The organism is Flavobacterium sp. ABG (genome assembly GCF_001027725.1).
Taxonomy (GTDB): domain Bacteria; phylum Bacteroidota; class Bacteroidia; order Flavobacteriales; family Flavobacteriaceae; genus Flavobacterium; species Flavobacterium cupriresistens.
The window spans coordinates 57,672-168,502 of sequence record NZ_LEKS01000013.1; the positions used below are offsets into that span (position 1 = coordinate 57,672).

The 110,831-nt window shown below is 35.5% G+C and carries 90 protein-coding genes and 3 tRNA genes (1 of these 93 only partly in view); 40 read left to right on the forward strand and 53 right to left on the reverse strand.

Annotated elements, in window-relative coordinates; genetic code table 11:
- A protein-coding gene (locus AB674_RS14295; RefSeq protein WP_047777675.1) for an Mrp/NBP35 family ATP-binding protein crosses the window boundary here: on the reverse strand, window positions 1-224 show its 5' end (the start). 907 nt of this gene lie to the left of the window's left edge; the window shows 224 of its 1,131 coding nt (coding positions 1-224); it begins with the start codon at window positions 222-224; the stop codon falls past the left edge of the window.
- A gap of 431 nt (window positions 225-655) precedes the next feature.
- Here AB674_RS14295 and AB674_RS14300 point away from each other — a divergent pair, with 431 nt between their 5' ends.
- Window positions 656-2,278 carry a murein L,D-transpeptidase gene (locus tag AB674_RS14300; protein ID WP_047777677.1) on the forward strand — a complete coding sequence of 541 codons (1,623 nt, stop codon included), beginning with the start codon at window positions 656-658 and terminating at the stop codon, window positions 2,276-2,278.
- 164 nt (window positions 2,279-2,442) lie between these two features.
- Here the strand turns inward: AB674_RS14300 and AB674_RS14305 are convergent, their stop codons facing one another.
- The 4 genes from AB674_RS14305 to AB674_RS14315 form a co-directional block, all read right to left on the reverse strand.
- A complete protein-coding gene (locus AB674_RS14305; protein WP_047777678.1) occupies window positions 2,443-4,872 on the reverse strand; it encodes an ABC transporter permease in 2,430 nt (809 codons plus the stop codon).
- Between the two features lie 3 nt (window positions 4,873-4,875).
- Window positions 4,876-4,998: a hypothetical protein gene (locus AB674_RS23170; protein WP_255663689.1), complete on the reverse strand. Its 123-nt coding sequence runs from the start codon at window positions 4,996-4,998 to the stop codon at window positions 4,876-4,878.
- Window positions 4,999-5,006: 8 nt separating this feature from the next.
- Window positions 5,007-5,714 carry an ABC transporter ATP-binding protein gene (locus AB674_RS14310; RefSeq protein WP_047777680.1) on the reverse strand — a complete coding sequence of 236 codons (708 nt, stop codon included), beginning with the start codon at window positions 5,712-5,714 and terminating at the stop codon, window positions 5,007-5,009.
- 121 nt (window positions 5,715-5,835) lie between these two features.
- Window positions 5,836-7,080: an efflux RND transporter periplasmic adaptor subunit gene (locus AB674_RS14315; RefSeq protein WP_082210646.1), complete on the reverse strand. Its 1,245-nt coding sequence runs from the start codon at window positions 7,078-7,080 to the stop codon at window positions 5,836-5,838.
- Between the two features lie 158 nt (window positions 7,081-7,238).
- Here AB674_RS14315 and AB674_RS14320 point away from each other — a divergent pair, with 158 nt between their 5' ends.
- Both AB674_RS14320 and AB674_RS14325 read left to right on the forward strand, forming a co-directional pair.
- Complete coding sequence (locus AB674_RS14320; protein WP_047777683.1) at window positions 7,239-8,585, forward strand: sigma-54-dependent transcriptional regulator; 1,347 nt, start codon at window positions 7,239-7,241, stop codon at window positions 8,583-8,585.
- A gap of 178 nt (window positions 8,586-8,763) precedes the next feature.
- Window positions 8,764-10,089, forward strand: a complete 1,326-nt coding sequence (locus AB674_RS14325) for a sensor histidine kinase (protein WP_047777685.1) — start codon at window positions 8,764-8,766, stop codon at window positions 10,087-10,089.
- Between the two features lie 134 nt (window positions 10,090-10,223).
- On the opposite strand, the gene AB674_RS14330 is transcribed toward AB674_RS14325, so the two are convergent.
- From AB674_RS14330 to AB674_RS14350, 5 genes are all read right to left on the reverse strand, one after another.
- Window positions 10,224-10,550: an MGMT family protein gene (locus AB674_RS14330; protein ID WP_047777686.1), complete on the reverse strand. Its 327-nt coding sequence runs from the start codon at window positions 10,548-10,550 to the stop codon at window positions 10,224-10,226.
- A 480-nt stretch (window positions 10,551-11,030) separates the two neighbouring features.
- The gene (locus tag AB674_RS14335) at window positions 11,031-11,666 is read right to left on the reverse strand and encodes a LysE family transporter (protein WP_047777688.1); all 636 of its coding nucleotides are present in this window, start codon (window positions 11,664-11,666) and stop codon (window positions 11,031-11,033) included.
- A 43-nt stretch (window positions 11,667-11,709) separates the two neighbouring features.
- Window positions 11,710-12,387 (reverse strand): tRNA (guanosine(46)-N7)-methyltransferase TrmB, encoded by a 678-nt coding sequence (gene trmB / locus AB674_RS14340; protein ID WP_047777827.1) that lies wholly within the window; start codon window positions 12,385-12,387, stop codon window positions 11,710-11,712.
- 344 nt (window positions 12,388-12,731) lie between these two features.
- Complete coding sequence (locus AB674_RS14345; RefSeq protein ID WP_047777689.1) at window positions 12,732-14,114, reverse strand: ammonium transporter; 1,383 nt, start codon at window positions 14,112-14,114, stop codon at window positions 12,732-12,734.
- A gap of 264 nt (window positions 14,115-14,378) precedes the next feature.
- Window positions 14,379-14,870, reverse strand: a complete 492-nt coding sequence (locus tag AB674_RS14350) for a nuclear transport factor 2 family protein (RefSeq protein WP_047777690.1) — start codon at window positions 14,868-14,870, stop codon at window positions 14,379-14,381.
- Between the two features lie 369 nt (window positions 14,871-15,239).
- Between AB674_RS14350 and AB674_RS14355 the strand changes: the two genes are divergently transcribed.
- Window positions 15,240-15,929, forward strand: a complete 690-nt coding sequence (locus AB674_RS14355) for a hypothetical protein (RefSeq protein ID WP_047777694.1) — start codon at window positions 15,240-15,242, stop codon at window positions 15,927-15,929.
- Window positions 15,930-16,148: 219 nt separating this feature from the next.
- Here the strand turns inward: AB674_RS14355 and wrbA are convergent, their stop codons facing one another.
- Both wrbA and AB674_RS14365 read right to left on the reverse strand, forming a co-directional pair.
- Window positions 16,149-17,315 carry an NAD(P)H:quinone oxidoreductase gene (wrbA, locus tag AB674_RS14360; RefSeq protein ID WP_047777695.1) on the reverse strand — a complete coding sequence of 389 codons (1,167 nt, stop codon included), beginning with the start codon at window positions 17,313-17,315 and terminating at the stop codon, window positions 16,149-16,151.
- 227 nt (window positions 17,316-17,542) lie between these two features.
- Window positions 17,543-17,857, reverse strand: coding sequence for an HPF/RaiA family ribosome-associated protein (locus AB674_RS14365; protein ID WP_047777697.1), 315 nt, complete (start codon window positions 17,855-17,857; stop codon window positions 17,543-17,545).
- 255 nt (window positions 17,858-18,112) lie between these two features.
- On the opposite strand from AB674_RS14365, the gene AB674_RS21930 reads away from it, so the two are divergent.
- Window positions 18,113-19,111, forward strand: coding sequence for an HNH endonuclease (locus tag AB674_RS21930; RefSeq protein ID WP_053004281.1), 999 nt, complete (start codon window positions 18,113-18,115; stop codon window positions 19,109-19,111).
- Between the two features lie 2 nt (window positions 19,112-19,113).
- On the opposite strand, the gene AB674_RS14375 is transcribed toward AB674_RS21930, so the two are convergent.
- The gene (locus tag AB674_RS14375; RefSeq protein ID WP_047777699.1) at window positions 19,114-21,576 is read right to left on the reverse strand and encodes an AsmA family protein; all 2,463 of its coding nucleotides are present in this window, start codon (window positions 21,574-21,576) and stop codon (window positions 19,114-19,116) included.
- A 264-nt stretch (window positions 21,577-21,840) separates the two neighbouring features.
- Here AB674_RS14375 and trxA point away from each other — a divergent pair, with 264 nt between their 5' ends.
- Window positions 21,841-22,158 carry a thioredoxin gene (trxA, locus tag AB674_RS14380; protein ID WP_012023423.1) on the forward strand — a complete coding sequence of 106 codons (318 nt, stop codon included), beginning with the start codon at window positions 21,841-21,843 and terminating at the stop codon, window positions 22,156-22,158.
- Window positions 22,159-22,209: 51 nt separating this feature from the next.
- Here the strand turns inward: trxA and AB674_RS21935 are convergent, their stop codons facing one another.
- Together AB674_RS21935 and AB674_RS14390 are read right to left on the reverse strand one after the other, a co-directional pair.
- The gene (locus tag AB674_RS21935; protein ID WP_053004282.1) at window positions 22,210-24,288 is read right to left on the reverse strand and encodes an ATP-binding protein; all 2,079 of its coding nucleotides are present in this window, start codon (window positions 24,286-24,288) and stop codon (window positions 22,210-22,212) included.
- Entirely contained in the window at window positions 24,285-24,992 is a 708-nt protein-coding gene (locus AB674_RS14390; protein ID WP_047777701.1) for a LytR/AlgR family response regulator transcription factor, read from the reverse strand. Before AB674_RS14390 ends, AB674_RS21935 begins: the two co-directional genes overlap by 4 nt.
- A 237-nt stretch (window positions 24,993-25,229) precedes the next feature.
- On the opposite strand from AB674_RS14390, the gene AB674_RS14395 reads away from it, so the two are divergent.
- The 10 genes from AB674_RS14395 to AB674_RS14450 all read left to right on the forward strand — a co-directional run bounded on the left by AB674_RS14395 (window position 25,230) and on the right by AB674_RS14450 (window position 37,333).
- Window positions 25,230-25,805, forward strand: a complete 576-nt coding sequence (locus tag AB674_RS14395; protein WP_047777703.1) for a DUF4082 domain-containing protein — start codon at window positions 25,230-25,232, stop codon at window positions 25,803-25,805.
- Between the two features lie 137 nt (window positions 25,806-25,942).
- Window positions 25,943-26,539 carry a hypothetical protein gene (locus AB674_RS14400; protein ID WP_047777704.1) on the forward strand — a complete coding sequence of 199 codons (597 nt, stop codon included), beginning with the start codon at window positions 25,943-25,945 and terminating at the stop codon, window positions 26,537-26,539.
- A gap of 155 nt (window positions 26,540-26,694) precedes the next feature.
- On the forward strand, window positions 26,695-29,271 hold the full coding sequence (locus AB674_RS14405) for a M1 family aminopeptidase (RefSeq protein WP_047777706.1): 2,577 nt from the start codon (window positions 26,695-26,697) through the stop codon (window positions 29,269-29,271).
- Window positions 29,268-30,194, forward strand: coding sequence for a DUF58 domain-containing protein (locus tag AB674_RS14410; RefSeq protein WP_047777708.1), 927 nt, complete (start codon window positions 29,268-29,270; stop codon window positions 30,192-30,194). Before AB674_RS14405 ends, AB674_RS14410 begins: the two co-directional genes overlap by 4 nt.
- Before the next feature lie 86 nt (window positions 30,195-30,280).
- A tRNA-Asp gene (locus tag AB674_RS14415) sits at window positions 30,281-30,354 on the forward strand.
- A gap of 1,232 nt (window positions 30,355-31,586) precedes the next feature.
- Window positions 31,587-31,660: transfer RNA gene (locus tag AB674_RS14425), tRNA-Asp, on the forward strand.
- Between the two features lie 210 nt (window positions 31,661-31,870).
- Window positions 31,871-32,695 (forward strand): AraC family transcriptional regulator, encoded by an 825-nt coding sequence (locus tag AB674_RS14430; protein WP_047777711.1) that lies wholly within the window; start codon window positions 31,871-31,873, stop codon window positions 32,693-32,695.
- A 623-nt stretch (window positions 32,696-33,318) separates the two neighbouring features.
- The gene (locus AB674_RS14440; RefSeq protein WP_047777714.1) at window positions 33,319-34,683 is read left to right on the forward strand and encodes a TolC family protein; all 1,365 of its coding nucleotides are present in this window, start codon (window positions 33,319-33,321) and stop codon (window positions 34,681-34,683) included.
- 18 nt (window positions 34,684-34,701) lie between these two features.
- Window positions 34,702-35,748, forward strand: a complete 1,047-nt coding sequence (locus tag AB674_RS14445; protein WP_047777715.1) for an HlyD family secretion protein — start codon at window positions 34,702-34,704, stop codon at window positions 35,746-35,748.
- A 1-nt stretch (window position 35,749) separates the two neighbouring features.
- Window positions 35,750-37,333 carry an MFS transporter gene (locus tag AB674_RS14450; protein WP_047777717.1) on the forward strand — a complete coding sequence of 528 codons (1,584 nt, stop codon included), beginning with the start codon at window positions 35,750-35,752 and terminating at the stop codon, window positions 37,331-37,333.
- 134 nt (window positions 37,334-37,467) lie between these two features.
- On the opposite strand, the gene AB674_RS14455 is transcribed toward AB674_RS14450, so the two are convergent.
- The gene (locus AB674_RS14455) at window positions 37,468-38,235 is read right to left on the reverse strand and encodes a hypothetical protein (protein WP_131701549.1); all 768 of its coding nucleotides are present in this window, start codon (window positions 38,233-38,235) and stop codon (window positions 37,468-37,470) included.
- 364 nt (window positions 38,236-38,599) lie between these two features.
- On the opposite strand from AB674_RS14455, the gene AB674_RS14460 reads away from it, so the two are divergent.
- Entirely contained in the window at window positions 38,600-38,830 is a 231-nt protein-coding gene (locus AB674_RS14460) for a hypothetical protein (RefSeq protein ID WP_047777720.1), read from the forward strand.
- A 357-nt stretch (window positions 38,831-39,187) separates the two neighbouring features.
- Here the strand turns inward: AB674_RS14460 and AB674_RS22850 are convergent, their stop codons facing one another.
- The 3 genes from AB674_RS22850 to AB674_RS14470 form a co-directional block, all read right to left on the reverse strand.
- Window positions 39,188-39,358 (reverse strand): hypothetical protein, encoded by a 171-nt coding sequence (locus AB674_RS22850; RefSeq protein ID WP_165579381.1) that lies wholly within the window; start codon window positions 39,356-39,358, stop codon window positions 39,188-39,190.
- Between the two features lie 60 nt (window positions 39,359-39,418).
- A complete protein-coding gene (locus AB674_RS14465) occupies window positions 39,419-39,958 on the reverse strand; it encodes a DUF6934 family protein (protein ID WP_047777721.1) in 540 nt (179 codons plus the stop codon).
- A 466-nt stretch (window positions 39,959-40,424) separates the two neighbouring features.
- Window positions 40,425-40,506, reverse strand: a tRNA-Leu gene (locus tag AB674_RS14470).
- Between the two features lie 109 nt (window positions 40,507-40,615).
- Here AB674_RS14470 and AB674_RS14475 point away from each other — a divergent pair.
- The 5 genes from AB674_RS14475 to AB674_RS14495 all read left to right on the forward strand — a co-directional run bounded on the left by AB674_RS14475 (window position 40,616) and on the right by AB674_RS14495 (window position 45,550).
- Window positions 40,616-42,004, forward strand: a complete 1,389-nt coding sequence (locus tag AB674_RS14475; RefSeq protein ID WP_047777723.1) for a dipeptidase — start codon at window positions 40,616-40,618, stop codon at window positions 42,002-42,004.
- Window positions 42,005-42,307: 303 nt separating this feature from the next.
- Window positions 42,308-42,733: a hypothetical protein gene (locus AB674_RS14480; RefSeq protein WP_047777724.1), complete on the forward strand. Its 426-nt coding sequence runs from the start codon at window positions 42,308-42,310 to the stop codon at window positions 42,731-42,733.
- 11 nt (window positions 42,734-42,744) lie between these two features.
- Window positions 42,745-43,704: a DUF6624 domain-containing protein gene (locus tag AB674_RS14485; RefSeq protein WP_047777726.1), complete on the forward strand. Its 960-nt coding sequence runs from the start codon at window positions 42,745-42,747 to the stop codon at window positions 43,702-43,704.
- A 2-nt stretch (window positions 43,705-43,706) separates the two neighbouring features.
- Window positions 43,707-44,078 carry a BlaI/MecI/CopY family transcriptional regulator gene (locus AB674_RS14490; RefSeq protein WP_205625362.1) on the forward strand — a complete coding sequence of 124 codons (372 nt, stop codon included), beginning with the start codon at window positions 43,707-43,709 and terminating at the stop codon, window positions 44,076-44,078.
- Entirely contained in the window at window positions 44,075-45,550 is a 1,476-nt protein-coding gene (locus AB674_RS14495) for a M56 family metallopeptidase (RefSeq protein WP_047777729.1), read from the forward strand. Before AB674_RS14490 ends, AB674_RS14495 begins: the two co-directional genes overlap by 4 nt.
- Window positions 45,551-45,636: 86 nt before the next feature.
- Here the strand turns inward: AB674_RS14495 and AB674_RS14500 are convergent, their stop codons facing one another.
- Entirely contained in the window at window positions 45,637-47,001 is a 1,365-nt protein-coding gene (locus AB674_RS14500; protein ID WP_047777731.1) for a saccharopine dehydrogenase family protein, read from the reverse strand.
- Between the two features lie 193 nt (window positions 47,002-47,194).
- Between AB674_RS14500 and AB674_RS14505 the strand changes: the two genes are divergently transcribed.
- Both AB674_RS14505 and pckA read left to right on the forward strand, forming a co-directional pair.
- Window positions 47,195-47,581 carry a DUF423 domain-containing protein gene (locus AB674_RS14505; protein ID WP_047777732.1) on the forward strand — a complete coding sequence of 129 codons (387 nt, stop codon included), beginning with the start codon at window positions 47,195-47,197 and terminating at the stop codon, window positions 47,579-47,581.
- A 209-nt stretch (window positions 47,582-47,790) separates the two neighbouring features.
- Complete coding sequence (gene pckA / locus AB674_RS14510) at window positions 47,791-49,395, forward strand: phosphoenolpyruvate carboxykinase (ATP) (RefSeq protein WP_047777734.1); 1,605 nt, start codon at window positions 47,791-47,793, stop codon at window positions 49,393-49,395.
- Between the two features lie 152 nt (window positions 49,396-49,547).
- On the opposite strand, the gene AB674_RS14515 is transcribed toward pckA, so the two are convergent.
- On the reverse strand, window positions 49,548-50,606 hold the full coding sequence (locus AB674_RS14515) for a phytase (RefSeq protein ID WP_047777735.1): 1,059 nt from the start codon (window positions 50,604-50,606) through the stop codon (window positions 49,548-49,550).
- A gap of 75 nt (window positions 50,607-50,681) precedes the next feature.
- On the reverse strand, window positions 50,682-53,492 hold the full coding sequence (locus tag AB674_RS14520; RefSeq protein ID WP_047777737.1) for a TonB-dependent receptor: 2,811 nt from the start codon (window positions 53,490-53,492) through the stop codon (window positions 50,682-50,684).
- A 241-nt stretch (window positions 53,493-53,733) separates the two neighbouring features.
- Here AB674_RS14520 and AB674_RS14525 point away from each other — a divergent pair, with 241 nt between their 5' ends.
- Window positions 53,734-54,834, forward strand: a complete 1,101-nt coding sequence (locus AB674_RS14525; protein WP_047777738.1) for a DUF4407 domain-containing protein — start codon at window positions 53,734-53,736, stop codon at window positions 54,832-54,834.
- Between the two features lie 331 nt (window positions 54,835-55,165).
- Here the strand turns inward: AB674_RS14525 and AB674_RS14530 are convergent, their stop codons facing one another.
- From AB674_RS14530 to ruvC, 9 genes are all read right to left on the reverse strand, one after another.
- Window positions 55,166-55,870 (reverse strand): PH domain-containing protein, encoded by a 705-nt coding sequence (locus AB674_RS14530; RefSeq protein ID WP_047777740.1) that lies wholly within the window; start codon window positions 55,868-55,870, stop codon window positions 55,166-55,168.
- 71 nt (window positions 55,871-55,941) lie between these two features.
- On the reverse strand, window positions 55,942-56,313 hold the full coding sequence (locus tag AB674_RS14535; protein ID WP_047777741.1) for an MmcQ/YjbR family DNA-binding protein: 372 nt from the start codon (window positions 56,311-56,313) through the stop codon (window positions 55,942-55,944).
- A gap of 4 nt (window positions 56,314-56,317) precedes the next feature.
- The gene (locus AB674_RS14540) at window positions 56,318-57,379 is read right to left on the reverse strand and encodes a DUF4421 family protein (protein ID WP_047777742.1); all 1,062 of its coding nucleotides are present in this window, start codon (window positions 57,377-57,379) and stop codon (window positions 56,318-56,320) included.
- A 93-nt stretch (window positions 57,380-57,472) separates the two neighbouring features.
- Window positions 57,473-57,826, reverse strand: a complete 354-nt coding sequence (locus AB674_RS14545) for a DUF4260 domain-containing protein (protein ID WP_047777744.1) — start codon at window positions 57,824-57,826, stop codon at window positions 57,473-57,475.
- Window positions 57,823-58,224 carry a GNAT family N-acetyltransferase gene (locus tag AB674_RS14550; protein WP_047777746.1) on the reverse strand — a complete coding sequence of 134 codons (402 nt, stop codon included), beginning with the start codon at window positions 58,222-58,224 and terminating at the stop codon, window positions 57,823-57,825. The genes AB674_RS14545 and AB674_RS14550 overlap by 4 nt, the downstream gene beginning before the upstream one ends.
- Before the next feature lie 49 nt (window positions 58,225-58,273).
- Window positions 58,274-59,056 carry a cyclase family protein gene (locus AB674_RS14555; protein WP_047777748.1) on the reverse strand — a complete coding sequence of 261 codons (783 nt, stop codon included), beginning with the start codon at window positions 59,054-59,056 and terminating at the stop codon, window positions 58,274-58,276.
- Between the two features lie 248 nt (window positions 59,057-59,304).
- Window positions 59,305-59,682, reverse strand: coding sequence for a GxxExxY protein (locus tag AB674_RS14560; protein ID WP_047777749.1), 378 nt, complete (start codon window positions 59,680-59,682; stop codon window positions 59,305-59,307).
- A gap of 220 nt (window positions 59,683-59,902) precedes the next feature.
- Window positions 59,903-61,060: a radical SAM family heme chaperone HemW gene (gene hemW / locus AB674_RS14565; RefSeq protein ID WP_047777751.1), complete on the reverse strand. Its 1,158-nt coding sequence runs from the start codon at window positions 61,058-61,060 to the stop codon at window positions 59,903-59,905.
- 62 nt (window positions 61,061-61,122) lie between these two features.
- Window positions 61,123-61,677: a crossover junction endodeoxyribonuclease RuvC gene (ruvC, locus tag AB674_RS14570; protein WP_082210647.1), complete on the reverse strand. Its 555-nt coding sequence runs from the start codon at window positions 61,675-61,677 to the stop codon at window positions 61,123-61,125.
- Window positions 61,678-61,862: 185 nt separating this feature from the next.
- Between ruvC and AB674_RS14575 the strand changes: the two genes are divergently transcribed.
- Both AB674_RS14575 and AB674_RS14580 read left to right on the forward strand, forming a co-directional pair.
- Complete coding sequence (locus tag AB674_RS14575; protein ID WP_047777752.1) at window positions 61,863-62,807, forward strand: lysylphosphatidylglycerol synthase domain-containing protein; 945 nt, start codon at window positions 61,863-61,865, stop codon at window positions 62,805-62,807.
- Window positions 62,804-63,907 carry a glycosyltransferase family 2 protein gene (locus AB674_RS14580; RefSeq protein WP_047777754.1) on the forward strand — a complete coding sequence of 368 codons (1,104 nt, stop codon included), beginning with the start codon at window positions 62,804-62,806 and terminating at the stop codon, window positions 63,905-63,907. The genes AB674_RS14575 and AB674_RS14580 overlap by 4 nt, the downstream gene beginning before the upstream one ends.
- Window positions 63,908-64,131: 224 nt before the next feature.
- Here AB674_RS14580 and AB674_RS14585 read toward each other — a convergent pair whose 3' ends face one another.
- The gene (locus AB674_RS14585) at window positions 64,132-64,617 is read right to left on the reverse strand and encodes a hypothetical protein (RefSeq protein ID WP_047777755.1); all 486 of its coding nucleotides are present in this window, start codon (window positions 64,615-64,617) and stop codon (window positions 64,132-64,134) included.
- A 48-nt stretch (window positions 64,618-64,665) separates the two neighbouring features.
- A complete protein-coding gene (locus AB674_RS14590; RefSeq protein ID WP_165579382.1) occupies window positions 64,666-64,896 on the reverse strand; it encodes a hypothetical protein in 231 nt (76 codons plus the stop codon).
- Between the two features lie 201 nt (window positions 64,897-65,097).
- Between AB674_RS14590 and AB674_RS14595 the strand changes: the two genes are divergently transcribed.
- Both AB674_RS14595 and AB674_RS14600 read left to right on the forward strand, forming a co-directional pair.
- Window positions 65,098-65,598: a DUF456 domain-containing protein gene (locus AB674_RS14595; protein WP_047777758.1), complete on the forward strand. Its 501-nt coding sequence runs from the start codon at window positions 65,098-65,100 to the stop codon at window positions 65,596-65,598.
- Window positions 65,599-65,882: 284 nt separating this feature from the next.
- Window positions 65,883-66,482: a DUF937 domain-containing protein gene (locus AB674_RS14600; RefSeq protein ID WP_047777760.1), complete on the forward strand. Its 600-nt coding sequence runs from the start codon at window positions 65,883-65,885 to the stop codon at window positions 66,480-66,482.
- An 87-nt stretch (window positions 66,483-66,569) separates the two neighbouring features.
- Here AB674_RS14600 and AB674_RS14605 read toward each other — a convergent pair whose 3' ends face one another.
- From AB674_RS14605 to AB674_RS14635, 6 genes are all read right to left on the reverse strand, one after another.
- Window positions 66,570-67,478, reverse strand: a complete 909-nt coding sequence (locus AB674_RS14605) for a pseudouridine synthase (protein WP_047777762.1) — start codon at window positions 67,476-67,478, stop codon at window positions 66,570-66,572.
- Window positions 67,479-67,673: 195 nt separating this feature from the next.
- On the reverse strand, window positions 67,674-68,630 hold the full coding sequence (locus AB674_RS14610; RefSeq protein WP_047777764.1) for a geranylgeranylglycerol-phosphate geranylgeranyltransferase: 957 nt from the start codon (window positions 68,628-68,630) through the stop codon (window positions 67,674-67,676).
- 50 nt (window positions 68,631-68,680) lie between these two features.
- Window positions 68,681-69,271, reverse strand: coding sequence for a DUF502 domain-containing protein (locus AB674_RS14615; protein ID WP_047777766.1), 591 nt, complete (start codon window positions 69,269-69,271; stop codon window positions 68,681-68,683).
- A 116-nt stretch (window positions 69,272-69,387) separates the two neighbouring features.
- Window positions 69,388-70,326, reverse strand: a complete 939-nt coding sequence (locus AB674_RS14620; protein WP_047777768.1) for a mevalonate kinase — start codon at window positions 70,324-70,326, stop codon at window positions 69,388-69,390.
- A 308-nt stretch (window positions 70,327-70,634) separates the two neighbouring features.
- Window positions 70,635-70,853: a hypothetical protein gene (locus AB674_RS14630; protein ID WP_047777771.1), complete on the reverse strand. Its 219-nt coding sequence runs from the start codon at window positions 70,851-70,853 to the stop codon at window positions 70,635-70,637.
- A 30-nt stretch (window positions 70,854-70,883) separates the two neighbouring features.
- Complete coding sequence (locus AB674_RS14635; protein ID WP_047777772.1) at window positions 70,884-71,987, reverse strand: diphosphomevalonate/mevalonate 3,5-bisphosphate decarboxylase family protein; 1,104 nt, start codon at window positions 71,985-71,987, stop codon at window positions 70,884-70,886.
- Between AB674_RS14635 and AB674_RS22855 the strand changes: the two genes are divergently transcribed.
- Window positions 71,986-72,336: a hypothetical protein gene (locus tag AB674_RS22855; protein WP_047777774.1), complete on the forward strand. Its 351-nt coding sequence runs from the start codon at window positions 71,986-71,988 to the stop codon at window positions 72,334-72,336. The genes AB674_RS14635 and AB674_RS22855 overlap by 2 nt on opposite strands.
- 63 nt (window positions 72,337-72,399) lie before the next feature.
- Window positions 72,400-72,873, forward strand: a complete 474-nt coding sequence (locus AB674_RS14645; RefSeq protein WP_047777775.1) for a TspO/MBR family protein — start codon at window positions 72,400-72,402, stop codon at window positions 72,871-72,873.
- 195 nt (window positions 72,874-73,068) lie between these two features.
- On the opposite strand, the gene AB674_RS14650 is transcribed toward AB674_RS14645, so the two are convergent.
- The gene (locus AB674_RS14650; protein WP_047777777.1) at window positions 73,069-74,232 is read right to left on the reverse strand and encodes a xylose operon transcription regulator XylR; all 1,164 of its coding nucleotides are present in this window, start codon (window positions 74,230-74,232) and stop codon (window positions 73,069-73,071) included.
- Window positions 74,233-74,604: 372 nt separating this feature from the next.
- Here AB674_RS14650 and AB674_RS14655 point away from each other — a divergent pair, with 372 nt between their 5' ends.
- The 5 genes from AB674_RS14655 (at window position 74,605) to AB674_RS14675 (ending at window position 84,183) form a co-directional block, all read left to right on the forward strand.
- A complete protein-coding gene (locus tag AB674_RS14655; RefSeq protein ID WP_082210648.1) occupies window positions 74,605-77,217 on the forward strand; it encodes a glycosyl hydrolase 2 galactose-binding domain-containing protein in 2,613 nt (870 codons plus the stop codon).
- Window positions 77,218-77,353: 136 nt separating this feature from the next.
- On the forward strand, window positions 77,354-78,613 hold the full coding sequence (locus AB674_RS14660) for an MFS transporter (RefSeq protein ID WP_047777781.1): 1,260 nt from the start codon (window positions 77,354-77,356) through the stop codon (window positions 78,611-78,613).
- Between the two features lie 18 nt (window positions 78,614-78,631).
- On the forward strand, window positions 78,632-79,489 hold the full coding sequence (locus AB674_RS14665) for an ROK family protein (RefSeq protein WP_047777783.1): 858 nt from the start codon (window positions 78,632-78,634) through the stop codon (window positions 79,487-79,489).
- An 81-nt stretch (window positions 79,490-79,570) separates the two neighbouring features.
- Window positions 79,571-82,612, forward strand: a complete 3,042-nt coding sequence (locus AB674_RS14670) for a SusC/RagA family TonB-linked outer membrane protein (RefSeq protein ID WP_047777785.1) — start codon at window positions 79,571-79,573, stop codon at window positions 82,610-82,612.
- Window positions 82,613-82,623: 11 nt separating this feature from the next.
- The gene (locus tag AB674_RS14675) at window positions 82,624-84,183 is read left to right on the forward strand and encodes a RagB/SusD family nutrient uptake outer membrane protein (protein WP_047777787.1); all 1,560 of its coding nucleotides are present in this window, start codon (window positions 82,624-82,626) and stop codon (window positions 84,181-84,183) included.
- Between the two features lie 313 nt (window positions 84,184-84,496).
- Here AB674_RS14675 and AB674_RS14680 read toward each other — a convergent pair whose 3' ends face one another.
- From AB674_RS14680 to AB674_RS14730, 11 genes are all read right to left on the reverse strand, one after another.
- Entirely contained in the window at window positions 84,497-85,222 is a 726-nt protein-coding gene (locus tag AB674_RS14680) for a hypothetical protein (RefSeq protein ID WP_047777788.1), read from the reverse strand.
- A gap of 122 nt (window positions 85,223-85,344) precedes the next feature.
- A complete protein-coding gene (locus AB674_RS14685; RefSeq protein ID WP_047777790.1) occupies window positions 85,345-86,016 on the reverse strand; it encodes an MBL fold metallo-hydrolase in 672 nt (223 codons plus the stop codon).
- Between the two features lie 60 nt (window positions 86,017-86,076).
- Complete coding sequence (locus tag AB674_RS14690) at window positions 86,077-86,649, reverse strand: Crp/Fnr family transcriptional regulator (RefSeq protein ID WP_047777792.1); 573 nt, start codon at window positions 86,647-86,649, stop codon at window positions 86,077-86,079.
- 10 nt (window positions 86,650-86,659) lie between these two features.
- Window positions 86,660-87,868, reverse strand: coding sequence for an NAD(P)/FAD-dependent oxidoreductase (locus tag AB674_RS14695; protein WP_047777794.1), 1,209 nt, complete (start codon window positions 87,866-87,868; stop codon window positions 86,660-86,662).
- Window positions 87,869-88,006: 138 nt separating this feature from the next.
- Window positions 88,007-88,684: a glycerophosphodiester phosphodiesterase gene (locus AB674_RS14700; RefSeq protein WP_053004284.1), complete on the reverse strand. Its 678-nt coding sequence runs from the start codon at window positions 88,682-88,684 to the stop codon at window positions 88,007-88,009.
- Window positions 88,685-88,991: 307 nt separating this feature from the next.
- On the reverse strand, window positions 88,992-90,854 hold the full coding sequence (locus AB674_RS14705; protein WP_047777798.1) for a glycoside hydrolase family 13 protein: 1,863 nt from the start codon (window positions 90,852-90,854) through the stop codon (window positions 88,992-88,994).
- A gap of 154 nt (window positions 90,855-91,008) precedes the next feature.
- On the reverse strand, window positions 91,009-93,123 hold the full coding sequence (locus AB674_RS14710; protein ID WP_047777800.1) for a glycoside hydrolase family 97 protein: 2,115 nt from the start codon (window positions 93,121-93,123) through the stop codon (window positions 91,009-91,011).
- A 25-nt stretch (window positions 93,124-93,148) separates the two neighbouring features.
- Window positions 93,149-95,452 carry a glycoside hydrolase family 65 protein gene (locus tag AB674_RS14715; RefSeq protein ID WP_047777834.1) on the reverse strand — a complete coding sequence of 768 codons (2,304 nt, stop codon included), beginning with the start codon at window positions 95,450-95,452 and terminating at the stop codon, window positions 93,149-93,151.
- Window positions 95,453-95,698: 246 nt separating this feature from the next.
- Complete coding sequence (pgmB, locus tag AB674_RS14720) at window positions 95,699-96,358, reverse strand: beta-phosphoglucomutase (RefSeq protein ID WP_047777801.1); 660 nt, start codon at window positions 96,356-96,358, stop codon at window positions 95,699-95,701.
- Entirely contained in the window at window positions 96,351-97,868 is a 1,518-nt protein-coding gene (locus tag AB674_RS14725; protein WP_047777803.1) for an MFS transporter, read from the reverse strand. Before AB674_RS14725 ends, pgmB begins: the two co-directional genes overlap by 8 nt.
- A 180-nt stretch (window positions 97,869-98,048) precedes the next feature.
- Window positions 98,049-99,080 carry a LacI family DNA-binding transcriptional regulator gene (locus AB674_RS14730; RefSeq protein WP_047777805.1) on the reverse strand — a complete coding sequence of 344 codons (1,032 nt, stop codon included), beginning with the start codon at window positions 99,078-99,080 and terminating at the stop codon, window positions 98,049-98,051.
- A 236-nt stretch (window positions 99,081-99,316) separates the two neighbouring features.
- Here AB674_RS14730 and AB674_RS14735 point away from each other — a divergent pair, with 236 nt between their 5' ends.
- The 4 genes from AB674_RS14735 (at window position 99,317) to AB674_RS14750 (ending at window position 108,025) form a co-directional block, all read left to right on the forward strand.
- A complete protein-coding gene (locus AB674_RS14735; RefSeq protein WP_047777807.1) occupies window positions 99,317-102,292 on the forward strand; it encodes a SusC/RagA family TonB-linked outer membrane protein in 2,976 nt (991 codons plus the stop codon).
- 37 nt (window positions 102,293-102,329) lie between these two features.
- Window positions 102,330-103,955 carry a RagB/SusD family nutrient uptake outer membrane protein gene (locus tag AB674_RS14740; protein ID WP_047777836.1) on the forward strand — a complete coding sequence of 542 codons (1,626 nt, stop codon included), beginning with the start codon at window positions 102,330-102,332 and terminating at the stop codon, window positions 103,953-103,955.
- A gap of 19 nt (window positions 103,956-103,974) precedes the next feature.
- Window positions 103,975-105,075: a SusE domain-containing protein gene (locus tag AB674_RS14745; RefSeq protein ID WP_047777809.1), complete on the forward strand. Its 1,101-nt coding sequence runs from the start codon at window positions 103,975-103,977 to the stop codon at window positions 105,073-105,075.
- 82 nt (window positions 105,076-105,157) lie between these two features.
- Window positions 105,158-108,025 carry an alpha-amylase family glycosyl hydrolase gene (locus tag AB674_RS14750; protein ID WP_047777811.1) on the forward strand — a complete coding sequence of 956 codons (2,868 nt, stop codon included), beginning with the start codon at window positions 105,158-105,160 and terminating at the stop codon, window positions 108,023-108,025.
- A 248-nt stretch (window positions 108,026-108,273) separates the two neighbouring features.
- On the opposite strand, the gene AB674_RS14755 is transcribed toward AB674_RS14750, so the two are convergent.
- Together AB674_RS14755 and AB674_RS14760 are read right to left on the reverse strand one after the other, a co-directional pair.
- A complete protein-coding gene (locus AB674_RS14755; protein ID WP_047777813.1) occupies window positions 108,274-108,495 on the reverse strand; it encodes a DUF6814 family protein in 222 nt (73 codons plus the stop codon).
- An 11-nt stretch (window positions 108,496-108,506) separates the two neighbouring features.
- Window positions 108,507-110,000 carry an MFS transporter gene (locus tag AB674_RS14760; protein ID WP_047777814.1) on the reverse strand — a complete coding sequence of 498 codons (1,494 nt, stop codon included), beginning with the start codon at window positions 109,998-110,000 and terminating at the stop codon, window positions 108,507-108,509.
- Between the last annotated feature and the right edge of the window lie 831 nt (window positions 110,001-110,831).

Consider the following 110,831-nt stretch of genomic DNA (forward strand, 5'->3'; position numbering starts at 1 on the left):
ATTTTTGCTTCAGGTGATATTAATTCATGAATTGTTTTTTTAATATCATCTTCAGCTCTTTTTTTGATGTGCATAGCAGGCGTATGAATCACTAAATCGACTACAACTTCATCGCCAAAAGTAATTACATTGGCAACAGCTCCGCTTTCAACCATATTTTTTCCTTCTCCCGCTATAGTAATTGTTTCTAGAGCTTTAAGAATTTCTTTTCTGTCTAATTTCATTTTTAACGTCGTGTTTTTCTATTGAGTGAAATTAATTTAAAAACTGTTTTTATTTAAACTGATTTCAGAGTGCAAAGATAACGGATTATGTTCGAATTTTAACTTTTTTTAGATTGGATTTGTTGATAGCGAGATTGTTCAAAATGATTCTAGGTAACTTGAAGTTCTCGTCTTCAAGAACTCAAAAAAAACAGTTGTTTTTTTACAGATTGTTTTAGGGACTGTTTTTTTAAATTAAGCAGAAAAAGCCGCACACTAATTTAGAAGATTTTATGCGTTAATTGTCAATAATCTTGGCTATATTTGAGTATCCCAAATTGATGATTTCCAAGTAATTCCGAAAATGTTAAAAACTTGTATTTCAGAAGTTTTTATAGCTTTTTAATGTTTTTGTAATTAAACAAAGTTCTAAAAATTTAATCCGTAAAAGTATGCGAAATTTTACTTCTTTCACTGTAATTATTGCGATGAGTTTTTTAGTGTTTTCTTTTACATCATTGGATGTTGATGAAATAAAAGCGAAGAATACATCAGTCAATATTGAAAATGGGATTGTTTCTAAAAAGAGTCTTCAGTCAGTTTCTCTTGACGACGCTTCTATAGAGCAGTTTTTTAAAAAATATTCCAAACTAAAGAAATACAAGAAGGATGTTTTGGATATTTATACCAAAAGAAATTACAAATCGATTTGGTATGATGAGAAAAACATCACTGAATTTGGGAATTTGCTCTATCAGAAAGTAAACGTATTACAAGATCAGGGTATAGAAAATAAAATGCCCTATAAAGACGAGATTGATGAGGCTTTTAATGAAAGTTCGGAAGAAAAACCAACGGAGCTCGACACCGAATTACTGCTTACCAATATGTACGTTTTTTACGCCAGTAACGTTTATTCGGGTGTAGATCCGGCAACACTCAAGAAAATTGGGTGGTATCTTCCGGCCAAAACTATTTCGTATCCCAAAATTCTGGACTCGCTTATTGTAGATTCCAATCGTCTGAATAAAGATGATAATTTGTTATTCGGTCAGTATTACAAACTTCAAGAAGCATTAAAAAAATACCGAAAAATTGAAACTGATAATTTGTGGCAGCCCATTTCGATTAATGCGGCGACGTATAAAGATCTAAAACCTTTTGACATCTCCAATACGATAAAAGATGTGCGACAACGTCTTTTTGTGGTTGGAGATCTTGCTCAGGATTCTAAAAGTGATGTTTATGACGAAGAGCTTATGGCGGGAGTGTTGAACTACAAAAAAAGATACGGCCTGAAGTTAAACTATGCTTTAACGAAAGAGCATATTGATCAGCTGAATGAACCGATCTCTAAACGTATAAAAACCATTATGCTTAATATGGAGCGTTGCAGATGGATTCCTACTAAACTGTCCAAGGCCAGCGAATATATTATGGTAAACATTCCTTCTTTCAGACTGATTTATGTGAAGGATGGAAAATATGATCTGGTATCGGATATTTTTGTGGGTACCCGAATGACCGAAACAGTAATTTTTAGCGGTAATATGGATCGAATTGTTTTCAGTCCGTATTGGTATGTGCCAACCAGTATTATTAAAAACGAATTAAAACTTCAGATGGCCAGTGATAAAAATTATCTGGCAGATCATAATATGGAGTGGAACGGTGGTCGCGTAAGACAAAAACCAGGGCCTAAAAATTCGTTGGGACTGGTTAAATTTATGTTTCCAAATCCAAATGATATTTACCTGCATGACACGCCTGCAAAAAGTTTATTTGAGTTCGAAAAACGTACGTTCAGTCATGGTTGTATCAATGTAAAAGAAGCAAAAAATCTGGCACTTGCGATTTTAAAAGACGATCCGGATTGGCCCGTTGATAAAATTGATACTGCGATGAGCGGGGAAAAAGAAACGACTTGTATGCTTAAAAGAAAAATCCCGATTTACATAGGCTATTTTACCTCTTGGGTAAATGATAATGGTGAAATAAGTTTTTTTCCTGACGTTTACGGAAGAGACGAAAGTTTAGATAAATTACTGTATTCAGATTCAGTTACGATGAAATAAATTTTTACGACGTTAAAAAAACAAACCCAACAGGTTTTTGAAACCTGTTGGGTTTAGATAAAAAAAATGGTAATGGTCTACAAGTGTCAGTCTCAGTCTCAGTCTTAGTTTTGAACTGAAGACTGAGACTGAGACTGAAAACTTTAAAAAAAAAAACAGAAAGTCTATTCGTATTTTAAATACTTCAATATATCTATTTTGGTGACTTGATAGGCTTTGGTTAAAACAATCAGGAGTGTTAAAACCAACAAAGAAAGTAAGGCAATACTAAAGGGAACAAATGAAATTCCGATTCGGAAAGCGAAATCTTCCAGCCACTTTTGCAATAAAATATAGGCAGGAACAATTCCAATTGCAAAACCTAATAAACAGTAAAAAATATATTGTTTGGATAATTCTTTCAGTAAAATGTCAGTTTCAGCTCCTAATGTTTTTCTGATGGCAATTTCTTTTAATCTTCTCTCCATTGAAAAGGATGCTAAAGCGAACAATCCGAAGATCGCAATTATAATTACAACCATATTTAGAATAAAGAAAAGATTTTTTTGTTTTACATGTTCCTCAAATGTTTTAGCAAATCCTTTGTTTACAAATTCATAATCAAAAGGATAATCCGGGTTTACATTTTTATTCCAATACGTTCTTAGTTGGTCTAATGTTTCGGTCATATTATTTGGAGAAACTCTTACCAGAATATTATTAAAATTATTCCATTTTAAAGTTTTAAGGTTGATAAAGACCATTGGCGGAATTTTATTTTGTAAGCCGCTTACATTAAAATCTTTTACAACTCCAACAATTTTAAACTTCAGATTGCCTTTTTCATTTCCCCAACCCGATGTTATAATTGTATTTATAGGATCTTTTATATTTAAAGCTTTAACCAATGTTTCATTCATAAGCATATTGCTTACAGTGTCAGAGGCAAATTGAGGAGATAAATCACGTCCTTTTACGATTTTAATTTTCATCATATCCAGGAAGCCAAAATCCATTTCGACATTTCGTGGCTGTACAAAAATACCATTGTGTTTAAATCCTGAACTGGAGCTTGTGCTTCCTCCAAAAGAACCGGCAAATGTGGAAACATCTATAACGCCGGGTATTTTTTTGATTTCCTGCTTTGCTGTCAAATACTGCTCTGTTCTTCTCAAGCGATCAGGTTTGTTAAACGGAATGGAAATTATCTGATCACCACTAAATCCAAGATCTTTGTTTGTCATATAATCAACTTGTGCATTGACAATTAAGGCACCAATGATGAAAAATGTTGCAATTCCGAATTGAAAAATAAGCATCGAATTTCGAACCCAGATACCACTTTTGCTTCTTGAAAAATTCCCTTTTAAAACTTTTAGGGTTTCAAAATTTGAAATATAAATGGCGGGAAAAATACCTGCACAGACAATTACTAATCCAAAAATAAAAATGAGTTGCAGATAAAATTCGCTACCATTCATAGTCAAATTTTTGTTTAAAAAGGTATTATAGTAAGGTAGTGAAAGTTCTACAATGGCCAGGGCAAACAAAATGGCTAAAAGAACAATGATTGCCGTTTCAAATATAAATTGCCTCATGATCTGACTTTTTGAAGCCCCGACAATTTTACGTACACCTACTTCTTTAGCACGTTTGATTGCTGATGCGGTTGCTAAATTGATATAATTTACCAATGATAAAACCAGAATCAAAAGAGACAAACCTCCCATGATATAAAGTAATTTCAGATTACCGATACCTTCAGGATAGTTTTGGCCTGCTGCGCTTTTTGTGCCATATAATCGAGACGTTTTTAACTGATCGAGTATTACTTTTATTTCACCATTTTCTTTTAGATACTGCTCAGGAGTTTGTCCGTTTTCCTTTGCATCTTTTAAAGTTCGGTTTACATAATTTACGTTTTGCATTTTCTTCAAAACAAGAGATGCGTCCGCGGTTTTTTTAATTTTGATCAGTAATCCATAATTAAAATTCCCCCAGCTGTTTAGATCACCTTCTCTTTTTACACCACTAAACACATAATTTGGTTCCATTGAAGAGGGTGTGGTAATGCGGTATATAGATTTTACAGTATAATTTGCGCCTCCATATGTGATAGATTTACCGATAGGATCTTCCTCCTTAAAAAGCAGTTTGGCCTGATCCTCTGAAACAGCAACACTGTTTTTCTCTTTTAGAATATTTTGTTTAGCACCTTTTAAGATTTCGAAAGGAAAAAAATCAAAAAAATTCTCATCACTGGCAGTAATTTTTTTAACCAATAATTTTTGACTCTTGTACTTAATAATATCCTCATCGTACCAAGTATTAAAAAAACATACTTTTTCAATTTCGGGAATTGTGGCTTTACAGGTTTCTCCAAACGGAATGGAGTTTGAACCCCAGGTATCGCCTGTTCTGCCAATCTTGTTCAGTACCATGTAAGCGTTTTCTTTTTCGGGATTCCATTGATCATAAGAATGTTCATTATTCCAATATAAAATGGCGAAAATAATGCTCGCAATTCCAATGCTTAACCCTAAAACATTCAAAAACGAAAACAATTTGTTTTGCTTTAAATGATAAATAAATATTTTGAACCAGTTAGAAATCATTGTTTATCCTTTTATAATTAGCTCAGTTAAAGCCGAAACCGAAACTGTATTTTTATTTTCTATAGTCATCACTTTGCAGATAAATCCTACCAGGATTAAAATTGCAGTTACAATAAATTTGATCATTTTGATTTTTATTTAGCGTCCATAAAAACGTCAACATTTCTCTGATTTAATTTTTCAGAGAAGATAACCCCATCCTTCATGTGAATTGTTTTTTGCGAAAAAGAAGCATCATAATCAGAGTGGGTAACCATCAGAATTGTAGCGCCTTTAGCGTGCAAATCTGTTAAAAGTTCCATTACTTCATTACCGTTTTTACTGTCCAAATTTCCCGTTGGCTCATCGGCAAGAATAATTTTAGGGTCGTTTACCAAGGCTCTTGCCACGGCAACCCTTTGTTGTTGACCTCCTGAAAGTTGTTGCGGAAAGTGTTTTAAACGGTGCGAGATGTTTAGTTTTTCTGCAATGGCTTCAATCTTTGGTTTTCTGTCAGCAGCTTTTACATTGTTGTAAAGCAAAGGCAATTCGATATTGTCGTAAACCGAAAGCTCATCAATTAAGTTGAAATTTTGAAAAATAAAACCAATATTTTCTTTGCGAACCTGCGCTCTTCCTTTTTCTTTTAAGCCGATCATTTCCTGATCCAGTAATTTATAACTTCCTTCAGAGGCGCTGTCCAGTAATCCTATTATATTTAGTAAAGTCGATTTCCCACAACCTGAAGGCCCCATAATAGTTAAAAAATCTCCTTTTTTAATGGTTAAGTTAATGCCGCTTAAAGCAGAGGTTTCTACTTCTTCGGTTCTAAAAACTTTGGTTAAATTTTCAATAGTTATCATATTTTTAAGGTGTAAGTTGTTGTTAAAAAACGTTTTTTGATTGATGATTGGTGGTTATTTGTTATTTGTGAAATGTTATCTGTAAAATGTGACTGCGACTGTGACTGTGACTGAAAACTAACTACTCAGTGCTAATCGATAATTCCTCAACATCTTTATAATCTGTATAAGAAGAAGTAATCACAGATTCGCCTTCTTTTAAGCCTTCCAGAACTTCATAATAAGAAGGGTTTTCGCGTCCTAGTTTAATATTTCTTCTTTCGGCTTTGTTTCCTTTGACTACAAAAATCCATTTTCCGGCTGTTTCCTGATTAAAGCTTCCTTTTGAGATGACCAGAGTTTTGTTTTTCTCGGATAAAATTAGTTTTACGCCAAAACTTAAGCCGTCTTGTAATGTGATTTTTTCTTTAGAAGTGAAAGCTAATTCTACTGTAAAATGACCGCTTTTTACTTCCGGAATAACTTTGGTTACCAAGACCTCAAGATTTTTTCCTTTAAATTCGACTTGACCTTTTAAACCTTCACGAACTTTTTCCAGATAAAACTCATCCACATCAGCAATAAGTTTGTATCCTTTTTTAGAATCTATTTTTCCGATGCTGGCACCAGCTTGAAATGTTTTCCCCAGAACAGGTTCGAATGAAGTCAGTCTTCCGGACTCAGAAGCTGTGATCAAAAAGTTCTTTTTGTTGTTTCGCAAAATATCCAGACTTCTTTCCATAGTTTGTATCGAAAGGTTGATTTGTGAAATCTGAACCTGATTGCTTGCCTTTTCTTTTTGAATACTTTGCTGAATCGTCTTTTTTCGTTCCTCCTGAAAACGCAAGCCCTCTTTAAAGGTATTCCAGTCATTTTTCGAAATCACATCTTTGGCAAACAATTTGGAGTTCATGTCGTATAATCTTTTGGCGTCATTATAATCATGTTCAATTAAAACCAAATCCTTGGTTAAGTTCAATTCCTGATTTCTAATATTCAGTTTACCTGTATTCAGATTGTTGATTTGCTCAATAATGGCTGTTTCCTGAGTCAGATAGTTCAGTTCTGTATTTGGATTGTACAAGCGGGCCAAAGATTGTCCTTTGGTAACCATAGCGCCATTTTCTACAAAAATTTCTTTTACCGATCCTCCCTCGGTTACATTTACAAGCATCACATTCAAAGGTTCTACTTTGGCCTGAAAAACAACGAAGTCTTCAAAAAAAGCTTTTTCAACTTGTTGCACAGTCAGTTCATTTGCTTTTACGTTTAGACTTCTTTTAGTGCTAAACGAATAAAAGAAGAGTGCTGCCAAAACTAAAAAAACACCAATTAGTATTGTGAGGTTTCTAAATTTTCTATTTTTACGAGGGATTACTGTGTCCATTTCTTTAAATAATTTACTGATAGTCAATAGGTAAATATTGTGCCACAAAAAGTATTATTTGTAAAGCCTTGATTTTAAAGAGACTTTAAAAGCGATCAAAAAAAGGACTGTTCGAAAATGGACAGTTGACCGTTCGAAATCGAACAAAAATAAATACCATGCGAAAAAAATTAGCTCAAATATTAATCGTTGACGATCAGGAAGAAATTCTTTTTTCGGCGAAAATGATTCTCAAAAAACATTTTGAAACCATTTTTACGACAAACAGCCCCAAAAAAATCATTTCAATTTTAAGTGAAAATGAAATCAATGTGGTTTTATTGGACATGAATTATCGAATTGGTTTTGAAGACGGACGCGAAGGAATTCACTGGCTCAAAGAAATTAAAACACTTTCGCCACAAACTGTTGTTATTTTAATGACGGCCTTTGGTAAAATTGATACCGCTGTTGAAGGGATAAAAATTGGTGCTTTCGATTATGTTTTAAAACCCTGGCACAATGATAAATTACTCGAAATTATTGATAATGCAGTTGTTGAAAGTAGAAAAAATAATAAGAAAACGCCGAGTGAAATAATAGAGAAAAGATACTTTGTGGGGACTTCGGTTAAAATAAAACAAGCGTATTCTATTGCTGAAAAAGTAGCCAGAACAGATGCTAACGTTTTGATTCTGGGAGAAAATGGAACCGGAAAATATGTTTTCGCCGATTTTATTCATCAGAATTCAGAGCGAAAAAAAGAACCTTTTGTACATGTTGATTTAGGCTCCCTAAGCGATAGTTTGTTCGAAAGTGAACTTTTCGGATACGCCAAAGGAGCTTTTACCGATGCAAAGACTGACACTCCCGGAAGATTTGAAATGGCTTCGGAAGGAACTATTTTTCTGGACGAAATCGGGAATATTCCGCTGCATCTTCAGGCTAAATTATTACATGTTTTACAAACCAAAACCGTAACTCGTTTGGGTGAAAGTAAAGCGAGGCCTTTAAATGTGAGAATTATTGCGGCAACAAACAGTGATATTAAGGCGGAAGTAAAGAACAAAACCTTTAGAGAAGATTTATTGTATCGAATCAATACAATGGAAATTCATTTACCATCGCTCCGGGAACGAAAAGATGATATTGTTCCGATGGCTGATTTTATTTTAGATAAGATTGCTGAGAAGTACCAACAGGAGAATTGGCGTTTTGAAAACAATGTAGCGCCTTATTTAGAAAAATACCCATGGAAAGGAAATATCCGTGAAATGGAAAACAAGATTGAACGTGCTTTGATTTTAGCCGAAAACAATACCATTTCTGTAACTGATTTGGATATTCTTGACTTTGATGAACCAGATGAACCAGATGACAATCCATTGTTTGAAATGGAAAAAAATGCAATTGAAAAAGCATTATTTAAACATAACGGAAACATTAGTAAAACAGCTGAAGAATTGGGTTTATCCAGAGCCGCTTTATACAGGAGGATTGAAAAATACGATTTAAAGAATTTGTAAGCTGCGGTGAGAATAATTTGGCCACAGATTAGAGGATTAAAAGGATTAAAAATCTGTGGCGAAAAAAAATAGACACGAATTACACAAATTACACTAATTCGTTCGTGGTAAAAAAATAATTCGTGACAAGAAAATCAATTCAATCCTTTTAATCTGTAGCATAAAAAAAGATAAAATAATGAAAAATTGGAAGTTCTATAATGTTTTGTTTATAAGGGTTTTGTTGGTTATGACGCTCTTTTTTCTTTGCGTTTTTTTAATTTATAAGACGTTTTACTACAATGCAATTTTAGTTGGTGCTTTTATGGTCATAGCATTATTTGAGATGTATTTCTATATCAAAAATGAATCGTTGTTTTATGACAAAACATTGCTTTCGATCTTGCAAAATGATTTTTCGACCAATTTTCCGGAAGAGAATAAAAAGGGCAATTTCAAAAACCTGTACATGTTGTACGATACTTTAAAAGTGCAGAAACAGGAGCAGACCTCCAAAGAACTTGTTTACCGTTCGATTTTGAATAGTATAGACACGGCCACTTTGATTCTAGAAAAAGAGAATGAAGAATGGGATATTTTTTTGATGAACGATTGTTTCTCTAATCTCTTTAAAGTTCCAAAAGTCAGTCATTGGAAATACCTTAAAAATTATCTGCCGTCACTTTGTGATGAAATTGAAAAAGTAGAGTTTGCCGAGTTAAAAACAGCGATTTCGATTAAAATAGAAGCACAGGACTTGCAGACTTTTATGTTGCAAACTTCCCATACCAAAACCTACAACAAAGAGTATTTTATTATTTTACTGGATAGTATTCAGCGTGTAATAGAAAAGAAAGAGAAGGAGGCGTGGATTAATTTAATGAAAATTATTTCGCATGAATTAATGAATTCCTTGACGCCAATTCGGGCACTTTCACAGAATTTACTCCACATTGTCGATCAGGAAGCACTCGAAGAAGAAGATTTTGATGATATCAAAAGCAGTATTTCAACCATTATAAACAGAAGTGATCATTTACAGGTTTTTGTCGAAAATTATCGAAAACTAGCGATGTTGCCAACGCCAAATAAAGTAATGACCCCTATAAATGCGCTTTTTGATGATTGTATGAGAATTATGACCCCCATTCTGAAGGCGGAAAATATCGAATTGATCAATGAAATTAATAGTTCACGTTCTATTCTGATTGATAAAAATCAAATGGAGCAAGTGATTATTAATCTAATTACCAACAGTGTTTATGCGTTGAAAGATAAAAGTGAAAAGAAGATGTTTTTATCCAGTTATTCCGAGAACAATCGTTTTTTTATCATTATTTCAGATAACGGAAAAGGGATTGATCCGGCTATAAAAGACAAAGTTTTTCTGCCGTTTTTCACCACCAGAAAAGACGGCGCCGGAATTGGTTTAACGCTTTCTAAAAACATTATAGAAGCACATGGCGGTTATTTAAGCTACCAGACAGATGAAGATAAAACCAACTTTGTTATTTGTCTTATTTAAAAAAGGTTTAAACCATATAAGTGATGTAAGTTCATTTAAACTTTGCGAACTCTTTGCGTAAAGTTTAAGGCAAAGCTTAGTTTTAGCGTAACGTTAATATGAACTTACATCACTTATATGGTGAAAAAAACACACTATAAGTCTATCTCAGGTTGCCAAAAATGCTTCTCAAAATCTATTATCTGATGGTTGACGACTTTAATCCCTTCGCTTTCGAGTAGTTGTTGCATTAGATTAGTTCCGTCAAAATGATGTTTTCCGGTCAGAAGGCCTTTTCGGTTAACCACCCGATGTGCGGGAATATCATCCATATCATGACAGGCATTCATTGCCCAACCCACCATTCGTGCAGAACGAGCAGTTCCTAAAGCTTTTGCAATAGCGCCATAAGAAGTTACTTTTCCGTAAGGAATTTGTCTGGCAATAGTATAAACTCTTTCGAAAAAATTCTCTTCAGCCATAAGTTGATTTTTTGTTACAGATTAAAAGATTTGCACAAATTATATAGTCTTTATAATCCTATCTAACTCTTTTTTATGTTGCTTGTAAATTGTTGCACTAAATGTGTTTTGATTATCATGATCTTTTTGCTACTAATTTTACCAATTGGCACGAATTATTTTTTTTGCCACAGATTAAAAAGATTTCAATGATTTTAATGGGTGTGAATTTTTTTAATTCTATATAAATAAATTTACACGACTGATAAATAAAACGTTAGCTTAATTAAGTTTTGATTATTCTTATCTTTTCGCCGCGAATTAAACGAATTAATTAGTGTAATTAGTGCAATTCGTGTTAGCTTTTTTTGCACTACAGATATTAATCATTCTTATTTTGCACCGTGAATTATACGAATTAATTAGTACAATTCGTGGCAACTTTTTTTTGCACTACAGATCATTAATCATTTTAATCCTTTAATCTGTGGCCTGTATTTTTTAACTAAAATAGTAATTTAGAATATTAAAAAGCGTGGCAATAGAGATCAGTCCGGTGATACTCCCAATGATGGTATTCATGTTTCGCATCATATAATCTGTTTTCTTTTCGATCCTTCCAAAGAAAGCAATATAGCTGTATAAAGCCATAAAGGAACCCAAAACAGAACCTAAAACAAAAGTAAAGATAATGTTGTTTTCAAAGGCAAAAAGGTGGTAAGAGGCCAAAGTGACGCTCACAACCACATAATAAGGAATCGGAAAGAAATTTAAACCCGAAAGAAGCATGCCTAAAAAGAAGCGGCTTCTTTTGCTGCTCTTTTTAATTTTTGATTTTTTGGCTTTAGGTTCTTTTGCTATAAACAGAAAATAAATCGTTAGTATAGAAAAAATACCAAAACCAACTTCACGTAATAAAGTCACAACATCCGGACGGTTATCAATTACACGCGCAAACAAAACAGCGAGCGAAACCTGAAATAAAATAACCAGAACGGCCCCGACAGTAAACCATAAAGCATTCTTTTTTCCTTCTTTTAGGTTTATTTTAGCGGCTGTCATGTTGATTAATCCGGGCGGAATAATTCCGATGAAAGCAGCTATGAAACCAGAAATTAAAGGAGTAAGTAATGCCATTCAGTTGATTGATGGGTTATAAAAAGTTGATTTTAAAATTAAATTAGTCTTTAATTTTAAAACGAATATACGTAATTGCCTTATTAATTTCTAAATATTGTTTTTCATAGAAAGTTTGAAAAGCAGTAACTTCTTCCGGACTTCCTTCGTTTTTGTATACATTGTGATTCGCATATAGAACCTCGTGTCCTTCACCGTGTAATAATCCAAGGGTATACCCGTGCATAAATTCGCTATCGGTTTTAAGGTTTACAACACCGTCTTTTTTAAGGATTTTTTTATACAACTGCAAAAACTCAGAGTTTGTCATTCTGTGTTTCGTTCTTTTGTATTTGATTTGCGGATCCGGAAAAGTAATCCAGATTTCATCTACTTCATTATCAGCAAAAATATGATTGATCAATTCAATTTGCGTTCGGACAAAAGCAACGTTATGTAAACCGTTCTCTACAGCGGTTTTAGCCCCTCTCCAGAAACGAGCGCCTTTGATATCAATTCCGACAAAATTTTTGTTGGGATATTTTTCTGCTAATCCAACAGAATATTCACCCTTTCCACATCCCAATTCTAAAACTAATGGATTGTCATTTTTAAAGAAATCAGAATTCCATTTTCCTCTTAAGGGCATTAAATTGCCTACAACTTCTTCTCTGGTTGGTTGAAAAACGTTTTGAAATGTTTCGTTTTCTCTGAATCTTTTTAGTTTATTTTTACTTCCCACTTTTACAAAAATTTTCAGCAAAATTAAGGAATATAAACGAATGAATTACCTGTAACGGTTTAAAAACGATTAGTAGGATTGATTTTTTTGCCACAGATTAGAAGATTAAAGTGATTTTCTTGTTTTAATAAAGTATTCGAAATGAAAAATCAGTTTAATCCCTTAATCTGTGGCCTGTTTTTAATCTGTTTTTAGTTTTTTCGCCACTATTACAAGAATTAATTTTATCGCATAAAGTTTAAGGACAAAGAAATTAGTGAAAATTAGTGTAATTCGTGTTCGTTTTTTTTAAGTGTTAAAGCATAAAAAATTAGTGAAAATCAGTGTAATTCGTGTTACTCTTTTTAATGATATTCTACTTCCGCAACCGCTAATAATTTTGGATCGAGTGTTTCGTCATGTTGCGATAAATCCAAACCAATATGTTCGTTTTCTTCAGAAACACGCAATGGAATAATGAAATTGGTTACTTTGAATAGGAAATACGCCCCGAAGAAAGTAAAGATCGAAACCAAAACCAATGCCATCATGTGATGCCCAAAGACATTCCAGCCACCGTGTAATAAACTGGCATTTTCGCCATGAGCAAAGATAGCAGTCAGAATCATTCCCATAATACCACCAACACCGTGACAGGCAAAAACATCTAGCGTATCATCAAATCTTCTGGAAAGACTACAATTGACTACAGAATTAGAAACCAAAGCCGTAATAAACCCAAAAAACATACTCTCAGGAACCGAAACATAACCCGCAGCAGGTGTTATAGAAACCAATCCGACAACCGCTCCGATACAAGCTCCCAAAGCCGAAACTTTTCTGCCGTTCATTCTGTCAAAGAAAACCCAGGTCAACATTGCTGCTGCCGATGCAGTAGTGGTAGTCGCAAATGCCATTGCAGCCGTTCCGTTGGCAGCAAGAGCAGAACCGGCGTTGAATCCGAACCAGCCAAACCACAACATACCCGTTCCTAACAATACAAAAGGAATATTGGTGGGGATATGTAAACTGTTTTTTCTTTTTCCCAAAACCAAAACTCCGGCCAGTGCTGCAAAACCCGAACTCATGTGTACTACAGTTCCTCCGGCGAAATCTTTCACACCAAAATAACTTCCCAAAATACCGGTCGGATACCAAACCACGTGGCATAAAGGGGCGTAGATGAAAATAGTAAATAAGCTGATAAAAATTAAATAGGAAATAAAACGAACGCGTTCTGCAAATGAACCCGTAATAATCGCCGGAGCAATTATGGCAAACTTCATTTGAAACAAAGCAAATAACATAAACGGAATCGTACTGGCCAGTTTTTTATGTGGAAGAACGCCCACATAATCCATAAAAGCAAAAGTGGTCGGATTGCCAAAGAAACTGTAAAAATGGTCTCCTGAGCCAAAACCGACAGGATCACCAAAAGCCAGACTGAAACCAACTGTTACCCATAAAAGTGTTACAACCCCCAAACAGATAAAACTCTGTAACATAGTCGAAATAACGTTTTTCTTACCGACCATTCCACCATAAAAGAAAGACAATCCCGGAGTCATAATCAAAACCAGACAACAGGATGTCAACATCCAGGCAACATCGGCAGGTACGATATGATCGGTGGTGCCAAATTCAGACAATACATAATTGTTTTCTGTAACAGTTGGCCAAAAGGCTCCCGTGATACAAACAATACTGATAATAATAAAGGAAATGATCCAGCGTTTTTCTATTTTCATTTTTCAAATACTTTGTGTGAACCCTATTTTTTTTTAGGGTTAAAGTTATGAAAAAATAAATATTAAGGATTTAATGGCTTGAAAAACAGGGGCTATTGTCTAATTTTAGTTAATTTTTCAAAACAAGGCTCATTTTTTTGATAGTATTCTATTTTGACTATCAAAAAAAGAGCCCTAATTGATAAATGTGTTACAAGTATATGAGAGATTACTTCTATAAGAGGTTCGAAAAGTTATAATTGTAATAAGAAAACGGAGAAATGTTTATTTTTTCTGAAGTTTTGCGATTAATACGTCTTCAATTGGAGCTTTTATTTTAATGGCAGCATCAACTTCGTCATTCGGAACAGTCATGGATAAAACGTAATGTTGAATTTTCCATTCTTTCCCAACTTTTACCAAAACACCCGATCCGCGGCAGATTTTCATTTGTGTATTCAGTAATTCATCAAACCAAGCTGTTTTTCCGGATTTATCAAAAAAGATATGACGTTCTAAGGTGGTGAAATTCCAAGTTGTTCCTTTGTCAAAGAAGGGTTTTGCCCATGTTTTAAAGTCTGGTTTTACCCAGTTTTCGGTGGCGTCTGTGCCAATAAAAATGGCATCTTCGGCCATTAAATCAAAATAAGCATCGAACTTTACATCGGCAGCAGCCTTGTGCCAACTGTTCAGTATTTGATTGATTTTGTCTTTTTCGGCATTTTGGGCATTCGCAAAAGTGGTGATGAAGAGTAGGAGTAACAGTGCTTTTTTCATAAGTGAGATTATTTGGTTTTAGAGTTAAGAAATATAGTAAAAGTTTTTTAAATCCTATAAGTGATATAAGTTCATATAAACTTTGTGGTTCTGTGTGAGGGTTAACCGCAAGGTGCGCAAAGAATTTTTATTGCTGTGTTTATTTAAACGCTAAGTCCGCAAAGCTTTGTGAAAAAAACTTTGCGCACCTTGCGTAGACCTTTGCGCACCTTGCGGTTAAATCAAGACAAAGATTTCAAACCCATTAAAGTTTAGCATACTATTAATATGAACTTACATCACTTATATGGTTTCAATTTTTTTTAATAAAATACAAATTAGAAATCAATCAAAAACCAGTATATTTGATTACTTTAAAATACCACTGTTATGAACCCGAAAATCTTTATAAGTTCCCTGATTATCTCTTCTCTAGTTTTAGTGTCTTGTAAAAAAGAACTGGAACCACAGGAGAATACTCCAACATCAGAATTGATAAAATTAGGATTGATGAAAGATACGACGAAAGTCAATCCGGTAGTTCAGGCACCCGTTGCCAATCAAAATACGGTTATGAATGCAACAGGAGGGATAAATCCGGCACACGGAAAACCCGGACATCGTTGCGATATTGCCGTTGGGGCACCTTTAAATTCAGCTCCGACACAAGCACAGCAAACGCAGCAAACAACTGCGGGACAACCGGTACAAACCGTACAGGTAAAACCGAATCAGCCCGTAGTTACAACGACAACAACGGCGGCAGCTCCTGTAAAAGTTGCTAAAGGAATGAATCCATCACATGGACAACCCGGACACAGATGTGATATTCCGGTCGGATCACCGTTGAACTCTCCGGTAGGCACTAAGCCAGTGGCGACTTCGCAAGCAGGAACTCCTTCACAAAGCGGAACTTCTACACAGAAATTTACGGTAACACCACCAGCTGCAAACAATGCAGTTCCGGCCTTATTAAGTACAGAAACCGAAACAAAAGTAGCCGAAGGAATGAATCCCGCACACGGTCAACCCGGACATCGTTGTGATGTTGCCGTTGGTGCGCCTTTACCAAAATCGTAAAACATTATTTCATATAAATAGAAACCCGAATACAGAAGTTTGTATTCGGGTTTTTTATTTTGTCATAGGTTTTTAAGCCTGCTTGCTTTTGGGTTCTCGCAAAGTAGCAAAGTTTTTTCTGTCTCCCCCTCCAAATGTCAGGCTGAGCGAAGTCGAAGCCCCTTTTAACCTCTAAAAGTTTGGAATTTAGAATTTAAAAAATTTGGAATTTCCAACCCCTTACTCGATTTCAAAAACCGCCTGAATCTCCACAGCCGAATTGATCGGTAGCGAAAAAGCCCCAATTGTAGCTCTGGCATGTTTACCTTTCTCTCCAAAAACCAAAGCAGTAAGATTCGAAGCTGAGTTCATGATAGCCGCATGTTGCGTATATTCCGGAGTAGTGTTAAAATAACCCGTTAATTGTACACATTGTTTTACTTTGTTTAAATCACCACCGCAAGCTTCTTTTAGCACCGCAATTACATTTAGCATCGTTTGATAAGTAGCTTCCTTGGCTTGTTCATCTGTAACGGTTGCGCCAATTTTACCTGGATTTAGAATTTTACCGTCTTTTAAAGCTACTTGATTGATGTAAACTTTATGATCTGAAATGGTAAACGGCACATAATTCCCAACCGGTTTTGGAGCTTCGGGAAGTGTAATGTTGTTGTCTTTTAATGTTTTATTGATGTCAAAACCAACTTTAGATTCTACCGAAGTTGTTTTTATAATTTTAGCGCTTTCGGTATTTTTCAATCCTGAAGCAGCTCTGGCCAAAGCTTTTCCTTGTTCCTTCGCGAGATTCAATTCACTTGCAGAAGGTCTTGTTCCGGTTGATCCTGCCAATGACGTGGCTCCGAAAGGTGTATTTCCCTGTGGAACGGTTTTGTCTAAAGTTGCAGTTCCCATAATCCCTGTTGGCACAATAATCATCCCGTGTGAGGCAAGGATATTCCAAAAAGATAAAATGGCGGCTTCTTTTCCTGCTCCCGATCCTGCGGACATGAATACGGTTGCCGGTTTCCCTTCTAAAGCTCTTGATGTCCAAAGTGGGATGCTCTGACTGAAAAAAGAATTCATCTCTGCACTGATGTTAGCAAAATGAACGGGGCTTCCAAAAGCGATTCCATCATAATTGACTAATTCTTCTATCGTTGCAACAGGTAGTTTTTCTACATCAGCGTTTAATTTTTCTTTTGAATTTATCGAGGGAACTCTTTTAAGTATTGCTTTTGAGTTCGGATAATCCTGAATTCCTTCGGCGATTGCTTTTGCCATTTTATAGGTTCCTCCGTTTTGAGAATGAATCAGAACCAGTACCGTTGTTTCGGTTGTTTTTACTTGCGCATTTACACCAAAGCCAATAAAAATTGCTGTTAGTAATACGAGTAGTTGCTTTTTCATGGATGTATTTTAAATGATTTGTTATTGAAAAACCTAAAACAGTAATCAATTCATGTAAGGTAAAAAAGACGCTCTTTAGGGGCTGCAAATTTACTTCATGCAATACCGAAAACCGTTATTATTATCTTAATTGATTGATAAATTTTGAGAGCAGGAAAAACAGCTGAAAACTAAAAAATGGCATTATCCCGTAAGACAATGCCATTTTTTAGTTGTTAATATGTAGATTAATACGCTTTCATTTTTTCGAAAGTAGTAGTAAGTGATTTTTTAATTTTAGCAGAGGCACCCTGAAAGGCTTTTTCGATACTCTCGGCATGTTCTGTAACCGTAACCGGTTGCAATTTTGCGGTACGAACTTCAATAACACATTTCTTGTCGTGCAGACTGAATTTCTCACCATTTTCGTCTCCGAAATGTACTTCTATGCGTGTAATTTTGTCTTCAAAACGAGCCAGTGTTTTTTCTAATTCACCAGAAAAATAAGCCTCTAATCTTTCGTGTCCCTCAATGTTTTTGTCGGTGTTAATTTGAATTTTCATATTACTTATTGTTTATATGTTTAATACTTGATTGGTTTAGATCTTGTTTCTCAAAGCTATTATTTTATCAATTAAAAAACAATTGAGTTAATAAAACATTAAGATTTTTTTTTGAGATTTTACGCCTCGTTTGTCAATTCCAACGCAGGAGTGAATTATACAAATAGTTTGGAGATAAATTAATGCATTTTCTAATATGTGTATTTAATATAATAAGGATATAAAACTTATTTTTACTTGAAATTAAGACCAAAAATGACCAAGCCAAAAAATACCACATTTTATTGGGCTTTGAAATCAGTTGCGGATAAAGACGTCACTTATAAAAGCACTAATGGATATAAAGATGAGATTGAAACAAAATATGTATATGATGATGCAGTTGCAAATCATAAGCAAATTAAGTCGGGTGATATTGCAGTTATTATAGATAAAAAGAAAGTTCTAGGTTTAGCGAAGATATTAGAAGTAGTGGAGTTTAAAGGTAAAAAAGAAAGACGAAGATGTCCTGTTTGTAGAAGTACGAACTATGAAGCTAGAATAACCAAAACTCCAGAATATCGTTGTAATAAGGGGCATGAATTTGCAGCTCCCGATTCTGAGGAAATTGAGGTAAAGAAATACGAAGCATATTATTCCTCGAGTTTCATTTTGCCAAAAGAACTTGTTACTATCGATAAGCTAAAACCTTTTTATCATAATGGATATAATAGAAATATGTCTATGCAGAATATTAGCGAAGATTTTTTCGCAAAGTATTATGAGGTAGAAATGAATGTTTTAAAAGAAAATTTTATTTATCCTTCGGCAGAGGAATCCGAAAATTATTTGGGTGATGTTATTGAAGATAATTACGTTCCCACAAATAAAGATGAAAGGCCTAAAATATTTCAAGCCATATATGCAAGAAGGGGACAACAAAAATTCAGAGATTCTTTACGTGAATTATATGGAGATAAATGCATGATTACGGGTTGTGAAATATTGGATGTGATAGAAGCGGCACATATTAATCCTTATCGAGGAGAAAAAGATAATGATGCAACAAATGGATTGCTTTTGCGATCGGATATTCATACCCTTTTTGATTTGGACTTAATAGGTATTGAGCCGAAAGAAATGAAAGTGCATTTGAACGAAGCGATTAAAAAAGAAGGTTATGAAATTTTACAAAACAAATTCTTAATTGTTGGGGGTAAAAAACCTAGTCAAGATGCTTTAGAAATTCGTTGGCAAAAGTTTTTAAAAAAATAATCTTACTTCCCCCTCTTCCCCCACTTAATCTTCATCTTCCCCTCATCATCCAGCGCAATCAAATGCAGCACAATCCCGCGTTCCCGAACCGCATCACGCTCAGCTTTGCTGGCGAGTTTTACATCGTTTTTGGAATTTCGTAAAGGAATGGTGAGGGCCAGATTGGTACCACGGCCAAAGGAATAAATCCCTTCGACATCAAAATTTAAAACACTCGAACTGATGGTTAAATTATGAACGTCGATTCTTTCTCCGCGTAGATTTACATTACCGGACAAATCGCTGAAAGTGATGTTTTTGACGTCACGAAACGGAAACGCAAACTTGCCAATCCTTACAATGGGTTCAAAGTCCAATAAGGCACCCTGATTGACAGTAAAGCCCAGATTTCCGGTCATAGAATTGGTGATGAGTTCGCCTTTGTCGTTGATTAAACCGGTAACATTGGCATGAGAACTGAGTTTTCCTTTGATGTCTTTTGGACTAAAAGAATGGATTCCGAAATTGTTGAACGAACGTAGAAAACTCGCAATATCAACCCGATTAACCTGTGCATTAGATTGAAAGGTGTAATTGTTCCCTCTTGGCTCAATTGACCCGCTAAAAGCAATTGATCCGCCGGAAGTTTGTAACGAACCGTTTTTTAGCGACAGCTTCGAATTAATCATCTGGATTGTAGCTGAGGTGTTGGTGGCGGTTAGTTTTCCGTAATTGATTTTGTCGGCTTTGAGGTTGATAACAACGGCACATTTCTCGATTACGGAGCGCATTTGATTCGAAAAATTGACATTTTTAACCGGTTTTTGCGCTACTTTTTTGGCTTGAGAGTTTTTTAGAATTCCCAGAAATTGTTTGACGTCGATATTCGGACAATAGATATTCCAGTTGATTACCATTTTTTCGGGAGCATCGTAATAGAGATTGAGGAAATTATCGATTTTTCCGTCTATGCGAAAACTGTTGTTTTTATGTTTGTAGGTAATTTGTTTGATGAGCAGTGCTTCTTGAGTAAAGTTGAGCTGAATGTTGGTTTCTTTAGCATGAATCTTTTTAGGAATATAATCAAAAGAAGCGTTACTGATATTGACATCACCGGTAAATCGGGGTTTGGTGATGTACAAATCGACAATATTAAATTGAAATTTCAAACCCGCATGCGCATGACCACTTGTAAAATTAATCCATTTGTCACTGCACATTTCGTTAATATTCTGAATATCAAAATCGGAACTCATGTTTCCTGTAGCAATGGGATTTTCTAAATTATTGATGACAACCTGCGGAATTTTAATGGGCATTTTTTGATATTTTCCAAAGAAATGACTCAGAACAATAGCCGAATTGGCATCATTAAACCCCTCTTTTGGTTTGAAATTGTTGGTAAAAATCCCCTTGAAATTACAATCGGTAAAAAGTCCGTCGGGAATAGTGAGCTCGTTGTTGGCGATTTCGGCCTGAACGACAATTCTGGGGTCGCCCTGATCATTAAAATCCCCTTTGATGTCACAATTGACCTTGATTTCTTTTTTTAGATTAAATCGGTTAAGCTTAGAACTGATGTTATCCGATAATAAGTTCGACGCATTTTGCCATAAAATGGTAGTTCCGATATTGATTCCGAACGGAGAATTTGTTTTTCCGACCGTAAAAAAAGCAATGATGTCAAAAGAGTCCGTTCCGATTTTTAAGCCTTTGGTGTCTACGTTTATTTTTTGGTTTTCAGACGAGTACGAAATGTCAAATGTACCTTGAAGTATTTTTTGCTTGGCAAAACTCCCATGAACGGTATTGAACGCTAAACTTTTAACAGTAGTCTTTAAAAACAAATCCGTTTGCCAGTCGTCAGCATCGTAATCTACCTTTGATTTTAAACTCGCAACATCAAAATCAAAAAGTTTATGACCAACACGATTGTCCAGAATAAAATGAACGTTGTTGAGGTTGATTTGACCAATTGTGGTTTCTGTTTCAGATTTGTTTTCCGGTGATTTTTTCTTTTTAGATTTAAAAATATCAGAATTGGAATAACCGTTTGCGGCTTTGTAGAGATAAATGTCGGCTTCGTTGATCAGGATTTTACGAATGTTGATTTCGTGTTGCAGCAAACTCCAGACATTCAAACGGACTTCAATTTCTTTTGCTTTTAATAGGGTATGGTGGTGCGTTTTCCATTGTTTGTCTTTGAGTTCGACTTCTTTTAAGGCTAGCGTAAAGTTCGGAAAACCAGTTAAAAACTTGTATTGAAAATCGCCAATATGAAATTCTCCATTGATATTTTCGTTGATTTTAGCATTGATTTTGGCTATAATTTCCGGTTTATTCCGATTGAAATAAAAAGACAAAGCGCCCGAAGCAATAAGAAGGAGCGTTATACATCCTAAGACAAAAAGGCCAAAGCGTTTCGCATATTTTTTAAAATGCACTGATTGCAAAAAATCTTTTATTTGAAGTAAAGTTGCTTTCATCTGAACGAATTTTCCGAATTATTAAAGATACATTAAAAAAGGAAAGTATTTTTAAAAAGATGTCTTTTAATGACTTGTAATTCAGGGTGTGGGAATAAATAATTTACTATTGGTATAATTAATGACAATGCATTTATAATGAAAACTAATTTACGAATGGCGCTTGATTGGTTTTAAATTTCTAAATTTGTACCCAAGTTAAAGAACTAATTAGAAAATGTTCCCGGAGAATTATCAAAGGGATGAACTTTAAATGAAATTATTATGGCATTAGCAATCACAGATGCTACTTTTGATGAAGTAGTTTTGAAATCAGATAAACCGGTAATGGTAGATTTTTGGGCAGCATGGTGCGGTCCTTGTCGTATGGTTGGTCCAATCATTGACCAATTAAGTGACGAATACGCAGGAAAAGTAGTTGTTGGGAAAGTAGATGTAGATGCAAACCAGGAATTTGCTGCAAAATATGGTGTGCGTAACATACCAACTGTTTTGGTTTTTCATAACGGTGAAGTAGTAGGGAAACAAGTAGGAGTTGCTCCGAAACAAACCTATGCAGATAGTTTAGACGCTTTGTTGTAATCGTAAGATTATAATTTATACTCAAAGGTTTGGCGAAAGTCAAACCTTTTTTTATTGAAATAGAATGGTGAAAGTTGTTCCGGAACCAAGGGCTGTCACCACTTCGATTTTGCAATTAATGGCATTTGCCAGATCACGAATCAAATGCAATCCTAAACCATTTTTAATTCCGATTACTTCAGAATGATCGTATAAGGCTTTAAATTCTTCCCGAGTTCCGCCTGAACCATTGTCGGTTATAGAAAGAAAATAGTTGTTGTTTTCTTGGTGGGCTTTCCAGATTATTACCCCGTCCGAAGTTTTATTAAGCGCTTGAATAGCATTTCCGGTCAGATTCCGAATGATTGTTTTGAGGTAATTTTCATCGGTTTCAAGGATGATATTTTCGGGATTTTCAAATACAAATGTTACATTTTCTACACTCGAAAAATGTTTCTGTGTTTCTTCGAATAAAAGCGCTACAGTAACCTTCTTTTGCAACGGTTTAAAGTTTTCCATTTGTCCCTTACTCCACAATAATATATCCTCCATAGACGATAATAAATTCTCAGCTCCGGTAATAATTTTGTTTTGCATACGCAAAGCTGTTGCCTCATCGAGTAGCTCCGGACTCTCTTTTTGTAGGTGTAAAAAGTGAATTAAATTCGAAATCGGACTTCTTAAGTCATGGTTTAGAATGCCAAAAAAGCGTGCTTTTATTTTATTGGCTTCGTCGAGTTCTTTGTTTAAAAGCTGCAGTTTCTGATTCGTTTTTTTGCGATTCCGACTCTGATTAAACAACAACAATCCAATAATGGCAACCAGACTAAGTCCGCCAATTAAAAAGAGACGTTGTCTCTCCGACTCTTTAATCTGAATGTTTTTTATGGTATTCTCAATCGAAAGATTCTTTATTTTCTGCCCTTTCGTTTTGTTTTGATAGTGGGCTTCAGCGTTGGCAATACTTTGTTTGGCTGATTCCTGCAGCATTTCGTCATTGTATTTGCTGTAGATTTTATTGTATCGGTAGGCTTCTTTCCAATTCCCCAGAGCAGCATAACTTTCAGAAAGTTTTTTATTGATGGTTACAAAGGACTCTTTGTCATAAGTAAGGGCGCTTTTAGAAGCCAGAGTCAGCGTTTCGATTGCTTTTTTATAATTGCCTTTTTCATACCATACTTTTCCCATTATGGTGTTGGCCTCCATGAGAATTTCATCATCATTTGATTTTTTTCCAAATAAAACGGCTTTTTGGGCGTATTTATAAGCGGTGTTCGACTGATGATTCCCGATGTAATATTCAGACATGCTTCGGTTGGCAAAACTTAAATTAAGAAATAAGGAATCGTTTACCGATGGGTAGGTATGGATTAAATTGTAGTATTTCTTAATGCTGTCAAGGTTGTTTAATGCAACAAAAGATTGCATATAGTAGTTGCAGGAGAAAGCACTTATATAGGGAGAAGTTTTGATATAAGGTTTGGCATCATTTAAGTATTCAATGGCTTTATGGTACTGTTTCATTTTTACATACGCACTGGCAATCTGGCTATAAGAAACCCCAATGTTCTCGGTATTAGCAACGCTTTTTTCAAGAAGTTTTTTATAATTGATTGCTTTTAACTGATACTGAATGAAAGGCTCGTATTCTGAATAATTCAGATAATATTCTCCAAGACTTCCGTAGAGAACGGCCTTCATATAATTGCTTTTTGTGGTATCCAGTACTTTTTTGATGTAAAGAATCAGCTCTTTGTTTTTGGCTGTTTCATTAAGCGCATAATACGTATAATTGAGGCGCATTAAAGCCGATGTCTCGGTTTTAATTTGTTTGCTGCTTTTGGCATACTGTAACGCGAGTTCGTAATTTGTTAAAGCTTTTTGATATTGATTGTTGCTGAATTCATAACTAATCCCTCGATAAAGGTAAAACCGACCAAGATAAGCAGGATGGTTTTTGGCGAGATCAATTCCTTTCTCTGTAATTAATAACAGTTTGGGATAATTTTCTGAATCTAAAGCAGTATCGGCATATTTTAGCCAGACTTTAAGTTTTTGTTCTGTAGACTTGTATGGGGTTAAATCGGGCTCTTGTTGCGGATAAGCAGCAATCGCAAATAAGAGAAAAAATAAAAAACCTATTTTTCTCATGAGAACAGATTTAGGTTTTCTTTGTAACTTCTTCCAACAGGAATAGCGATGTTGTTGTTTAGTACAATTTCAGTCGCATTTATTTTTTGAATAAATTGTTTCTGAACGGCAAAACTCCTGTGGATTCGAATAAAAGATTGAAAATGATCTTCTTTTAATAAATTTCCGATACTCGATAAAACACAATGCCTCTTTTTGTTTGTGATCAGCAGTGTGTAATCTTTAAGGGCTTCGAGGTATAGGATTTCATGGAGTTTAACCTTGGTTTGTTCATGACCTTCTTTGATATAAATGGTATCACCGCCAATACTTGCTTCAAAAAGCGAGGCTTTGAGTTTGATTTCCATAAACTCTTCGATACGATTTATCGTTTGTGTGAAACGTTCCTGTTTTAAAGGTTTTACGATGAAATCTAATGTTTCGATCTGAAAACTCTCTACGGCATGCTCGGGATGTGCTGTTATAAAAATGCAAACCGGAATAGCCAAGGCTTGTTTTCTAAAATCGATTCCGTTTAACCCCGGCATATCGATGTCTAGAAATAAGATGTCAACTTTTTCTTTTTCTATAAAAGGAAGCGCCTTTTCTGCCGATTCAAAAATACCTAGAATATCAAGCACAGGGAACTTCTTTGCATAAGAAAGAACCGTTAATCTGTCTATTTCGTCATCGTCGATAATAATGCAGGTGTATTTTTTTATCATAAAACAGAATTTAGTAAATGCAAAAAACGATAAGAACAACTAAAAAAACAGTCGTCTGTCTATTTAAAATGTTGTTCGTCTATTAGCTGTTTTTGCGTCGGTTTTAATCGTGCAAATTTGTTTTGGAATTAATTCATTAGAAAAAGGAACTGTTGTTTGTCCCGTTTTGACTTTTACAAAATTAAGGCTATTGAATTAAATAAGAGCTATTTACTAAGATTTAAAACTAAAATGACTATGAAAACTATAAAAATATTTTTCACCGTTTTATCGGCTGTTCTCTTTAGTATCTCCTGCAGCAGCGACAATGATAAAGAAACTGTCACAAATTATGAAGTGGAGAACCCGTTAAACTCAGTTGTTGCTCAAGTCGGATTAAAGAGGTACGATTATATGAATAATCCATCAGAAGAGTTGGGATTGGTTTTTACCCCTACTGTAAAAGGAAACATCAAAGCAATTACGGTAAAATTGCCTGGCGCAAGTCCGGGGTTGCGGGTAACGATTTGGGATTTTGATTCAAGAGCCGTTCTGCGTACCGAAATAATAAATGTAAAAGAGGCAAATATTCAGGTATGGAAAAAAATAGAAGATCTAAACCTGATAAAAGACAAAAAGTACTTGATAAGTATGAACAATAAGGATTTTTATCAGTACGGAGGCTTGTTTTCTGTGGTTAAATACCCAATTGTTGCAGCCAATATCACATTTAATGAATTCAGGTGGACGAAAGGAGCAGCGCAGACTTTTCCTGATACTTCAACAAAAGAGCTCATCGGCGATTTAAGTTTCGATTTTCAACAAACGGAATAATTCTTTTTTGAAAATTTTGATTCAGAATATTTTAGAATGCAAGGACGTCTATTAAGGAAGTCGTTGGCCTATAGGTGTTGTTTTTATTTGAAAAAGCATCACAAGTTTGATTATTAATAATTTAAAAAACAGAAAAAATGAAAAAGAATTTTTTAATGCTGGGAATTATGATCTTAACCATGTTGTCTTCTTGTTCTAAACCAGATGACGGAGCGGATGGAGCAGATGGAAAGGATGGAACTAACGGAACCAATGGTACCAACGGAGCAACCGGTTCTGCAAATGTTATTTATAGCGATTGGAAAACCTCTCCTTATGTAAGTCGTGATACAACGGTTGACGGAACTTGTTTGAGAGTAAGACATTTAAATGTACCGGAGCTTAGTGCTGACATTTTAAAAAGTGGTGTAATCCTGACGTATTTTCGTATTGGTTCTCTTGGTCCTTACAATCTACCTTATATCAGTGATGCAGGAGGAGCTTCCAATCAAATAAGTTCTATTTACAATTTAAACAAGATCTTGATATACAGACATACGTTTGATTCTTGTCGATTTACAGCAGCCGTAGCAGAGGCTTTTCCGGGTCAGCCTGTAATGTTAACTCTGCCTCAGAGTTTAGAATATCGTTATATTATTATTCCGGGAGGCGTAAAAGCAGCAAAGAAAGTACTGCCGAATTATTCAAAAATGTCCTATTCGGAAGTGTGTGAGTCTTTGAATATTAAGGAATAATTTAATTCCAATAAGAAATTAAGTTTACCAATAGGTTGTTGTTATATTTTAACAGCAACCTATTTCTATTTGATTAAATCGAATAAAAAGTCAGGATCTATAGTAAAAGCTAAGGAAGTCTTCTTTAATTTTAGCAAATCTTAATATCCTTAAAAATGAAAATTTTCTACAGCTTTCTTCTCTGTTTTACAATCGCAACAATTGCGTGCTCACAAACGAAACAAAAAGGAACTCTTATTTTAGACAACGGTGTCTCGGAGCAATTGGCCCGTTTTCGGAAACAACAAATTTCAGAGGTGTCTTACGGATTGTCATTTGAGATTCCAAATCAAAAAGAGCAGGATATCAACTCCAATCTGGTTTTGAATCTTACCTTATCTACTTTAAAAGAGCCTTTGTATTTAGACTTTAAAGAGAAAGCGCAGAACCTAAAAACAATCGAAATAAACGGAAAAAGCAGTGTCATTTTGCAGGAGAAAGGGCATGTCGTTATTCCGACTGAAAATTTAATTTTAGGTAAAAATACAGTTGTAATTTCCTTTATTGCCGGGAATTTATCCTTAAACCGCAACGATGATTTTCTGTATACTTTATTAGTCCCGGATCGAGCGAGTACTTTATTTCCGTGTTTTGATCAGCCTGATATTAAAGCAACATATAAATTGAGTCTTACGGTTCCAAAAGAATGGTCGGTTTTGGCAGGTGGCTTTGTAAAGGACAAACAAGAACAAGGTGATTTTGTGAAATATACTTTTGGGGAATCGGATAAGATGAGTACCTACTTGTTTTCATTTGTTGCCGGAAAATTTAAAAGCGTTACTCAAAAACCGGGTAATAGGCAGATGACGATGTTGTATCGGGAAAACAATCCCGAAAAACTGCAAACCAGTACCGATACTATTTTTAAATTACACCAACAATCGTTGGACTTCTTAGAAAAATATACGAATTGTAAATTTCCATTTCAAAAGCTGGATTACGCTTCGATTCCTGTTTTTCAATATGGCGGAATGGAGCATGTTGGCGCCATTCAATACAAAGAATCAACTTTGTTTTTGGATAATACAGCAACCGATAGCGAGAAACTGGACCGTGCTAAATTAATCGCTCACGAAACATCGCACATGTGGTTTGGAGATTTGGTGACGATGAAATGGTTCAATGATGTCTGGATGAAAGAGGTATTTGCAAATTTTATGGCAGATAAAATTATGAATCCGATTTTTCCGAAGGTCAATCACAATCTGCAGTTTTTTACAGCCCACTATGCTAATGCCTACGCCGAAGACCGATCATTAGGAACACATCCGATAAGGCAAAACTTAGCAAATCTAAAAGATGCAGGTTCTCTTTACGGAAGTATTATTTACAACAAAGCACCTATAATGATGCGTCAATTAGAAGCTTCGATGGGGAAAGTAGCTTTTCAGAAAGGAATCGAAAAATACATTAAAAAATACGCCAATGATAATGCGGATTGGAATAATCTGGTTGAAATTCTAGATGCCGAAACGCCACTAGATATGCAAAAATGGAGTACGGTATGGGTGAATAAATCAGGAAGACCCTTATTGAAAGACAAAATAGAATACGATGCCCAAAACCGAATCTCGAAGTTTGAAATTTTACAAGAAGCAGAAGATAAATCGGCAAATGTATGGCCTCAGATTTTTGAAATTGGTTTGGTTTATCCTGATAAAGTGCAAGTGGTAAGTATTAATCTAAAAGGTAAAAGCCTTCTTTTAAAAGAGTTAACCGGACTCCCAAAACCGATTAGTGTGGTTTACAATTACAACGGTTTTGGATATGGTGTTTTTCCGCTTGATGGGAAGAATCTGGAAACTGTTTTGACTTTAAAAGATGAGGTTGCAAGAGCTTCAACCTATAGCAATATGTATGAAAATACCTTAACGGGAACTGTTTTACCCGTTAAAGCGTTTGATTGTTTTGTGAAAGGAATTCAAAGCGAACAAAATGAATTGGTTCTAAAAATAATCGCCAATCAGACCAGTTCGGTTTTTTGGAAATTCCTTACCGAAAAACAACAAAATGCAAAGCAAAAACAATTGGAAGATATCGTTTACGAACGTTTGCAGGCTAATTTACCGGGAAATATCAAAAAGACGTTGTTTAATTTGTTTAGTTCAATGGCCTATTCAGATTCAGGGAAAGAAAAGTTATATAAGATCTGGACTAAAGAAACGGTTGTTTCAGGTTTGAAATTAAACGAAGACGATTATACCAATATCGCTATGAATTTGGCTATATTTAAGCATGAAAAAGCAGCTGAGATTTTAGAGAAAACCAGAACAACAATTTCAAACCCGGACAAGCAAAAACGTTTTGAGTTTCTGCTTCCCTCTTTATCTGAAGAAGAATCCGTTCGAAATGCTTTTGTAGAGTCTTTAAAAGACGATGAAAACAGAGAGAAAGAATCGTGGGTTTCTGTTGGTTTGGCTAATATACATCATCCGTTACGTCAGGAAAGTGCGCAAAAGTATATTAGATTTTCATTAGATTTGACAGACGAAATTCAACGTACAGGAGATATTTTCTTTCCAAAGGACTGGTTGAATAATACCATTGGTAAATATTCTTCAAAGTATGCTTTTGACGAAGTACAGCGATTTTTAAAAGAGAATCCGGAGTTTAGTCCAATTCTTAAAAGAAAAGTATTGCAGGCAACAGACGGTTTATATCGTGCTCAAAAAATTAAAAAAGAAACCGAATGAAAATCGAATCGGAAATAGAGAAAGTTTCAAGTTTTCAGCATCTCGAAATGCTGGCCAATCAGGTGGTAGAAGGTTTTATATCCGGAATGCATAAAAGTCCGTTCCATGGATTTTCGGCTGAATTTGCCGAACATAAAGTGTATAATGCCGGAGAAAGTACCAAACACATCGATTGGAAATTATTTGCCAAAACAGACCGTTTGTATACCAAACGATTTGAAGAAGAAACCAATTTGCGTTGTCATATTATTGTCGATAATTCGTCGTCGATGCATTATCCGGAACTAAAATCAAATCAGCCTTTTTATGAAAAGAAGATTGGCTTTTCGGTTCTGGCCTCAGCGGTTTTGATGAACATCCTTAAGAAACAGCGTGATGCCGTTGGTTTGAGTGTTTTCTCCGATACCTATGAATATTACGCTCCCGAAAAAGGAAGTGACCGTCATCATAGAATGCTGCTCAACAAATTAGAGCAATTGTTAGAGCAACCAAAAATCAAAAAAAGCACCGATACGATTACTTATTTACATCAGATCGCTGAAAAAATACACCGCCGCTCGATGATTATCCTGTTTACAGATATGTTGCAGACAGAAGAAGATGAAAAACTGTTTAATGCACTGCAGCATTTGAAGCACAATAAACACAAAGTGGTTTTGTTTCATGTGATCGATGATAAAACAGAGCTTAAATTTGACTTTGACAACACCCCTCGTAAGTTTATAGATGTAGAGACAGGGGAGGAAGTGTCGATTTTTGCCGATAATGTAAAAGAAGAATATGAAAAAAGAGCAGAAGAGTACTTTAAAAAATTGTCTTTGACCTGTGCAAAGAACCAAATTAAGTACGTTCCGGTAAATGTTGGCGATAATTTTGAAAAAATACTCACGACATATTTAGTTGAAAAACAAAACTTTGGCTAATATTTTGAAAATTTATTTTATTTTTTTTACAAAAACGCTTGCAGAAACGAAATTCTATACTATCTTTGCAACCGCAATAACGCAGAGGTTTGGTAGTTCAGTTGGTTAGAATACATGCCTGTCACGCATGGGGTCGCGGGTTCGAGTCCCGTCCAGACCGCAATATTGGGGAAAGCCTTTCTTAACGGAAAGGCTTTTTTGCCCAAATACGGTATCTAAGATTAGTTGTGTTGTTTTGCTACGAATTTGTAACTCGTAGCTGGTTTAGTAGTTAGACCAATGAAAAGCTTTCCACTTTTGTGGATGGCTTTTTTGATTTATACCAATTGGTGTTTTTGTAAATTCCAATTTTTTAAAATCCCAAATTCCAAATTGTGGGATCAAGTCTATAAAGTTATGGGGGAATAAAAATTTCACAGAGTTTTTAATTTTAAATAGTTGTGCGTTTTGTTTGTCCTTTCGACGAAGGAGAAATCTCCGCAAGAAACTCCGCAAAAACAAGCTCAGCAAACGCAGATTTATTCCTTTCAAGTTTCTATTGCGTAATTTGGATTAAATGAACTTACATCACTTATATGGTGAAGAGAATTATTTATCTTAGAAATTCCAATCTTTTAAAATTCCAAAACCCAAAATTGTGTCGAAATTTTAACCGCAAGGTTCGCAAAGTTTAATTGTAGCAATATGAATCCTTTTAATTTTATGACTAATTTTTTGCACGCAGATTTAGTTTATCTAAAGAACACACACACGGTTTGTCCTTTCGACGAAGGAGAAATCTCCGCAAGAAACTCCGTAAAAACAAGCTCAGCAAACGCAGATTTATTCCTTTGAAGTTTCTATTGCGTAATTTGGGTTAAATGAACTTACATCACTTATGTGGTGAAGAGAATTATTTGCTTCTATAAATTCCAATCTTTTGAAATCCCAAATTCCAAAATTGTGTCGAAATCTTAACCGCTAGGTTCGCAAAGTTTAATTGTAGCAATATGAATCCTTTTAATTTTATGACTAATTTTTGCACGCAGATTTAGTTTATCTAAAGAACACACACACGGTTTGTCCTTTCGACGAAGGAGAAATCTCCGCAAGAAACTCCGTAAAAACAAGCTCAGCAAACGCAGATTTATTCCTTTGAAGTTTCTATTGCGTAATTTGGGTTAAATGAACTTACATCACTTATATGGTGAAAAAAAATATTTACAGCGTAAAAAAGAAGACTTTTCATCCCCAAAATTGGAATTTGGAATTTTAAAAGATTAGAATTTTAATTTCAACGAATCTAATTATCAGGGTGTTCGAAAAATTAACATTTTTATTTGTTTAAAAAACGTGAAAAAGCTTGTGAAATCAGAACTTCTGTCGTAGTTTTGCACCCACAATAACGCAGTTGGTTTGGTAGTTCAGTTGGTTAGAATACATGCCTGTCACGCATGGGGTCGCGGGTTCGAGTCCCGTCCAGACCGCAATATTGGAAGAAGCCTTTCTTAACGGAAAGGCTTTTTTATTTTTAGTACTTTCGATCGTCTCATTTTCTTCCTTATATTTAGTAGGTAATAAATTAAACTGCAAAAAGCGTTTGGATTTAAACAAGTTTGTAAAGCTGTAATGGTTGTATTTTGTAAACCTTGCGATTTTCCTTTTGCACTCCTTGCGGTTGAAATCTTTATTTTTCGATGGAACAAACAAATCATAAAGTAGATAAGTATTACATCAAAAAAGTAGATGCCGATCAAAAAAGCATTTACTGTCATCATGATGTAATGGGCGAATTATTTGTTCCGACGCATAAACATGACAAAGCACAGTTGCTTTATGCCGAAGGTGATGTCGTGTTTGTTACGACCGAAACCAAAACCTATTTTTTACCAGCACGACATTTTATATGGATTCCGGGTGGAGTAGAACACAGCATTCATCCAAAATCTGAAAATGTGATGATGCGAAATCTGTATTTTCCTGTTGAAAAGAATGAAAATGATTTTTATCAAAATGAAGGAATCTATCCGGTAAATAATCTGCTGCTTCAAATGATGCTTTTTACGAATCAATGGAACGGTGATCTTAAGGATGGAAGTCCGAATTTTGTAATTGCCAAAGCGATAAAAGCGATTCTTCCTCAAATCTGTCTGATCAATTTACCTTTAGAATTGCCTTTACCGAAAGACCCAAGATTGGGTAAAATTCTGCGACACATAGAAAACAATCTGGGAGAAACGATTTTGTTTGCTGAGGTTGCGCACGAATTCGGGTATAGCGAACGCTCTTTGTATCGCTTGTTTCAAAAGGATCTTAAAATGTCATTCATTCAATATTATACCATCAGGAGAATCTTAAAAGCAATTGAGCTATTATTAGAAAGAAAACTTTCTGTAAAAGAAGTGGCTCAGGAAGTGGGCTATAATAGTGTTCCTACGTTTAGCAATACTTTTTTTAAGATTTTAGGACAACGCCCGTCTGATTATTTGGGAGGTGAGGAGATTTTGGTACGAACTAGATAAAGATTGTTTCACGCAGATTTAGCGGATTAGGCGGATTTTGGTTGTTTTGACGAAGGAAGAATCTTAGTTGGTTATTCACGTTGCAAAGTTCCATCTTTATTAAAAAAAAATCTGCTAAATCTGCGAGAGAAGTTTCACGCAGATTTAGCAGATTGGGCGGATTTTTATTGTTTCGACGAAGGAGAAATCGCATCTGAATATTTGGAATAGGAAGAATCCTGGTTGGTTACTAACATATCACACCGCAAAGTTCCGCTTTTAGTAAGATTAAAAAAATCTGCTAAATCTGCGAGAGAAGTTTCACGCAGATTTAGCAGATTGTGCGGATTTTTATTGTTTTGACGAAGGAGAAATCGCATCTGAATATTTGGAAGAGGAAGAATCCTGGTTGGTTACTAACATCTCACGCCGCAAAGTTCCGCCTTTAGTAAGATTAAAAAAAAACTGCTTAATCTGCAAAATCTGCGTGAGAATTTAGCGCATTATTTTCAATAGTTTAAAACGGTTTCGCTTAAAATAAGAATTTTTGGAAATGTCCGAAATGAATATGTTATTGACTTTCTAGAAGTATCAGTCATTAAAAAAATGCAGGAACTTTGCATCATAATTTATTTTATGTATTCATGTTCCTTATAAAACCGATTTCCACACCGGAAAAATTCCTTAAAAGATTGACTTTGTTTCTTTTTTTTATAGGATTTACCACTTCATACGCTCAGCAGGTTGCTACGATTTCATTAAAAGAAGCAATTAAAATAGCCAGAGAGCACAACAGAAATATTCTCAAATCCAATCTTGAAGTTACGCTTTCAAAAGAAAATATTAAAGAAAACAAAGAACTTCGTTTGCCTGAAGTTGAATTGAACGGAATGTATTCGCGAATCACCAATTTGACAGAATTCAAAGGAGGATTCCTGAAAGACAAAGAAGTTACCAATACAATTCCTGAAATCTATCAGGTTGGTACCGCTGTTAAAATGCCAATTTATGTTGGGAATAAAATCAACAATGCTATTAAGATTGCCAATCAGGAAAGTAAAATCGCCCTTATAAAAAAGGAGAAATCAGAAAATGATATTCAATTGGAAGTCATTGGAACCTATTTGGGGATTTACAAAATGATGCAACTTCAGAAAATCATTGAAGAGAATATCAAAGAAGAATACAACCGACTCAAAGAAGTTCAATCGCTGCAAAAGCACGGTACGGTAACTAAAAACGAAGTGATTCGTGCTGAGTTGCAACTCTCGGATCGGGAATTGAATGCGCTGACAAATTCGAAAAATATCAAAATTGCACTTCATGATTTCAAAACGCTGCTTCAAGTATCCGAAGAGCAAGAGATAGCTATTGATACAACGGCAGATATTGATGAAATGAATAGTATTGATCCGTATGACTCTTATATGACTCATGCTTTGCAAAACGAAGAAATGAGAATTTCCAGTCAGGAACTTGCAGTCAAAAAAACAGAATTGAATTTGGTAAAAGGGAATTATTACCCAAGTATTCATTTCTTTGGAAATTACAGTTTAAACTATCCGAATTATAAGTTCTTCCCGCCAGATCCGTATCTGTATTCATTGGGACAAGTTGGTATCGCAGCCAGTTTTGATCTTTCGGGTTTGTATAAAAACAGAACCAAAGTAGAGATCGCGAACACCAAAATTCAGTGGCAGGTCCTGCAATCCGAAATTGTAAAAGACAAGGTAAAAGACGAATTGTATAGAAACCATACCCAATATCAGGAAATCCTCGAAAGATTTAAAGTGGTCGATAAGGCTTTGGAACTGGCTAATGAGAATTACCGCATTGTAAAACTGAAATACTTCAATCAGTTGGTTTTGGTGACCGAAATGGTCGATGCAGATAATGCTTTATTGCAAGCTAAATTCAATAAAATTTCAACCCGTATTGACGCGGCAATGAAACATTACGAATTGTTGCGCACGGCAGGAATGCTAAAAGAAGAGTTTAAAATTCAATAAAAATTAGGAATAGAATTTATGGCAAATAAAGGAAAAAAGACCGGTGCGTTTTTTCATGTTTTTGTAAAATTAGTAGCAATTGTGCTTATTGTGAGCGGAATTAGTTTGGGAATCTGGTTTTATGTTTTTACTAAAAACCACGAAGAAACCAACGATGCGCAAATAGAGCAATATGTTACTCCGATTATGTCCCGAATTACGGGTTATGTTCAGGAAGTTCGTTACGAAGAAAATCAGTTGGTACATAAAGGCGATACGCTGGTTGTGGTAGATAACAGAGAATATAAATCAAAGTTGGATGTGGCTTTGGCCGATGTTCAAAATGCGAAACAAAATAGTGTTGTTGCTGAAAAAAATGTAAAAACAACATCTGGGACTTCGGCGATTAGTGAATCGCAATTATTGGCTGCGAAAACCGATTTATGGAAGGCAAAATCAGAGTACGATCGATACAGAGCTTTGGTAAAAGAAGAAGCGGCAACGCAACAACAATTAGAAAAAGTGAAAGCAGATTACGAATTGGCTCAGGCGCATTGTCAGGAGATCAAAAACCGAATTCAATTGGCAAGTTTAAGTACTTCTCAGGCAGCGGCAAATGTTCCTACTGCGACAACAGTAATTCATTCGAAGCAAGCGATCGCAGACAATGCGGCTTTGTATTTGTCTTATACGGTTGTTACGGCGCCTTATGACGGTTGGGTTGGAAAAAGAACTATTCAGCCTGGACAACTAATTAAAGAAGGGCAATCGTTGGTTGCTATTGTAAGTAAAGAAAAATGGGTGACAGCAAATTTTAAAGAAACACAACTGCAATACTTAAAAGTAGGGCAGCAAGTAACTGTTAAAGCAGATGCGGTAAAAGGGAGAGATTTTGTTGGCGTGATTACCTCGTTGTCACCTGCAAGTGGCGCCCGATTTTCATTATTGCCACCGGATAATGCTACCGGAAATTTTGTGAAAATTGAACAAAGAATTCCGGTAAAAATAAAACTTCAGGAGAATGATGCGCAGACAGATTTTCTAAGAGCTGGAATGAATACAACCGTTATTGCTCAACACGATTAAAATGAATGACCAAGACATTTTTAAATCCTGGGTTCCCAATTGGGCAATTGTAATTATTCTGTTTGTTTGTTTACTGCATTCTATGATTTTGCTTGGAGTATATACTTCAAACGTAACCTATGCGGCAAGTTTTTTGGATATTGAACCCGAAGATTTGCAGTTCGCAATGTGTGTGACCTACGGAACTTTACTGGCAACAATTTTGATTGAAGCTCGATTTTATAGTTTTTTTCCGACAAAAAACTACCTTATGGCGGTTTATTCCCTGGTGGGAATTACGATAGTTTCGTCAGCATACGTTACTAATTTTACTGTTTTTTTGCTACTCAGGGTCTTCGAAGGAATTCTAATGGCGTTACCCGTAATTACTATTAGACAATTGTTGATAGGACGTTTTAATTCTAAAAATGCAATTGTAATTGGATTCTCCTTTTATTATGGGGCATTATTATTGTCAACGCCATTTATTATGAATATTGCTGTTTGGTTTCTGGATCATTACGACTGGAAATACATGTTATACGTTTCGGGAATGCTGCAGGTTTTGAATGTCTTTTTGATATGGATTACGTTTAAAGGTCATCGGATTACAAAGAAAATTCCGTTATATCAGATCGATTGGATAAGTTATGTTTTGGTGTTGACAGCAATTCTCACAGGAGCTTATTTTTTTGTGTATGCCGAGAAAAAATACTGGTTCGAATCGTCTCAAATGATTCTTATGTTGATGATTGCTTTGATTACGGCGGGTTTGTTTGTTTTTAAAGAGCTTTCGGTAAAACGACCGAGTTTTAACTTCGAAGTTTTTAAATATGCCAATCTTCGAATCGGATTTTTATTGTTTTTTCTTTTTTATATCAGCAGAGCAACGCTTAATCTTTGTCATGCTGCTATGTTCCAGATTTGGAATTGGGATCCGTCCCGCGTGGCCGGAGTGCAATACATTAATGGACTGGGAAATGTGATCGGATTAATTCTGGCGGCTTTCTTTTTGATAAAATCAATATCCACAAAGTATATTTTTCTGATTGGTTTTTCGCTTATAGCCTTGTTTCATTTTTGGTTTACGTTTCTTTTTGTGCCCGACGTTGCTTTGAGTGATATTATAATTCCGTACGTTTTGCAGGGAATCGGAGTGGGACTTTTGTTTGTGCCTTTGATTTTGTTCACCACATCATCAGTGCCGCCTAAAATGGCTGCGTCATCAGGAATTATTGGAGTTTCAGGACGTTTCTGGGGCAGCACTATTGGTTTTTGTATTATGCAGAATGCGATGGCATTTTTAAGCAAAAAACACTTCTTGAAATTAAGTCAGTTTGTAACCGATAATAGCACCGAAACACAGGAGGTAATTGCCAAAACAACACAAAGTTTTATAGCAAAAGGATATACGGCAGAAAATGCCAATACATTAGCTATAAAAAAGATTTTTGGTACTGTAGCTAAACAATCGACTTTACTGGCAGATATGGAAATTTATACAATTGTGGGGTATGGTCTGTTGGTTTTGATCGTTTTGATTGCATTCAATCAGCATCTGAAACAGACAGTGAATTTGGTTAAGAGTAAGATTTGGATCGGATAGGGTTGGAAATTCCAAATTCCAAGATCAGAAGAATGATGAGCGTGTAAGTTGGTTGGGGATTTATAGATTGTCAATTTGTTTTTTCGGTGTGAGAATTGTGTTTGGGTTACAATAACTGTGATAGAATGTTGCTGTTATTTCATCCAGCTAATTCTGTAATAATACCCAATTTCAGGATTCAGTAAATGATATTCATAACTTTTAGTGGTGCTGTCAAAGGAAATTTCTTTTATTTTTTCGAAAGAAGCATTTATTGCGGAGGTTATTTTTCTTTTTTCTAAAATTGCATTTTTCGAAAATTCTAAAGGTTTGTTCTTAAGGATTATTCTATAATGTATAATGTCAACTTCACTGGTTACTCTTGTTTCAACATGTGGTAATGAAACTTTGTCTACATCATCCAGTATGGCTTTAAAATGCAGTACACAACTTTGATTATAGTATATTGGTTTTTTAAACTTTAATAAGGCTCTGTCGTACTTTGTTGGGTCATGTTCATCTACAATGTTGATGACCTCTTGCAGGTCAGATGTTATTTTTGGTAAATGAGTGCCTGTCCATTTAAAATTGTAATCCATTTCTGTGAGTACAGGTTTTTTTACTTGTATTAGTTTATAGGTTTCGTATGTTATACTATTTCCGTCAAGTGTTTCGTATTTAATGAATGTAGATCTATTCTCATGATCAGTCTGTTTTATGTCTAAGACTTTGTAGAGTGTATAGATAAGATAAATCGTAAAAGTTAAAAGCATTAAGCAGAAGAATGTCAATGCAATGAATAGTGCCAGTTTATCGGCAATAAATAGAAAAACGAGCCCTAATATTGATGCCAAAGAAGCAAAAAAGGCAAATTTCCCTGAAAAAAGGCTACAGATAGTTGTAGTGAAGTTTTTAGAACTCATAAATGCAGTCTCTTACAGGACTACAGTTTTTTCTCATATTTACGCGTCTCCTCCCATGATATTCAATAGATTAATTATTTGATACAAATGTAAGATAAATTTTACTTATAAAGTTTTTTCTTTCTGATTTTCTGTTTTTTAACGTTTTGTTGGGGTGTTGTCATTGTAAACTTAGACGGTATTGTCTTGGGATTTACATGTGTTTCTGTGTTGTTGAAAACTTCGTAAGTTCTGCAGGTCAATCATCTTAAAGATGTTTTATGCGAAAAAATAAAATAAAGTTGGACTCATATGTGTGTCCAATTAAAAAATAAATCTTGTGAATTTTGGTGTATAGATATTATTCAAACTAAAATTTAAAATTATGACTACAAGTAACATTTCAGAAGTCGAGACCAGACTAACAGATTTTTTTGCAAACAAAATAGATCCGAAAGATATGGCAAAGACCATACGACGATTTAATTATTTAATTGCTTTGAGCGTAATGGAGGAAAGTGAAGTCTTTCCATTTGAAAAAACCAGCCTCAAAGACGATTTTTATTGGCTTAATGAATTGACAGAAGTTTTAGATCCTTATTTGGAGATTGAGTAAAGTAACAGAGGTTTTGCACACCGTGTCATTTCGACGAAGGAGAAATCACACAAGGAATTCCGTATAGTAAGTCGCTAATCTTTGTCGAGTTGCGAACGTGATTTCTCGTTCCTCATATAAAATCATTTTCTCCGTTTTCCTGAAGTAAATCTGACAGGTTTCAAAAACCTGTCAGATTTATTTTTAGAGTATTTAGGAGTATTGGAAGTTTACGAAAAACCAAAACCTCCATAAATCAAAAAAGCTTCTGATTTCTCAGAAGCTTTTTCAGTGCGGATAATTGTCTATGGTAAAACATAAAAAAGTCGATTTAGAGAGCTAAATCGACTTTTTTCTATTTCACTTTGATTGTTTGTATTAAATAGGTAGCGACTTTAAATCGCTTAAGTTTTTCTTTGCTAATTCTATTTTATCTGTAAACAATTCTTTTCCTTTAAGAGTGTTGGCAGCTTCAGCAATTTTTTCTTTAGTTGTGGCAGATGCAACAATAACTTTAGAAGCTTTTAAGGTTGTTTTAATTGTTTTCATGATTGTTTAGTTATTAGTATTTGGTTAAAAAAGAGCACTTTAACTACAGGTAAAATTAGATTATTTTTTCTTATAAACCAAAATGTCGTCGTAATCTTGGTTTGGAATATATTGTACAAATAGGTTTTCTTTGGTTTTGTTACGTCCAAAAAAAGTAAAACTTTCAGAGAGTTCATCGAAATTTTTGTCTACATAGTATCGATATGTTTTTATTCTTCTTTGATGGTTTTTGCATTTATCTGTACATTTTTTTGTGCACTTCGGAAGACAATCATTTATAAAATTCTCATGACTGTCACTACCACTTACTATAATTACTGCGTCAGGATTAGTTTCGAAAAAACTTGGAATAGTACTTAAGACCGTATTAAATACAATATAGATATCTCCATTATTGCTATTAATATTGTCAATAATTGTACCCTTGTCTTCATCATAATCTCCGAATCCCAGATTATAAACAGTTTTTGAGTCTATAATAGTTACGGGCGAGTATTCAATTGCTTTAACAATGGTTTTTTCGCCAACACTGGCAAATAAATATCTAATTTTTATTTCAGCTTCAGTTCGTTCAGTGGCATATATTGGAAGAGTATTCAAAGTGTTTAAACCTTTTAAAATGAGTTTGGTATAATGGCATAAAGATAGATAGTTCTATTTTTAAAAACATTTTTTACTTGTTAATTTATTTTAAATTCTTACATTTTTAACAAATAGAAGTAGTCGGTTTTGAATATAGTTGTTTGGCTTAATGAATTGACAGAAGTTTTAGATCCTTATTTAGAGATTGAGTAAAGTAACAGAGGTTTTGCGCATCGTGTCATTTCGACGAAGGAGAAATCACACAAGGAATTCCGTATAGTAAGTCGCCAATCCTTGTCGAGTTGCGGACGTGATTTCTCGTTCCTTATATAAAATCATTTCCTCCGTTTTCCTGAAGTAAATCTGACAGGTTTTTGAAACCTGTCAGATTTATTTTTAGAGTATTTTAGAGTATTGGAAGTTGACGAAAAACCAAAACCTCCATAAAATAAAAAAGCTTCTGATTTCTCAGAAGCTTTTTCAGTGCGGATAATAGGACTCGAACCTACACGCCTTGCGGCACCAGATCCTAAGTCTGGCATGTCTACCAATTTCACCATATCCGCTCAATTGTGGGTGCAAAGATAGACATAACTTCGAATATTCAAAGCCTTTTTTCAAAAAAAAATAATCTTTTTTTTTTGCTACTTTTGAATTTCTATAAAAATCATTTAAATGGAAAATATTAAGGCTTACGTTCAACAACATAAGGATCGCTTTATCAATGAGTTGATCGAATTATTGAAAATTCCGTCGGTAAGTGCCGACACTGCATATTCGCAAGATGTTATCGATACGGCGGAAGCTGTTAAGGAAAGTTTAACAAAAGCAGGCTGTGATTTAGTCGAAATTTGCGACACTCCGGGTTATCCAATCATTTATGGGGAGAAAATAATCGATCCTAATCTGCCTACTGTTTTAGTGTACGGACATTATGATGTTCAACCACCGGATCCAATTGAGTTATGGACGTCTCCTCCTTTCGAACCTGTTATTAAAACTACCGAAATTCACCCTGAGGGAGCAATTTTCGCACGTGGAGCTTGTGATGACAAAGGTCAGATGTACATGCACGTAAAAGCGCTTGAATATATGGTACAAACCAATACCTTGCCTTGTAACGTAAAATTCATGATCGAAGGTGAAGAAGAAGTAGGATCTAAGAGTTTAGGTTGGTTCGTAGAACGCAATCAGGAAAAACTAAAAAACGATGTGATTCTGATTTCGGACACAGGAATGATTTCTAACCAACAACCATCTATTACTACAGGCTTACGTGGTTTGAGTTATGTAGAGGTTGAAGTTACGGGACCAAACCGTGATTTACACTCAGGATTGTATGGTGGAGCAGTAGCAAACCCAATTAACGTTTTGGCAAAAATGATTGCTTCACTTCATGATGAGAACAATCATATTACCATTCCGGGATTCTATGATAAAGTAGAAGAATTATCTCTTGAGGAAAGAGCTGAAATGGCAAAAGCGCCTTTCAGTTTAGAAAATTATAAAAAAGCATTAGACCTAAATGATGTTTACGGAGAAAAAGGATATGTAACGAATGAACGCAATTCGATTCGTCCGACTTTAGACGTAAACGGAATCTGGGGAGGTTACCAAGGTGAAGGAGCAAAAACGGTTATTGCAAGCAAAGCTTTCGCAAAAATCTCAATGCGTTTAGTGCCAAACCAGGATTGGGAAGAAATCACAGAACTTTTTGCTAAACATTTCACGAACATTGCTCCGGCTGGAGTTACTGTAAAAGTATCGCCGCATCACGGTGGTCAAGGATATGTTACACCAATCGATAGTATTGGTTATAAAGCAGCAAATATGGCTTACACAGAAACTTTTGGAGTTCCTGCAATTCCGGTTCGCTCAGGTGGAAGTATTCCAATTGTAGCTTTGTTTGAAAAAGAACTAAAAAGCAAAACCATCTTAATGGGATTCGGATTGGATAGTGACGCAATTCACTCGCCAAACGAGCATTTTGGAATTTTCAATTACTTGAAAGGAATCGAAACGATCCCGTTGTTTTACAAGTATTTCGTAGAGCTGTCTAAGTAATTTTAGATTTTAGACTTCATTTTTAGATTTTTACTCTTTGTCAAACTTAGATAAAGATAAATTCAATAGAATCCGTTCAGAAATGAGCGGATTTTTTTTGTTGCCTAACCTCAGTTTTGGAATTTGGAATTTGAGTTTTGGAATTTCATTTCGATAGCTTTCCGCAGCAAGAATTTTTAGGGTCTTACTTAGATCTAAGTATTTCAGAAACTTAGCGCCTCAGTATCTTTTTCAAAAGAAAACTTGCGCAATTAAATTTTATTTCTACATTTGTAGAGCAACATCTATAAATGTAGAGCAAAAATGAACAAGAAAACACTTTTTATATTATTCCTGTTTGCATTTCTCGGATGCAAAACCGCACCAATTAATCAGAAAATTGATAAAAAGAAGGAAGGGAAGTGGATGGATGTTTATGTTCAGGATAATGTTGAATATAAGTCTATAGAATATTACAAGCATGATGAGCCTGTAAAAAAGTGGAAGACCTATATAAATGGAAAAATTTATAAAACGGAGAAATACAAAAACGGAATCTGTGTAGTGAAAAACTACTATGAAAACGGAAAACTAGAGTCCAAAGGAAATACAAAATTGGAAATAACGACTTTGCAATCACATTGGTTTTATTTTGGAGATTGGAAATTCTATTCGGATAAAGGAAAGTTAAAAGGGATTAAAAAGTATGAAAACGGAGAATTAGTATCGGAGCAAAAAATTAATAAGTAAGTATTCAGGTTATGAAAAAAAGGTTTGTTTTTATTTTAGTTGTATTCAATAGTATTTTGCTTCAAGCGCAAACTTATAGCGATTTTGTTCGTAAAGGCGATTCGTGTTATGCTGGTGGAGCATATAAAATTTCGGTAGGGTTTTATGAAAAAGCATTCAAAAAAGAAGCTGTAAAGTCTGCTCATTTGTACAACGGAGCCTGTTCTGCTGCATTAGCAAATGAGTCAAAAAGTGCCTTTAAATGGTTGAATCTGGCAATCGATAACGGTTATGAGAATTTGGGTCATTTAAAAAAAGACAGAGATTTAACGGTATTGCATTCACAAAAAGAATGGAAGGAGCTAATTGAGAAGTTTCAAAAGAAAATGGATGGTATTGAGGCGAATTATGACAAACCGTTACAGAAAGAGCTGCTTGCGATCTATGATGAAGATCAGGATATTCGAAAAGACTTTATGGCTGTTTATAAAGATAAAAAGTCTGACAAGAAAAAGATAGACAGTATTGGTACGATAATGATTTATAAAGACAGTCTGAATTTGATTAAAGTAGCAAAGATTCTGGACGAAAGAGGATGGGTAGGGAAGAACACGGTTGGTGAACAAGCGAATCAAACCTTGTTTTTGGTTATTCAGCACGCACCTTTGAAAACCCAACAAAAATACCTTCCGATGATGCGGGATGCGGTTAAAAAAGGAGATGCAAAAGCCGGCTCATTGGCTTTGCTTGAAGATCGTGTGGCATTAAGAGAAGGAAGAAAGCAAATTTACGGAAGTCAGACTTCAATGGACAGGACAACGAGAAAGCCTCATATTTCGCCAATGATTGATCCTGATAATGTAGATAAGAGACGTGCCGAAGTCGGGCTTGGAACTATGGCGGAATATGCACCAAAAGTCGGTCTCGTTTGGAATTTAGAAGCTTATAAAAAAGAATTACCTGAATTGGAAAAACTAGAAAATCTTAAATAATTATGCAACTATCAAACTCAGAAGAACAATTAATGGAGCATCTTTGGAAGCTCGAAAAGGCTTTCATGAAAGATTTGTTGGAAGCTTATCCGGAACCAAAACCGGCCACAACAACAGTAGCAACTTTGCTGAAGCGAATGATTGATAAAAAATTCATCGCTTATAATGAATTTGGAAATTCGAGAGAGTACTACCCGTTGGTTAAAAAAACAGCTTATTTCTCGAAACATGTCAACGGTCTGATTAGTAATTTCTTTAATAATTCGGCCTCGCAATTTGCTTCGTTTTTTACGACAGAAACCGATTTGTCCACTTCGGAATTGGAGGAGCTTAAAAAAATAATCGATTCACAAATTCAAAAGAAGAAAAAATGACAGCCTTTCTTATAAAATCGACGATCGCATTATGTGTGCTTCTGGGCGTATATTATTTGCTTTTGGAAAAAGAGAAATTTAATCAGTTTAACAGGTTTTTCTTGTTGGGGAGTCTTCTCATTTCGTTTGTTATTCCGTTTGTAACTATCGAGATAATAGGAGAAGTTTCGAGTGTTGCGACTAATAATGTTGCGGTTCCCGGGCAGATCACGGCAGAAATAGTAGAAGAGAAAACGCCTGTTTACGAGATTATAGGTTGGCTTTTGTATGGAATAATTACAGCCGCTTTGTTTTTTCGATTTGTAAAAAACTTGTATAAATTAATTCAAAAGACAAATGCAGTTTCGGTATTAAAATATCAAAATGTAAGATTGGTTTTGTTGAAAGAACAAACACTGCCTTATACTTTTTTGAATACAATTTTTGTGAATGAAGAAGACTATCAAAACAAAAAAATAGAAAGCGAATTGTTTACCCATGAACTGATTCATGTAAATCAAAAACACTCTGTGGATGTTTTGTTGATTGAATTAATTAAAACGATTTTTTGGTTCAACCCTATTTTTATTTTCTACAAAAAAGCAATACAACTCAATCACGAATTTCTTGCTGATAGTAAAGTTGTCAAATCACATAACAATGTTTCGTTTTATCAGCATTTATTGCTATCTAAAGCGAATCAAAGTCCGATATATTACCTGGCCAGTAATTTGAACTATTCTATAACCAAAAAAAGATTAATTATGATGACAACTACAACGTCAGTTTCAAGAGGATTGTTTAAAAAGACGCTTCTTTTACCATTACTAACCGGGCTCGTGTATCTTTTGTGTACCAAAACAGTAGCGCAGGAAGTAAAAGAAAAAGTAGCTTCAGGCAAAGAAACCACTAAAAAGGCAAGTCTTTTTGCTACTTATTATGATAATACAACTTTTAAAATTAAAGATGACAAAGGAACTGTAGTAGCAGAGAAAAAATACAAAGAACTTACTCCCGCAGAGAAAAAGGTGGTTCCGAATGTGTTTGAAGGATCGAAATTCCCGCCGAATAATGAGGAATTGGAGAAAAAGCTAGAAAAAGGAGGGCCAGAATCTGTTGAAATTGATTTGTACGAGCCAAAGAATCAAAAAGTAAAAAAAGAAGAAGGAACTGTTTATAAAACGTCTGATTTAACAGAGAATCCTGTTTATCCTGATGGGGTGTTGGCATTTTATAAATTTGTAGGTCAGAATTATAAAATGCCAACAACGCCGGCAGATGTAAAATTGAAGGGTAGGGTTTATGTCACTTTTGTGGTAGAAAAAGACGGGACTTTGGCTGATTTTAAATTGCTGAGAGATGTTGGGTACGGAAGTGGAGAAGAAGCAATAAGAGTGCTTAAATTATGCCCGAAATGGATACCCGGAAAAGTTAACGGGGAGCCGGTGGCAGTCATGTACAGTTTACCAATTACCGTTCAGTCGGCAGAGTAAGAATAAAAAAATCCGCTTCTTGAAAAAGAGAAGCGGATAAAATTAAAAACTAAAAAAAAAATCTCGAAAAAAAAATAAACCAGAAACTAGAATAGGTCCGGGTTATATCCAAAATAAGGCATGGTTTGCTCGTTAAAAACGACACCATACTCTTCTAATTCTTTTAAAATTGGCAAATAAACTTCTTTGTTTATAGGAAGTTGTACGCCCGGTGTTGTGATTTTTCCATTCAAAATTAACAAGGTGGCCATAGCTACCGGCAGGCCAACTGTTTTTGCCATAGCCGTATAAGTCTGATCGTCTCCAATACAAACCATTTTAGAGTCAATTTGTTTTTTCTCTCCATTAAGTTCGTATCCAAATTTGTGATACATTACAATCATATCTTTATCATCAGGCTCTAAAGTCCAACTATCAGAAAGTATTTTTTCTAAGATTTGCGCAGGAGTAGCATTGGGCAGGTTTATTTTTTTGTTCGGATTGAATAAATCCAATTCCAAAAGTTTGTCCCACATGATATCGTCCTGATCAATTTTTAAGATCAGTCGTGTTTTAATTTCAACAGAATCGGTTGGGTGATACGGCAAGAAAGAATTCACAAACTGACGGTAACTCATATTTTCAGAATCTTCCATCACATAACTGTCATCCGTCATGCCCAGTTGTACAAACATGTTCCAGGCTTTAGAAAAACCAACTCTTCTGATGGTTCCTCTGTACAAAGTCAGGATATCGTCTAAACCGTAAATAGAACGGTATTTTAGAGAATCACGGTTAGAGTAAGCTTCAAATTTTCCGTATTCCTCCACTTCAAGAAATTCAGTTCTTCTAAATAAATTACAATACGGAATATATTTATAAGTGCCTTCTTGTACAAATTTGGCAGCGCCACCCTGACCTGCTAAAACTACATTTCTTGGTGCCCAGGTAAATTTGTAATTCCATAAATTATTGTCGGATTCAGGTGCTACTAATCCGCCGCAAAAAGATTCAAAAAGTAACATATTGCCGCCTTTCAATCTGATTTCATCAATTACTTTCATGGCGCTCATATGGTCGACTCCCGGATCAAGACCAATTTCGTTCATGAAAATTAAATTGTTCTTTTTTGCTTCTTCGTCCAAAGCCTGCATGGCATCGCTGATATAAGAAGCAGTAACAAGATGTTTTTTAAATTGAAGACAATCTTTTGCGATCTCAATATGCAAATGAGCCGGCAACATCGATATTACAATAGATGCCTTTTCTATTGCCGCTTTTCTTTCTGCAGTATTAAATATATCTAAAGCCATTGGAGTGGCATTCGGGTGTTTCTGTGTCTTCTTTTCGGCCAAAGCCAAAGATAAGTCTGCTACAATAAGATGTAACTTTTCGCTTTCAGATTTTGCCAGTAAATAACGGATCAGGGAAGAGGCAGATCGACCGGCTCCAATAATTAAAATGCTTCTCATAATTTATATTTATAACACAAATATATTAAAATGTTATAAATATAACAATATAAAGAGTTGAAAAAAATCATTTATTTTTAATTTTAAGAGTAAAACAGTCGAATTCCTTTTATTGAAAAAGATTTTAAAAAAGTGAAAAGCTTTTCAGATTGTTTGCAGTATTTTTGTTTGAATATTGAAAAACATAGAAAAAATGAAAAGAAAAATTGTTTTGACAGGTGCTTTTTTAGGGATGGTAGCTATTATTTTAGGTGCTTTTGGAGCTCATCTGTTAAAAAAATGGTTATCGGTTGATCAATTAAATACGTTTGAAGTTGGAGTTCGTTATCAAATGTATCATGCTTTTTTTCTGTTTTTTCTTTCAACCAGAAAAGAGATTGCCGAGAAGACTTTAAAAACAATCTACAACCTTACTGTCGCTGGTGTCCTACTGTTTAGTGGGTCTATCTATTTATTAGTTACAAAAGACTACACTGTTTTTGACTCGAAAATTATAGTATTCGCAACACCTTTGGGAGGATTTTTATTAATTATAGCCTGGCTGGTGTTATTTGCTACTATTTTGAAGAAAAAATCATAAAATTCAGAATAAAAAATTCTATCTAAAAATTAATCTTTAATTTTGTCTCATAAATAACATATGATATTGCTTATGTGAATTTTTATTGGTTTTTATCTGTATTGGTAAAAAATATAACAATTCGAATTTCAAAAGTATAACTGCTTAAGAATCAAAGTAAAAATTATGTTTGTTCACTAAAAAAAGAAACATACACAACAACAAAATTTATGGACGCTAACACACTTTACACGCAATCGATTTCGTTAAAGGAACTAGGAATTGAAAATGCAAAAGTTCGCTATCAATTATCAGCTGATGAATTGCATGCGATTACTTTGCAGTCAGGCCAAGGTGTTGAGAGCTCTACTGGAGCATTGGCAATTAATACAGGCGAGTTCACAGGTCGATCTCCTCAGGATCGTTTTATCGTAAAGGACAGTATTACCGAAGATCAGGTATGGTGGGGAAAAGTAAATATCCCATTTTCTTCTGAAGCTTTCGAAAAACTATATAATAAAGTAACACAGTTTTTATCTAATAAAGAAATTTTTGTTAGAGACTCTTATGTTTGTTCTGATGCAAATTATAGATTAAATGTTCGTGTAGTAACAGAAACGGCTTGGTCTAACTTGTTTTGTTACAATATGTTTTTAAGACCGGAAGAATCAGAATTAGCTAACTTTAGCCCGGAATGGACTGTAGTTTGTGCGCCAAGTTTTATGGCAGATCCTGCTGTAGACGGTACACGTCAGTCTAATTTTGCTATTTTAGATTTTACTAAAAAAATAGCACTTATTGGTGGTACAGGATACACAGGAGAAATGAAAAAGGGAATCTTCTCTGCTTTAAATTTCATTTTACCGGTTTTTAAAAATACATTACCAATGCACTGTAGCGCCAATGTTGGTGAAGCAGGAGATACAGCAATTTTCTTCGGATTGTCCGGAACAGGAAAAACAACTTTATCAGCAGATCCGCAACGTAAGTTAATCGGAGATGATGAGCACGGTTGGACTGGCGAAAATTCTGTTTTTAACTTTGAAGGAGGTTGTTATGCTAAAGTTATTAATTTAACAGAAGAAAACGAACCGGATATCTTTAGAGCAATTAAAAAAGGAGCGCTTTTAGAAAATGTAGTTTTCAAAGCGGGAACTAATGAGGTGGATTTTGATGATGTTTCAATTACTCAAAATACACGTGTAAGTTATCCAATCACACACATCGATAACATTCAACCGGGATCTATAGGACATAATCCTAAAAATATATTCTTTTTGACGGCAGATTCTTTCGGAATTTTGCCTCCAATCTCAAAATTAACTCCAGGTCAGGCTGCTTACCACTTTATTTCAGGATATACGGCTAAAGTTGCCGGAACTGAAGCAGGAGTTACAGAGCCACAACCTAATTTCTCAGCTTGTTTTGGAGCGCCATTTATGCCGTTACACCCAACACGTTATGCAGAAATGTTAACTAAAAAAATGAAAGACGCAGACGTAAAAGTTTGGTTGATCAATACAGGTTGGACAGGTGGAGCATACGGAACAGGAAGCCGTATGAAATTAAAATACACTCGTGCAATGATCACTGCAGCATTAAACGGTGAATTAGACAACGTTGCTTTTGAGAATCATGAGATTTTTGGAATTGCAAAACCGCAAACTTGTCCAAATGTTCCAAATGAAATCCTTAACCCTAGAAACACTTGGGAAGACAAAGATTTATACGATAAAAAAGCAATTGAATTAGCTCAGAAATTCAAAGCTAATTTTGCCAAATTTGAAGAATTTGCCAATGCCGAAATTTTGGCTGGTGCACCGATTACAGAATAAGGAAAATTACTAATTCAAATTTTAAAAAAGCTGTTCGTTATGAACAGCTTTTTTGTTTTTGTCTCAGTTTTCAGTCACAGTTTTCGGTCTCAGTTTTCAGTCTCAGTTTTCAGTTCCGGGTAAAAACTGAAAACTGCGACTGCGACTGAAAACTATTTCCTGTCTTTGTCAATACGTTGTTGCATCAAATCCCAAGTATAGTAATGAAAGGTCATTCCGTTGCTCATGGCTACCAGGAGACCGTTTTTGAATTTCCCTCCTAAGTTTGCACTGGTGGCATCTGCTCCGTCGCATTCAATTGTTGAGGTTGGGATTTCTGCTAATAAAGGATATTCGTTTGGATTTCCGTTGACACCTTCTCTTGGATAAACCATAAAAGTATTTGCTTGTTGGTTGGATACTAAAATGTAACCTGTCGAGTCTGTTTTTTTATAAATTGCGATTCCTTCATTATCTGCTTTGAATCCGGTTTTCCCAAAAAGAGCCAGTTCTTTATTGTCCTTTAAGGCAGGATCTGCTTTGTACTTTCTGATTCCGAATTGTTCATCACAGTATAAAATAGTTCCTAATTCGTTGTCAATTGCGATAGCTTCAATTTCTTTTTTTCCACTGTAGGCTCCAAATTTTCGAACTACTTTGGCAGTTGCTGTTTTTCCGGAAGCAGAAAGTTCATATTGCCATAAATAACTTCCTGATGGTCCTGATTTTCTTCCTACAACAGCAAAAATCTTCTTGTCGCTTGGGCGTGTGTATAACGCAACTCCCATTGGATCTCTTAGAGTTTCGCCTTCAAAAACAGGGATTCCACCATTATCAATTGGTTCTAAATTTGGTAAACTAAAGATTCTTATTTTGTTACTTTCACGTTCTGTAGTAACGGCAATATCTACTTTTTTACCATCAATTAATAAACCGTAAGCGATATCAACATTGTTTGGCCTTTTTAAAGGAATTGATTTTTTTAGAATTTTTCCATTCAAATCAAAAGCATACAAAGCGCCATCAGTGTCTTTATCTGTTCCTATAATAATACTTTTTGAAGAATCTGTGGGGTGAATCCAAATAGAAGGGTCATCTGTGTCATGTGGTAAAGCTTCTGTCGTAATGGTTGGTTTTACTGCATTTTTAGCGACAGGCGCTAATTTGTCGTCTTTGCAAGCGATGCATAAAAGCGTAAAAAGTAAAAAAGTCAGTGCTGATATATTTTTCATTTTGTTTGTTTTTTTAAATGCAATTAGACAGAGCGGTTAAACTCTGTCTAATTTAAGAATTATATATATGGATTATTACAAGTCTAACTTCAAACCAAAATTATATCTGGCCTGATAGTACTCTACTTGTTTGGTATGCGCTTCAATTCCTTGATAATAGCGCAATGGTTGGTTAGTTAAATTGTTGGCTTCGGCAAAAAGACGCAGTTTAGGTGTAATTTTGAAAGAAGCATTAGCATCAACAAAAAGTTGCTTGTCATAATAACTGTCTTTGTACGATTCTGAACCCAGCTCGTCTAAATAATCCGATGTAAAGTTGGTGGAAACTCTGGCAGAAAAACGTTTGTTTTCCCAAGATAATGACCCGTTAAACATATGTGGAGTTGTTCCCGGAAGGCTAATGTTGTTTCTTTCGTTTCCATCTTCGTCAGCAATTCCTTTTGCTTTAGATTTGGTGTAGGTATAGTTCAAATAGATACCAAAACCTTTAAGGAATTTTCCAGGCAAGAAATCTAACTGACGTTGAAAAGCAACTTCAAAACCATAAACATCCACATTGTCTCCGTTTCGGGATTGTACAAATGACCAGTTTTCGCCAACCGGAATTGGGTTTATTTGATTCGGGAAATCATTTGCGAATTTTGCAGCTGTATATTGATTGTCGCTGTAGTTGTAAATGAAATCATTTAGCTTTTTGTAGAAAACACCTCCCGAAATTAATCCCACAGATTTGAAATAATTCTCTGCCATGAAATCATAGTTATAGGAGTAAGTGACATCAAGATCCGGATTTCCGGCTGTAATTGCTTTGTCGGCAGCAATATTGTTCACATAAGGAGCTAAGGCATAATAATTAGGTCTTGCCAAAGCCGTTGTAGCAGCTGCTCTTAAAACCAAATCTTTAGTGGCATTGTACTGAAAAGAAATACTTGGCAATACGTTTGTGTAGGAATTGGTATTGTTGATTTTGCTTTCTAATTCTTCTTCGTCAAGAACACGATTTCCGGTATAATCGATGTGCGTATTCTCTACACGGAAACCTAAAACCATTGATAATTTATCATTAAAATCCTGATCCCATCTTACGTAAGCGGCATAAATATTTTCTTTAGCATTATAGTTAACTGCCAGATATTCTGCGGCGTCAGCTTCTTTGTCGAATAAAGATGGATTGTTTAAATCAAGACTTCCTAAAAAGTTTGCCGATGCAAAAGTTCCCGGAACATATTTGCTCCCCGGATTGAAGTTCTTACCATCAAAAGAACTTGTTGGGATTCCGGATAGTAATTCCATTTCGTCACCTGTAGGTTCGTAGGAGAAGAAAATATTATCTCTTTTTTTCTCTTTTAAACGTAGTCGAAGTCCGGTCCTAAGTCTTCCTTTTTGTGAAGGAATAATCGTAAAAGGAAAACGAATGTTTACTTTGGCACCAAATTCACTTTCGCTGGTATCGTCTGTGTTTTCTGTAACCGAATCAAATTTGAATTTATCTAGCGCTTCTCCGCTTGTTGTGATTAAAGGAAATCTCAAATCCGATAAATCTTCGGTCATTTCAAGACCTTTCTGGCGGTATTCGATATAACGTTCACCCGGACGATATTCTCTCGCTTTGGCATAATTGGCAGACCAATCCAAATCTAATTTAGAATTGATTAAATGCTCTCCGCGAATAGAATAATTCTGTACACGTTGGTCTTCTAATCGTGTGTTTTTATTTCTGTTGTTGTCAACTCCGCCTTTTGTCTGACGTTTTACACGGCCTTCAAAACCAGTAATTTGTTCTCCATTGTAAATAGGTTCAATATCATCGTAAGTAGTTCTGAAACGGTTTTCACGATCGTCTCTCCAGTTGTAAATGGCATTGGCAAAAATGGTGTTGTTTTCATCAAATTTGTAATCTAAAGCAACAGATCCGCTGCGACGAATACGTTGTACATCGTACTTTCTAATTTCAGATGCCTGTAAATATTGATTTCCGAAATCATCTTTTACCCATTCGTTTTCGATATTATCAGAACCATAATCTACATTATTATAAGAACCACTAAAAACGAGACCAAGTTTATTATCGAAAAGTCTGTTTCCGTATACTAAACCTGCTGTATAACTTGCGTGCTCGCGTATTGGTAGATAGCCGCCGGCAAGAGTTGCAGAGATTCTTTCACCGTTTGGAGTGGCTCTTGTAATTAAATTTACCGAACCTCCGATAGCATCTGCATCCATATCAGAAGTTAGTGTTTTGTTGACTTCAATCGTAGAAATCATATCAGACGGAATCAAATCCATTTGTACGTTTCTGTTGTCTCCTTCGGCTGATGGAATTCGGTCACCGTTTAATGTTACCGAGTTCAGTGATGGAGCTAGGCCTCTAATGATAATATTACGGGCTTCACCCTGATCATTTTGCATGGTGATACCGGGAACACGTTTTAAAGCGTCTCCTACGTTGGCATCGGGAAAACGACCCATTTGATCTGAGGAGATTACGTTTCCTATATTTTTGTTATTTTTTTGCTGATTTAAGGCTTTGGCCTGACCTTTTAAAATGTCTCCCACAACCACTTCATTCAATTCTGTTCCCGAAGTTTTAAGGGTGAAATCAAGTACGTTGTTTTTTCCTTGTTGTACTGTAATTTCATGAGTAATGGAAGTATATCCAATGTATTTTACTAAAACCTGATAAGTACCTGCATTTATATTAAGTAATTCAAAACGACCATTGTAATCAGAAACGGTGTATTTGTTTTCGCCTACAATTTGAATCATTGCTCCGGGCAAGGGAAGTTTGTCATCAGCATCTAATACCTTTCCGGATATTATCGCTTTCTGAGCATAACCTGCTAGGGTTAATAGAAAGAGTGTTACTACTAAATAGAAGTTTTTCATTGTGTTTTTTTTGGTTTGATTTTAGTTGCGAAACTAAAACCTTAGTATTATTAAACACATGGAAAAAAATTAACATAGTGTTATGATTTCCAGTAAAAAGGAAAAACCTATTAAAGTTAAAATAACATTTCATTTGTAGGATTTAGAAGCGAATCAGACAAAAACAAATAGACTATTTACATGAGAATCAAAAAATTGGCGCTAAATTTGCCGTATCAATCACAATCAAAAATCATCAATCATGTTAAAGCAATTTTTTATCCTTTGTTCAGGAGTCGACCGAGACCTTCTGGATGGTTGTTCAGAAGGTGAACAAACCAAATATGTAGGTATTGGAGCTACCGTTTTTTTTACCGCAGTTATGGCTTTTCTGGCCAGTGCCTATGCACTTTTTACCGTTTTTGACTCTATTTATCCGGCCCTAATTTTTGGATTTGTCTGGAGTTTACTAATTTTCAATTTAGACCGTTTTATTGTTTCGACCATCAAAAAGAGAGATCGTTTCTTAGACGAATTTCTACAGGCGACACCTCGAATTATGTTGGCGGTTATTATTGCAATTGTAATTTCGAAACCATTGGAGATTAAAATTTTCGAAAAAGAAATCAATACAGTTTTATTGAAGGAAAAAAATGAAATGGAATTAGCCAATAAAAAACAAATTGGAACTTATTTCAAATCAGATTTAGATAAAAATAAAGCAGAGATTGCAGCTTTGAAAGCAGATATTGTAAAGAAAGAGAAGGAAGTAAACGCCTTATATTCAACCTACATTACCGAAGCCGAAGGAACTACAGGAACTAAGAAGTTAGGCAAAGGTCCGGTTTATAAGGAAAAACGAGAGAAACACGATGCTTCTTTAAAAGAATTTGCAGACCTAAAAGCAGTTAACGAAGCTAAGATTGCGGAGAAAGAAAAAGCCGGAAAACAACTGCAGGCAGATTTAGATAAAAAGGTTTCACAAACACAGCCAATCATCGAAGGTTTTGATGGTTTAATGGCGCGTATCAACGCTTTGAATAAATTACCTTGGCTACCGTCATTTTTTATAATGTTGCTGTTCCTGGCGATCGAAACTTCACCGATTATAGCTAAATTATTATCTCCAAAAGGAGAATTTGATTTTAAACAAGAAGAAGCCGAAACAGCGATCAAAGCCACTTTATCACAGAATAAATACCAACGCGATTTATTGGTTAAAACCAGTGCTCAAATGCACGATAAGGTGTATGCCGACATTGCAGAAGACAAACAACTTTACGACCTGCAAAGAAAAAAAGCCACAGAATTGTTAGAACTGCAAGCGCATAATTTTGTTGAGAAGCAGAAGGCAACTCTTTAGCGTGGTTTAACCGCAAGGTTCGCGAAGATTTACGCAAGGTTCGCAAAGGTTTATTCAAATCTGTTAAACTAAGAACTATGATCTTTGTTACTATGAGCTTTTAAAAAAACTAGCTACAATTTTTTGCCACAGATTAGAGGATTAACACAGATTAAAAAAATCATTTTAATCCTGTAATCGGTGGCAATTTTTTTTGAGTATTGATCTCACATTAATACGGTATAAATGAAAAATAAAAAGCCCAACATAATATAATGTTGGGCTTTCCCTTTTTTTAACCTTTTGCGAGCCTTGCGTAAATCTTTGCGTCCTTTGCGGTTAAGCAAATGTGCTACATATAACTCAAAATTTCTTTCTTAAACGTATCGTATTCCCCTTGCATGATTAATCCGTTGTCTAATAATTTTTTATAATTCTGTAATTTATCGAAAAGTTCTTCCTTAGACAATTCACTTAATTTACGATCTCCCGTTGGTGCCTGAGGCTGAATTGGCTCAAAAGTTTCTGTAAAGGAGGGAGTAGTAGCAGGCATAATTTCTGCAAAACTAGTTACTTCTTCCGTTTCAATTTCTTCGATTTCTTCTTCAACTTCAACTTCTTCTGTTTGAATAGTTTCAGCTACCGGAGTTGCTACAACCGGATTTTTTAACAGATCCAATTGCTCTTTAGCGTAAGTAAAGATTTTTCGAGCTTGAATTTTAGGAATATAATCGATCGAAACCTGAATATCTGTTTTAGTAGAAAAAGAAAACTCTGAACCCAGAATATTTTCTTTTACAAAAGTTCCAACAATATCATCCCAGGTATAATCTGTAAAATCCATAGAAAGACCTAAGTTTTTAGGTTTACAGATAATGATTCTCTTGTTTGTTAATACAATACTATCAGGAAAAACAGTAATTGCCGGTTTTTTCTGAACAGCAATATAGCCTACTTCTTCGCCTCTCATCATTAAATCGTTAAGCTTAGAAGTGATTTTTTCAATCGCCTTAGGGTCTTGTTCTTCGTTTAAAAACTTTTTAAATTGTTCTTTCATGTGTTATAAGTTGCTAAGTTACAAAGTAACTGAGTTGCTAAGTTTTTTTTCTTACGCTGCAAATGTAATGCCTAATTTTCTAATTCAGTAATTTCGTTTTGAATTTTCTTGGTCAAACTTTTGAAAACCAATTCATAGGAATGATCTATTAATTCTTTTACAAAAGCTGTTGGTAAGTTCCCGTTTAAGGTAATCGTATTCCAATGCGCTTTATTCATGTGAAACCCGGGATTTATCTCGTCATATTCCGCTCTTAGCTCCTGTGCGCGCTCAGGATCACATTTTAAATTTGCAGCTGGTTCGTTTTTTTCCCATCGTTGTAAAGAGGTTAAAGCAAATACTTTATCGCCTACTTTAAAGACTAAAGTATCTTCATCAAAAGGAAAATGTTCCGTTACTCCTTTTTTAGAAAGACAATATTCATAATAAGTTTCCAGGTTCATATTTTTATAGTTTTATTTTTTCTTCAATCTTTTTTGCCGGTTTTGCTATAAAATTGGGAGCGTCAAAACGATATCCAAAATACAACAGGCCATATATTTTGCTGTTCTCAATGCTATTTTTTCGATCTTCTTTGTACCAGTTAACATTAAAATTAAAACTGGCTCCAAAAAGAATATGGTTCGAATTATAGCCCATTTTTATGCCACCTTCAAGGAACTGTGTAAAATACGTCTCTTTCTCAATTGTATTTCCGTCTGTATCTGCAGATTTATTTTTCGAAAACCGAACTCCGACTGAAGGAGTTAAATTGGGCGCAATATAAAACTTCTCATGAACTATAAAATTATAAAAATAACTCAATCCCAGTCTTATATTATAGTTGTCTTCTTTGCTTTTATTTCCGTTTTGATCGAATGAAAAACGGTTGTAATCGTATGTTAAAGTAGGAATAAAACTTCCGGCGCTTTGCTTTTGCCATTCTGTAAAGGAAGTAATGCTTTTGAGTGAAAACTTCGGATTAAAAACATAAGAAGTTGACATGCCAAAAGTTTCATTTTTGAGATTTGGAAATTGCAGATACGGATCTTTTCCTTCTGTCCAATCCGGCACGAAGTCGGCTGTATTCTCTACATAGTACCCTCGGACTTTACTGTATTGAAAGTTTTGCAGCCAATGTCCTAGAAACAAACGGAAGTTGTAATCAGAAAAGGAAGATTTGCCTTTTAGACTATTGTCATTATTTACTCCGAAAAACTTCGGGAAAAATCCATAACTGAAACCAATAAACTTATAATCGACAGTAAGGAATAATTTGTAGTCATTATTTGGGACAATTTTAAGATTCTGACTTTCTTTGGCGGTATAAAAATACGTATCGGTTTGCGTACTCAAATTGGCACGGACCATTATTTTGTCAGGATAATAAATGAAATTTGTAGTGTCCTTTTTAGAATTATTTTGTGCAAACCCGAAGTTGAAGAGGAAAAAAATAAATAACAGACTGCCGTAAGATTGGAATAAACTTAAAGGATTAATTTTAGTATTTAATTTTTCAGCTATTCTCATTTTGGAAAAATGATGTATTAAAGAACAGTCTAAATATAGTATTTTATTACCAAAAGACAATTCGATAGAAGAAAGTTAATAGATTTTTAAAGTTTAGTTTTTACCAATTTCTCCTAAATGGGTGTTTTTAAAACCGGTTTCGTACTTTAAACCGTAACCAAAAAAGCGATCCATTGCAGCGTGAGAAAATAGAATTACTCCGATTAGTTGGGCCAGTTCAATCTTTAGATAACAACCTGAAATATAAAACAAGACAGCAATTCCACGATGATGAAATAAATTGTATAAAAAAGCTCCTGTTTTAGCATTAACCGTATAACCCAACATGGATAAGTCGGGAGCTAAAATCAGTATTAAAAACCACCACCATTCATAACTCAGAAGGCTGAATAAATAGATACCGAGGATAAATAAACCTAATTCTTCTAATTTGATAACTGTTTTCATTTGATCACTTTTTCCATCATTTTTTCGGGATGGTCTAATGCTTTAAATCCAAATTTCTCGTATAAAAAATGGGCATCGGTTGTGGCCAATCTCCAGATTTTAATTTCGTTCAGTTGTGGTTCATTCATCATATTCTCAATTAAAATAGACGAATAACCTTTCCCCTGATGTTCTTCAGTAATAAAAACATCCATGACATAAGCAAAAACCACGTAATCGGTTATCACACGTGCAAAACCAATTTGTTTGTCGTCAAGATAAATTCCAAAACAAACAGAAGCATCTATAGTTCGTTGTACTTCCTCGATTGTGCGCCCCGCAGCCCAATAAATGTCTTTTAAAAAGTGCTGAATAAACGGAACGTCAAGTTTGCTTTTATCGGTTGAAACTGTAATCATAATTAATTGTTGATTTTAGATTTTAGACTTCAGATTTGAAATTAGCAATCTAAAGTCTAAAATCTGAAATCTGAAATAGAATTGGTTTAGACGGACTTGCGTCATTCTCAAACGAAGCGATTTGTAAATTTAGTATATAATCTCCGTCTTTAACTTCATCAGAAACATAAATCATTTCTGTAATGGTAGCTTTTAGTCGGGCATCAGGATTTAAATGAAGTGTATCTTTTACATTCCAGAATGCTTTATGGGCTAATAGTTTCCCTTCATCATGCTCTCGGTCAACACTTGGTAAGTCGATTAATAAATGCTGGATTTCGCTTTCACGAATAAAAACAGCAGCGTCTTCAGCTAAATAAGGGGGATTGGTATTAGAATATTTTCTTGATTTTTTATCCTTTTGATTGGGTAGTGTTCTGATAATTAATGCCTCCGTTGTCAAATGGAGTGAAGTCGAAAGGTTCATTGCTTTTTGGACTTGCTCTTTCGTAATTACCAAATCTTCTCCAATTGTTTCAGGTTCAATAGTGATCAATTTTGCCGAAAAGAAAAATTGGGTCAGGGATTGATTGATGCTGTAAAAATCAGTTGTAATGTGTCCCAAACATTCGGTGTGTGTACCGTGTCCGTGTGGGTTGAAGAAAATATTATTGAAATTAGTTGATGATTTTCCTTCCGAAACTTTGCCGATCCAGTCTCCAAAAACTACGGGTTCAATAGCCGGTTTTTCGATGTACCAGGCAATCGGGTTTTCATCGGTATTTGTTAATGGGATTGAGATGTCTATGGGTTTAGATAAGTCAATTTCGAAGTTGTTTATTTTAGCTTTCATAGTTTTTTTAACTGCAAGGGGTGCATTTTTTACTGTTGTGTGTATTTAACCGCAAGGTGCGCTAAGAATTTTATTGTTGTGTTTATTTAAGCGCAAAGAGTTCGCAAAGCTTTGTAAATAATCTTTGCACCCCTTGCGTAAATCTACGCGTACCTTGCCTCTAAATAAACGCAAAGTTGCATAAATTTTTGTAGAAAAACTTTTGCGCCCCTTGCGTAAACCCTCGTACTCTTTGCGGTTAAATAAATTCAAAGATTATTAACAATTCGTTGAATTCCATTCTTAATTAATACAACATTAAAATTAATTAATAAACCCAACTTACAATCTGTTAATTTTAAATAAGTTAAAAGTTGAGCAAAATGAACATCATTTAAAGCTTCAACAGATTTGATTTCTAAAATTAGTTTATTTTCTATTATAATATCGAGTCTGTAACCAATATCTAATTTTACGTCTTCATAAATTAAAGGAAGAGTTTTTTGTTTTTGAACGTCTAAATCACTTTTTTTTAATTCATAGTATAAACACTCTTCATAAGCACTTTCCAATAATCCGGGACCGAGAACCTTATGTACTTTTAATGCTGAGTCAAAAACAATTCTCGCCAATTGATTTTCTGTCATTTATATTAAATTTTAAAAGAATAGATAAATCTGGTGTTTCTTTTTCAAATCTAATAAAATATTGGTAGTAAAGAGAATTTTTTGTAAGATTTAACTTTCGTGTAATTTAATCGCAAGGTGCAAAAGGATTTACGCAAGGGTCGCAGATCTTTCTCACAAAGCTTTGCGACCCTTGCGTTAAAAGAAGCAAAAAACCTTCGCGTACCTTGCGGTTAAACCCTTATTCCAAGCTTAAATAAAATAAATCCGATGCTATCCCATCCGTCAAAAATTTTCCTTTTTGGGTTGGTCTTAAAATGTTGTCAGCAATATAAAGCAATTCATCATTTAAGAATTTCTGTGCTTGTTGCTTCAGATAATCTAAATATTCAGTACCAAATTCATCTTTAATTCTTTCGAGAGAAACACCCCATATGGTTCGTAATCCCGTCATGATGTATTCGTTGTAGCGATCTGATTTTGACAGAGTTTCAGTCTCTATCGGTAGAGTATTATCTTGAATAGCTTTGAGATACAGCGCATTATTCGCTACATTCCAGCCCCTCTTTTCACCATCATAACTATGTGCCGAAGGTCCGACGCCAATGTATTTTTTACCCAGCCAATAAGCCGAATTGTTTTTGGAGAAGTAATTTTCTTTCCCAAAATTGGATAATTCGTAATGAATGAAATTGTTTTTCTGAAGCATTTCAACCAAAATCATAAAGTGATTGGAAGCGACTTCATCCTGGGGTTCAGCAATTTTTCCGGTATCGATAAGTTTTTTTAAAGCAGTTTTAGGTTCTACCGTAAGAGCATAACTTGAAATATGCGGAATGCCGAAACTTAAGGCAGTTTCAATATTTTGTTTCCACATTTCGTCTGTCATTCCCGGAATACCATAAATTAAATCGAGGGAAATGTTATCGAAATATTTAGTTGCCTCGGTTAAACAATTCTTGGCTTCCGCCGAATTGTGAGCGCGATTCATCAGTTTTAAATCCTCTTCAAAAAAAGACTGAATACCAATGCTAAGGCGGTTTATAGGGCTTTTAGATAACTCAAAAATTCGTTCTTTAGACAAGTCATCCGGATTAGCTTCGAGTGTGATTTCCGGATTTTCAGCAACTTTATAATTCTCGTAAACGGTGTCAATCAAAAGTTGTAATTCTGAGTTCTCTAAGACAGATGGAGTTCCCCCACCGAAATAAATAGTTTCTACAATTTCATTGTCACTTCGAGCGGAGTCGAGAAGATTAAACTCATTTTTGCGTATCCGGATTTCTTTGGCAATAGCCAAAACCATTTCCTCTTTCTTCTTCATCGAAGTCGAAAAATGAAAATCGCAATAATGGCAAGCCTGTTTGCAGAAAGGTATGTGGATGTAGATGCCGCTCATTTTTTTAGTTTGCAGTCCCAGTCTCAGTTTTCAGTTCTGAGACTGAAAACTGAGACTGAAAACTATTTCTTAACTCGTTCTTCATTCTGTTTCACAAAAGCATCCCAACCCGAATAGCTTTGTCCGGCAACAATTTTTCCGGAATTAAAAAAATGACAGACCGCAGCCGCCAAACCATCAGTTGAATCGAGGTTTTTAGGTAATTCTTTTAAGCCTAAAAGCTGTTGGAGCATTTTGGCAACTTGTTCTTTGCTGGCGTTTCCGTTTCCGGTAATTGCCATTTTTATCTTTTTGGGTTCGTATTCTGTAATCGGAATATCCCTTGAAAGTCCCGCCGCCATTGCAACGCCTTGCGCACGACCTAATTTTAGCATCGATTGTACGTTTTTGCCAAAGAAAGGTGCTTCGATCGCAATTTCGTCCGGATTATGTGTTTCGATTAATTCTATGGTACGCTCAAAAATGATTTTAAGTTTCTGGTAATGATTGTCATATTTGGAAAGTTGCAATTCGTTAAGCTGCAGGAATTCCATTTTTTTATTAATGACTTTAATCAATCCAAAACCCATAATCGTTGTTCCGGGGTCAATACCTAATATGATGCGTTCTTTTGTCAAGAGTGTTTTTGTTTCAAGTTTTTTGTTTGTTTCGCCAATTTGGCTTCCAGTCTCATGTCACGTTTCAAGTTTCAAGTTTCACGTTGAAAATGGATAAGGACACATTTCCTCATTGTCTCATTTTCAAATTGACACATTTTCTAATTTTCAAATGGTCACATTCTCTAATTGCTTACTTTTGCGCTATGATTTCAATTCCCCACAAAGCTAAACAATTCCTTGTTCTTCTGGCCAAACTTTTGATTGTAGGCGGTGCATTTTATTTTATTTACGATCAGTTGGCGCATAACGACAAACTCGATTGGCAGAAGTTCATTACTTTATTTCGTAAAAACCAATCCGTTTTAGGAATAGCTTTTATTTTGCTTTTGAGTATTCTGAATCGTTATTTTGAGATTCTAAAATGGCAGAACCTGGCTAAAGTATTGCATGAAATTTCATTAGGACAAGCCACCAAAGAAGTTTTGGCGGCCTTAACCGCCGGAATTTTTACACCAAACGGGGTAGGGGAATATGCCGGAAAAGCCTTGTTTTACTCGAAATCGGAAGCCAAAAAAGTGGTTTTTCTGAATCTGATCTGTAATGGAATTCAAATGGTTCTGACCGTGATTTTTGGCGTTTTTGGCTTGTTGTATTTCAATGCCAAATACAATGTAATTACGACCAAAACGGTGGCAATACTGTTTGCGGTTTTCTTTTTCTTTTTTATTGTTTTGTTTTCGTTGAAGAAAATAAAAATCAAAGGATACTCCATCGAGAAATTGCTTCATAAGATTAACGAGCTCCCGAAGTCCGTTCATCAAAAAAATATACTTTTAGGGATTTGTCGTTATTTGGTTTTCTCGCATCAGTATTATTTTTTATTTCTGGCTTTTGATGTTGAACTGCCTTATTTCACGCTCATTGCAACCATTGCTGTGGTTTACTTTTTAGCTTCTTCTTTACCCACTTTTCAGTTTTTGGATTTCGCGGTAAAAGGAAGTGTTGCCATTTATTTCTTCGGAATTTTAGGCGTAAACGAATGGATTGTTGTTTTTATCTCGACTTTAATGTGGTTTTTAAATGTGGTTTTGCCGGTTATTTTAGGCAGCTATTATGTGTTGAATTTTAAAACTAAAACCGCAGAATGAGCCTGGCTTTGTTGGTCATATTAGCAATTTATGTGCTAACAATTGGGTGGCTTATTTATGGTTATACCAAAGTAAAGAAGTACAAAGAGAATAATTTAAAGCCTCAAACGGGTTTTACAATTATAGTACCTTTTAGAAACGAAGCAGATAATTTGCCACATCTTTTAGCAAGCTTTTCTAAGCTCAATTACCCGACTGATTTGTTTGAGGTTATTTTGGTGGATGATCAGTCCAGTGATCATTTTGAGGTTTTAGGTTTTAGGTTTCAGGTTTCGGTGGTCGACACGATCAGGGTTTCGGAGTCTCCTAAAAAGGACGCTATTTCTACGGCAATGCAACATGTAAAAAACGATTGGGTTATTACTACCGATGCAGATTGTATCGTTTCGGAAAACTGGTTGCTGACTTTTGATAATTATATTCAGGAGAATAGGGTTTCGATGTTAGCGGGCGCGGTTACCTACGATTGTGAGGATTCATTTTTGCATCATTTTCAGCAGTTGGATCTTACCAGTTTGCAAGGAGCAACCATTGGAAGTTTTGGACTAGAAAGAGCCTTTATGTGTAACGGTGCTAATTTTGCATACACAAAAGTTTTGTTTGAAAAATTAAATGGTTTTGATGGTAATAATAAAATTGCGAGTGGCGATGATGTTTTTTTACTTCAAAAAGGGGTAGAATTATGTTCTGACGAGGTTCGTTATTTAAAAGCGGAAGCTGCAATTGTACACACGCAACCCACGCAGGACTGGAAATCATTGTTTTATCAGAGAGTACGCTGGGCAGCCAAAACAAGTTCGTATCAGAGTGTTTTTGGAAAGGCGCTGGGATTGATTGTTTTCTTCGGAAATCTGAGTTTTGTAATCGGAACTGTACTTTTTGTCTTTGGAATCTGGTCGTGGAAGCTTTTTGTCTTGTTTGTCTTTTCAAAGTTCACAATTGATTTTGTACTGCTTTATACCACAAATCAATTTTTAAGAAAGACCAGAATAAAAAACCTAATTCTGAGCAGTATCTTATATCCCTTTTTTAGCTCGACGGTGGCTTTGTACAGTTTATTCGGTTCTTACGAATGGAAAGAGAGACGGTTTAAAGTGTAGCATTTAAAGGACAAACATTTAAATCTTAAATGAAGCTGTGTGTAATTTGAACCATGTAAGTAATATAAGTTCATTTAAAGCAATCTTATATTTTCTTAAATGACTTATATGGTTAGAATGTCGTCTTTAAAACAAACAGAGTCTGATTTGAACCATGTAAGTGATATAGGTTCATTAAAGACAAACTTATATTTTCTTACATAACTTATATGGTTTAAACCAATTTACTTAGCGTCTTTTGCTTTAATAATTACAGGTAGGATAAACTGGGTTTTTACCGGAATTCCGCGTTTGATGGCAGGATTTACTTTAGGGAAATCGACTAAACGCGCGTGGAGGATACTGTCAATTTTGATCGTGTCGTACGCAACAGAATCTTTTGGGAATTGAGGCTCAAATTGCATTGTAGCATTTGGGAAAACGGTCACTTTTACTTCGATCGTATCAAGCTCGGGATAAAGGATAGAAAGGGAATCGATGTCTAATTTTTCCTGAATAAGTTGTGCCATTTTTTCGAAGAAACATTGTTGACGCAGTTTTTTATCCGCTATTTTTTCGCAATCGACTACAGAGGGGAATTCATCTACTTCTTTCCAGTTAATAGATTTTAGTTCTTTTTGCAGCAATTCTTTTTCAGACGGAACCTGCTTCTCAAAATATTGACAAGAATTGAAAAGTAAAACGACTATAAAAAGAAGAAGTTGTCTCAAGATTTTGATGTTGAATGAAACTGATTTGATTCGGTTGTAAAAATACGATTATTTTTTTTGGGATGCTTTGTATTGGAGATATTCTTCATAGCTTTTTGAAAGCCATTCTTCTTTGTTTTGCGCTGCAACTTCTTTCTGTTCAGGATATAAAGCCGAAAGGCGATCTGAAAAAGTAGCAATCTGAACGGTATAGTTATAAAATTCTGTTTTGCTTAATACAATATTTGGATCACTCCTGCGATTAAAATACTCGAGGAAAAGCGCATTAAAATCTTTCATAGAAAAATTTAATACTTTTTTCTTATTACTTTTATAAATACTGTCTTGAATTAATTGGTCATCTATTGAAAGTTTTTTGGCCTGTGCGTGTATATTTACATTGCTCATAAAGATCAAAAAACAAAATAAAGATAAGGGCAAAAGTCTTGACATTGTTATAGTTGATTAAATTGCTTGTAAGAACGAATTTACAAAAAAAATATGGATTTAATATTGGTGTTACTTGGTTTTGTATGTGTAATAGTTGGAATTTTTGGTAGTTTTTTACCGGTTTTACCCGGATTATCCAGTTGTTGGGTGGGTTTGTTGTTGTTGTACTTAACCAAGGCTGTCGAAAATAATTATTGGCTCTTGGGAATTACACTTTTGATAACCGTAATTATTACCATTTTGGATTATGTTATTCCTGCCAAGGGAACAAAGAAGTTTGGCGGAAGCTCCTACGGAATTTGGGGTACTAATATTGGATTAATAGTCGGGATTCTCTCTCCAATTCCTTTTGGAGTAATTTTAGGGCCTTTTTTTGGTGCTTTAATCGGGGAGCTTATTTATGATTCCAAAAACCATCGTCGCGCCTTAAAAGCAGCAACAGGATCCTTGTTGGGATTCCTTGCTTCGGGATTTATTAACTTCTTGTTTTGCATCATTTTTATGGGGATTTTCATAAGTATAGTATGGCAGAATCGAAGTTTATTGTTTTAAATCTTCATTCAGGATTTAAGCTTTTTCTTATTTTTTTGATTTCCTCAAAAAATATTTTAATTTTCTTTCCTTCTTTTTTTCCTTTGTTTTGATAACGAAAGGGTTATGTTTATTGAGGCTTTTTGCTTTCGATGTTAAATAAGCAGTAAATCCTTTAGTGAATTTTAAACATATTTTTTGAAAATGTTAAAATATTTTATATTTTTATCCAGATAAACGATTAAAAGCCCCACTTTGTCGATTATTTTGAATGGATTTAAATAATTCTAAAAATAATAAATAGTATGACTCCGAACCTACAAATTGAACTTAGACGTTTCATATCTTCTAATGTTGTCTCAAAGTTGAATAAGTTTTATTTTGAAAATGATGCTCTTTTAATAAAGGGAATTGATGTTTCAATAGGTACAGTTCTGATGGGATTGTATAATAAAGCGGAGGATTCGGGTTTCTATAAACAAATAGTGTCATCGATAGAGGAGGATTCAACATTTTACGGAGAGGTTGATTTTGCCTCCGGTAGAATTTTATCAGTTGACGATTGTTATCGCTTAGAAGGAAATGGTTTATTGAAAGAGATTTTTGCTAACAAAAAAGGACGGATCTCTGAAATGATTTCTAATGAAGTCGGAATCAAAAGTGAAACCGCCAGAGAAATTCTTAATTTTTCAGCACTACTGGTCGTTTCGTATCTTAAGAATAATGTTCAGCTTTTAGATAGTTTAAAATTACTGTTAGAAGAACAGAAAAGAGATATCTTAAACAGTATTCATCCCGGAATCAAAATAATACTTGGATTCTCCTGTTACGAAACGGTAGATGACAAAAACCAAGCAAGCTTAGGAAGGTCCATTTTTACCCTTTTCGGACATAACTTCTTTTAATATTTCCCTTAGTCAGAATTGTTATAAAATAAAAAATCCCATTTTACAGAAGCAAAATAGGATTTGTATTTTTATTTGAGACGCTAATTAAACGTTTTTCAAATTAATGATTTCTTGATCCGTCAGGAAACGCCAGTTACCTCTTGGTAAATTCTTTTTGGTAAGACCTGCAAATGAAACACGATCGATACGTAAAACGTCATAATCAAAATGTTCAAAAACGGCACGAACCACTTTTACGTTTGAAGAGCGTAATTTAAGTCCAATTTCGCTTTTAGGCTCATTGTCAATATAACTCACTTCTTCTACAAAAACGCGGTGTCCGTCAAGAACTAAACCTTTACTGATTTTTTCTAAATCTTCATATTTAAGATTTTTATCTAAAGAAACCTGATAGATTTTAGATGATTTCTGACTTGGTAAAGTAAATTTACGAATCATGTCAGTATCATTTGTAAACAACAACAAACCGGTTGTGTTTTTGTCCATTCTTCCAATTGGAGCAATTTTAGCTGTAGTAGAACCACGAACTAATTCTAAAACATTACGGTATTCCTGACCTTCGTCAAGAGCAGTGGTAAAGTTTTTAGGTTTATTCAACAAGATGTATTCTTTCTTCTCAGGAGTAAGTGTAACACCGTCAAAGTTTACAACATCATTTAATTTTACTAAATATCCCATTTCAGTAACCGGAACGCCATTTACTTTTACGTTTCCAGACTGAATGTATATGTCGGCATCACGACGTGAGCAAACTCCTGAATTCGAAATATATTTATTCAAACGGATTTCGTCAGCAGCTTTTTGTCTTTTAGGTGCCTGATTTTGTTTTTTAAGTTTTTGTGCCGCTTCTTCCTCCGCTGCTTTCACGGCAGGTTTTACTTTTTTCGGCCCTTGAGCACGCTTTTGCATGGCAGGTTTTGGCTTGTTAGAGTTTGATCTGGAGCTATTTGGTCTAGAACCACCTCTTTTATTATTGCCTTCCTTATTGTTCATAAATTCTGTAATTTGTGCAAAGATAGTTTATTCTTGCTAAATAATCCTAAGTTCAATGTTCTTAGATTGATAGCCTTGTTTTTTTGTTGATTTACCGAGTGTTGTGATTTAGTTTTCAGTCTCGGTCTCCGTTTACAGTTTCATCTTAGATCTTACATGTGACATTTTGCATTCTACATCTTCATATTATAGAAATCAAATCTTAAGCAGCAAACTCTTTCCATGCCATAAAACGCTTGGGTTTATCAAAACAATGCAGAAAACCCCTGATACAATTAAGAATTTTAGCGTGTTGTGAAGCAGTAAAAATTGCTCTTTTGTATTTGATTTCCAAAGATAAAGCAGGAAAAAAAGCAAAAAGATGTAACAGACATAGAAGTAAATGTCCATGTAACCCACATCGTAAATGTTGATTAAAATATAAACGGGTAGTATAGTCAAAAACGTCAGAGCAGTTATGATTTGTTTTGAAACCTTTTCATTGTATATGATTGGAATAGTTTTGTAATTGTTAGCCAAATCTCCTTTCAGATTTTCTAAATCTTTTATCATTTCGCGAATCAATAATAATAAAAACAGAAACATGGCGTGGGCAGAAATTACCGCAAAGTGGCTCATGTGGTTTTCAATCTCTTCAAAAGATATGGCGTTGTAGAAATAGAGTAAGATGGCAAAAAAGGGAATAACAGCCAGTAAAGCGGCAGTTAAATTCCCGATAATAGGGTATTTTTTTATTTTATGGGAGTAAAACCAAATGAGGAAAATGTAACCGGAAAAGAAGAAAAAAGCCCTCCAGGAAACGATGAGAGCCATTAACGCAGCAATAAAATTCAAAGTAAAATAAACCGATAATTTGGTCTTCTGACTTACCAGCCTGTCCAACATGGATTTATTAGGTCTGTTGATTAAATCTTTCTGACTGTCGTAAAAATTATTGATAATATAACCTGAAGCGATGGTAATAGCAGAAGCAAAAACGATTAAAAATAAGCGAAAATCAAGTAAGATATCCAAAGCCCTTTTTTCGGGAGCCAAAATAAAAATGGCAGATAAATACTGTGCTAAAACAATGATCGGAATGTTGTAACCTCTCACTACAGAGAACAAACTAATAACTTTCATCGCCAAAATTTTATTCTTTCTGCTTAACATTTTTTTGTTAGAGGTTATTGTTTTTTAATTAGCATTAACGGATTTAAATGCTAAAGTACATCTTTTAATAGAGCTGCAGAACCAAATCCAAGTTTTCTTATGCATTGCAGCGCTTCTCTTTGTGAAACCGGTACTTCTTTAATTCGTTCTTTTTCCATAAAATAAACGCCTCCACCCATTGGATTTGGTGCATCCGGAATAAAAACGGTAAAATGATCTTCATTAATTTGTTCGATCAAAAAAGCAAATTGCCAACCATCATCTACACGAGCCAAAATTACCTTTAAATTCTCTTCATCGTTAGTTCCGAATATGTTTTCATTTATGCCTTTCATAAACGAATATCCCGGAATCAGGCTTAAAATTTTATCTTCAAGTTTAATAACCAGATTTTTTGCTGTTTTTGTTTTGGCAATGATACCAGCTAAAAAGCAGATAATTATGATGATTACTAATCCGATTATTTCCTGTAGCGCCAGTCCTAATATTTTTACTTTAGGCAAATGACTCGATAGCGGAAGTGTTACTTTTTGTACAATATGATAAGCTTTTTCAAGGAGAATAAAAAAGATGGCAAGCGGAACCAAAAAAAGAATTCCTCCCACAAGAGTAGTCCTTATAATTCTTAAGATACTTTTCATATTGACATGTTTAGTTTAAATTTTTATAAAAAAATCAGACAAAGCAACAAAATCAAAAAGGCAAATAGAATTGAATTCTACTTATTGGAACGGTAAAATTTTGGAGAAATTATAAATTAGAATTGATAAACAACTTCTAATTTATAATCCTTTAGCGAAACTTTAGCGCGTTCTAAATCTTCAGTAAAACCTAGAATATAACCACCACCGCCAGAACCACAAAGTTTTAAGTAATAATCATTTGTGTCAATTCCGTGTTGCCAGATTCCGTGAAATTGTTCCGGAATCATTGGTTTGAAGTTATTCAAAACAACTTTAGAAAGTTTCTTGGTGTTGGTGAATAACGATTTCATGTCACCATGTAAAAAGTTTTCTACGCAGGCATCGGTATATTTTACAAACTGGTTTTTAAGCATGGTACGGAAACCTTTGTCTTTTAGGTTTTCCATAAAAATATTTACCATTGGAGCCGTTTCGCCTACAATTCCGGAGTCTAATAAAAACACAGCGCCTTTTCCGTCAAAACTTTGAGTCGGAATACCGGTTGCTTCAATATTGTCTTTAGAATTGATTAAGATTGGAATGCTTAGATAACTGTTTAAAGGATCTAAACCGGAGCTTTTTCCGTGGAAAAAACTCTCCATTTGAGAAAATATATTTTTAAGCTGTAACAGTTTTTCGCGAGTTAGATTCTCTAAAACGGTAATTTTATTTGTAGCATATTTATCGTAGATCGCCGCTACAAGAGCACCGCTGCTTCCAACTCCGTATCCTTGTGGAATGCTGGAATCGAAATACATACCTGTTTCAACATCATTTTTTAAAGTAGTCAAATCAAAAGTAACCAATTCCGGTTGTTCTGTTTGTAACGTTTCAAGATAGTCTACGAAACGTTTCAGGCTTGCGTTTGATGCAATAGCTTCCGCCGAAGGTTCTTCGGTTTTCTTTAAAGCACCATTGTAAAAGTTATAAGGAATAGAAAGTCCTTTGGAATCACGGATAATTCCGTATTCTCCAAAAAGTAATATTTTCGAGTAAAATAATGGTCCTTTCATAATTTATTTAATGTCTTTCTTTATTTTATTTGGGTCTTGTCTGGTGTCAAAAATAGTGTGAATCCTAATTTCATTCACGCTAAAACTGTATAATAGGCTCGACTGTTTTGTAACCACACATTTACGATATTTTTTATTTACGGATGATTTCGGAAAAATCTCAGGATTCGTAACTATGATAGAAATTGCTTTTTGGAATTTCACAAGAAACATATCTTTCGACTTTTTAGACCATCTTGTTTCAATAAAATTTAAAACAGTATCTAAATTTTTCTCAGCTGTTTTGGAAAAATTTATTTTAAGATCCATCAGCTGTATTTTTTCATCACCTCTTCGTAACTTGTAAATTCACCTCTTTCAAATTCCAATTCACTTTGAGCGATGTCTGCTTTCTGATTCTCCGTCAACTCCTCCCACCAATCTTTTTTTTCTTTCTTAAAAATTTTGCGGATGGACTGGATGATAGCCGGATCTTCTGTGTCTGCTAACAATTTGATCAACTCGAGTTTTTCTAATTGAATGTCCATAATCTGAATTTTTAATTAAAGATACAAAAATTATAATGCAATTGCACCATCTCCAATTTTGTCGCAAATGTACTGACCATTCTGACAAAATACAACTAATTCGTCCTGAATAAATTGTAACACTTTTTCGCTAACGTTTTCGGGATACAGAACGTGAACATTTGCCCCGGCATCAAGCGTAAAACAAACCGGAATCTGAGTCTCATTTCTGAATTTCCAGATGGCATTTATAATCTGCAAAGTATTCGGTTTCATCAAAATATAGTAGGGCATAGAAGTCATCATCATAGCATGTAAAGTCAAGGCTTCACTTTCTACTACTTTTATGAATTCGTCCAGATTACCGCTTTCGAAAATAGCAATTAACTGATCCAGGTTTTCATGTGCCTGAGCAAAACGTCTTTCGGCATACGGATGGTTGTGCATTAAATCATGTCCAACGGTACTGGAAACCTGCTTTTCGCCTTTATCGACCAATAAAATAGTGTCCTGATAATTCTTGAAATTGTCATGTATGGCGTACGGAAATTCAACTCCAAATAAGTCAGAACTACCTTCAATATTGGCTTGATTTCCCCAAACAACCACTTTTCCTTTTACACTTCTGCAGGCGCTTCCCGAACCTAAACGTGCCAGAAAAGAAGCTTTTTGAAAGAAATAATCGTCTGTCATTTCAGGATTCAGTACTTTTTCGAGACTCATAAAGTTCATTGCCAAAGCCGCCATTCCAGATGCCGAAGAAGCAATTCCTGAACTGTGCGGAAAGGTATTCTGAGTGTCAATCGTAAAATGATAGTGTTTCAAAAAAGGAAGATATACTTCAATTCTTTCTAAAAACTTCTGAATTTTGGGTTTAAAATCTTCTTTTGGCTTTCCTTCAAAAAGCAAATCAAAAGAAAAATCCTTTGCAGTCACACTGAGCGAAGCCGAAGTGTGTTTCTTCTCAAAAGCCAGTTTAGTGATCGTTTTACAATTGTTAAGTGTAAAACTCACAGATGGATTCGCCGGAATCTGATTGTCTTTTTTGCCCCAGTATTTTACTAATGCAATATTGCTGGGAGCGCTCCACTCAAAATTACCTTTTTCGATATCCGAAGTATATTTATTTGGAATAAAATCAGTTGCTGTAAACATGAAATATAAAATTTTGACAAAGATACTTTTTCTTATTTATTTGTCGCTAAAAGCGGAATATTTAAACCATATAAGTGATGTGAGAAAATATAAGTCAGCGCTTGGATTTTACTTTGCTTGTTTGGTTTATAGGGTTCAAAGCTCATTTCTTATTTGTTTGATGCTAAAAGGGGAATATTTAAACCATATAAGTGATGTGAGAAAATATAAGTCAGTGCTTGGATTTTACTTTGCTTGTTTGGTTTATAGGGTTCAAAGCTTATTTTTTATTTGTTTGATGCTAAAAGTGGCAAATTTAAACGATATAAGTGATATGAGACAATATGAGGTAGTGCATAGACTTTCCTGAACTTACATCACTTATATGGTTTAAAGTCCATTTTTGTCTATTTTTGGCTTAAAATTTAATACAATGAATAAAATAGTCCGAATTGTAATTGCTTTAATGGTTTGTTTGTTAGTGGGTTATTCTGCCAGTACGGTTACAAGACCCAGTATTGAGACTTGGTATGTTACGCTTGTAAAACCAGCTTTTAATCCGCCCAATTGGATTTTCATGCCGGTTTGGACGTTTCTTTATGTTTTAATGGCGGTAGCAGCAGGATTGGTTTGGGATAAAATAAAAGAACAAAATCAAGAGGTAAAAACAGCTTTGGGTTTCTTTTTGATTCAATTGACTTTAAATGCGATTTGGTCGTATCTTTTCTTTGGATTGAAAAACCCAATGTTGGCTCTGATTGAGATTGCAGTTTTAGAATTGATGATTTATGAAACGTATTTGAAATTTATTAAAATCAACAAAACTGCAGGGTATTTACTAATTCCGTATATGGTTTGGGTTGCTTTTGCTGCGATTCTGAATGCCAGTATTTGGTGGTTGAATTGATGTTGTTTTTGGGTTCCTGTTTTTTTTGTTTCAAGTTTCAGGTTTAATTTATTGTTCCCTTGATTAGTGTTTCAATAGTGTCTTTGCTTTTATTGATTTGCTCGATTGTATTTTTTATAAAATGGAAGCGTTTGAAAAAAGATGTTTTAGGTTCTTAAACTTTATACTATTAAGGTTTAGAAGACACTTTATTAATTATTTCAATTGCTTCAATTTTCGAAATTCTAAAGGATTAACCCCTTCGTGTCGGCTAAAATATCTCGAAAGATTTTTAATATCCGTGTAACCACAAACATCTGAAATCTCTGTGACAGACAGATCTGTTTCGATCAAAAGTTGTTTGACCTGTTTGATTCTTAGAGTGTTGATTTCGTCCAATATACTTCGTTTTAAAACCAATTGGAATCTTTTTTCTAAAACTCTTCTCGACAATGCGGTGGCCTTCACAACATCATCTACGGCAATTCTTTCTTTATAATTGTAATAGATAAAATGCAGGGCTTTGCTTATTTCTTTATCGTTTACAGCCAGAAAATCGGTTGATCTGCGCGTGATTATTTGTAAATGTTCTACCTGAATATCGTTGTAAATCCCTTCTTTATTTTGCATCATTTTACTAAGAAGCTGTGCCGTTTCGAAACCGGCTTTTTCAGTATTTAAAGAAATGCTCGACAAAGGAGGATCAGACAGATTGCAAATACTCAGGTCATTATCGACTCCAAGCACAGAGACTTGTTCTGGAACGTTGATGCCAATGGCTTTACAAGCTTCGGTGACATGTTGCCCCTGATTATCGTCGCAGGTCATGATGGCGATTGGTTTTGGTAAAGCTTTTAGCCAATCGGCAAGTTGTGATTCTTTGTAGCTCCATAGTGGCGGAGTTTCTTCTTTTTGATGTTGGTAGATGTGAACGTTACAATTGACTTCTTTCACTTTTTCGCAAAACCCTTCACATCGTTCACGTGACCAAACAATATTATCAAAGCCATAAAAAGCAAAATTCTTAAAGCCTTTTTCGATAAAATAGGAAGCGGCCATGTGTCCCGTTTCTTTATAAAGTCCGGTAATGTTTGGAATGCCCGCAAAACGTTCGTTAGTATCCTGCGCAATTATCGGAATGTTTAACGAAAGCAATTTTTCAAATACCTGTTCATTTTCAATTTGCGCTATAATGCCATTAGCACCCCAGGTTCTGGCCCATGCAATGGCATTTTTTAAATCCTTTTTATTTCCACTTACAATTGGAATCCGGCAAAAGTTAAGCGGGCCAAATAGTCTGGAATATTTCGCAATTCCGTTTAAAAGCCCTCGGCCATATTCTTCAGAAAAGTTAACTAACAATAATACTTTGGGTGTCATTTTTATTAGATGTTAATTGGGATACAGTGCTTTACATTAAAATGAAATCTGAAAATAACTACTAGTTTGCTTCGGATTTTTGAATTGTAAATATTCGCAAAATGAAGATTAATTATCGCAAATATACCATTATCAATTCAATTACAAGACTACTTTTGTTTTGTGGTTTTTAATGAAATACTTAAAAATGTTTTAATTATTAGTTTTTTTAACCTTTTTTAGAAGCATTTAATTTGTTTTAGTAAAATATATCCTTTTTTGTTTTGTAGTAAAAAAATGATGAATTTAAATGACTAAGTCAGAAGACCAAAATGTTTCAAATCCTAAATGTTAACCAATAGTAATCTCCCTAATTAGATTAAAAGAAAAATTATGAAGAATATAAATTATACTAATGCTACTTTAATTTCATTTCTTTTTTGGGTAATGAGCAGCATGATGGCTGTAAATGCTCAAAATGTAAAATTCGAACAACAATTAAAAGAAGGCTGGACTATAGCATCATCTGCCCAAATAAACAATTCGGGAGATAAGATTTCTGTAGCCGGTTTTGATGTTTCAAAATGGTATACAACCACAGTTCCGTCAACGGTGATGGCTTCTTTAATTGCCAATAAAGAATACGCTGATATTTTTATGGGAGAAAACATCAGTAAAGTAGATACGACACGATTTAGAGTGCCTTGGTGGTATAGAAATGAATTTGTTATCGAAGACGCCTCAAAAAATACAGAATTGCAATTTGAAGGGATTAATTATCGGGCCAATGTTTGGCTGAATGGCAGTAAGATTGCTGCTGCAGACAGTTTGTTCGGAGGTTTCAGAATATTTGCTTTAAACATTTCAAAACAGATAAAAAAGGGAAAAAATGTGCTTGCTGTTGAAGTTTTTCATCAAAAGCCGGATGAGCCTTCAATTGGTTTTGTCGATTGGGCACCTATGGCACCGGATCGCGAATTGGGACTTTGGAGACCTGTAAAGCTTAAAATTTCAGACAAAACAAGTCTGAATAACATCTTTGTGACCTCAAAAATTGATAAAAAAGAATACAAGAATGCAACATTGGAAATTTCGGCTGAGGCTGTAAACCATACCAACGAAGCGGTAGAAACACTTTTAAAAGGAAAAATTGAAAACATCACTTTCGAAAAGAAAGTAACACTTCAGCCTTTTGAGAAGCGAATCATTGTTTTTAAATCTTCGGAATTTAAACAGTTGAATATTAAAAATCCACGTTTGTGGTGGACGTACGAATTAGGAAAACCAAACTTGTACACGTTAACCCTGTCTATTGAAACCAATAAAAAAGTCTCCTATTCAAAAGCTACTTCTTTCGGAATCCGTGAAGTCGAAGATTATATGACTTCAAAAGGGTACAGAGGTTATAAATTAAATGGCGTTGAAGTTCTGATTAAAGGCGGCGGCTGGGTCGATGGAATGTTCCTAAACGATACCGAAGAAAAAGTAAAAGCCCAATTAGAATACGTAAAACAAACTAACATGAACACGGTTAGGATGGAAGGTTTTTGGGGAAATAGCGAAAGAATTTACGAAATGGCTGATGAAATGGGACTTTTGATGATGGTAGGTTGGAGCTGTCAATGGGAATGGAAAGGGTACCTGGACAAACCGGAAGATGATTTTATGTCGATCAAAACTCCCGAAGACATGAATCTCATTATCAACTACACCCGCGATCATGTCAATTGGCTGCGAAACCATCCGAGTATTTTTGTCTGGGTAATGGGAAGTGATAAATTACCTCGTCCGGAATTGGAAGAAAAATACAACATTTTGTTTAAAGAAATTGATACTTCGAGGCCTCTTTTAATGTCTTGCAAAGGAATGGAAAGTACGATTTCAGGAAAAACCGGAGTAAAAATGAATGGCCCTTATGAATACGTAGCGCCCAATTATTGGTTTGTGGACACGGAAAACGGTGGTGCTTTTGGTTTTAACACCGAGACAGGCCCCGGCCCTCAGGTTCCTTCACTTGAAGTTGTAAAAAGCATGATTCCCGAAGATAAATTATGGCCTATAAATACAACTTGGGATTTTCATTGTGGAAGAAATGAATTTCAAACCCTTGAGCGTTTCACAACGGCTTTCAACAACAGATACGGAATTCAGCATAATGTTGAGGATTTTACTTTTAAAAGTCAGGCCTCAAATTTAGAATCGATGCGTTCGATGTACGAAGCTTTTGCAATAAACAGAAGCAATACGACAGGAATCGTACAATGGATGTTTAACTCGCCGTGGCCCAAACTAATCTGGCAGTTTTGGGATTACAATCTCTTGCCAAATGCCGCTTTTTATGGAGCAAGATTAGGTGCGCGTCAGGTAAATATTGCCTATAATTATGGTGATAACGCGGTTTATGTAAGCAATTTAAATCCGCAGAAAACTAAAAAATTGAAAGCTCAGGTCAAGGTATTTGATTTTAATGGAAAAGTAATTTTCGAAAAGGAAGAAACGGTTTCGGTTAATGGAAATGCTTCATTTAAAACGATCGCTTTACCGGATGATAAAGCATACTCAAAAATCTATTTTCTGAAAATGAATTTATCAGATGAGAATGGAAAATCAATTGCGGATAATTTTTATTGGTTGTCGACTAAAAAAGATGTGTTCGATTTTAAAAAATCAGACTGGATACACACGCCCTTAATGGAATATGCTGACTTTAAAGATTTGGACAAATTACCTAAAGTAAAAATAGCCGCTCAGCATACCATTAAAAAAGAAAAAGATAATTATGAGGTTACGGTGGAACTTAAAAACCCGTCAGCTGCTATCGCGTTTTTAATTGAGTTAAATATCGTTGGTGACCTTTCAGGGAAATCAATAGTTCCGGTTTTGTGGGACGATAACTATATCTCATTAGTACCAAAAGAAAGCAGGACAATAAAAGTCATTTTTCCGGTGGCTGCTTTAAAAGGCGAAAAACCCGTTTTTAGATACAAAGGCTGGAATGTAGATTAAAAACAGCAAGATCATTTCTGTAAATAGTGAAGTACAACTATTTAAAATAAAGCGAATAAGAAATCCAAAATAAGGCTTTTTTATTCAAAGGGAAAACGCATGCCTAAATCTAACTTTTTAATTAATAAACAAATAAATGAAAACGAGTAAGTTAACAGTGGGATTGGTGTTTTTGACCTTTTTTGTTATTTCTTTTCTGACTAACATTATGGGGCCATTGATTCCGGATATTATCAATAGTTACCATTTATCATTGGGTATGGTTGGTTTTCTTCCGTTTTCGTTTTTTGCGGCTTATGGTGTAATGTCAACCTCAGCAGGTGTTTTGCTTGAGAAATACAGAGAGAAAAAAGTAATGGCGTTTTCCTTTTTGATAGCTGCAGTAGGTTCACTCTTATTCGGATTGTTTCCTTATTATGCCATGGCTTTGGTTTCGCTGTTTTTAATAGGAATTGGGATGGCGGCTTTGCAAGTAGCCATTAATCCCTTGTTAAGAGTCTCGGGAGGTGAAGAACATTTTGCTTTCAATTCGGTAATGGCGCAATTGTTTTTTGGATTGGCTTCTTTTTTAAGTCCGCTGGTTTATAGTTATCTGGTGACCAACATCAAACACGACCGAACAAATGCAAACGAGTTTCTGGAAATCCTCTCAAAATTGGTTCCCGATACTCTGAATTGGGTTTCCTTATACTGGATTTTTGCTATAACAGCACTCACTATGGCTGTTATTATTTTGCTTTTTAAATTCCCGAAAGTTGAGTTAGAGGAAGACGAAAAAGCAGGGACCTGGAGCGTTTACAAAGATTTGCTTAAAGACAAAACAGTGCTTCTTTTCTTCTTTGGAACTTTTGCTTACGTAGGCACAGAGCAGGGAATCGCCAATTGGATGTCAAAATTTCTAAGCGATTATCATCAATATTCCCCTCAGACGATTGGTGCCGAAGCGGTGGCTTATTTCTGGGGACTTTTAACGGCAGGCTGCCTTCTGGGATTGCTTTTGCTTAAATTCTTGGACAGTCGTAAAGTGCTTATTTTGTTTGCCACAGGCGCTATTGTAAGTCTGACTCTTGCGCTGTTTGGTACCGCACAGGTTTCGCTTTATGCGTTTCCACTCTCCGGTTTTGCCCTTTCGGTAATGTGGTCAGTCGTTTTTTCATTGGCATTAAATTCTCTTAAAAATAATCATGGAGCCTTCTCGGGTATTTTATGCACCGGTATTGTAGGCGGAGCAGTTATGTCATTACTAATCGGGAAACTGGGCGATATAATTGGGTTGCGTTATGCCATGACGGTTTTGTATGGTACGCTGGGATATATTCTCAGCATTGGTTTTTGGGCTAAACCATTGGTAAATAATGCTATAATAAATGTAAAGAAAACAAAAGAAAATCAATAATTATATAAAGTTGTAAAAATGTCGGAAAGAAAAATTATAGGCGTTGACATGGGAGGAACAAAAATTCACACCAGCCTTATTTTAGGGAATGAAATAATTTCTGAATGTCTGTTAAATACACCCGCCAAAGAATCTGAACAAATAGTTTTAGACCGATTAATAGAAGCCATAGAACAAGTTTATCAGCCCGATTGTGAAGGCATTGGTATTGGAGTGCCAAGTGTAGTAGACTGGAAAGAAGGCATTGTATACGATGTAGTTGCAATACCATCCTGGAAAGAAGTTCACTTGAAAAAAATACTTGAGGATCATTTTAAAATTCCGGTGTATGTCAACAATGATTCGAATTGTTTTGCCTTAGGTGAAAATTTCTTCGGAAAAGGAAGGAACGCTACAAACTTTGTCGGAGTGACTATCGGAACGGGACTTGGCAGCGGAATCATTATCGAAAACAAACTGTATCAAGGAGTAAACACCGGAGCCGGAGAAATAGGAAGCATCTCTTATAAGGATGGAATTATCGAGCAATATTGCGCCAGCGGGTTTTTTACTTCCCGTGGATTAGACGGAGAAAAACTCTATTTGGAAGCCAAAAATGGCGATCAGAAAGCATTGGAAGTTTTTAAGGATTATGGAAAAAACCTGGCTGAGGTTGTCAAAATAGTTTTATACGCCTACGATCCTGAAACCATAATTCTGGGTGGATCCATAAGTAATTCTTATGAGTTTTTTATTGATGCCGTTTGGCAGGGACTTGAGGATTTTATGTTTCCTGTTGAATTAAAGAAACTCAAAATAGAAAAATCACAACTTAAAAACAGCGCCGTTTTAGGGGCTGCTGCACTGGTTTACAATTTTAATAGTGTAACAGTATAAGGACTGCACAAAAACAGTTGAAAACCATTTGAATAGAACTAACAAACAAAGACCAAAATTATTAACTAAAACAGTATTACAATGAAAAATAGTCTACAAAAAGGCTTACTGGTTATTTTAACCATGCTATGTACTAGCTTGATGTATTCGCAGGAAGTGTCAGGGCTGGTTTCGGATTCAAATGGGCCGCTCCCTGGCGTTTCGATTATAGTAAAAGGAAGCAAAAATGAAGCTCAAACCGATTTTGATGGAAGATTTACGATTAAAAACGTAGGGAAAGGCGCAGTCTTAATCTTTAGTTACATAGGTCTTAAAAACCAAGAAGTAAACATAGGGGACAAAACCAAGATAAATGTAACGATGGCGCAAGACCGCAGCGAGTTAAATGAAGTGGTGGTAGTGGGTTACGGAACCGCAAAAAAGAAAGATTTAACAGGGGCGGTGGACGTACTTTCGTCTAAGGATTTTGACGGAGTTTCGAATACTTCACCGGCTTTATTGTTAAGAGGTAAAGTAGCGGGCGTACAAGTTACACAAACGAGTGGAGAGCCGGGTTCTGCCGTTACCATTCGGGTACGAGGTTCTTCTTCTGTACGTTCGGGTAACGGGCCTTTGATTGTGGTAGATGGTGTTCCGTTAAGTGGTGGAGACGTATCGGCAGAAGGGGCTGATTTACTGGGAACCTCTTCGGCGAAAAATCCTTTGAATTTTATAAATGAAGCAGATATCGAGTCTATTTCGGTCTTAAAAGATGCTTCGTCTACCGCCATATACGGTGCTCGTGGCGCAAATGGTGTGATTGTAATTACGACCAAAAAAGGAAAATCTAATGTTCCTGAATTCAACTTTAGTACCTCAACACAGTTCAGTACAAAAGCAGGGAATTTTGGTGTCATGAATGCGAATCAGTTTGTGGCAGCCAGTAAAGCAGCCGGAGTACCTTCTATACCGGCAGATCCTGTGACAGGGACTCCACAAATTAATAATCAGGATTTTGGAGGAAGAAATTACAATTGGCAAGACGCTGTATTGCAGAAAGGAATAGCAATAAACAATACTTTATCTTTCAATTCGGCAAGCGAAAATTCGAGTACGAGAGTTTCTTTTTCTACAAGTAATAATAAAGGAATTGTAAAAAACACCGGTTTGGACAAGTACACCGTTTCGTTTTTCAACTCCAATAATTTTTTCGATAAAATACTAAAAGTAGATACAAAATTGCTTTATGCGAGCATAAACGACGAAACGACTTTAATTACAAACAACGCGAGTTACATCGGGAACGTTATTGGAGCAGCTTTATATTGGAATCCAACGCGACCAATTTACAATGCCGACGGACATTATAATGTGGTAAGCGAAACCTACCTGAATCCGGTACAATTATTAGACTCTTATAAAGATTATACAAACACCAATAAATTATTAGGAAGCATTAATGCGGTACTTCGATTAGGAAGTCACTTTAAATACAATTTCCTATTCGGGGTTGAAACTTCGGGCTCTACCAGAAAAAGTCAAATTTTGCCAACCATGCAAATTCAGGGAGATGCATTCTTCGGAACCGTTCCGGGATCAGATCCTGTTATTACGAAATACGGTACAGCCTCGATTCAGGGAATCACCAATTTCAATAAAACTTTTGAGAACAACTTAAATTATACCAATAAATTTAGTGACAATTTTAATGTGAATGCCTTAGTCGGTTATTCGTATTATTATTACCTCGCCAGTGGTTTTGTAACTTCCGGGAAAGGATATGATTTGGCTCAAACTAATTTAATAGATAATATTGAAGGCGGGCTACAGAATGAGTTTAGATCGAGTTCTTTTAAAAATGTTTCGGAGTTACAATCTTTTTATGCCAGAGCTGATGCTACTTTCTTTAAACAATATGTGCTTACTGCTACAGTTCGTACAGACGGTTCTACTAAATTGGGTGCCAACAATAAATACGGAACATTTCCGTCAATTGGTTTTGCCGATAATTTATTCGAAAATAAAGAAGGACTGCTTAATAATTTAAAAATCAGAGCCAACTGGGGAATCACAGGAAATCAGGAGTTTGCTCCCAATTCAGCAATCGGAAGAGCCAGTTACGGGAATAACGGAAATTTAAATATCGATTCGAATGCTAATGATGATCTAAAATGGGAAACGACAGAATCATGGGGTATCGGAACCGATTTTACGTTGTTAAAAAACAGATTAACAGGTAGTCTGGATTACTTTTACAGAGATACTAAAGATTTAATTTTTCCTGTTCCGCAAGCCTCAACACAACCGGGGCCCAATACACCACGTAACAAAAATTTACCCGGAAATCTAATCAATCAGGGAGTTGAAATTAGTCTGGATTACAAAATAATTGAGACGGAAAATATCTCTTGGGAAATTTCAGCCAATGCTTCATTCCTGAAAAATGAAATGAAAAACTTCAGAGGTACTGTGGGAACCGGTGGTTTAAATGGTCAGGGATTAGACGGTGCTTATACACAAGTAATCACCAATAATAAACCGCTTTATTCCTATTATCTGTACGATTTTAAAGGATATGATGCTACGGGCAATTCTATTTATACCAATGCCGCAGGACAGCCAGTCGGACTTGGAGAGGCCTCCAAACAATTATTGGACAAACAACCATTGCCAAAATTAAATTATGGTTTCTCTTCTACCTTCAGATACAAAGGATTTGATGCCGTAGTTTCCTTTTACGGAGTAGCAGGAAATTATATTTACGACAATACACAAAATGCTTATTTCTTTAAAGGCGCCTTTTTAGGAGGTCGAAATGTTACCGAGAAAGCCGCTTATTCGGAGCAAGCGCAAGGAGATCCAAACTCCCCTTCGACGAAATTTTTGCAAAAAGGAGATTTTTTGAGAATGGGTGAATTAACATTTGGATACACTTTTACCGGAGCTTTAATTGAACGAATGAAATGTAAAAATGTACGCATTTATGCAAACGGTTCTAATTTATTATTGTTTACCAATTACACAGGATTTGATCCCGAAGTAGATATCAATAAACAAGTTAACGGAGTTCCTTCTGCTGGTATGGATTATCTGGCCTACCCAAGATCAAAAGGCATCGCTTTTGGACTTAACGTAACATTTTAATTTTAAAAATTATGAAAACTAAAAATATTATAAAAAGTATCTTTTTCGCCAGTACATTGTTTTTAGGTGTTAGCTGTACGAATTTGAATGAAGAAGTTTTAGACGGAACCCTCACCGGAGGAGATAATACTCCTGTTAATACCGCCGCTTTGTTGCGAACCGCTTATCAGGGGTTAAGAAATTTTCAGGTACAAGAGCAAATGCATACCCTTAACGAAATGTCTACTGATGCCTTAGTCGGTCCCACAAGAGGAGGAGACTGGGACGATAATGGTACCTGGAGACAATTTCATGCACTTACATGGACGCCCGATAACGTCGAAATTAGAAATGCCTGGAACAGTTTGTTGGCAAGTGTGTACGATTGTAATACGATAATCGAAAAGTCTAAGAATCCTTCCGAAATTGTTCAGGCGCGTTTTTTAAGAGCCTTCTTTTATTACAATGTTTTGGATTTATACGGACAAACTCCGTACAGAGAACCGGGATCTCCGCTAACAAATGACCCTAAAGTGTGGACCAGAGCACAGGCAACCGATTTTGTAATTACCGAATTAGAGTCTATTTTGAATGATTTACCGGAACGTGTTGCGGGAGATGCAAGTATAGTCAATAGTGATGCAGGTCATTTTTTATTGGCTAAAATTTATTTGAATATCGGGGTTTTCAAAGCAGCAAATCCAGCTGGTCCATATACTTTTGAAGCCGCAAATATGAATAAGGTTATTGCTCATGTAGAAGCCATAAAAAGTAGTTTAGCCGCTTCATATTGGGATAATTTTGTTCCGGAAAACAACACTTCGCCTGAGATTTTATTCTCTTCAAAAAATGTATTGGGTGATGGAGGAGCGCTTGGCGACTACTGGCGATACGGAATGCATTACAATCAAACACCGGACGGCTACAATGGCTTTTGTACAGTAGGAGAATATTACGATCGTTTTAATGCCGCAGACGAACGTCGCCAGCATTCGACTCCTGAAATTATCGCGCATTTCGGAAACCCAATCGGATTTCAATTTGGACAAATGTATGCTCCTGAGACAACCGATGAGGTTACGGGAGTAATTACACCGGGAGGAACAATTCCTTTAAAAGACAGAAACGGAAACCTTTTGTTTTTTACCAAAGAAGTACAACTAATTCTCTCGGGACCAACGATTGAAACTGCCGGAATCAGAACTCAAAAATACCAACCCGATGTTAATAATTTAGACAATCCTGAAAACGACTTTATCTTAATGCGTTATGCCGATGCTTTGTTAATGGAAGCCGAAGCCATTCTTAGAGGAGGTTCGGTATCAGGCAATGGCTCTGCTCAGGATATTTTGGATAAGCTTGCCGTTCGTACAGGAGTTCCGGCTCCAACAGCAACACTCCAAAATGTTTATTTTGAAAGAGGCAGAGAATTATGGTGGGAAGGATGGAGAAGAAATGATATGATTCGTTTTGGAACTTTTCTGGGTGCCAGAGAATTGAAAAAGAATACGTCTTCAGAGAAATATCTGTTGTATTGTCTCCCGTCAGACGCTTTGTTTAATTTGAATTTAAAGCAAAATCCAGGGTATTAAAAGTATATTTTCATGTTTAGCAAATTCGGTATGCAGAGCCTTCTGGTTAAAAGGTTTTGTATATCGAATTTGTGTTTTAATCTATGGAATGCAATTCATTTTAACACATAGAGACATAGCCAACAAAGCTTGAAAAAGACCTTGCAAGAAAAGCGCAATGCATCAATCAGTAACTTAAAAATCGAATTCAGGTCTTAAATTAATAGGCAAAAAATTTATGATTTTCTTGAAATTTCTCCAATTGTAAAATAAAAATCTATGTCTCTATGTGTTTAAAAACATTTAGCTAAATTATACCCACCAAGTTGTTTTATTAATTTTTAACGTCTGACTTCAGTTTTTTAAATTCTTCGTTTTTAGCATACAAAAAATCCATTGTGGTTAAGATATTGCTGTGTTCTAAAAGGGTTTTAGATTTCGGGTCAGCATCACAAAACTCGAGATATAAAGGAACTTCTTCGGCGTTTAATTTCAGCTCTTTAGTAAAAAAATCAGGAGGGCAGGTTTTGGTAATTAGTTTCTTAAAATCATTTTGATTTCGATTGTCTTTTTTTGGTTTTCCATTTCCAAACGGAATTGCCAGCGACATTCCGTTGGCTATTGTTCCGTCTTTATAACCGGGAATGGTTCGGGTTAGATCGTTGGCTCTTTTAAAAATATCTATTTTGTTGATAGCATCCGGATCGTATTTGATTTTATCAAACTTTATGTTGGTGATGACTATTTCGTTTAACTCTTCCGGTTTGACAACCATATTGACAAGAAGATTGTTTTCAGTAATAGTTTCCTTAGTTATCTTTAGTCTTGTAAAAAAGTAAGCACTGGAAAAAAACAATAAACTGTCTCTCACTTTTACAGCAATAGAAAACTCTCCCAAATCATTTGTCGTTGTGCTGGTCTTCGCCGTTTTATTAATGACTTCTACTTTTCCGAGCGGTTTATTGTTGGAAAGAACTTTTCCGTGAAGTAACTTATCAGATTGAGAAATGGAAAGTTGATAGGTGAAAAAAGAAATTGTGGTAAGTAATTTTACTTTCATAAAAGGTTAGTTTGATGAAAGTAAAATTATTAGAATTGTCTTAATGAAAACTTATGGAAGATGTAAAGTCTTGTTAATTGATCTGAAAATCAAAAGTAACCTCCTTTTCCGGTTTCATAAATTTAAAGGAATATTTTTTCTGTAAACTTTTCTAGTTCTCCATTATTTATTAAAACCGGTCCATGACCAAAACAGAGTGTTTTAGGTTTTAAAGCGGCTAATTTTAGAATAGACTTTCTGTTTAGTTCTTGATCAGTCGTAAATAAACCGAGAGGCTCATGTAACCCAACTATTGTGGTTAATAAATTCATATTCGTTAAAACATCACCAACAATGAGCAGACCATCTTTTTCTCTGAAAAAAGAAAGATGTCCGCTAGAATGCCCCGGAGTTTCAATTACTGTAAATCCGGCTATAACATCTCCTTCTTTTAAGGTTTGCGATATGGAATGCCCTTCTCCCGCCCAGAATTTTTGTTGAAATTTTGGAATCAAATGTGTGGGATTTGGATATTCGAAAGTAACATTTCCGTTTTCTGCGGCTGTTTTTTCTAATTCGCTGCACCAAAGTGGAATGTCTAAAGTTTCACAAATCGTTTTACTACTTCCCTGATGGTCGGCATGGGCATGCGTCAGTACATGTTTGGTTACCGTGTGGTTTTTTAAAGCATTTAAAATAATTCCGGCAGAGCTTTTAATTCCGGCATCAACAAGAACGTCTCCTATCAGATAACAATTAATCGCATTTCGTGGAAATAGGGGAATCTGGTAAACGTCTTTGGCTATAGTCTTCATCTTTTCAAATTTTATAGAAGCAAAGATTTGAATTCAGCCCTTAAATTCTCTTGACAAATGTTAAGAAATGCTTTGTCTGATCCGGCTTAAAGATTCCGCAGTGATTCCTAAAAAAGAAGCCACATGAATCAAAGGCGTTCTTTGAATGATTTTGGGGTGAGCGGTTTCAAGAAAAGTCAGGTATTTCTCTTTTGCAGGAATCATTTGAAGTTTTAGTATTCGATCGGCCATACAGAGATAGTTTTGCTCCGCGAGAATTCTACCAACACGTTCCCAATTTGGAATTGCAGCATATAAATCCTGCATTCTTTCATAATTTATAGAAAGAACCTCACATTCTTCAAGGCAATGAATATTCTCGTAAGACGGAGTCTGGTTGATGAAACTGGAGTAAGAAGAAATAAAACCATTATCGCAGCTTAAATAAGTAGTGATCTCTTTTCCGTCTTTTAAATAATAGGTACGGGCTAATCCGTTACTAATGAAGAAAATTCTGTTGCTGATTTTTCCAATAGAAGAGAGATATGTTTTAGCATCAAATTTTTCATATTCAAAACAAGAAAGAATCTTTTCTATTTCCTTTTCTGTAAAGGAAGCAATCGAAAGAATTTGTTCTTTTAAGGAGGATTCCATAGCTCTAAAACTAAATACTGTTGGCTAAAATAAATCCGCTCGTCCAGGCATTCTGAAAGTTAAATCCACCCGTAATAGCATCGATATTTACGATCTCTCCGGCAAAATAAAGGTTCTGATGTAACTTACTTTCCATAGTTTTAAAGTTGATTTCTTTTAAATCAATTCCACCCGCAGTTACAAACTCTTCTTTAAAAGTGCTTTTTCCGTTGACTTGAAATTTTGCTTTGGTAAGTTGTGAAGCTAAATTTTGCAATTGAATTTTAGACAAATCCGCCCATTTGGTTTCCGCGTCAATTGCTGAGGCTAAAACGAAACTTTCCCATAAACGATTTGGAAAATCGAAGGGTGATTTTTTAGAAACGGCTTTTTTAGCGTGCTCTTGTTTTAAGTCTTTTAGTATTTTTTCCGCATCTTCAGTGTCCACATCATTAAGCCAATTGACAAAAATGGTGAACTGATAATTTTTATCGAACAAAGTTCTTGCTCCCCAAGCGGAAAGTTTCAGGATTGCAGGACCGCTCATTCCCCAATGGGTAATTAACAAAGGACCCGTTGATTCGAGTTTGGTATCTTTTACGGTTACAGTTACCTTAGCTGCAACTCCGGGTAATTCTTTGATACGGGAATCTTTAATATTAAAAGTAAATAGGGAAGGTACCGGACTCACGATCGCGTGACCTTGTGTTTGCAACATTTCCCATATTTTTGGATTGCTACCGGTGGCAAGAATTAATTTTTCTGCTGCGTAATTTTCATTCTGTGTATCAATTTTCCAATGCTTTTCACTTTTAAAGATGGATTGTACGCTCTGACCAATTAATACTTTTATGCCTAATTTTTCGGTTGCTTTTAAGAAACAATCGATAATAGTTTGCGAAGAATTTGAAACGGGAAACATCCTGCCATCGTCTTCGATTTTTAATTCTACTCCATGTTTTTCGAACCATTCAATGGTATCTCCCGAGCAAAATTGATGAAAAGGGCCACGTAGTTCTTTTTCACCACGCGGGTAAAATTTAACTAACTCATTCGGTTCAAAACAAGCGTGCGTCACATTGCATCTTCCGCCACCGGAAACGCGAACTTTAGAGAGTACTTCTTTTCCTCTTTCTAAAATAGCAATTTTTAGTTTTGGGTTTTTCTCTGCGATATTAATAGCGGTAAAAAATCCTGCTGCACCTCCGCCAACGATTATTATGTCGAAATTTTTGATCATATTATTATTTTTGCCACGAATTGCTCGAATTAGCACGAATTTTTGATTTTGTGGGTTCTTTTTTTGCCACAGATTAAAAGGATTAACACAGATTTTGAAATCCTTCCAATCCTTTTAATCTGTGGCTAAATTAAAGCATTATATTTTATCCGGGAAATCGCTGATGATTCCGTCTACATGGTAACTTTTTATTTTTTGAATGTCCTTTGCCTCATTAACTGTCCACGGTAAAACCCAAAAACCTTTTTCTTGTATTTGTTGGGTGTTTTCCTGATTTAGCAGCTGGTAATCCGGATGAATGGCGCATGCTTTTATGGATTCGGCGAAAGTCAAAGCGGTATCAAGAGCTGTTTCGGTTAGTACTCCAATAAGGATTTTTGAATCTAAATGATGCACTTCCTGTAAGGCATTCCAATCAAAACTCGAAACAATAAAGTGTTCGTAATTCCAGTTTTTTTCAGAAATGTATTGGTGAATTAAAGCGACCACTTTAGCCGATGTATCCGCATTTTTTAATTCGATATTGATCAGACATTTTTTGTCGATCAGATCAAAAACCTCGTTTAAGGTTGGAATTTCGTATTGGTCAGCGATCAAAAAAGACTTTAATTCGGATAAAGATAGGGTGTTTACAAAACCTTTCCCGTTGGTCATTTTGTCGATGGTTTCGTCATGCATGACTATTAAATGGCCATCAAGGCTGAGGTGAACGTCGAGTTCAACTCCGTCTGCCTTTAGGTCTAATGCTTTCTGAAATGCTTTTAAAGTGTTTTCGGGTTCGTAGCCTTTGGCACCGCGATGGGCTATTTTTAGCATCTTTTTTAGTTTAACCGCAAAGTTCGTGATTTTTGAGTTCGTAATCTTTGTGTAAAGTAAAAAATTAGACATAAGGTTCGCAAAGTTTAATTATAGCATTACGACGGTTCTCTTTTAATTTTATACCTAATTTTTTTGCACGCAGATTTAGCAGATTTTTTATAAAGAGTAAATAAGATCAGCCTAATCTGCTAAATCTGCGTGCAAAAGAAAATCTTTGCGAACCTTATGTCTAATTTTTTAATCGCAAAGTAAAGACAAGGGGCGCAAAGTTTTTTTTCTTTGCGCCCCTTGCAGTTAATTTTTCCTAGTTCAACTCTAAAACAACAGCCGATTTAGGCTCTAAAGTAATTTCAGAAGTTAAATCAAATGTTTTTTCGGTAATAACATCTTTTCCGGACTTATAGTTTTTGATGTTTTCTTTAAAACGATCGGTTTTAATAGTCTGTGGTTTCGCATTGTTATTAAAAACAACCATTACCGTTTTAGTAGCTGTATATCTAAAGTAAACATAGATATTATTCTCCGGAATATAATGGGTCATTTTTCCGAAATGAACGGCCTCATTCGATTTTCTCCAGTTGAATAATTTAGAGGTAAAATCGAAATATTGTGCCTGCAGCTCTGTTCTTCCTTCTTTGGTAAAAGCATTGTTTTTGTCACCAATCCATCCACCCGGGAAATCTTGGCGTATGCCACCGTCACCCTTGCTTTTGTCACCGCCCATTCCGATTTCTGAACCGTAATACAATTGCGGAATTCCACGAACGGTAGCCAGTAGTGTCATGACCAATTTGTATTTTGCCACATCATATTTGTAACCATCATTGATACGGTTGGTGTCGTGGTTTTCGGCGAAAACCAAAATGTTATTCGGGTTTGGGTACAGGTAATCTAAAGCAAAATTGTTGTAGAATTTGATCATTCCATTGTCCCAGGTTGCTTCATCTTCATTAAAAGCCGAACCAATCTGATCCTGTAACGTAAAATCCATTACACTTGGTAAATTCGAATTGTAGTTTTGAATAGCCCCAATTTTACTGTCTTTTTGCCAATAGGCCAATTGCGCCTGATTGTGCATCCAGATTTCGCCCACAATATTAAAGTTTGGATATTCATCGGTAACCGATTTTGCCCAATTTGCCATAGCCGTTGGATCAGAATAATTGTAAGTATCTACTCTGAATCCGTCCAGATTGGCGTATTCAATCCACCAAATGGCATTTTGAGTCAGGTATTTTGCTACTAATGGATTTCTTAAATTCAAATCCGGCATGGAAGGAACAAACCATCCGTCAAGACAGATTTCTTTGTCCGTTTTCGAAGCATGAATGTCGGTGATTACTTCACGGCGGTGGTGCGTTTGTGCATAATTATCGATTCTGTTGAACCATGATTTTGTTGGTAAATCCTGCATCATCCAGTGAGTAATTCCCCAGTGATTGGTTACATAATCCATCACCAGTTTCATGTTTTTTTTATGCATTTCGGCAGCTAAACGAACGTAATCTTCATTGGTCCCGTAACGCGGATCTATTTTGTAAACATCAGATTGAGCGTAGGTATGATACGAATGTTGTTTGTCATTGTCTTCGTTTAAAGGGGTGTTCCAGATTGTAGTTGCACCCAGAGCAGCGATGTAATCTAAGTTTTTGATGATTCCTTCGATATCTCCACCGTGACGTCCACTTGGATCTTTGCGGTTCTCTTTATCCGTTAAAGAAGCATTGCTGTCGTTTTTAGGATTTCCGTTGGCAAAACGATCCGGCATGATTAGGTAGATCATGTCAGAGGCATCGTAGCTTTTTCTGTCGGCCGAATTGGCTCTTCTTTCTTTAAGGGAATATTTTTGGGTGAAAGCGACTTTGTTTTTCATTTTAAAAGAAAAAAACAATTCAGAAGCTTTGAGGTTTTGTGTGTCGATGGTAAGGAAAACGTAGTTCGGGTTTTCTGTTTTTTCTACATTTTTAATGACAACATTGTTTGAAACGGAAGCTTCGTATTGTGCAATATTTTTGCCGTAGAACATAATCTGTAGTTCCGGATTTTTCATTCCTGCGTACCAAAAAGGCGGTTCTACTTTTTGAATTTGCGCTTTCGCGGAAGCAGAGAATAAGAGAACAAGTAGCGTTATTCTATGGATCGATTGGTTTATTTTTTTAATGCTCATAATTTATAAGTTTTTTTGTTTTGTCCATTTGAGCGAAGTCGAGAACTATTGCTGCATCTCGACTTCGCTCGATGTGACAAAATTAGATGTGACAGAAAAGGGATTCTAAAAAAAAAGACAAGTAATTCTGGGGGAAATCACTTGTCTTTAGAAATTATTTAGTTTCGATAATGCTAATGGCATAACCTCCACCGGGAGCAGACAACTGCGATAATTTTGATTTGCTTGTTACACTAATTTTTTTGATCGTGTAAGCTTGCGGGTTTGTTTTGTAATGTGCGTCTTTTGCATCAGCATAAATTGTAGCGGTATATTTTTTACCTTTTTCAAGGAAGCTGAAATCAATGTTGGATGTACGAGACGTTTCACCGTTTACATTTCCAACGAACCAGTTGTTTGTTCCTTTTGCTTTACGGGCAACGGTAATAAAATCTCCCGGTTCAGCCTCAATATATTTACTTTCAGACCAATCTACAGCAACATCTTTGATGAATTGGAAAGCGTCCGGGAAACGATCATAGTTTTCCGGAGTATCTGCTGCCATTTGCAACGGGCTGTACATGGTAATATACAAAGCCAATTGATTCGCGATGGTGCTGTTTACATGAGATTTGTTGTCCGGATTCATTTTACTGATATCCATTTCGAAGATTCCCGGCGTGTAATCCATTGGACCACCAATTAAACGTGTAAAAGGTAAAACAGTAACGTGATTGGGTTTAGAACCTCCAAAAGCTTGGTATTCTGTTCCTCTTGCGGCTTCGTTTCCAATTAAGTTCGGGTAAGTTCTGCAAATTCCGGTTGGACGAACTGCTTCGTGTGCATTGACCATAATTTTATAATCAGCTGCTTTTTCGATAGCATATTGATAGTGGTTGACAATCCATTGATCGTAATGGTTTTCGCCACGTGGTAAAATATCTCCAACGTAACCGCTTTTTACAGCATCGTAACCGTTGTCTTTCATGAATTGATACGCTTTGTCCATATGGCGCTCGTAGTTACGAACAGAACCTGAAGTCTCATGGTGCATGATAATTTTCACCCCTTTAGATTTGGCATATTCGTGTAAACCTTTCACATCAAAATCCGGGTAAGGCGTTACAAAGTCAAAAACATAATCTTTAGAATGACCAAACCAGTCTTCCCAGCCTTCATTCCAACCTTCAACCAAAACAGCGTCGAAACCATTTTTAGCAGCAAAATCAATGTATTTTTTTACGTTGGCATTAGTCGCTCCATGTGTACCGTTTGGTTTTGCTTTTGAAAAATCAGAAACACCCAATTGTACCGTTGGGAAGTCGTTGGTGTACGACCAAGAACTTTTACCTGTAATCATTTCCCACCAAACTCCGATATATTTTACGGGTTTAATCCATGAAGTATCATCAATTTTGGAAGGATCATTTAGGTTCAAAGTCATTTTTGAAGCTAAGATTTCTCTCGCATCATCGCTTACCATAATCGTTCTCCAAGGCGAATGACTTGGTGCTTGCATATAGCCTTTATCGCCTTTTGCATCCGGGGTTAACCAAGATTCGAAAATCATGTTTTTATCATCCAGATTCAAATGCATACACGAATAATTAATCAAAGCTGCTTCGTGCAAATTGATGTAGATTCCATCATTTGTTTTTAGCATCAATGAAGTTTGTACACCAGTTGGCGAAAATGATTTTTGCGAAACATTTGCGGTATAGGCTTTTTCAGAAAGACCTCTGATTTCAGACAATTTCGATTTGGTGTAATCGTATTCCTGAGTATCGTAATCTCCCGGAATCCAAAAAGCAGTGTGGTCTCCCGCCATTGCAAATTGAGTTCTCTCTTCTTTAATGATAAAGTAAGTAAGATTTTTTTGCGTTGGGAATTCATAACGGAATCCTAAACCATCATCAAATAAACGGAAACGAATCACAATTTGACGGTCTGTTCCTTTTTGATTTAAAGTAACAGCCAATTCATTGTAATGATTTCTAATCTGATCTACTTCTCCCCAAACCGGTTTCCAGTTTTCGTCAAAAGTGGTTGCTTTGGAATCCGCAATTGTAAAATCGTTCAGTAAAGATTTTTGGTCCCCTTTCAGTTCAAGTCCAAGTTTACTGGTTTTTACAACTTCTTTATTTTTGTACTTTAAATTATAAGTTGGCGTTCCGTCATTTTGAAGCGAAAATTCCATTACAAATTTTCCTTCAGGTGATTTTAATTGTTGCGCTTGGGCTACTGTGCTAAATGCAAACAGTAGGAAACTTGCAAGAAATAATTTCTTCATGATTTTAAGTTTAAAATTTTCGACTTTAATTAATTTGAGCCATTTTGCTTATCGTTAGTGGTTTGTCATTCACTATAATAGTTAAATCCTGATCGCCATCTACCGTAAATATAGTTTCAATATGATTTACAGCGACTTTCACAATTCGATTTCTAAAGTTTATTTTAAAGGAATAACCGTCCCATTCTTTTGGAATTTTTGGTGAAAAATGAAGCTGGTCTTTGATCACACGCATGCCACCAAAACCTTCTACAATACTCATCCATGTTCCGGCCATTGAGGTAATATGACAACCTTCCTCTACTTCTTTATTATAATCATCCAGATCTAAACGGGAAGTTCTTAAATAAAAGGTATAAGCCATATCCATTTTATCTAAAGCTGCTGCTTGAATCGAGTGTACACATGGCGAAAGCGAACTTTCATGAACGGTAAACGATTCGTAAAACTCAAAATTACGTTTTAATTCTTCTTTAGAGAAATGATTTTCAAAGAAGTAGAAACACTGTAAAACATCTGCCTGTTTAATGTAAGGCGAACGTAAAACACGATCCCAAGACCATTTTTGATTGATCGGTCTTTGCGAACGATCCAAATCTTTTACAGGAACTAAATCTTTGTCCAAAAAGCCGTCTTGCTGTAAATAAACCCCTAGTTCTTCTGAAATCGGGAAGTACATATTGTCCGCTACTTTTTTCCACTCCTGAATTTCAGCAGCAGAAAGCGTTACTTTTTCAAGGATGCGTTTGTGATCAGCAGGATATTCAATAGCTACTTTTTTGATTTGTTCTTCAGCATAATCAATACACCATTTTGCAATATAATTGGTATAGAAATTATTGTTGATGTTGTTTTCGTACTCATTTGGACCTGTAACACCCAAAATTACATATTGGTTTTTGTCTTTAGAGAAAGAAGCTCTCTGGTGCCAAAAACGCGCAATTCCGATTAAGACTTCTAATCCTTTTTCAGGAATATAAGAGTAATCTCCGGTGTAACGATAGTAGTTGAAAATAGCAAAAGCGATCGCACCATTTCTGTGAATTTCTTCGTGTGTGATCTCCCATTCGTTATGACATTCTTCGCCATTCATAGTCACCATCGGGTAAAGAGCAGCGCCATTTTTGAAGCCTAAATTGTCTTTCGCATTTTCAATCGCTTTGTCTAATTGATTGAAACGATAGGTCAATAAATTACGGGCCACCTGCTGGTCTTTGGTCGCCATGTAAAACGGAATGCAATATGCCTCGGTATCCCAATAGGTAGATCCACCGTATTTTTCGCCCGTGAAACCTTTTGGTCCAATATTTAATCGACTGTCTTTCCCTAAATAAGTTTGGTTTAATTGAAAGATATTAAAGCGAATTCCTTGTTGTGCTTTGACATCGCCATCGATCGTAATATCTGACATTTCCCAGATTTTACTCCAAGCCTCTTTCTGATTTTGAAGCAAGGTATTGTATCCTAAACTTAAAGCGGCTTTGATACATTTTTCGGCAGCCGTTAAAGTGTTTTCATGATTTAAAGAAACCGTATACCCTCCAATTTTCTGAATAGAGGAAGTCTGTCCTTTTGCAATAATAGTCCCATAGGTATATTGCACTTTATCTGCGGTTGAGTCGATTATTGAAGGCGAAATATTTACATTTTCACCGTTTGCAAAAATCGTATTGTGCATGAAAGTCGTAACTTTAAAATGTGTTTTAAAAGTCTGTGCCGTTACAAAAGCTTCATTGGTGCCTTTTTTTACCTCCAATGGTTCCCAGAATTTTTCATCCCAGTTCGCATCTTCATTAGTTACTCCGGCATCGATATAAGGTTTGTAAACGATTTTGGCATCTTTGTTCAGCGGTGTAATATCGTATTTGATAACTCCTGCTTCGTCCAAATCTAAAGAAAGAAAACGACGAACGTTTACAGCGATTTCAGTTCCGTTTTTCAGAACCGCTTCAAAAGAACGGTTGTACCATCCTTCTTTCATGTTCAGTTCTCTGCGAAAGTTTCTTACCTCTGTACAATGGTGTAAGTCCAGGTTTTCTTCGTTGATTTCAATGTCGATTCCGATCCAATTGGGTGCATTTAAAACTTTTGCAAAGTATTTTGGATATCCATTTTTCCACCAACCCACTTTGGTTTTGTCCGGATAATAAATCCCTGCGATATAACTTCCCTGAAAAGTTTCACCGGAATAGGTTTCTTCAAAATTGGCACGCTGTCCCATAGCACCGTTTCCGATACTAAAAAGGCTTTCTGAGGATTTTACGCTGCCGGCATCAAATCCTTCTTCTATGATGGACCAATTGTCTGGTTTTATATAATCTTGATTCATTTTGATAATTTGATAATTTGGCAATTCAATAATTTGATAATGCGTCAATTAGAAAATGAGATAATTCGATAATGTGTCAATTGAGATAATTAACTTTTCTAATTTGTTATCTTTTGAATTGCGGTTGTTGTACGTTTTTTTTAATTTGATATTGTGCCAATGTGAAAATTCGATAATGTGTCAATTTGCCAATTAGATAATTCGAGTTTCTAAAAAATTATCTAATTTTCTAATTGACCAATTCTCTCATTGACTAATTAATTTCTCAATAAAGCTCTGGTCGATTTCGGTGAAATCTTTAAAAATATAATCGGCTTCGTGTAAAACTGTTTTCTCACCAATTCCAACACTTACCATTTCGGCTCTGTTTGCGGCTTGAATTCCGGCAACAGAATCTTCGAATACAATGGCATTTTTTGGGTCAATGTTTAGTAATTGCGCCGCTTTTAAGAAAACTTCCGGATCGGGTTTTGCATTGGTAACGTCGTTCCCGTCAACAATAACATCGAAGTAAGAGAGGATCCCTGTTTTTTCTAAAATTGGTCTTGCATTTTTACTGGCTGAACCCAAAGCAATTCCTTGGTTTTTATCTTTTAAAAGCTGTAATGTTTTAAAAACTCCCGGAAGAATTTCGCTGGCATCCATGTCAACTAAATAAGATAAGTAATCTTCATTTTTTTGAATTAACCATTTGTCTTTGTCTTCCTGTGAAGCCTCAACATTTCCTAATTCAAGTATGATATCTAAAGAACGAACACGACTTACGCCTTTAAGCAACTCGTTGTCTTCGTGTGTAAAATTTATATGTAATGCCTGAGCGATTTTCTGCCAGGCTAAAAAATGATATTTGGCCGTGTCGACGATCACGCCGTCAAGGTCGAATACGAATGCTTTTTTGTTATTCATGAATTTCAATTTTAGTTCTGTTATTTACCCTTAGCGTGAGCAAGCCGGCAAAAATCATGGATACTCCGCCGATGATTAAAGCGTAAATAGGTTCATTATGGAAGAATTGTTTGATGACAAATCCCAATATCGTAGCCGCTACAATTTGCGGAATTACCACGAAGAAGTTGAAAACCCCCATGTAATACCCCATTTTTGCTGCCGGTAAAGCACCCGATAGCATGGCATAAGGCATGGATAAAATACTAGCCCACGCTATTCCAATACCCAACATTGGCAGAATAAGCAGTTGTTTATCGCCTATGAAATAAATTGAAATTAAACCAACACCTCCGGCACATAATGCCAGTAAATGTGTTGCTCTGATCCCTACTTTTTTGGCAATAACCGGTAATAGGAAAGCAACTGCGGCGGCGATTCCGTTATAAACAGTAAACAGTACAGAAACCCAGTCGGCAGCATCGTTGTATACTTTTGAAGTAGTGTCTGTTGTGCCAAAAATATGTTGTGTAACGGCTTGTGTGGTATAGATCCACATAGAGAAAAGGGCAAACCAAGAGAAAAACTGTACCCATGCTAATTTTTTCATTGTAGCAGGCATGTTCAGCAAATCGGTCATTATAATCGTAAAACCATTGTTGACTTTCGAAGTTCTTAATCGGGAGGCTATCATAAATAAAACACCCATGAAAATTAATCCGATAAAAAGAATGTATAGTTCTTTGGCTAAAGAATTTTCGAAGATCAGGAAAGAGGTCAGTGTACCAACTACCGCTAACAGTACGCCCAAAGTAAGCTGTTTTTTTATGTTATCATCAGAGTCGGTTCTCGGATTGATGATTTCTTCTTTGTCTTTTTTAGCTTGTTCTTCAAAAGCATGAAGTTCTTCGGGAGTGTATTCTGTTGTTTTGAAAACCGTCCATAAAACAGAAAGCAAAAAAACGATTCCACCAATGTAAAACGACCATTTGACAGAATCAGGAATAATCCCTTCCGCAGCGGTATTGCTCACGCCAAAAACATTGGTAAAAAGATAAGGTAAAACAGAACCTACAACAGCTCCGGTGCCGATAAAGAAACTCTGCATCGCAAAACCTAAAGTGCGTTGTTTTTCCGGTAAATTATCACCAACAAAGGCACGAAAAGGTTCCATAGAAACGTTGATCGAGGCATCCATGATCCATAAAGTTCCGGCAGCAATCCATAAAGTCGGAGAGTTGGGCATAATGAATAAAGCCACAGAGGATAGAATCGCACCAATTAAAAAATAGGGACGGCGTCTGCCTAATTTGGTCCATGTTCTGTCGCTAAAATATCCAATTACAGGTTGAATGATCAGACCGGAAACAGGAGCGGCAATCCATAAGATTGGAATTTCGTCAATTTTAGCACCAAGGGTTTCAAAAATTCTAGAAGTATTTGCGTTTTGCAGTGCAAAACCAAACTGTATTCCTAAGAAACCGAAACTCATGTTCCAAATTTCCCAGAAACTTAATTTACGCTTTTCCATTATCGTAATTAAAGAATTAATTAGACGATAAGCGCTTTGCTTATCAAAACTTACTTATTTTTTCGAAGTAAAAGTAAAAGCTTTGAGCGGAGGTAAAAGTATTAATTATTTTTAGATATATGCTAATAAAAAAGTCATAAATATTTTTTATGACTTTGGAAAGGGTTGATTTTAATAAATTTAGTCCGTAGATTCTCTTTTTATAAGATGGGTTTCGATGACTTCTGTGGTGTAGTTTTCATCTTCTTCTTCGTCATCATCATGTTCGGCTTCCAGTCTTTCTATAAGCATTTTAGCAGCTTTGTTTCCCATTTTTTCACCACTTTGACTTACGGTCGTAATACTTGGAGTTGAATATTTGGAGATAATTCCATCGGTAAAAGCAATTACGGCAAGATCTTCGGGAACTTTAAGTCCCATTTTATGAGCTGTTTTGATAATTGTTACGGCAAAAAGTTCATTTACAGCAAAAACAGCATCAAAAGCTCTGTCGTGCAGAAGTTGACTAATGGTGATTTCGCAAGTATCTACATCTTCAATTTTAATGATTAAGTCTTCGTTAAAAGGCAATCCGTTGTCTAACAATGCTTTTTCGTAGCCATCCGTTCTTAATTTACCAACACTCACATAGTCAACAGTAGTAACCAAGGCTATTTTTTTACGACCGTTGTCAATCAGACTTTGTACTGCTTCGTATGCGGCAGCCTTGTCGTCAATGATTACTTTGTCACATAAAATGTCGTTGGTAACGCGGTCAAACATTACAACGGGCATACCTTGATTGATGACTTCGGTAATGTGATGAAAGTCGCCTTTAAACTGAGTTTCTTTAGAGAGTGACATGATAAAACCGTCGATACTTCCGTTGGCCAGCATTTCCATGTTTAAGACCTCTTTATCAAAAGAATCATCCGATAAACAGATGACCACACTATACCCATTTTCGTTGGCTACCTGCTCAATTCCATTGATCACGGTAGAGAAAAAATAATGTACAATTTCCGGAATGATAATACCGATACTTTTGGTTTTCCGATTTTTTAAACTAAGGGCAATATTGTTGGGTTTATAGTTGTAAAACTTGGCAAAAGCCTGGACTTTCGATCGTGTTTCTTCGCCAATTTCAAGGCTGTTTCGCAGTGATTTCGAAACAGTTGAGATGGAGACATCGAGTTCTTTTGCGATTTGTTTCAGGGTTATTTTGCGTTTCATATAGTAATTTGAGAAAAATCTAATTGTTAATAAAGGTATCTAATATTTTTATAATTGATAATTTTTGACCTAAAAGATTACAAAAAATAGAAAGTTTTCAACACTACCACGTTTTCGTAGCGGTCTGAAAATCGTAACTCGTTGAGCATGTTAATTAATTCCTAATTTTGAGATTCGAAGTAAAATTAAAAACTTAACTAACAATCAAAAACTCAAAACTAATTTAAACAAAAAGTATGAAAACAATTTATAAAAAGTTGTTATTTTTATTCCTTTTACTACCTTTTAGTGTGTTGGCTCAGAACACATTAAATGGAGTTGTAAAGGATCTGGCTACAGGACAGCCGATTCCGGGAGTAAACGTAAATGTACAAGGTGCTCCGGGCGGAGCAGCAACAGATTTTGATGGTAAATTTCAGCTGTCTAATGTAAAAAACGGCGACAAAATTCTGGTTTCATTTATTGGATATAAGACGTCAACGATAGCCTTTAACGGACAAAAAACATTAACAGTTTCTCTTGAAGAAGATACCAATCAACTTAAGGAAGTTGTGGTACAAGTAGGTTATGGAACTGTTAAGAAAAAGGATGCGACGGGTTCTGTATCACAAATCTCTTCTAAAGAATTTAACAAAGGAATCAACGTAACTCCGGAAAGTCTGATTAGCGGTCGTATTTCGGGTGTAAATGTTACCGGAGGAGGAGCACCAGGCGCAAAAGCGGATATCCGTATTCGTGGAGGGTCTTCTTTAAGTGCTTCTAACGAGCCATTAATTGTATTAGACGGATTGCCTTTAAGTAATGCTGTTCCAAGTGGTTCTACAAGTATTTTATCTACTATAGATCCTAATGATATTGAGTCTTTTACAGTTTTAAAAGATGCTTCTGCAGCTGCGATCTACGGATCAAGAGCAGCAAATGGTGTAATCGTAATCACCACTAAAAAAGGATCAAAAGGGAAGGTGAAAGTTAATTTCAGTTCTCAGGTTGGTGTCAATACTGTAGCCAATACAGTAGATGTAATGAATGCAGACCAGTACCGTGAATTGGTAATGACAAAGGGTTCTGTGCAGCAACAAGCTTTATTAGGTACTGCCAATACAGACTGGCAGAAAGAAATTTTTCATACAGCTTTAACAACAAACAACAATATCTCTGTAAGTGGTGCTTTATTTAATAAATTACCGGTACGTTTATCTGTTGGAAATGTTGATAATCCAGGAATCCTAAGAAACACTTCTTTTGAAAGAACTACGACATCGATATCGTTAAATCCTGTTTTGTTTGATAATCACCTGAAAATTGATATTAGCGGAAATGTATCATTCGGTAAAAATCAATTTCAGGATGAAGGTGGAGTAATTGGTAGCGCGATCGGATTTGATCCAACACAATCTGTTTATGAAGCAGGCTCTCGTTACGGAGGTTACTTCGAATGGTTAGATGCTGATGGAAACTTACCTTTATTACCGGCAAGAAATCCTGTAGCAAGATTGAATCAGGATAATAGAAGAGCAACTTCAACAAGAAAATGGGGTAACATCAGATTAGATTATAAATTCCATTTCTTTGAAGATTTAAGAGCTGTGGTAGAAGCAGGTATTGATAAATTTGACAGCAGTGGATATACGGAGGTAAGTACTCAAAGTGTCTTGGGGTATCAACCAAAACCTTTTACTGATCCGGCTTATGTGAATTTAGGAAACTATAGTCACTACACAGATGCACTTCAGAACAAAAACTTAAATGCTTATTTTAATTATACTAAAGATTTAGGAAAAATTAAAATTGATGCGACAGCAGGTTATAACTACCAATTGTTTCAAAAAGAAAAGTATTCTTCAGGAGAAGTTAGACAACCAAATCCTAATTCGGATGTTGCTACTGACCCGGATGTTAACTTACAGTCTTACTTTGGACGTTTGAATTTAGGCTATGACAGTAGATATTTACTAACGTTAAACTACAGAAGAGACGGAACTTCCCGTTTTTCTGAAGACAACAGATGGGGTAATTTTGGTGGAGCTGCTTTTGCATGGAATGTATCTGAAGAAGCTTTCTTAAAAGACAATGCAACTCTTTCTACTTTAAAATTAAGAGTTGGATATGGTACTACAGGTCAGCAAGATATCTCAGCGCAATATGATTATTTACGCAGGGTAACACTTGGAACAATTAACTCACAATATATTTTCGGTAATACGATTTATGCAACGGCAAGACCGGAAGGATATAACGAAAATATAAAATGGGAAGAATTAGCAGAGGCTAACGTTGGTGTTGATTATGGATTCTTAAACAACAGAATTACGGGAACGATCAACTATTTTGACAAAAAATCAAGTGATTTATTAGCAGAAATTGCAGTTCCTGATGGTGCAAACTTAAGAAACCAAGGATTCTTTAACATTGGTAGCGTAAGAACAAAAGGGGTTGAGTTTAGCATTGAGTCAGATATCATTAAGAATGATAATTTAACTTGGAATGTAGCTTTTAATACGACTTATATTGATCAGAAAATTTCTGATTTAGGAATTACAGTTCCTGGTTTTCAAGGGTATTTAATTGGAGACAATATAGCAGGTGGAAACGGAAATAAAATTTTAATTAATTCAGTAGGGTCTTCACCAAATTCATTCTTTCTATACCAACAATTGTACGACAGCAACAAAAGACCAATTGCAGGAGCTTATGCTGACAGAAACGGAGATGGGAAAATTGATGTAAATGACCGCTACAGAGCTGGTAAAGCAGCTCCGGATTATACTTTTGGTTTGTTCTCTACTTTAAACTACAAAAAGTTTGATTTTACAATGAACTGGAGAGCAAGTTTAGGAAACCATATTTTTGATAACGTAAATTCTAATTTAGGTTATTCTGATGCCGGATTAAGAAGACAGAGTGATTTGTCTAACGTTAGTTCAGATTACTATAATACTGGTTTTACTTTTGAAGATAACGGAACATCACGTTACCTGTCTGATTATTACCTGAAAGATGCTTCTTTTATCAAATTGGATAACGTTACGGTTGGGTATACTTTTGATAAAACAATAATCAAAGCAGCTTCTTTAAGATTTACAGCGGGAGTACAAAATGTTTTCATTCTTACGAAATACAACGGTTTAGATCCTGAGAAATTCAATGGAATTGATAATAATGTTTACCCGAGAGCAAGAACTTTCTTATTTGGAGTAAATGCCAATTTCTAATAGCAGATTGAAAATCAAAAATTTAAAAACAAACAAAATGAAAATATCATTTAAATATATATCTTATTTTTTCCTATTCGTTTTAGGAATAAGTATGACACTTACCTCGTGTACGGACGACTTAAACGTGACGCCAAAGGATGATGATGAATTTCTATCGGAGACCTTTTTTCAAGATCCCAAATCATACAAAGAAGTATTGGCTAAATTATACGCGGGTTTGTACGTTGGAGGAAATGATGGTGATGGTGATGCAGCGATACCTGGAAAAAACCCTGATATTGCAGGGCTTGGTGGTGATTTTAGTAGTTACTTACGTTTACTTTTTGTAACACAAGAGTTTCCTACAGATGAGGCAATTATTGCTTGGGCAGATGGTACTTTGCCAACACTGAATTCTCAAACCTGGTCTCCGGCCAATGAATTCTTGGAAGGAACATTCTCAAGAGCTTTTTATCATATTAGTGTTGCCAATGAGTTTCTAAGACAAACTACAGATGATAAATTAACAGCAAGAGGTGTTGATGCAAATTTAAAAGCAGATATCGCTAAATTTAGAGCTGAGGCCCGTTTCTTAAGAGCTTTTTCTTATTACAATTTAATGGATTTGTTCGGAAATGTGCCAATTACTACAGAAAACGATCCTGTTGGTTTCTTTTATCCAGTACAAAAATCAAGAGCAGAAGTTTTTGCTTTTGTAGAGTCTGAATTAAAAGACTTAGATAATAGCTTAGTAGCTTCAAAACAAAATGAATATGGAAGAGTAGATAAAACTGCAGCTAAATTTTTATTGGCACAGATTTATTTGAATTCTAAAGTATATACAGGTGTAGACAGAAATAGTGAAGCAGCGACATTATGTAGTGAGGTTATTAATTCAGCATATACTTTTGCAGATGTTCCTTATCGTTACTTATTCTCTGCAGATAATAATACAAATGGTGCTCAAGCTGAATTTATCTTCCCAATTATTGGTGATGGTAATGCGATTAGAGCGACTGGTGGAGGAATGAGTTTCATTATGCACGCTTCTATCGGAGGTAGTATGAACGCTGCTTCCAGAGGAATGGACGGTGGATGGCAGGGAATCAGAACTCGTAGAGAGTTTGTAAATCTTTTCCCGGACGAAACTGCAACGGGAGACAACAGAGGTACATTTTATACAGATGGTCAATCAAAAGACATTGCTAATGTTGGAACTTTTACGGATGGTTATGCGGTAACCAAATACATCAATAAAAAAGCAGACGGTTCTGCAGCACAAAGAAATGATATCCCGGATATTGATTTTCCAATGTTCAGATTAACAGATGCTTATTTAATGTATGCGGAAGCAACTCTTAGAGGAGCTAGTACCGGAAATATTACTACTGCTTTAGGTTATATCAACAAAATAAGAACAAGAGCAAATGCTCAGACAATTTCTGCTCAGAACTTAACCCTTGATTTTATTTTGGATGAAAGAGGAAGAGAATTGTTCTGGGAATGTCACAGAAGAACTGATTTGATTCGTTTCGGAAAATTTAGCGGTGGATCTAAAACCTGGCAATGGAAAGGTGGTTCTATGAGTGGACAATCTACCGAATCATACAGAGACTTAATGCCGATCCCTGCAAGAAATATTCAGGCTAATCCAACATTGAAGCAAAATCCAGGATACTAACATCTTATAAAATTTTAAAATGAAAAATATATATAAAATTTTAATCGCATTTATTGGTGTATTAGCAGTGTCATGTAATGCTGATGCTGTTGACGAAAGAGAAGTTCTTTATACTGTTACGGCACCGGAAATTACCGCGCCGGCAACAGGACAGGATTTTGCCCTGGATGTTGATAAAGCATCTGCAGAAGCTGCTAAATTTACATGGTCAGCGGCAGAATATTCTACTGCGGTAGCAGTAAAATATACTTTGTTAATAGACAAAAAAGGGGGTGATTTTAAAGGAGCTAAAATACTTGCCTCTACCATTAATGGTATTAAGGAGGCTTCAGTACTGGTTAAGGATTTAAATCAGGCTGCAATTGATTTGGGTGGAAAACCGGAGGTTACTGCAATGTATGATGTGAAAATTGCATCAAATGTGGCTGGTGGATTTGTTCAGGTGTCTAAAGGTTTAATTACAATTAGTGTAACTCCTTACGTTGGAAAAGTAGACTATAAATTTACCGATTGGTATTTAGTAGGGGATGCCACCGTATCAGGTTGGGATAACAATAAAGGAAATCAGATTTTATTCAGAAATCCTAAAAATGCTGATGAATATAAATTCACAGGGTTTTTTAAAGCAGGTTATTTCAAAACAATTAAAAACTTAGGAAACTGGGCACCAATGTACGGTGGCGCTAATGGTACTCTTGTTTACAGAGGAACAGATGGTGATGCAGATCCTGCCAGTATTGCAATTGCAGCAGATGGGTATTATACTTTCACTATGAATGTGAAAACTTTAAAATATACCTTGGTTGCTTACGATGCTTCTGCAGCGAAAACATACTCAACAGTTGGTATTATTGGAGACAGTACGCCAAAAGGCTGGGATAACTCAACTCCTATGATAAAATCTTCTTTCAATGATCATATCTGGACTTTAGGCATCACTTCTTTAAATGACGGAGGTCTTAAATTTAGAGCTGAAAATAAATGGGATGTTTCATGGGGAGGATCAACTCCATTCTCAGGAGGAGGTTCAGGTGATAATATACCGGTAGCAAAATCTAAATATGTAATTTATTTCAATGATTTAGACGGAAGCTATTTGATGATTCCTAATCAGGGATAAAACTTTCCCAAATTAAAAAAGGGGCTATCTGCTAGATAGCCCTTTTTTAATCTGACTAACTAACCGAATAACCACAACTATTATGAAAAAAACTTTACTATCAATATTTTTATTGATTGCAGTAACTGCTTTTGCTCAAAATCAAACCGTTACCTACTCAATAAATCCGCAAACCTTTGAGGATACTACACTGATTACCATTACGATTAACGGAACCAGTATCAATGAAGGAACCTGGTCGGTGACCGGAAATGCGCTATATCTTTGGTCATGGTCTTATGATGTAAACGATACCAGTCAAATGGATTCTCCGTCTAACGGATCCTGGACCGCATCAAACGAAGCAAGTAAGTTTACCTACAATCCCGGAGCAGATACATACACAAAAACATTTACACCATCTGTATATTTTGGCAGAAGCGGAATCGGCAGAATAGGATTTTTGGTTAAAGCAAAAGACGGAAGCGGAAACAAACAATCGCAGGATATTGTGGTCGAAGTTGGTTCTTTTCAGGCCAATCTAACCGCGCCAACTGAAAACAGCACGACCATTATTACCTCAGGAGCTAATTTTAATATTACAGCTACAAATACAAACGGTGCCGCAAATTATACCTTAAAAGCAAACGGAGCAATTATCAATACAAATGCAAGTACTGCAAATTACTCGTATTCTCATGTTGGTATTACAAACAATCAGAGTTATGAATTAAGTATTACTCAAGGAACGACTACAATTGTAAAAAAGTTCTCGGCAGTAGTAAATCCCAATACAGTCTCGCAGGCAATGCCGGCAGGCTTGATTGACGGAATTAATTATAATACGACTGATGCTACTAAAGCAACCTTGGTTTTAGATGCTCCTTTAAAAGACTTTGTTTACGTTGCCGGAAGTTTTAATAACTGGCAGCCAACAGCAGCTTATGCCATGAAAAAAGACCCGACTTCGGGTAAATTCTGGTTAGAGTTAACAGGTTTGGTATCGGGAGTAAATAACACCTATCAATACTGGGTGGTGGATGCAACGCCACTGGCCAATTCACCTTCATTGGTAAAAACAGCAGACCCTTATTCTACTTTAGTATTGTCTCCTTTTGATGATCCGTACATTCCTGCTGCTTCTTATCCAAATATGCCGGTTTATCCTGCCGGACAACAATTTGAAGTTACCGTACTTAAAACAGGGCAAACGGCTTATCCTTGGCAGGTGCCCAATTTTACAAAACCTGAAAAAGAGAAGTTGGTTGTTTATGAAGTTTTGGTTCGTGATTTTGACGCCAACAAAAACTATCAGAATTTAATAGATAAAATAGATTATTTCAAAAATCTTAAAATAAACGCCATTGAATTAATGCCTGTAATGGAGTTTGAAGGCAATGAGAGCTGGGGTTATAATACCTCTTTTCATATGGCTTTAGATAAATTTTATGGCACTTCGGATAAATTAAAAGAGCTTATAGATGTTTGTCATCAAAACGGAATTGCAGTTATTCTGGATGTCGCTTTAAACCATGCATTCGGCAGAAATCCAATGGTAAGAATGTGGATGAATGATCCCGATGGAGATGGTTTTGGATCTCCTACTACCGAGAATCCTTATTTTAATACCGTTGCCAAGCACAGTTATAGTGTAGGGGAAGATTTTAACCATCAGTCGTTAAAAACGCAATATTATGTGGATCGTGTGATCAAACAATGGATCGAAGAATATAAAATTGACGGCTTCCGTTGGGATTTAACCAAAGGATTTACACAAGCCTGTACTGCTTCAGATGAATCTTGTACCAATGCATTCCAGCAGGATCGGGTTGATGTATTGAAAAAATACGCTGATTATTCGTGGAGTCTTGATCCAACACATTATACCATTTTTGAACATTTGGGAACAGATGCTGAAGAGAAAGAGTGGGCGAACTACAGAATTGCTGAAACACCAAGTAAAGGAATTATGATGTGGGGTAAAATGACAGATCCGTACAACGAACTGTCTATGGGATATACCAGTAATATATCACGAATGACAAGTGCAAGTCGCGGTTTTCAGGCAAATCGCCTGATGGGATACGCAGAAAGTCATGATGAGGAACGTTTGATGTATAAAAATATCCAATACGGAAATTCAAATGGAACTTATAATGTAAAAACATTGAATACCGCTTTGTCAAGAATGTCAGCCATTGGAGCAGTTTCTTTATTAGTTCCGGGGCCAAAAATGATTTGGCATTTTGGAGAACTAGGCTGGGACGAATCAATTTTTACGTGTAACAACGGCACTGTAAATGATTCCTCACCAACTATACCGGGAGATTGTAAATTAGATACGAAACCGCAACCTCAGTGGGTAGAGAACTGGTTGGGGAATTCAAACAGAGATAAAATTTACAACGATTGGGCAAAGATGATTACGCTTAAAACAACGGAACCTGTTTTTCTGGGAACACCTACAATTGCAGGTGGAAATTCGTTAAGTGTAAATATAAAAATCACCAATAGTAGTTTGGCTTCAACACAATTAAAAGACATTTTAATTATTGCCAATTTTGACGTTACCACACAAAACGTCGCAACCGGTTTTCAATATACAGGAACCTGGTACAACTTAATGGATAATACAACGATTAATGTTGCCGATGCCGCTGCTCCGATCAGTTTACCGGCGGGAGAATACCGAATTTACGGTAATAAACAAGCAAGTTTGGCAATCGAAGATTTTGAAAAAGGAAACACGGTAAGTCTGTACCCAAATCCGGTTTCAGATTATTTTACTTTAAATGTAACCACAACTAAAGTTCAGATCTATTCGATTTCCGGACAATTAGTAAAAAGTTTTGCTACCAATGGAAAATCAGATTTTCAATTTACAGTAAGTGATCTGAAAACAGGATTGTATTTGGTTAAAGCAAGTGATGAGAATAACAAAGTGCAAGTGATGAAATTCATCAAAAAATAATGATTTGTTAGTTTTAGTATGGTAAAAGGGCTGTCTGATAAGAGACAGCCTTTTTCGTTTTCATTTACCGGCAGACTGTATTTTTTTAACACATAGAGCTATAGTTAACAAAGCCTGAAAGATGTTTTTGCTTAAAAAGATTCTGTATAAAAAATACGATTTTTTTTGAAGCGTTTTAAATTGTCAATCCTAAATCCCTATGTGTTAAATCATATTCCTCCGAATTACACCCAACGGAGTATAATTTATTACTTTTTGCTATACTCTCCAATTACAGAAAAATAGCCAAAAGTACCCAGACCTAAGACAATCAATGGCGTAAGGATAAAAAGGATAATAACGCCAAAAACTAGATCATCCTGTTTGTCCGAAAGTAGTTTTGGTAAACCAAATTCAAAGACGCAGAAATAAGCCGCCGCCGCCGCGAGGATAACCCATAAAACACCCAAAATTTGTTTAATCGCATTCATGTTTTAAAATTTTAAAGGTGAGTGGTTTGGTTTTTAGTATCGATATAAATCATTCCAATTACAAAACATACCGAAGCAATAATGATCGGATACCATAATCCGTCAAGATAAAAGTCAGGTTTTCCCGCTTCTTTGGCATGTGTTACAAAATAGGTTGAAATAGCAGGAAGTAAACCTCCAAAAATTCCATTCCCGACATGATACGGCAGAGACATCGAGGTGTATCTGATTTTAGTTGGAAACATTTCTACTAAAAATGCCGCAATCGGCCCGTACACCATGGTAACAAATAACACCTGAATAAAGACCAGAAAAACCAAAGTCCATTTATCACTTGAGTTTATTGTAATTGAAATATTTTTTTGTGCTTCTTTTTTTGATGCATATGTTGTTTTCTCGACCGCGGATGTGCCGTCCGTGTAATTTTTTGTCGTTGTAGTTACAGAACTTCCGTTATTTGAATTCTCGACCGTTTGTGTCGTTTTTGCTGTGATTTCCGTTTTGTGTTCCACATCAGTTGTGGTGTACATTGTTCTGTAAATAGGTCTGTAGAACAAAATTGCCAGAAGCATACCAGACATCATGATATATTTACGTCCTATTTTGTCGCTCAGCCATCCAAAGAAGATGAAAAAAGGAGTTCCTAGTAATAGCGCAATTCCCAACAAACTATCAACTTGTGAAGAATTTATATTCATCACTGTTTTCATAAAACTCATCGCATAAAACTGCCCCGTGTACCAAACAACACCTTGTCCCATTGTAGCGCCAAATAAGGCCAACAAAACAAATTTTAAGTTATAGCGATTTCCGAAACTTTCTTTAAGCGGATTTTTGCTGGTAGTACCTTCTTTTTTTGCTTTTGCGAAAACCGGAGATTCATCCATGTTTTTTCGTATCAAATAAGAGACACCAACCATAACAATAGAAATCCAAAACGGTACACGCCATCCCCAAGAATCAAAAGCAGCTGCCGAAAGCGTATTTTTAGTCACCAAAATCACCATCAATGAGATAAATAAGCCCACAGTAGCAGTGGTTTGAATCCAGGAGGTCCAATATCCCTTCTGTCCTTCAGGAGCATGTTCAGCGACATAAGTAGCAGCTCCGCCATATTCACCACCAAGAGCAAGTCCTTGCAGTAAACGAAGAATCAGCACCAATACAGGAGCTAAAAAACCAATTGTTTCATAACTCGGAATACATCCAATTAAGAAAGTGGAACCACCCATTAATAATAAAGTAGCCATAAAAGTATATTTACGACCAATGATGTCGCCAAGTCTTCCAAAAAATAAAGCACCAAACGGGCGCACCACAAATCCGGCTGCAAAAGTGGCCAAAGTCGATAAAAAAGCAGCAGTCGGATTATCGCCCGGGAAAAATTTGGTCGATAAGACAACGGCCAAACTTCCGAAAATATAGAAATCGTACCATTCTATCATGGTTCCCATGGATGAGGCGGAAATTACTTTCCAAATTCCTTTTGCAGAAGTCTTACTCATTAATTAAAAACGTGATTTTGACACTAAATAAAACATTATGTAAATTTTTTACGAATATAAAGGATAATTTTTTATTTATTCGCTACTTTTTTTGTGAAATATTAATTTATATTATTAGCAACGGTTTTTTCGGATTTGCTGTAAGGAAAGTACTTTAGGTCTTTGAAAAGTCGCAATCATTCTTTTTTATTTATTGTAATTTTTTACTGCTATTTCGTTGTGAAAAGCAATTAGCAAGAGTAGTGCGTTAAAATTTAAATTGGAATGTTTTGGTATTAACGAATGGTAAAGAGGAGTTAATTTACGGATTTGTAGAATAAGATAAACTTGTGTTCTGTGTTTTTTAATCGTTCGCCACGAATTACACTAATTGTCGCGAATTATTTTTTGCCACAGATTAAAGGGATTCCCGCGGATTGTTTAATTACTTTGATCTTTTTGCCACGAATTACACCAATTGCCGCGAATTAATTTGTGTAATTCGTGTCTATTTTTTCTACGTCACAAATTATTAATCATTTTAATCCTTTAAATCTGTGGCAGAATAAATAAAAGAGCCTTAAATTTTATAGATTAAAAAGGATTTGTAGAAGTAGGGATTTCTTTTTTCGAAAATAACAAAGGTATAAAGGTCAAAAAAAGCAGAAAAAAACGGATCAAGTCCTAAAGTTGTGGGGAAGTAAAAATCTCGCAGAGTCGCAAAATCGCAAAGTTTTAATGAAAAAACAGAAAAAAATTTTGAGACTCTATACTATTTTTAGAAATCCAAAGCGAGAAAGTAGAAAACAGAAAGGTGGAACTTAAAAACAGTGAAAAACTTAGCGGCTTGGC

Excerpts from the sequence above, each read along its gene's own strand:
- AB674_RS14300 (WP_047777677.1), top strand. The coding sequence starts at position 656 with ATGCGAAATTTTACTTCTTTCACTGTAATTATTGCGATGAGTTTTTTA.
- AB674_RS14305 (WP_047777678.1), bottom strand. The coding sequence starts at position 4,872 with ATGATTTCTAACTGGTTCAAAATATTTATTTATCATTTAAAGCAAAAC.
- AB674_RS23170 (WP_255663689.1), bottom strand. The coding sequence starts at position 4,998 with ATGATCAAATTTATTGTAACTGCAATTTTAATCCTGGTAGGATTTATC.
- AB674_RS14310 (WP_047777680.1), bottom strand. The coding sequence starts at position 5,714 with ATGATAACTATTGAAAATTTAACCAAAGTTTTTAGAACCGAAGAAGTA.
- AB674_RS14315 (WP_082210646.1), bottom strand. The coding sequence starts at position 7,080 with ATGGACACAGTAATCCCTCGTAAAAATAGAAAATTTAGAAACCTCACA.
- AB674_RS14320 (WP_047777683.1), top strand. The coding sequence starts at position 7,239 with ATGCGAAAAAAATTAGCTCAAATATTAATCGTTGACGATCAGGAAGAA.
- AB674_RS14325 (WP_047777685.1), top strand. The coding sequence starts at position 8,764 with ATGAAAAATTGGAAGTTCTATAATGTTTTGTTTATAAGGGTTTTGTTG.
- AB674_RS14330 (WP_047777686.1), bottom strand. The coding sequence starts at position 10,550 with ATGGCTGAAGAGAATTTTTTCGAAAGAGTTTATACTATTGCCAGACAA.
- AB674_RS14335 (WP_047777688.1), bottom strand. The coding sequence starts at position 11,666 with ATGGCATTACTTACTCCTTTAATTTCTGGTTTCATAGCTGCTTTCATC.
- AB674_RS14345 (WP_047777689.1), bottom strand. The coding sequence starts at position 14,114 with ATGAAAATAGAAAAACGCTGGATCATTTCCTTTATTATTATCAGTATT.
- AB674_RS14350 (WP_047777690.1), bottom strand. The coding sequence starts at position 14,870 with ATGAAAAAAGCACTGTTACTCCTACTCTTCATCACCACTTTTGCGAAT.
- AB674_RS14355 (WP_047777694.1), top strand. The coding sequence starts at position 15,240 with ATGAACCCGAAAATCTTTATAAGTTCCCTGATTATCTCTTCTCTAGTT.
- wrbA (WP_047777695.1), bottom strand. The coding sequence starts at position 17,315 with ATGAAAAAGCAACTACTCGTATTACTAACAGCAATTTTTATTGGCTTT.
- AB674_RS14365 (WP_047777697.1), bottom strand. The coding sequence starts at position 17,857 with ATGAAAATTCAAATTAACACCGACAAAAACATTGAGGGACACGAAAGA.
- AB674_RS21930 (WP_053004281.1), top strand. The coding sequence starts at position 18,113 with ATGACCAAGCCAAAAAATACCACATTTTATTGGGCTTTGAAATCAGTT.
- AB674_RS14375 (WP_047777699.1), bottom strand. The coding sequence starts at position 21,576 with ATGAAAGCAACTTTACTTCAAATAAAAGATTTTTTGCAATCAGTGCAT.
- trxA (WP_012023423.1), top strand. The coding sequence starts at position 21,841 with ATGGCATTAGCAATCACAGATGCTACTTTTGATGAAGTAGTTTTGAAA.
- AB674_RS21935 (WP_053004282.1), bottom strand. The coding sequence starts at position 24,288 with ATGAGAAAAATAGGTTTTTTATTTTTTCTCTTATTTGCGATTGCTGCT.
- AB674_RS14390 (WP_047777701.1), bottom strand. The coding sequence starts at position 24,992 with ATGATAAAAAAATACACCTGCATTATTATCGACGATGACGAAATAGAC.
- AB674_RS14395 (WP_047777703.1), top strand. The coding sequence starts at position 25,230 with ATGAAAACTATAAAAATATTTTTCACCGTTTTATCGGCTGTTCTCTTT.
- AB674_RS14400 (WP_047777704.1), top strand. The coding sequence starts at position 25,943 with ATGAAAAAGAATTTTTTAATGCTGGGAATTATGATCTTAACCATGTTG.
- AB674_RS14405 (WP_047777706.1), top strand. The coding sequence starts at position 26,695 with ATGAAAATTTTCTACAGCTTTCTTCTCTGTTTTACAATCGCAACAATT.
- AB674_RS14410 (WP_047777708.1), top strand. The coding sequence starts at position 29,268 with ATGAAAATCGAATCGGAAATAGAGAAAGTTTCAAGTTTTCAGCATCTC.
- AB674_RS14430 (WP_047777711.1), top strand. The coding sequence starts at position 31,871 with ATGGAACAAACAAATCATAAAGTAGATAAGTATTACATCAAAAAAGTA.
- AB674_RS14440 (WP_047777714.1), top strand. The coding sequence starts at position 33,319 with ATGTTCCTTATAAAACCGATTTCCACACCGGAAAAATTCCTTAAAAGA.
- AB674_RS14445 (WP_047777715.1), top strand. The coding sequence starts at position 34,702 with ATGGCAAATAAAGGAAAAAAGACCGGTGCGTTTTTTCATGTTTTTGTA.
- AB674_RS14450 (WP_047777717.1), top strand. The coding sequence starts at position 35,750 with ATGAATGACCAAGACATTTTTAAATCCTGGGTTCCCAATTGGGCAATT.
- AB674_RS14455 (WP_131701549.1), bottom strand. The coding sequence starts at position 38,235 with ATGAGTTCTAAAAACTTCACTACAACTATCTGTAGCCTTTTTTCAGGG.
- AB674_RS14460 (WP_047777720.1), top strand. The coding sequence starts at position 38,600 with ATGACTACAAGTAACATTTCAGAAGTCGAGACCAGACTAACAGATTTT.
- AB674_RS22850 (WP_165579381.1), bottom strand. The coding sequence starts at position 39,358 with ATGAAAACAATTAAAACAACCTTAAAAGCTTCTAAAGTTATTGTTGCA.
- AB674_RS14475 (WP_047777723.1), top strand. The coding sequence starts at position 40,616 with ATGGAAAATATTAAGGCTTACGTTCAACAACATAAGGATCGCTTTATC.
- AB674_RS14480 (WP_047777724.1), top strand. The coding sequence starts at position 42,308 with ATGAACAAGAAAACACTTTTTATATTATTCCTGTTTGCATTTCTCGGA.
- AB674_RS14485 (WP_047777726.1), top strand. The coding sequence starts at position 42,745 with ATGAAAAAAAGGTTTGTTTTTATTTTAGTTGTATTCAATAGTATTTTG.
- AB674_RS14490 (WP_205625362.1), top strand. The coding sequence starts at position 43,707 with ATGCAACTATCAAACTCAGAAGAACAATTAATGGAGCATCTTTGGAAG.
- AB674_RS14495 (WP_047777729.1), top strand. The coding sequence starts at position 44,075 with ATGACAGCCTTTCTTATAAAATCGACGATCGCATTATGTGTGCTTCTG.
- AB674_RS14500 (WP_047777731.1), bottom strand. The coding sequence starts at position 47,001 with ATGAGAAGCATTTTAATTATTGGAGCCGGTCGATCTGCCTCTTCCCTG.
- AB674_RS14505 (WP_047777732.1), top strand. The coding sequence starts at position 47,195 with ATGAAAAGAAAAATTGTTTTGACAGGTGCTTTTTTAGGGATGGTAGCT.
- pckA (WP_047777734.1), top strand. The coding sequence starts at position 47,791 with ATGGACGCTAACACACTTTACACGCAATCGATTTCGTTAAAGGAACTA.
- AB674_RS14515 (WP_047777735.1), bottom strand. The coding sequence starts at position 50,606 with ATGAAAAATATATCAGCACTGACTTTTTTACTTTTTACGCTTTTATGC.
- AB674_RS14520 (WP_047777737.1), bottom strand. The coding sequence starts at position 53,492 with ATGAAAAACTTCTATTTAGTAGTAACACTCTTTCTATTAACCCTAGCA.
- AB674_RS14525 (WP_047777738.1), top strand. The coding sequence starts at position 53,734 with ATGTTAAAGCAATTTTTTATCCTTTGTTCAGGAGTCGACCGAGACCTT.
- AB674_RS14530 (WP_047777740.1), bottom strand. The coding sequence starts at position 55,870 with ATGAAAGAACAATTTAAAAAGTTTTTAAACGAAGAACAAGACCCTAAG.
- AB674_RS14535 (WP_047777741.1), bottom strand. The coding sequence starts at position 56,313 with ATGAACCTGGAAACTTATTATGAATATTGTCTTTCTAAAAAAGGAGTA.
- AB674_RS14540 (WP_047777742.1), bottom strand. The coding sequence starts at position 57,379 with ATGAGAATAGCTGAAAAATTAAATACTAAAATTAATCCTTTAAGTTTA.
- AB674_RS14545 (WP_047777744.1), bottom strand. The coding sequence starts at position 57,826 with ATGAAAACAGTTATCAAATTAGAAGAATTAGGTTTATTTATCCTCGGT.
- AB674_RS14550 (WP_047777746.1), bottom strand. The coding sequence starts at position 58,224 with ATGATTACAGTTTCAACCGATAAAAGCAAACTTGACGTTCCGTTTATT.
- AB674_RS14555 (WP_047777748.1), bottom strand. The coding sequence starts at position 59,056 with ATGAAAGCTAAAATAAACAACTTCGAAATTGACTTATCTAAACCCATA.
- AB674_RS14560 (WP_047777749.1), bottom strand. The coding sequence starts at position 59,682 with ATGACAGAAAATCAATTGGCGAGAATTGTTTTTGACTCAGCATTAAAA.
- hemW (WP_047777751.1), bottom strand. The coding sequence starts at position 61,060 with ATGAGCGGCATCTACATCCACATACCTTTCTGCAAACAGGCTTGCCAT.
- AB674_RS14575 (WP_047777752.1), top strand. The coding sequence starts at position 61,863 with ATGATTTCAATTCCCCACAAAGCTAAACAATTCCTTGTTCTTCTGGCC.
- AB674_RS14580 (WP_047777754.1), top strand. The coding sequence starts at position 62,804 with ATGAGCCTGGCTTTGTTGGTCATATTAGCAATTTATGTGCTAACAATT.
- AB674_RS14590 (WP_165579382.1), bottom strand. The coding sequence starts at position 64,896 with ATGAAAGATTTTAATGCGCTTTTCCTCGAGTATTTTAATCGCAGGAGT.
- AB674_RS14595 (WP_047777758.1), top strand. The coding sequence starts at position 65,098 with ATGGATTTAATATTGGTGTTACTTGGTTTTGTATGTGTAATAGTTGGA.
- AB674_RS14600 (WP_047777760.1), top strand. The coding sequence starts at position 65,883 with ATGACTCCGAACCTACAAATTGAACTTAGACGTTTCATATCTTCTAAT.
- AB674_RS14605 (WP_047777762.1), bottom strand. The coding sequence starts at position 67,478 with ATGAACAATAAGGAAGGCAATAATAAAAGAGGTGGTTCTAGACCAAAT.
- AB674_RS14610 (WP_047777764.1), bottom strand. The coding sequence starts at position 68,630 with ATGTTAAGCAGAAAGAATAAAATTTTGGCGATGAAAGTTATTAGTTTG.
- AB674_RS14615 (WP_047777766.1), bottom strand. The coding sequence starts at position 69,271 with ATGAAAAGTATCTTAAGAATTATAAGGACTACTCTTGTGGGAGGAATT.
- AB674_RS14620 (WP_047777768.1), bottom strand. The coding sequence starts at position 70,326 with ATGAAAGGACCATTATTTTACTCGAAAATATTACTTTTTGGAGAATAC.
- AB674_RS14630 (WP_047777771.1), bottom strand. The coding sequence starts at position 70,853 with ATGGACATTCAATTAGAAAAACTCGAGTTGATCAAATTGTTAGCAGAC.
- AB674_RS22855 (WP_047777774.1), top strand. The coding sequence starts at position 71,986 with ATGAAATATAAAATTTTGACAAAGATACTTTTTCTTATTTATTTGTCG.
- AB674_RS14635 (WP_047777772.1), bottom strand. The coding sequence starts at position 71,987 with ATGTTTACAGCAACTGATTTTATTCCAAATAAATATACTTCGGATATC.
- AB674_RS14645 (WP_047777775.1), top strand. The coding sequence starts at position 72,400 with ATGAATAAAATAGTCCGAATTGTAATTGCTTTAATGGTTTGTTTGTTA.
- AB674_RS14650 (WP_047777777.1), bottom strand. The coding sequence starts at position 74,232 with ATGACACCCAAAGTATTATTGTTAGTTAACTTTTCTGAAGAATATGGC.
- AB674_RS14655 (WP_082210648.1), top strand. The coding sequence starts at position 74,605 with ATGAAGAATATAAATTATACTAATGCTACTTTAATTTCATTTCTTTTT.
- AB674_RS14660 (WP_047777781.1), top strand. The coding sequence starts at position 77,354 with ATGAAAACGAGTAAGTTAACAGTGGGATTGGTGTTTTTGACCTTTTTT.
- AB674_RS14665 (WP_047777783.1), top strand. The coding sequence starts at position 78,632 with ATGTCGGAAAGAAAAATTATAGGCGTTGACATGGGAGGAACAAAAATT.
- AB674_RS14670 (WP_047777785.1), top strand. The coding sequence starts at position 79,571 with ATGAAAAATAGTCTACAAAAAGGCTTACTGGTTATTTTAACCATGCTA.
- AB674_RS14675 (WP_047777787.1), top strand. The coding sequence starts at position 82,624 with ATGAAAACTAAAAATATTATAAAAAGTATCTTTTTCGCCAGTACATTG.
- AB674_RS14680 (WP_047777788.1), bottom strand. The coding sequence starts at position 85,222 with ATGAAAGTAAAATTACTTACCACAATTTCTTTTTTCACCTATCAACTT.
- AB674_RS14685 (WP_047777790.1), bottom strand. The coding sequence starts at position 86,016 with ATGAAGACTATAGCCAAAGACGTTTACCAGATTCCCCTATTTCCACGA.
- AB674_RS14690 (WP_047777792.1), bottom strand. The coding sequence starts at position 86,649 with ATGGAATCCTCCTTAAAAGAACAAATTCTTTCGATTGCTTCCTTTACA.
- AB674_RS14695 (WP_047777794.1), bottom strand. The coding sequence starts at position 87,868 with ATGATCAAAAATTTCGACATAATAATCGTTGGCGGAGGTGCAGCAGGA.
- AB674_RS14700 (WP_053004284.1), bottom strand. The coding sequence starts at position 88,684 with ATGCTAAAAATAGCCCATCGCGGTGCCAAAGGCTACGAACCCGAAAAC.
- AB674_RS14705 (WP_047777798.1), bottom strand. The coding sequence starts at position 90,854 with ATGAGCATTAAAAAAATAAACCAATCGATCCATAGAATAACGCTACTT.
- AB674_RS14710 (WP_047777800.1), bottom strand. The coding sequence starts at position 93,123 with ATGAAGAAATTATTTCTTGCAAGTTTCCTACTGTTTGCATTTAGCACA.
- AB674_RS14715 (WP_047777834.1), bottom strand. The coding sequence starts at position 95,452 with ATGAATCAAGATTATATAAAACCAGACAATTGGTCCATCATAGAAGAA.
- pgmB (WP_047777801.1), bottom strand. The coding sequence starts at position 96,358 with ATGAATAACAAAAAAGCATTCGTATTCGACCTTGACGGCGTGATCGTC.
- AB674_RS14725 (WP_047777803.1), bottom strand. The coding sequence starts at position 97,868 with ATGGAAAAGCGTAAATTAAGTTTCTGGGAAATTTGGAACATGAGTTTC.
- AB674_RS14730 (WP_047777805.1), bottom strand. The coding sequence starts at position 99,080 with ATGAAACGCAAAATAACCCTGAAACAAATCGCAAAAGAACTCGATGTC.
- AB674_RS14735 (WP_047777807.1), top strand. The coding sequence starts at position 99,317 with ATGAAAACAATTTATAAAAAGTTGTTATTTTTATTCCTTTTACTACCT.
- AB674_RS14740 (WP_047777836.1), top strand. The coding sequence starts at position 102,330 with ATGAAAATATCATTTAAATATATATCTTATTTTTTCCTATTCGTTTTA.
- AB674_RS14745 (WP_047777809.1), top strand. The coding sequence starts at position 103,975 with ATGAAAAATATATATAAAATTTTAATCGCATTTATTGGTGTATTAGCA.
- AB674_RS14750 (WP_047777811.1), top strand. The coding sequence starts at position 105,158 with ATGAAAAAAACTTTACTATCAATATTTTTATTGATTGCAGTAACTGCT.
- AB674_RS14755 (WP_047777813.1), bottom strand. The coding sequence starts at position 108,495 with ATGAATGCGATTAAACAAATTTTGGGTGTTTTATGGGTTATCCTCGCG.
- AB674_RS14760 (WP_047777814.1), bottom strand. The coding sequence starts at position 110,000 with ATGAGTAAGACTTCTGCAAAAGGAATTTGGAAAGTAATTTCCGCCTCA.